This window comes from Salinirubellus litoreus, from assembly GCF_037335815.1.
Taxonomy (GTDB): domain Archaea; phylum Halobacteriota; class Halobacteria; order Halobacteriales; family Haloarculaceae; genus Salinirubellus; species Salinirubellus litoreus.
On sequence record NZ_CP147841.1, the window covers coordinates 1,406,906 to 1,519,020 of the forward strand.

General features: G+C 65.7%; 111 protein-coding genes (2 of these 111 running past the window's edge). 62 read left to right on the plus strand and 49 right to left on the minus strand.

The window, feature by feature from the left end:
- The 6 genes from WDJ58_RS06800 to WDJ58_RS06825 all read right to left on the minus strand — a co-directional run.
- Positions 1–2,109, minus strand: the 5' portion of a protein-coding gene (locus tag WDJ58_RS06800) for an SMC family ATPase (protein ID WP_338916896.1). Its footprint begins 606 nt before the window's first position; the window shows 2,109 of its 2,715 coding nt (coding positions 1–2,109); it begins with the start codon at positions 2,107–2,109; its stop codon lies off the left edge, out of view.
- Complete coding sequence (locus tag WDJ58_RS06805; protein ID WP_338916897.1) at positions 2,106–3,626, minus strand: metallophosphoesterase family protein; 1,521 nt, start codon at positions 3,624–3,626, stop codon at positions 2,106–2,108. Before WDJ58_RS06805 ends, WDJ58_RS06800 begins: the two co-directional genes overlap by 4 nt.
- Positions 3,627–3,869: 243 nt before the next feature.
- Positions 3,870–5,759 (minus strand): DUF2075 domain-containing protein, encoded by a 1,890-nt coding sequence (locus tag WDJ58_RS06810; protein ID WP_338916898.1) that lies wholly within the window; start codon positions 5,757–5,759, stop codon positions 3,870–3,872.
- A gap of 5 nt (positions 5,760–5,764) precedes the next feature.
- On the minus strand, positions 5,765–6,112 hold the full coding sequence (locus WDJ58_RS06815) for a nucleotide pyrophosphohydrolase (protein WP_338916899.1): 348 nt from the start codon (positions 6,110–6,112) through the stop codon (positions 5,765–5,767).
- Between the two features lie 299 nt (positions 6,113–6,411).
- Positions 6,412–7,929: a hypothetical protein gene (locus WDJ58_RS06820; protein WP_338916900.1), complete on the minus strand. Its 1,518-nt coding sequence runs from the start codon at positions 7,927–7,929 to the stop codon at positions 6,412–6,414.
- A gap of 789 nt (positions 7,930–8,718) precedes the next feature.
- On the minus strand, positions 8,719–9,078 hold the full coding sequence (locus WDJ58_RS06825) for a hypothetical protein (protein ID WP_338916901.1): 360 nt from the start codon (positions 9,076–9,078) through the stop codon (positions 8,719–8,721).
- 231 nt (positions 9,079–9,309) lie between these two features.
- Between WDJ58_RS06825 and WDJ58_RS06830 the strand changes: the two genes are divergently transcribed.
- The gene (locus WDJ58_RS06830) at positions 9,310–10,617 is read left to right on the plus strand and encodes a hypothetical protein (RefSeq protein ID WP_338916902.1); all 1,308 of its coding nucleotides are present in this window, start codon (positions 9,310–9,312) and stop codon (positions 10,615–10,617) included.
- Between the two features lie 90 nt (positions 10,618–10,707).
- On the opposite strand, the gene WDJ58_RS06835 is transcribed toward WDJ58_RS06830, so the two are convergent.
- Entirely contained in the window at positions 10,708–11,352 is a 645-nt protein-coding gene (locus WDJ58_RS06835; protein ID WP_338916903.1) for a hypothetical protein, read from the minus strand.
- An 846-nt stretch (positions 11,353–12,198) separates the two neighbouring features.
- Here WDJ58_RS06835 and WDJ58_RS06840 point away from each other — a divergent pair.
- The gene (locus tag WDJ58_RS06840) at positions 12,199–12,750 is read left to right on the plus strand and encodes a hypothetical protein (RefSeq protein ID WP_338916904.1); all 552 of its coding nucleotides are present in this window, start codon (positions 12,199–12,201) and stop codon (positions 12,748–12,750) included.
- A gap of 112 nt (positions 12,751–12,862) precedes the next feature.
- Positions 12,863–13,585 carry a DUF429 domain-containing protein gene (locus tag WDJ58_RS06845; protein WP_338916905.1) on the plus strand — a complete coding sequence of 241 codons (723 nt, stop codon included), beginning with the start codon at positions 12,863–12,865 and terminating at the stop codon, positions 13,583–13,585.
- A gap of 137 nt (positions 13,586–13,722) precedes the next feature.
- Here the strand turns inward: WDJ58_RS06845 and WDJ58_RS06850 are convergent, their stop codons facing one another.
- Both WDJ58_RS06850 and WDJ58_RS06855 read right to left on the minus strand, forming a co-directional pair.
- Positions 13,723–15,000 (minus strand): hypothetical protein, encoded by a 1,278-nt coding sequence (locus WDJ58_RS06850; protein WP_338916906.1) that lies wholly within the window; start codon positions 14,998–15,000, stop codon positions 13,723–13,725.
- Positions 15,001–15,151: 151 nt separating this feature from the next.
- Positions 15,152–15,640, minus strand: coding sequence for a hypothetical protein (locus WDJ58_RS06855; protein WP_338916907.1), 489 nt, complete (start codon positions 15,638–15,640; stop codon positions 15,152–15,154).
- A 441-nt stretch (positions 15,641–16,081) separates the two neighbouring features.
- Between WDJ58_RS06855 and WDJ58_RS06860 the strand changes: the two genes are divergently transcribed.
- Both WDJ58_RS06860 and WDJ58_RS06865 read left to right on the plus strand, forming a co-directional pair.
- Entirely contained in the window at positions 16,082–17,578 is a 1,497-nt protein-coding gene (locus WDJ58_RS06860) for a PIN domain-containing protein (protein ID WP_338916908.1), read from the plus strand.
- Positions 17,556–18,026, plus strand: a complete 471-nt coding sequence (locus tag WDJ58_RS06865; RefSeq protein ID WP_338916909.1) for a hypothetical protein — start codon at positions 17,556–17,558, stop codon at positions 18,024–18,026. The genes WDJ58_RS06860 and WDJ58_RS06865 overlap by 23 nt, the downstream gene beginning before the upstream one ends.
- 490 nt (positions 18,027–18,516) lie before the next feature.
- Here the strand turns inward: WDJ58_RS06865 and WDJ58_RS06870 are convergent, their stop codons facing one another.
- The 4 genes from WDJ58_RS06870 to WDJ58_RS06885 form a co-directional block, all read right to left on the minus strand.
- Positions 18,517–21,048, minus strand: a complete 2,532-nt coding sequence (locus tag WDJ58_RS06870; protein ID WP_338916910.1) for an N-6 adenine-specific DNA methylase domain-containing protein — start codon at positions 21,046–21,048, stop codon at positions 18,517–18,519.
- A 396-nt stretch (positions 21,049–21,444) separates the two neighbouring features.
- A complete protein-coding gene (locus WDJ58_RS06875) occupies positions 21,445–21,888 on the minus strand; it encodes a hypothetical protein (protein ID WP_338916911.1) in 444 nt (147 codons plus the stop codon).
- Positions 21,881–23,590: an SbcC/MukB-like Walker B domain-containing protein gene (locus WDJ58_RS06880; RefSeq protein WP_338916912.1), complete on the minus strand. Its 1,710-nt coding sequence runs from the start codon at positions 23,588–23,590 to the stop codon at positions 21,881–21,883. Before WDJ58_RS06880 ends, WDJ58_RS06875 begins: the two co-directional genes overlap by 8 nt.
- Positions 23,577–24,092: a hypothetical protein gene (locus tag WDJ58_RS06885; protein ID WP_338916913.1), complete on the minus strand. Its 516-nt coding sequence runs from the start codon at positions 24,090–24,092 to the stop codon at positions 23,577–23,579. Before WDJ58_RS06885 ends, WDJ58_RS06880 begins: the two co-directional genes overlap by 14 nt.
- 305 nt (positions 24,093–24,397) lie before the next feature.
- Here WDJ58_RS06885 and WDJ58_RS06890 point away from each other — a divergent pair, with 305 nt between their 5' ends.
- The 4 genes from WDJ58_RS06890 (at position 24,398) to WDJ58_RS06905 (ending at position 26,426) form a co-directional block, all read left to right on the plus strand.
- The gene (locus WDJ58_RS06890; protein WP_338916914.1) at positions 24,398–25,075 is read left to right on the plus strand and encodes a nucleotidyltransferase domain-containing protein; all 678 of its coding nucleotides are present in this window, start codon (positions 24,398–24,400) and stop codon (positions 25,073–25,075) included.
- Positions 25,068–25,562, plus strand: coding sequence for a hypothetical protein (locus tag WDJ58_RS06895; protein ID WP_338916915.1), 495 nt, complete (start codon positions 25,068–25,070; stop codon positions 25,560–25,562). Before WDJ58_RS06890 ends, WDJ58_RS06895 begins: the two co-directional genes overlap by 8 nt.
- Before the next feature lie 6 nt (positions 25,563–25,568).
- Entirely contained in the window at positions 25,569–25,925 is a 357-nt protein-coding gene (locus tag WDJ58_RS06900; protein ID WP_338916916.1) for a hypothetical protein, read from the plus strand.
- A 207-nt stretch (positions 25,926–26,132) separates the two neighbouring features.
- Positions 26,133–26,426, plus strand: a complete 294-nt coding sequence (locus WDJ58_RS06905; protein ID WP_338916917.1) for a hypothetical protein — start codon at positions 26,133–26,135, stop codon at positions 26,424–26,426.
- A gap of 88 nt (positions 26,427–26,514) precedes the next feature.
- Here WDJ58_RS06905 and WDJ58_RS06910 read toward each other — a convergent pair whose 3' ends face one another.
- Both WDJ58_RS06910 and WDJ58_RS06915 read right to left on the minus strand, forming a co-directional pair.
- A complete protein-coding gene (locus tag WDJ58_RS06910; protein WP_338916918.1) occupies positions 26,515–27,075 on the minus strand; it encodes a DUF7342 family protein in 561 nt (186 codons plus the stop codon).
- A gap of 266 nt (positions 27,076–27,341) precedes the next feature.
- On the minus strand, positions 27,342–28,463 hold the full coding sequence (locus tag WDJ58_RS06915) for a transcription initiation factor IIB (RefSeq protein ID WP_338916919.1): 1,122 nt from the start codon (positions 28,461–28,463) through the stop codon (positions 27,342–27,344).
- A gap of 2,816 nt (positions 28,464–31,279) precedes the next feature.
- On the opposite strand from WDJ58_RS06915, the gene WDJ58_RS06920 reads away from it, so the two are divergent.
- Together WDJ58_RS06920 and WDJ58_RS06925 are read left to right on the plus strand one after the other, a co-directional pair.
- On the plus strand, positions 31,280–32,587 hold the full coding sequence (locus WDJ58_RS06920) for an RNA-guided endonuclease InsQ/TnpB family protein (RefSeq protein ID WP_338916920.1): 1,308 nt from the start codon (positions 31,280–31,282) through the stop codon (positions 32,585–32,587).
- 417 nt (positions 32,588–33,004) lie between these two features.
- Positions 33,005–33,805 (plus strand): creatininase family protein, encoded by an 801-nt coding sequence (locus tag WDJ58_RS06925; RefSeq protein ID WP_338916922.1) that lies wholly within the window; start codon positions 33,005–33,007, stop codon positions 33,803–33,805.
- A 25-nt stretch (positions 33,806–33,830) separates the two neighbouring features.
- Here the strand turns inward: WDJ58_RS06925 and WDJ58_RS06930 are convergent, their stop codons facing one another.
- Positions 33,831–34,028, minus strand: a complete 198-nt coding sequence (locus WDJ58_RS06930) for a hypothetical protein (RefSeq protein WP_338916923.1) — start codon at positions 34,026–34,028, stop codon at positions 33,831–33,833.
- An 896-nt stretch (positions 34,029–34,924) separates the two neighbouring features.
- Entirely contained in the window at positions 34,925–36,154 is a 1,230-nt protein-coding gene (locus WDJ58_RS06935) for an RNA-guided endonuclease InsQ/TnpB family protein (RefSeq protein ID WP_338916924.1), read from the minus strand.
- A gap of 197 nt (positions 36,155–36,351) precedes the next feature.
- On the opposite strand from WDJ58_RS06935, the gene WDJ58_RS06940 reads away from it, so the two are divergent.
- Complete coding sequence (locus tag WDJ58_RS06940; protein WP_338916925.1) at positions 36,352–37,344, plus strand: YeiH family protein; 993 nt, start codon at positions 36,352–36,354, stop codon at positions 37,342–37,344.
- Positions 37,345–37,433: 89 nt separating this feature from the next.
- Here the strand turns inward: WDJ58_RS06940 and WDJ58_RS06945 are convergent, their stop codons facing one another.
- Both WDJ58_RS06945 and WDJ58_RS06950 read right to left on the minus strand, forming a co-directional pair.
- Positions 37,434–38,204, minus strand: a complete 771-nt coding sequence (locus tag WDJ58_RS06945) for a helix-turn-helix domain-containing protein (RefSeq protein ID WP_338916926.1) — start codon at positions 38,202–38,204, stop codon at positions 37,434–37,436.
- 73 nt (positions 38,205–38,277) lie between these two features.
- Entirely contained in the window at positions 38,278–39,429 is a 1,152-nt protein-coding gene (locus tag WDJ58_RS06950) for an acyl-CoA dehydrogenase family protein (RefSeq protein ID WP_338916927.1), read from the minus strand.
- A gap of 623 nt (positions 39,430–40,052) precedes the next feature.
- Between WDJ58_RS06950 and WDJ58_RS06955 the strand changes: the two genes are divergently transcribed.
- From WDJ58_RS06955 to WDJ58_RS06965, 3 genes are all read left to right on the plus strand, one after another.
- Positions 40,053–42,683 carry a DNA topoisomerase I gene (locus WDJ58_RS06955; RefSeq protein WP_338916928.1) on the plus strand — a complete coding sequence of 877 codons (2,631 nt, stop codon included), beginning with the start codon at positions 40,053–40,055 and terminating at the stop codon, positions 42,681–42,683.
- A 147-nt stretch (positions 42,684–42,830) separates the two neighbouring features.
- Positions 42,831–43,952, plus strand: a complete 1,122-nt coding sequence (locus WDJ58_RS06960) for a polymer-forming cytoskeletal protein (protein WP_338916929.1) — start codon at positions 42,831–42,833, stop codon at positions 43,950–43,952.
- Between the two features lie 52 nt (positions 43,953–44,004).
- Positions 44,005–44,787 carry a sugar phosphate isomerase/epimerase family protein gene (locus WDJ58_RS06965; protein ID WP_338916930.1) on the plus strand — a complete coding sequence of 261 codons (783 nt, stop codon included), beginning with the start codon at positions 44,005–44,007 and terminating at the stop codon, positions 44,785–44,787.
- A gap of 14 nt (positions 44,788–44,801) precedes the next feature.
- On the opposite strand, the gene WDJ58_RS06970 is transcribed toward WDJ58_RS06965, so the two are convergent.
- The gene (locus WDJ58_RS06970; protein ID WP_338916931.1) at positions 44,802–45,221 is read right to left on the minus strand and encodes a response regulator; all 420 of its coding nucleotides are present in this window, start codon (positions 45,219–45,221) and stop codon (positions 44,802–44,804) included.
- A 193-nt stretch (positions 45,222–45,414) separates the two neighbouring features.
- On the opposite strand from WDJ58_RS06970, the gene WDJ58_RS06975 reads away from it, so the two are divergent.
- Positions 45,415–46,596, plus strand: coding sequence for a redox-regulated ATPase YchF (locus WDJ58_RS06975; protein ID WP_338916932.1), 1,182 nt, complete (start codon positions 45,415–45,417; stop codon positions 46,594–46,596).
- Between the two features lie 28 nt (positions 46,597–46,624).
- Here the strand turns inward: WDJ58_RS06975 and WDJ58_RS06985 are convergent, their stop codons facing one another.
- The 3 genes from WDJ58_RS06985 to WDJ58_RS06995 form a co-directional block, all read right to left on the minus strand.
- Complete coding sequence (locus tag WDJ58_RS06985) at positions 46,625–47,794, minus strand: lycopene cyclase domain-containing protein (RefSeq protein WP_380660414.1); 1,170 nt, start codon at positions 47,792–47,794, stop codon at positions 46,625–46,627.
- Positions 47,795–47,842: 48 nt separating this feature from the next.
- Positions 47,843–48,226 carry a hypothetical protein gene (locus tag WDJ58_RS06990; protein WP_338916933.1) on the minus strand — a complete coding sequence of 128 codons (384 nt, stop codon included), beginning with the start codon at positions 48,224–48,226 and terminating at the stop codon, positions 47,843–47,845.
- A gap of 100 nt (positions 48,227–48,326) precedes the next feature.
- Positions 48,327–49,448: a pyridoxal phosphate-dependent aminotransferase gene (locus tag WDJ58_RS06995; RefSeq protein ID WP_338916934.1), complete on the minus strand. Its 1,122-nt coding sequence runs from the start codon at positions 49,446–49,448 to the stop codon at positions 48,327–48,329.
- A gap of 172 nt (positions 49,449–49,620) precedes the next feature.
- Between WDJ58_RS06995 and WDJ58_RS07000 the strand changes: the two genes are divergently transcribed.
- The gene (locus WDJ58_RS07000) at positions 49,621–50,319 is read left to right on the plus strand and encodes a helix-turn-helix domain-containing protein (RefSeq protein ID WP_338916935.1); all 699 of its coding nucleotides are present in this window, start codon (positions 49,621–49,623) and stop codon (positions 50,317–50,319) included.
- A gap of 31 nt (positions 50,320–50,350) precedes the next feature.
- Here the strand turns inward: WDJ58_RS07000 and WDJ58_RS07005 are convergent, their stop codons facing one another.
- Positions 50,351–50,851 carry an Lrp/AsnC family transcriptional regulator gene (locus tag WDJ58_RS07005; protein WP_338916936.1) on the minus strand — a complete coding sequence of 167 codons (501 nt, stop codon included), beginning with the start codon at positions 50,849–50,851 and terminating at the stop codon, positions 50,351–50,353.
- A 252-nt stretch (positions 50,852–51,103) separates the two neighbouring features.
- Here WDJ58_RS07005 and WDJ58_RS07010 point away from each other — a divergent pair, with 252 nt between their 5' ends.
- Positions 51,104–51,595: a helix-turn-helix transcriptional regulator gene (locus WDJ58_RS07010; protein ID WP_338916938.1), complete on the plus strand. Its 492-nt coding sequence runs from the start codon at positions 51,104–51,106 to the stop codon at positions 51,593–51,595.
- A 99-nt stretch (positions 51,596–51,694) separates the two neighbouring features.
- Here WDJ58_RS07010 and WDJ58_RS07015 read toward each other — a convergent pair whose 3' ends face one another.
- Positions 51,695–52,414: a phosphoribosyltransferase gene (locus WDJ58_RS07015; RefSeq protein WP_338916939.1), complete on the minus strand. Its 720-nt coding sequence runs from the start codon at positions 52,412–52,414 to the stop codon at positions 51,695–51,697.
- Between the two features lie 419 nt (positions 52,415–52,833).
- On the opposite strand from WDJ58_RS07015, the gene WDJ58_RS07020 reads away from it, so the two are divergent.
- The 8 genes from WDJ58_RS07020 (at position 52,834) to metG (ending at position 61,619) form a co-directional block, all read left to right on the plus strand.
- Positions 52,834–53,292 (plus strand): nucleoside deaminase, encoded by a 459-nt coding sequence (locus tag WDJ58_RS07020; protein ID WP_338916940.1) that lies wholly within the window; start codon positions 52,834–52,836, stop codon positions 53,290–53,292.
- Positions 53,293–53,409: 117 nt separating this feature from the next.
- Positions 53,410–53,694 carry a hypothetical protein gene (locus WDJ58_RS07025; protein WP_338916941.1) on the plus strand — a complete coding sequence of 95 codons (285 nt, stop codon included), beginning with the start codon at positions 53,410–53,412 and terminating at the stop codon, positions 53,692–53,694.
- Between the two features lie 59 nt (positions 53,695–53,753).
- Positions 53,754–54,680, plus strand: coding sequence for a PhzF family phenazine biosynthesis protein (locus WDJ58_RS07030; RefSeq protein WP_338916942.1), 927 nt, complete (start codon positions 53,754–53,756; stop codon positions 54,678–54,680).
- A 145-nt stretch (positions 54,681–54,825) separates the two neighbouring features.
- Positions 54,826–57,129, plus strand: coding sequence for a phosphoenolpyruvate synthase (ppsA, locus tag WDJ58_RS07035; protein ID WP_338916943.1), 2,304 nt, complete (start codon positions 54,826–54,828; stop codon positions 57,127–57,129).
- Between the two features lie 223 nt (positions 57,130–57,352).
- On the plus strand, positions 57,353–57,904 hold the full coding sequence (locus tag WDJ58_RS07040; protein WP_380661575.1) for a YqaA family protein: 552 nt from the start codon (positions 57,353–57,355) through the stop codon (positions 57,902–57,904).
- A 92-nt stretch (positions 57,905–57,996) separates the two neighbouring features.
- The gene (locus WDJ58_RS07045) at positions 57,997–58,683 is read left to right on the plus strand and encodes a LiaF transmembrane domain-containing protein (RefSeq protein ID WP_338916944.1); all 687 of its coding nucleotides are present in this window, start codon (positions 57,997–57,999) and stop codon (positions 58,681–58,683) included.
- 112 nt (positions 58,684–58,795) lie between these two features.
- On the plus strand, positions 58,796–59,218 hold the full coding sequence (locus WDJ58_RS07050) for a VOC family protein (RefSeq protein ID WP_338916945.1): 423 nt from the start codon (positions 58,796–58,798) through the stop codon (positions 59,216–59,218).
- Positions 59,219–59,522: 304 nt separating this feature from the next.
- Entirely contained in the window at positions 59,523–61,619 is a 2,097-nt protein-coding gene (metG, locus tag WDJ58_RS07055; RefSeq protein ID WP_338916946.1) for a methionine--tRNA ligase, read from the plus strand.
- Positions 61,620–61,629: 10 nt separating this feature from the next.
- Here the strand turns inward: metG and WDJ58_RS07060 are convergent, their stop codons facing one another.
- The 3 genes from WDJ58_RS07060 to WDJ58_RS07070 form a co-directional block, all read right to left on the minus strand.
- On the minus strand, positions 61,630–63,021 hold the full coding sequence (locus tag WDJ58_RS07060; protein ID WP_338916947.1) for a glycerate kinase type-2 family protein: 1,392 nt from the start codon (positions 63,019–63,021) through the stop codon (positions 61,630–61,632).
- On the minus strand, positions 63,021–64,301 hold the full coding sequence (eno, locus tag WDJ58_RS07065) for a phosphopyruvate hydratase (protein ID WP_338916948.1): 1,281 nt from the start codon (positions 64,299–64,301) through the stop codon (positions 63,021–63,023). Before eno ends, WDJ58_RS07060 begins: the two co-directional genes overlap by 1 nt.
- A 225-nt stretch (positions 64,302–64,526) precedes the next feature.
- Positions 64,527–65,042 carry a hypothetical protein gene (locus tag WDJ58_RS07070; protein ID WP_338916949.1) on the minus strand — a complete coding sequence of 172 codons (516 nt, stop codon included), beginning with the start codon at positions 65,040–65,042 and terminating at the stop codon, positions 64,527–64,529.
- Between the two features lie 181 nt (positions 65,043–65,223).
- Between WDJ58_RS07070 and WDJ58_RS07075 the strand changes: the two genes are divergently transcribed.
- The 4 genes from WDJ58_RS07075 (at position 65,224) to WDJ58_RS07090 (ending at position 67,673) form a co-directional block, all read left to right on the plus strand.
- The gene (locus WDJ58_RS07075) at positions 65,224–65,430 is read left to right on the plus strand and encodes a DUF7312 domain-containing protein (RefSeq protein ID WP_338916950.1); all 207 of its coding nucleotides are present in this window, start codon (positions 65,224–65,226) and stop codon (positions 65,428–65,430) included.
- Positions 65,431–65,476: 46 nt separating this feature from the next.
- Positions 65,477–66,070: an NfeD family protein gene (locus WDJ58_RS07080; RefSeq protein ID WP_338916951.1), complete on the plus strand. Its 594-nt coding sequence runs from the start codon at positions 65,477–65,479 to the stop codon at positions 66,068–66,070.
- Between the two features lie 69 nt (positions 66,071–66,139).
- The gene (locus WDJ58_RS07085) at positions 66,140–66,739 is read left to right on the plus strand and encodes an NUDIX hydrolase (RefSeq protein ID WP_338916952.1); all 600 of its coding nucleotides are present in this window, start codon (positions 66,140–66,142) and stop codon (positions 66,737–66,739) included.
- A 154-nt stretch (positions 66,740–66,893) separates the two neighbouring features.
- Complete coding sequence (locus tag WDJ58_RS07090; RefSeq protein ID WP_338916953.1) at positions 66,894–67,673, plus strand: DUF7388 family protein; 780 nt, start codon at positions 66,894–66,896, stop codon at positions 67,671–67,673.
- A gap of 116 nt (positions 67,674–67,789) precedes the next feature.
- On the opposite strand, the gene WDJ58_RS07095 is transcribed toward WDJ58_RS07090, so the two are convergent.
- Both WDJ58_RS07095 and WDJ58_RS07100 read right to left on the minus strand, forming a co-directional pair.
- Positions 67,790–68,284, minus strand: coding sequence for an Hsp20/alpha crystallin family protein (locus WDJ58_RS07095; protein WP_338917824.1), 495 nt, complete (start codon positions 68,282–68,284; stop codon positions 67,790–67,792).
- Between the two features lie 8 nt (positions 68,285–68,292).
- On the minus strand, positions 68,293–68,451 hold the full coding sequence (locus WDJ58_RS07100; RefSeq protein ID WP_338916954.1) for a DUF7559 family protein: 159 nt from the start codon (positions 68,449–68,451) through the stop codon (positions 68,293–68,295).
- Between the two features lie 218 nt (positions 68,452–68,669).
- Here WDJ58_RS07100 and WDJ58_RS07105 point away from each other — a divergent pair, with 218 nt between their 5' ends.
- The 6 genes from WDJ58_RS07105 (at position 68,670) to WDJ58_RS07130 (ending at position 76,144) form a co-directional block, all read left to right on the plus strand.
- Positions 68,670–69,398: a DUF429 domain-containing protein gene (locus WDJ58_RS07105; RefSeq protein ID WP_338916955.1), complete on the plus strand. Its 729-nt coding sequence runs from the start codon at positions 68,670–68,672 to the stop codon at positions 69,396–69,398.
- 109 nt (positions 69,399–69,507) lie between these two features.
- On the plus strand, positions 69,508–69,723 hold the full coding sequence (locus WDJ58_RS07110; protein ID WP_338916956.1) for a hypothetical protein: 216 nt from the start codon (positions 69,508–69,510) through the stop codon (positions 69,721–69,723).
- Between the two features lie 105 nt (positions 69,724–69,828).
- Positions 69,829–71,553, plus strand: coding sequence for a radical SAM protein (locus tag WDJ58_RS07115; protein ID WP_338916957.1), 1,725 nt, complete (start codon positions 69,829–69,831; stop codon positions 71,551–71,553).
- Between the two features lie 119 nt (positions 71,554–71,672).
- Positions 71,673–73,523, plus strand: a complete 1,851-nt coding sequence (locus WDJ58_RS07120) for a flippase-like domain-containing protein (protein ID WP_338916958.1) — start codon at positions 71,673–71,675, stop codon at positions 73,521–73,523.
- Positions 73,524–73,772: 249 nt separating this feature from the next.
- Entirely contained in the window at positions 73,773–74,726 is a 954-nt protein-coding gene (locus WDJ58_RS07125) for a transcription initiation factor IIB (protein WP_338916959.1), read from the plus strand.
- A 224-nt stretch (positions 74,727–74,950) separates the two neighbouring features.
- A complete protein-coding gene (locus WDJ58_RS07130; RefSeq protein WP_338916960.1) occupies positions 74,951–76,144 on the plus strand; it encodes a redox-regulated ATPase YchF in 1,194 nt (397 codons plus the stop codon).
- Between the two features lie 36 nt (positions 76,145–76,180).
- Here the strand turns inward: WDJ58_RS07130 and WDJ58_RS07135 are convergent, their stop codons facing one another.
- The 3 genes from WDJ58_RS07135 to WDJ58_RS07145 all read right to left on the minus strand — a co-directional run bounded on the left by WDJ58_RS07135 (position 76,181) and on the right by WDJ58_RS07145 (position 79,545).
- Positions 76,181–76,675, minus strand: coding sequence for a DUF7109 family protein (locus tag WDJ58_RS07135; protein WP_338916961.1), 495 nt, complete (start codon positions 76,673–76,675; stop codon positions 76,181–76,183).
- A gap of 1 nt (position 76,676) precedes the next feature.
- Positions 76,677–77,780 carry a glycosyl transferase family 2 gene (locus WDJ58_RS07140; RefSeq protein ID WP_338916962.1) on the minus strand — a complete coding sequence of 368 codons (1,104 nt, stop codon included), beginning with the start codon at positions 77,778–77,780 and terminating at the stop codon, positions 76,677–76,679.
- A 568-nt stretch (positions 77,781–78,348) separates the two neighbouring features.
- Complete coding sequence (locus tag WDJ58_RS07145; RefSeq protein WP_338916963.1) at positions 78,349–79,545, minus strand: MFS transporter; 1,197 nt, start codon at positions 79,543–79,545, stop codon at positions 78,349–78,351.
- Between the two features lie 238 nt (positions 79,546–79,783).
- Between WDJ58_RS07145 and WDJ58_RS07150 the strand changes: the two genes are divergently transcribed.
- On the plus strand, positions 79,784–79,954 hold the full coding sequence (locus WDJ58_RS07150; RefSeq protein ID WP_338916964.1) for an HVO_0758 family zinc finger protein: 171 nt from the start codon (positions 79,784–79,786) through the stop codon (positions 79,952–79,954).
- A gap of 14 nt (positions 79,955–79,968) precedes the next feature.
- On the opposite strand, the gene WDJ58_RS07155 is transcribed toward WDJ58_RS07150, so the two are convergent.
- The 3 genes from WDJ58_RS07155 to WDJ58_RS07165 all read right to left on the minus strand — a co-directional run bounded on the left by WDJ58_RS07155 (position 79,969) and on the right by WDJ58_RS07165 (position 82,482).
- The gene (locus WDJ58_RS07155; RefSeq protein WP_338916965.1) at positions 79,969–81,066 is read right to left on the minus strand and encodes an aldo/keto reductase; all 1,098 of its coding nucleotides are present in this window, start codon (positions 81,064–81,066) and stop codon (positions 79,969–79,971) included.
- A 63-nt stretch (positions 81,067–81,129) separates the two neighbouring features.
- Positions 81,130–81,987, minus strand: coding sequence for a pantoate kinase (locus WDJ58_RS07160; RefSeq protein ID WP_338916966.1), 858 nt, complete (start codon positions 81,985–81,987; stop codon positions 81,130–81,132).
- A gap of 75 nt (positions 81,988–82,062) precedes the next feature.
- Positions 82,063–82,482 carry a DUF7522 family protein gene (locus WDJ58_RS07165; protein WP_338916967.1) on the minus strand — a complete coding sequence of 140 codons (420 nt, stop codon included), beginning with the start codon at positions 82,480–82,482 and terminating at the stop codon, positions 82,063–82,065.
- A 148-nt stretch (positions 82,483–82,630) separates the two neighbouring features.
- Between WDJ58_RS07165 and WDJ58_RS07170 the strand changes: the two genes are divergently transcribed.
- A complete protein-coding gene (locus tag WDJ58_RS07170) occupies positions 82,631–83,266 on the plus strand; it encodes a TetR/AcrR family transcriptional regulator (protein ID WP_338916968.1) in 636 nt (211 codons plus the stop codon).
- A gap of 25 nt (positions 83,267–83,291) precedes the next feature.
- Here WDJ58_RS07170 and WDJ58_RS07175 read toward each other — a convergent pair whose 3' ends face one another.
- Positions 83,292–83,684, minus strand: coding sequence for an SHOCT domain-containing protein (locus WDJ58_RS07175; RefSeq protein ID WP_338916969.1), 393 nt, complete (start codon positions 83,682–83,684; stop codon positions 83,292–83,294).
- Positions 83,681–84,199 carry a DUF4188 domain-containing protein gene (locus WDJ58_RS07180; protein ID WP_338916970.1) on the minus strand — a complete coding sequence of 173 codons (519 nt, stop codon included), beginning with the start codon at positions 84,197–84,199 and terminating at the stop codon, positions 83,681–83,683. The genes WDJ58_RS07175 and WDJ58_RS07180 overlap by 4 nt, the downstream gene beginning before the upstream one ends.
- 221 nt (positions 84,200–84,420) lie before the next feature.
- Here WDJ58_RS07180 and WDJ58_RS07185 point away from each other — a divergent pair, with 221 nt between their 5' ends.
- The 3 genes from WDJ58_RS07185 (at position 84,421) to WDJ58_RS07195 (ending at position 85,578) form a co-directional block, all read left to right on the plus strand.
- Complete coding sequence (locus WDJ58_RS07185) at positions 84,421–84,648, plus strand: DUF6684 family protein (RefSeq protein WP_338916971.1); 228 nt, start codon at positions 84,421–84,423, stop codon at positions 84,646–84,648.
- A 79-nt stretch (positions 84,649–84,727) separates the two neighbouring features.
- Positions 84,728–85,030, plus strand: a complete 303-nt coding sequence (locus tag WDJ58_RS07190) for a UPF0175 family protein (protein ID WP_338916972.1) — start codon at positions 84,728–84,730, stop codon at positions 85,028–85,030.
- Entirely contained in the window at positions 85,027–85,578 is a 552-nt protein-coding gene (locus WDJ58_RS07195; protein WP_338916973.1) for a hypothetical protein, read from the plus strand. Before WDJ58_RS07190 ends, WDJ58_RS07195 begins: the two co-directional genes overlap by 4 nt.
- A gap of 6 nt (positions 85,579–85,584) precedes the next feature.
- Here WDJ58_RS07195 and aspS read toward each other — a convergent pair whose 3' ends face one another.
- Positions 85,585–86,889, minus strand: coding sequence for an aspartate--tRNA(Asn) ligase (gene aspS / locus WDJ58_RS07200; RefSeq protein ID WP_338916974.1), 1,305 nt, complete (start codon positions 86,887–86,889; stop codon positions 85,585–85,587).
- Positions 86,890–87,117: 228 nt separating this feature from the next.
- On the opposite strand from aspS, the gene WDJ58_RS07205 reads away from it, so the two are divergent.
- The 5 genes from WDJ58_RS07205 (at position 87,118) to WDJ58_RS07225 (ending at position 90,489) form a co-directional block, all read left to right on the plus strand.
- Positions 87,118–87,774, plus strand: coding sequence for a trimeric intracellular cation channel family protein (locus WDJ58_RS07205; protein WP_338916975.1), 657 nt, complete (start codon positions 87,118–87,120; stop codon positions 87,772–87,774).
- Positions 87,775–87,996: 222 nt separating this feature from the next.
- Positions 87,997–88,350 (plus strand): DUF5789 family protein, encoded by a 354-nt coding sequence (locus WDJ58_RS07210; RefSeq protein ID WP_380660431.1) that lies wholly within the window; start codon positions 87,997–87,999, stop codon positions 88,348–88,350.
- Positions 88,351–88,354: 4 nt separating this feature from the next.
- On the plus strand, positions 88,355–89,029 hold the full coding sequence (locus tag WDJ58_RS07215) for a CPBP family intramembrane glutamic endopeptidase (RefSeq protein WP_338916976.1): 675 nt from the start codon (positions 88,355–88,357) through the stop codon (positions 89,027–89,029).
- Between the two features lie 100 nt (positions 89,030–89,129).
- Positions 89,130–89,597: a DUF4112 domain-containing protein gene (locus tag WDJ58_RS07220; RefSeq protein ID WP_338916977.1), complete on the plus strand. Its 468-nt coding sequence runs from the start codon at positions 89,130–89,132 to the stop codon at positions 89,595–89,597.
- A gap of 436 nt (positions 89,598–90,033) precedes the next feature.
- A complete protein-coding gene (locus tag WDJ58_RS07225) occupies positions 90,034–90,489 on the plus strand; it encodes a DUF302 domain-containing protein (RefSeq protein WP_338916978.1) in 456 nt (151 codons plus the stop codon).
- Between the two features lie 34 nt (positions 90,490–90,523).
- Here WDJ58_RS07225 and WDJ58_RS07230 read toward each other — a convergent pair whose 3' ends face one another.
- Entirely contained in the window at positions 90,524–90,754 is a 231-nt protein-coding gene (locus WDJ58_RS07230; RefSeq protein WP_338916979.1) for a hypothetical protein, read from the minus strand.
- A gap of 112 nt (positions 90,755–90,866) precedes the next feature.
- Here WDJ58_RS07230 and WDJ58_RS07235 point away from each other — a divergent pair, with 112 nt between their 5' ends.
- Positions 90,867–91,850 carry an agmatinase family protein gene (locus WDJ58_RS07235; protein ID WP_338916980.1) on the plus strand — a complete coding sequence of 328 codons (984 nt, stop codon included), beginning with the start codon at positions 90,867–90,869 and terminating at the stop codon, positions 91,848–91,850.
- Between the two features lie 20 nt (positions 91,851–91,870).
- On the opposite strand, the gene WDJ58_RS07240 is transcribed toward WDJ58_RS07235, so the two are convergent.
- On the minus strand, positions 91,871–92,674 hold the full coding sequence (locus WDJ58_RS07240) for an SDR family NAD(P)-dependent oxidoreductase (RefSeq protein WP_338916981.1): 804 nt from the start codon (positions 92,672–92,674) through the stop codon (positions 91,871–91,873).
- A gap of 92 nt (positions 92,675–92,766) precedes the next feature.
- On the opposite strand from WDJ58_RS07240, the gene WDJ58_RS07245 reads away from it, so the two are divergent.
- On the plus strand, positions 92,767–93,990 hold the full coding sequence (locus tag WDJ58_RS07245) for an MFS transporter (protein WP_338916982.1): 1,224 nt from the start codon (positions 92,767–92,769) through the stop codon (positions 93,988–93,990).
- Positions 93,991–94,035: 45 nt separating this feature from the next.
- Here the strand turns inward: WDJ58_RS07245 and WDJ58_RS07250 are convergent, their stop codons facing one another.
- The 3 genes from WDJ58_RS07250 to WDJ58_RS07260 all read right to left on the minus strand — a co-directional run bounded on the left by WDJ58_RS07250 (position 94,036) and on the right by WDJ58_RS07260 (position 96,072).
- Positions 94,036–94,374 carry an AzlD domain-containing protein gene (locus tag WDJ58_RS07250; RefSeq protein WP_338916983.1) on the minus strand — a complete coding sequence of 113 codons (339 nt, stop codon included), beginning with the start codon at positions 94,372–94,374 and terminating at the stop codon, positions 94,036–94,038.
- Positions 94,374–95,084 carry an AzlC family ABC transporter permease gene (locus tag WDJ58_RS07255; protein ID WP_380660435.1) on the minus strand — a complete coding sequence of 237 codons (711 nt, stop codon included), beginning with the start codon at positions 95,082–95,084 and terminating at the stop codon, positions 94,374–94,376. The genes WDJ58_RS07250 and WDJ58_RS07255 overlap by 1 nt, the downstream gene beginning before the upstream one ends.
- Before the next feature lie 64 nt (positions 95,085–95,148).
- Positions 95,149–96,072, minus strand: a complete 924-nt coding sequence (locus WDJ58_RS07260; RefSeq protein WP_338916985.1) for an EamA family transporter — start codon at positions 96,070–96,072, stop codon at positions 95,149–95,151.
- Positions 96,073–96,212: 140 nt separating this feature from the next.
- On the opposite strand from WDJ58_RS07260, the gene ddh reads away from it, so the two are divergent.
- The gene (gene ddh, locus WDJ58_RS07265) at positions 96,213–97,169 is read left to right on the plus strand and encodes a D-2-hydroxyacid dehydrogenase (RefSeq protein WP_338916986.1); all 957 of its coding nucleotides are present in this window, start codon (positions 96,213–96,215) and stop codon (positions 97,167–97,169) included.
- Positions 97,170–97,245: 76 nt separating this feature from the next.
- Positions 97,246–97,533 carry a hypothetical protein gene (locus WDJ58_RS07270; protein WP_338916987.1) on the plus strand — a complete coding sequence of 96 codons (288 nt, stop codon included), beginning with the start codon at positions 97,246–97,248 and terminating at the stop codon, positions 97,531–97,533.
- 29 nt (positions 97,534–97,562) lie between these two features.
- Here WDJ58_RS07270 and WDJ58_RS07275 read toward each other — a convergent pair whose 3' ends face one another.
- Positions 97,563–98,366 (minus strand): creatininase family protein, encoded by an 804-nt coding sequence (locus WDJ58_RS07275; protein WP_338916988.1) that lies wholly within the window; start codon positions 98,364–98,366, stop codon positions 97,563–97,565.
- Positions 98,367–98,692: 326 nt separating this feature from the next.
- Here WDJ58_RS07275 and WDJ58_RS07280 point away from each other — a divergent pair, with 326 nt between their 5' ends.
- From WDJ58_RS07280 to WDJ58_RS07290, 3 genes are all read left to right on the plus strand, one after another.
- The gene (locus WDJ58_RS07280) at positions 98,693–99,010 is read left to right on the plus strand and encodes a pyrimidine/purine nucleoside phosphorylase (RefSeq protein ID WP_338916989.1); all 318 of its coding nucleotides are present in this window, start codon (positions 98,693–98,695) and stop codon (positions 99,008–99,010) included.
- Between the two features lie 206 nt (positions 99,011–99,216).
- The gene (locus WDJ58_RS07285) at positions 99,217–99,747 is read left to right on the plus strand and encodes a YybH family protein (protein ID WP_338916990.1); all 531 of its coding nucleotides are present in this window, start codon (positions 99,217–99,219) and stop codon (positions 99,745–99,747) included.
- 462 nt (positions 99,748–100,209) lie between these two features.
- On the plus strand, positions 100,210–100,362 hold the full coding sequence (locus tag WDJ58_RS07290) for a hypothetical protein (protein WP_338916991.1): 153 nt from the start codon (positions 100,210–100,212) through the stop codon (positions 100,360–100,362).
- Between the two features lie 138 nt (positions 100,363–100,500).
- Here the strand turns inward: WDJ58_RS07290 and WDJ58_RS07295 are convergent, their stop codons facing one another.
- Entirely contained in the window at positions 100,501–101,703 is a 1,203-nt protein-coding gene (locus WDJ58_RS07295; protein ID WP_338916993.1) for an NAD(P)/FAD-dependent oxidoreductase, read from the minus strand.
- Between the two features lie 166 nt (positions 101,704–101,869).
- Between WDJ58_RS07295 and WDJ58_RS07300 the strand changes: the two genes are divergently transcribed.
- The 3 genes from WDJ58_RS07300 to WDJ58_RS07310 all read left to right on the plus strand — a co-directional run bounded on the left by WDJ58_RS07300 (position 101,870) and on the right by WDJ58_RS07310 (position 103,676).
- Positions 101,870–102,652 carry a YihY/virulence factor BrkB family protein gene (locus WDJ58_RS07300; RefSeq protein ID WP_338916994.1) on the plus strand — a complete coding sequence of 261 codons (783 nt, stop codon included), beginning with the start codon at positions 101,870–101,872 and terminating at the stop codon, positions 102,650–102,652.
- A gap of 118 nt (positions 102,653–102,770) precedes the next feature.
- Positions 102,771–103,253 (plus strand): MGMT family protein, encoded by a 483-nt coding sequence (locus WDJ58_RS07305; protein WP_338916995.1) that lies wholly within the window; start codon positions 102,771–102,773, stop codon positions 103,251–103,253.
- A complete protein-coding gene (locus WDJ58_RS07310; RefSeq protein WP_338916997.1) occupies positions 103,254–103,676 on the plus strand; it encodes a hypothetical protein in 423 nt (140 codons plus the stop codon).
- A 36-nt stretch (positions 103,677–103,712) separates the two neighbouring features.
- Here WDJ58_RS07310 and WDJ58_RS07315 read toward each other — a convergent pair whose 3' ends face one another.
- Genes WDJ58_RS07315 through lonB form a run of 3 tightly spaced genes read right to left on the minus strand, consistent with a single transcriptional unit; the run spans position 103,713 to position 107,780 of the window.
- Positions 103,713–104,879, minus strand: coding sequence for an enolase C-terminal domain-like protein (locus WDJ58_RS07315; protein WP_338916998.1), 1,167 nt, complete (start codon positions 104,877–104,879; stop codon positions 103,713–103,715).
- A gap of 48 nt (positions 104,880–104,927) precedes the next feature.
- The gene (locus WDJ58_RS07320; RefSeq protein WP_338916999.1) at positions 104,928–105,719 is read right to left on the minus strand and encodes a CPBP family intramembrane glutamic endopeptidase; all 792 of its coding nucleotides are present in this window, start codon (positions 105,717–105,719) and stop codon (positions 104,928–104,930) included.
- Between the two features lie 9 nt (positions 105,720–105,728).
- Positions 105,729–107,780 carry an ATP-dependent protease LonB gene (gene lonB / locus WDJ58_RS07325; RefSeq protein WP_338917000.1) on the minus strand — a complete coding sequence of 684 codons (2,052 nt, stop codon included), beginning with the start codon at positions 107,778–107,780 and terminating at the stop codon, positions 105,729–105,731.
- 168 nt (positions 107,781–107,948) lie between these two features.
- Here lonB and WDJ58_RS07330 point away from each other — a divergent pair, with 168 nt between their 5' ends.
- The 6 genes from WDJ58_RS07330 to WDJ58_RS07355 all read left to right on the plus strand — a co-directional run.
- Positions 107,949–108,479, plus strand: a complete 531-nt coding sequence (locus tag WDJ58_RS07330; RefSeq protein WP_338917002.1) for a nicotinamide-nucleotide adenylyltransferase — start codon at positions 107,949–107,951, stop codon at positions 108,477–108,479.
- Positions 108,480–108,488: 9 nt separating this feature from the next.
- Positions 108,489–109,262 carry an SAM hydrolase/SAM-dependent halogenase family protein gene (locus WDJ58_RS07335; RefSeq protein ID WP_338917826.1) on the plus strand — a complete coding sequence of 258 codons (774 nt, stop codon included), beginning with the start codon at positions 108,489–108,491 and terminating at the stop codon, positions 109,260–109,262.
- Positions 109,263–109,374: 112 nt separating this feature from the next.
- Positions 109,375–110,289, plus strand: a complete 915-nt coding sequence (locus WDJ58_RS07340; protein ID WP_338917003.1) for a rhomboid family intramembrane serine protease — start codon at positions 109,375–109,377, stop codon at positions 110,287–110,289.
- Positions 110,289–111,071, plus strand: coding sequence for an endonuclease V (locus WDJ58_RS07345; RefSeq protein ID WP_338917004.1), 783 nt, complete (start codon positions 110,289–110,291; stop codon positions 111,069–111,071). The genes WDJ58_RS07340 and WDJ58_RS07345 overlap by 1 nt, the downstream gene beginning before the upstream one ends.
- A 164-nt stretch (positions 111,072–111,235) precedes the next feature.
- Positions 111,236–112,078: an SDR family oxidoreductase gene (locus tag WDJ58_RS07350; protein WP_338917005.1), complete on the plus strand. Its 843-nt coding sequence runs from the start codon at positions 111,236–111,238 to the stop codon at positions 112,076–112,078.
- Positions 112,079–112,083: 5 nt separating this feature from the next.
- On the plus strand, positions 112,084–112,115 hold the 5' portion of the coding sequence (locus WDJ58_RS07355; protein WP_338917006.1) for a glycerate kinase type-2 family protein. 1,297 nt of this gene lie beyond the right edge of the window; the window shows 32 of its 1,329 coding nt (coding positions 1–32); its start codon is at positions 112,084–112,086; its stop codon lies off the right edge, out of view.

A 112,115-nucleotide genomic window follows, 5' to 3' on the forward strand; every position in this document is an offset into this window, starting at 1 on the left:
TCCGAGGAACTCGATCTGTTCGTCCAAGTCCTGGTATTCGTCCGCGTCGAAGGCGTCTTCCTGGTCCTGGAGGTCGGACTCTACCAACTCGCGTTCCTCTTCGAGGTCCTCGATCTCGTCTTCCAGTTTATCGACGCGCTCCCGCCGCTCATCGACCTGGTTGGCAGCCTGCTGGTTTGCGACGAACGTTTCGTGGTCGTCCTCGTGCTCGTCGAGCGTCTCTCTGACCTCCTCCAGTTCCTCTTCGAGACCGTCGTACTCGCCGATCTGCTCATCTAACGACTCGATCTTCGCTTCTACCTCCTCGATGTCGTCCCGGACTTCCTCGAGCTCTTCGGGAGCACCCGCGTTGTCCTTGACTCGGGTCCTCGCATCGTAGAAGCGGTCCTTGGCGTCCTCGAGTTGGTCTCGCTCCTCGCGCAAGGACGGAAGGGCTTCGATCTCACTACGGAATGTCTCGAGCTCTTCCTGGGTCTCACTGCGTTCCTCATCCAGTTCGGCGAGGTCTTCCCGGAGGCCTGTCACCTTCTCACGGCGCATCGGAAGCGTGTTGGCGCGTTTCTCCGCCGAGTTTGCCTCGTCACGGTCTGCCTGTAACGCATCGATCTCCGTTTGGAGTTCTTCGCGTTGGTCGCGGATATCCTCGATACGGGCCTCACAGTCCGCGATGGTCTCTTCGCGGTGTTCGGCGTCGAGTGGCTGTCCACAGGTCGGACACGGTGCGTCGGCGTCGGTGTCACGCAGCGTCTCGAGGCGGTCCTCGAGGTCTTCGCGCTCTAATTTCAGCGCGCGGCGGTCTGCCTGCAAGTCCCCGATACGTTCCTCTAAATCGTCGATATCAGGCGTCTCTTCGACGGCAGCCTCGATCTCCTCGATGGTAGCCAACTCCTCTCGAAGTTCTGATAGCGCCTCCCATGCCTCCTCGTCGATCTCACCGAGGTCGATCTCCAGATGCTCGATGTCGGATTCCTTCCCTTCTAGCTCGGATATCTCGTCACCGAAGTCTTCGTATCGCTCCTTCTGCGCCTCGGACTCCGCTTTCTGCTTCTTTGCCTCTCGGAGCGTTTCGACCGCCTCTTTGAGTTGACCCTCACGCGTTTCGAGCCGACCGAGAGCAGCCTTTCTCTCCTGACGGTCGTCCTTGAGTGCCTGGAGCTCCGCTTGCTGCTCCTGCAGTTCCTCGCGCCGCTCCTCGGCTTCCTCGTACGCTTCGTACCCCTCACGAGCCGCCTCGCATTTCTGCTGTGCCTCCGTTGCTCGCTCGAGTTCCTTCCGAGCAGTCCGTAGCGCGTCTTCCTTCTGTTCGATGTCTTTCTCTATTTGCTCGATCTCACCTTGGAGTTCATCGATCCGGTCTTTGATCTCGTCCAGCTCCGCATGCCTAGCCTCAGCCGTCTCGAGATCCTCCTCTGCCTCGACAATCTTCTGATCGAGGTCACTGATCTCCGATTCGAGGTCTGCCTGACGCTGCTGATATTTCGGAAGCGGTTGAACTTCCCCTGTCAGCTGCTGGATCTCCTTCCGGACGTCGTCGGCCTCCGCATCGATGACCGCGGGGACGTCCTTGAGCGTGTTCTGCCAGGATTCCTCGTAGGCGTCGATGTCGAGGAGCGCGTCGAACGTCTGCGTCCGATTCCGTGGGGTCTGGGCGAAGTCGGCGAGGAACCTCGTCTGCGGAACGCCGACACACGACTCCCACAGCTCGGAGAGGCTGTCGTTGTCCTCGACGTCGAACCGGGCACACAACCAGTCAACGAGCGCCGATTTCGAGTCGATGTCCTGATCCACCCACTCGTTGCTGTCGGGATCGTACCGTGCGACGCCGTAGTTGGACCGCCCAGCACTCCGGGTGACACGGTAGAACTGTTTCCCGCTACTGGTCTCCATTTCGAACGTCACCTCGACGGTCCCCGACGAGGCACCTTCCCGGATGAAGTCCTTGTTGGCGAACGGGAGCGAGTCGAACAGCGCGAAACCGATCGCCTCCTGGATCGTCGACTTCCCCGATCCGTTCTCCCCAAGGATGGCTGTGACACCACCCTGGAGGTCGACTTCGGTTCGTTCTCCGTAGGACTTGACGTCCTCGAGAGCGACCTGAGTGATCCTCATTCGTCGTCACCTCCAGTCGTACCGGCAGCTGATTCGGCGACGACATCGGGCTCGCCAGTTTCTGCCGAGCTTTCTGGTTCGTCCGTCGTCGTCTGTTCGGCGAACGGGTCCTCGGCCACGTCGATCACGACGTCGTCGGTGAGATCCGGGAAGAGTTCCTGTCGGCGCTCGCTGACGGTGTCGCGGATGTCCTCTGCTGTCTCCTCGGCTTGAGCCATCCGATGGGCCGTGTTCAGGAGGCTGGCCACCTCGTCGGCGTGGTCGCTGTACTGTGACTCCGTGGCGATAGTTCTGAAAACGCGCTGTTCGAGGACCTCCGTCTGGAGGCGGCCATCGATGAACACCTCCTCGTCGTCGAGGTCCTCGAGGAGGGCCTGGATGTCCGCACTGGTGACGCCGCTCGTGTTCGTTTGGACGTAGAGCGCATCGAACACGTCCTCGGTCCGTTCGGCGAGTCGATCGACCGGGAGATCCGCACGGTCGAACTGGAGCGTCCCGGTGAACCGGAGGTCGACCATGGGTTCACGGCGGTTACCGCTCGCCTGAAACCGCTCGTGGCTGATCTCGGTGTTCAATGTCGTCCGCTCCTTCTCGAGGTGGTCGTTGAACGCCGTCTCGAGGTCCCCCGGCGAGTCGTACGAGGTGACGTCGAACTCGGTGGTGAAGAACGGCCGACGCTTGGTCAGATGATGCGTGACGTCGTGTTCGAGGTCGCCCGGTCCAGCGGATCCCACTGTTCCTTCCGACTCGTCGAGAGTGACCGTGTAGTAGCCGTGGTCCCAGTCGTCCCGAACCTCCGTTGTGGAGTGTGCCTCCGGCGATCCGGGGTTGTAGATCCATCCGTTCGCGTCGTACCGCTTGTGGATGTGGCCGAGGGCGAGGTAGTCGACGACTTCTTTGATCTCCCGGAGTTCGGCGTGAGTCACGTTCCCCCCGAGGGCCGGGACCTCGTCCTCGATCCCGAAGTGCGCGAGCAGGACGGTGTACGCTGGCTCGCCGTGCTCGTCGTTCGTCGCCCGGATGCCACTCGCAACCTGTTCGAGCGCCTGGTCCGTCCGAGCGCCCCGCCACTGGAGCCCGAAGACACGGACCACTCCGTGGTCAGTTTCGTGGTCGTAGAAGCCACATTTCGAGCCTGGTTCTACAGGATCGTACTGCTCGAACTCCGCGGTGTCGTCGTCCAGATCGGCTTCTAAGAGGACGATGTGGTCTCGTCGGTGGAGGTAGTTCAACCAGGTCACGCTGCGTGGCGTGAGGTTCTCATCGTGATTGCCCCGGGAGACGAGGACGGGGATGTCATCAGGTACGTCGGCGAGTGCTCGTTCCGCGTCGTCGAGGACCTTGGGACGGAGGTCCCGGGAGTGGAACAGATCTCCGGGAAGGAGGGCGAGCTCCGGATTCGACTCGACGATTTGCCCGAGGGCTGAGCGAAACGTGTTCGCCATGTCGTCCTCCCGCTGGAGGAGGCCGTACTGTCTGTGTCCGAGGTGGACGTCGGCGAGGTGTGCGATGTGCATGCGGAGGATATCCGTCCGATCCGGTGACGTCAGGTCGATTGGACTCCCTCGCTACCGTAGCGTGAACCCAGATGTGCTTCAACGCGATCACTAGTCACTGAACCGTTACGTCCCAAGACTGTGCGGTGGTTAATAATATCAATCGTAATCTCAAGAACATATTTGAACGGGGATGCTGCGGCTCATGTGCAGCCGTACTGTGTACCGAGCTAATTTATTACCTGAAAACCCGTCCGGACCGTACTATCGAGATTCTGTACTGAGGGTCGCTACGCGTTGTTCGAGATACTCGTGGAGCTGCTCGTCACAACAGTAGATGTAGCACCCCTTCATCCCACGGCTCATCAGCGTTCGATACGTGTTCTTTATCAGCTCATCGGCTTTCGCGGCTGCGTTCTCCGGCTGCTCGTCGAACATTTTCTTGATGCCGAACAGCGACCGATCCGTGCTCGCTCGTGCTTCGTGGTCGACGACGATCTCGCCATCACGGTACTTCAGGTCCTCTCCGATAATCACGCCGACGTAATCGAACTCGAGTCCCTGGCAGGTGTGAATACAGCCGACCTGATCGATGGACCCCTCGGCGATTGCCCACGGATCGCTCGCATCGAGATTCCAGCTCCGCTCGTACTCGCCGATCTTGATATCGTACGCGTCGGGGTCGGAGCGCCCCTCTTTCTCCCACTCCCAGCAGTAGCCGGCGACGACCCGTGACAACCGAGTCTGCTCGTTCCGTCGTTCGATCGCTTGGTGGAGTGCCTGTGGCGTCTCGAACAATCGAAGATCGTAGTCGAGGTCGAACCCATCGGCGTTAGCCGTCTCCTGGATTCCCAGTACGTCGTCGAGCCACGCGACGTACCCTTCCGAGCCATTACATCGGAACTGTGATTCTAACTCCAGTTCCTCGACATCGGCACTCAGCGCCCGAGCGTGTTTTCGAATCTCTTCTTTTGACCCGATATCGTCGATGTGAACGCGCTGGCTCTCGTCAATGAAGAACACGCTGAACTTCGCGGCGTTGATGATCTCCATGATCTGGTTCTCACCGCGACCGAAGAACGTCGACTCCTCGTTGAGGCGGTGGGCTTCGTCGGCGATCAACGCGGGGAACGCGTTCGACTCCGTCTCGACGTAACTCCCGGCTCCCGTGAACAGATGATCGATCTCCTTGACTAGCTTATTCCCCCGGAGCTTCTCTTTGTACACCTCTCTGGGAGCACGGTTCTTCGAGACGTACTGTGCGACAAGGTCGTTCTGAATCAGTTCGGCCAGGATGTTGATCGCGACGACGGTCTTGCCGGTCCCGGGTCCGCCATCGACGATCAACACACGCTTTCGTCCATCGCGATGTGAGCGCAGCGCCAGGTCGACGGCCTTCTCGTAGACGACTTTCTGGGAATCGATCAGCGTGAACTCGTCCTGCTCTTCAAGCATCGCCAACAGCGAGTCCTGGAGCGACTTCGCTGGCCTGAGTTCCCCCTCGCTCAGTTCGTGGAGGGTCTCGCGGTCGTCACCGGTGTGAATGTGTGTCTCCAGGAACGACCGCAGCCGCGCCGCATCACCACGAAGGTAGAGTGGCGCTCGCTCCGTGTACGGCAGGTACACGTCGTTATCGAGTATTTCACGGTACTCTGGCTCGAAGTTGTGGAGGTACGCTGCCGGGTAGAGATTGATCGGCTTCTCCTGGACACGGGTATTGAAATCCTTCAACAGCTGTGCATACGACACGGCCTGATAGCTGGGATGGGTAGTCTCACGGATTCCGCCCCCCAGTGCCGTCTTGACGATTCCGTCTCTATCCCTGATGGGTTCCGTGCTGGCGGCCTCCCACTGTTTCAGTTCGACGACAGCCACATTCGTGTCGTCGTCCGCGTCGTAGCCAGAGAGCAAGAAATCGATACGACGCGAGGTGAGCGGAATCTTGAACTCGATCGCAACGCCCGCGTCGTCAGGGAGTGCACTCCCTTCCAGAACTTTGTACATATACTGGAAGGAGTTCTTCCACGATCGAACCTCACTTTGGCTCCCGATTCCGAACCCCTTCGACTCATAGCCTCGCTTGATCTCGGGGACCAACTGGTCGTGCAGGACGTCGTTCAAGAACCCCGATTTGGTGTTTTCGTAGACGAGCATCCTCTCTACTCGTCGTACTTCCTGTTGCTCCCTCTATATTCGTTCGCCGGATAGCGGGCCCGGTTCGTCTCGAGTTTCCGCTCTAATGCAGCGCTCAAGTCGATATCGTACAGGTCGGCATATCGCAGCAGGAAGAACAGGATATCTGCGAGTTCCGCCTCGACGTCCTCGCGTGTCTCGGAATCTGCGAGCAGGTCCGATTGTTCGGGCAGGTCTTTGAACCGGAAGAGTTCCAGTAGTTCACTGGATTCCGTCACCAGGCCGATCGCGAGGTCTTTCGGGGTGTGATACTGTTCCCAATCGCGTCGTTCGCAGAACTCCTGCACCTCAGCGTTCAGTTCATCGAACTCCATATCCTAACGTTACCGGAGACAACCAAAGAAGTACGGCAGTCTGTGTCGGTTGCCCCCCTTTGCAGACGAGGAGACTAGCTCGCATGGGCTCTCAGATAGGTGTACGCCGATACAATAGAGTAGCCATCAACCGATTCAAGTAATGAACCCAGACAATGTTACCATTCTGCTACCGCTTGATCAGGACCGGGCAGGCTATGGCTGTTTCGTACTGAGCAAGCTATGCGTCCTTATTGTGCTCACCTATCACCTCGTGTTCAACAACCGCTAAATCGCTCTCAGCTACCCCTGCATCTGCTCTACTCTTTGACTTCAACTAGGGCGAGTGACTCTGGCAGCCCGGCGACTGCATCATTATCGGCCCAGAGTGTTTCAATTCCCCATGACTGGAGGTACTCGAAATATCCGGAATGAGCATCAGCTGGTGGCTCGCTAAACGCCAGCGCTGCAATCATGGTGTCATGCTCTCGCCCGGCTCGTGGACCCTCTCGATAGCTGTTCTCGAGAAGCTGGCCGATCGCGTAGCGGAGATGCCGCGGCGAGCCATCCTCATTTACTGATTTAATTTCAACTACAAGCAGATCGTCGCCCCGCTCCGCGAGAATATCTGTTTCGACAGTTTCCGAACAATCCCAGCCACGGGCTTGGAGCCAGTCACGGAACGTCCCAATCGCTTCCTGGTGATCCTCGGTTGCCTCCGCCTGTGTCTCCTTGTTCGAGATATACTCGATCATTTCCTCATCATACGACGGCTCCGTCGTAGAGGGATCAATCTCTCGCGGCCTACTGGGAGCATATGGGTCGGCTGGCTCGGTCGCCGAGTCGGGGGATTCCGAATCGGCCGGCTTATTACTGGTAGTGCCCCCTCTGAGATAGAAATCGAATTCTCGTCGTCCAATAGTTGGCCGGTATGTATGGTCATAGTCGACGAGTGAGACTTGGCCGATGAACCGATGTCGAACAGGGTCCTCAGACTCTTTTTCGAACAGAAACATCGGCGTTCCCTCGTCGGTGGCGTTAATGATGGCAGCATTACCGCCCTTCTCAACCTGGTCGCCTTCCGGGTCGTCTGGATTTCTCTCCCCAACGTATCGCATCGGCGATGAGGACAGATCATCCCCATACTCGCTCATCGGCTTTGAGAACAGTCTGAGATACTTCTTGCCGTGCTTATCGTAACTGATCTCGATTCCTTTTGTCCGTGACCGATCAAACTCATCACGCAACTCAGCTGCAGTATAGATCTCACCCGGAGATAGTGTCGTCCCAAGCGTTGCGCTAAAACCTGGGGGCGACTGTGGTGGCCGTGTAACGCTGTTGAAATCAACCTCAACCGGTTTGCGTTCGAGCAGTCCCTTATCTGGCGTGTACGCTTCCAGTGTCGCCCCTGGAATGACCTTGTGAGGACCGTTAATGAGGCCATCAGGCAGGTCGTCTCGAGCCAGTGGAAGTGCCGAGTCGAACCAGCGCACTGATCGGACATTCGTGTGCGGGGGATCAAGCAACGTCTCACCAAGCCGCGTCAGCGGCCCCACAACTCCAATGCCAACCAGTTCACCCACAGGATCAGGTGCGTACGCAACGATCCGATCACCAACCGACATTGCTGAGGCCGCAGTTCCGGGATCGACGCCTAAGAACTTCGAAAGCTGGAGTTTAGAACTTGTATCTGCACCTCGAATCGCAGCATCCGACATGGAGTCGGGGTCTCCGACGGACCACCCCATGCTGACGACACTGTTCAACAGCCAGGGCCGCTTGAGCGTTCCCTCGTTACCGGCGTTGATTTTCCACCAGGACGGTTCCTGTGTGCTCATAGTATTTTTCACCGATCAGATAACAAAATGATTGGGGGTGATTCGAGTTAGAGACGCGCCGCTTCGAGTAGGGTGACGGCCGTGGCTCAGTAACAGGCACTACCCACAGGAGTAGCTCGAGCGGGGCCAGCCGCACCACTTCTTCCAACTCACCGGAGCTGCTCGCGAGCTATTCGGCCGGAACAACCTCGTTGAGCGGGAAACGTACCAAGCACTGTTCATCAAGGCAGAGAGGACGGACGAAATCGAGGCCGCCAAATCAGTCGAGCAATCGGAACGGGAGGCGTGATGTAACCCGGAGGGACCTGGTACGGACAAGATCTACAGCTCTTCGTACCCGCCCGACTCACCGCCACCGAAGTCAGCTCCCTCGGACCGTGACGCCTCTCGCTGCCGAGCTTCATACGCTGTCCGCCACCCTTCGGTCGCATCCAGGCTTTCAGCGCCGTGCTCCGTGTGCCGTTCCCGAACCCGGATGAGGACGGGTGTGTTCATTGCATCGCCCGATAGGATCGCCTGCCCAGGCGTTAACCCGGGTAACTCACTCAGGACCGCTTCACCGCCCGCTTCGACGCTCTCCCTGATGGCTTGCTGATCCGTCGGATTCTGGATTTGCATCGTCACCTGGGTACCACATTGGGAGAGGACGTCCGGGTCGATCTTCGATGGTCGCTGGCTGATAATGCACAGTCCGAATCCGAACTTCCGGCCCTCGGATGTGATCGTTCGCATGATGCCCAGTGACGGAGCATCGCCGGTCGCCGGTGCGAACCGATGGCCCTCCTCGAATTACGCGAACAGTGGGAAGTCAATAGACGACTCTCGGCCGCGCATCGCGTCCAGCCGCTCCTGATAGAGTTGTCGGAGCAGGACGGTCGTGATCAATTGCTGGTCACGGCGGTCGAGCGTGTCCATCTGCAGGACCGTACACTTCCCGGGGGCGACGAGATCGTCGAGTGGGACGTTCATATCGGGCGCGAACAGGTCGTTGCGCTGGATCGACCGCCGCAACCGCCACTCGAGCGCGCCCACACTCGCGTCGTCTTCGCCATACTGTGTCCGCATCTCGGTCAGTAGACCGTCGATACCCCAGGTGCGGCTCTCCCTGTTCTGCATCGCTCGCCAGCCCCCGGCGAGCCGTTCCTGCATCCGATCGCTGGGATTCAGATGGATTTTACAATAAACCCTTGGGAGCTTTCTCCTCCCGCCAAAGTCGACTGAGTGCAAGATAGCTAGCTCCGGCGAATTAGGCCCTCAATCGACCGATTTCAGCCAATAAGAGAGGACTGTTTGAGTAGACCGGTGAACAAACCAGCAACACGATTTCATCCACCAGATAGGCACTCAGAATTAAGCAAATGACATCCATCAATTCAGACAGTGCTTAGCCTAGACGATATTCGTGAATTCTTCCTGAGCTACCAAAATGGGGACGCCTACTCTCTGTGCAATACTACCCCGCAATTAGGTCAGCCACCGTCGGACTGGGTACGTAAACGACAACAGTCAACGGTAGGAACCTCTGATGGACATGTTATCCCCATAGCGGACTTCGAATTTCGGATCGAGGGAGAGGACGACAGACACGGGGACGACCCTAGATTCGTTCGATATGAAGACGCGATTCCCTTCGTTGAGAAGGAGTGGGACCTACTCATCGAACAGTACGGACTCAATGGCGTTTCGACCTACGTTCCATTCCACGAGGACCTCGGCACATATGGAATATACATTCAGCAGCGAGGAATTCGCCATTTAGGCCATTTGCTGTATCACTGGAGTAGGGTCGGCTCGCTTACCACGACCCGCGAGGAAGCTACGGAATTCCTTCTCGAGAATGATTTGCAGAATGGTGATCGCCTATTTCGAGGAGACCCGCAGTTCGAAACTCTTGAAGACGCATTCGCGCTCGCCCAAGAGGTCCTAGTTCGACATCAGTGGTTCCACCACCAGTTCGAATTACTCGCGGCACACGTCGAAGACGCGGCTAACACCCTCTACTACCCTGCGTACCACCAGCAATATCTCTCGGTCGATGCTATCGCTACGGCTCCGGAAGAGGCGCTCGCAAACGCCTACGTGGCTCGAAGTCAAGCGTGCGCGGCGAAGGCTCCCTCTGGCCTTTATCAGCCCCTTCTCAGGCGTGCACTAGCCGGCAGACAATCAAATTCACCGTCTTTCACCGACTACATCAATGACTTCCCTGCCGGGTGCTACGAGGCCTCAAGATATCTACTCGCAGGAGGTGCAACTTCCCCCGCACAGAGAGGAACGGCCCTTGCCCGAGAGCTCGTTTTCGAAACGGATATACCGTCAGCAGTACCGTCCCGTATCTCTGTCTACTTCACGAGGAGCGAGCCGGATTCAGACAATAGTTCATATGCACCGGGCGTAGGTCCTCTCGATCAGACCTACACTATCTCCCGTGATAAAAAATGGAAAAAGGCGTACAGAAAGGCAGACGGGACCCTCAAGAACCTCGCCGATGGCATAGAGGATAAAGCGAAGAATAAGCCAAGGACGTTAGACAAAAAAGGGCAGGGACAGGGACCCAAAAATCAGTTCTACGGATATCTAAACAACAATAAGCGATACATCTATGAGATCGATAATAGCAAAGAACATATTCATCTCTTAGAATTTGGAGATCATGACCTGCCGCGAAAATATGGGCTCTACAAGTCGTAGTGTCGCCGAAGTCCGAATCCAACCCCGCACAGGTATCTACTCAATGACTATGGCTACGACGGGGGACGACCTTGACGAGGCGTTATTCAGCTACGCCGTCTCGTAGTCAGTATCGGCCTCAGGTTCCGAGGTAACAACATCAGGCAAGTCGGTCTCTGGAAGAGAGTCCTCGTCCTTGATGGAGGGACTAAACAGCAGATGCCGAAGAGTAGGCGGGACATCTTCGGGGACTTCATACCGTTCGTAGTTAACCATCTTATCCAATTTCCGCCGCTCCTCGCGCGCTTGGTGACGCTCGACCCACGCCTGCTGAATGTCGTCAACGGTTTTCTCCCCCTCAATAACCCCCGTAATCGAGATACCGTTGCGTCGTCGGTGTCGCGAGACCCAGAGATTCCATTCGGCCCATCGCCCGATCGGTTCTGTCGGGGCCTCTCCCCACAGCTCTACTACTCTCCGGTAGAGATGCTCGATTTGTTTGTCGTTGACGGCCGGATGTCGAAGCTTCTCGAAGAAGTTGATTCGGTAGACAGTTATGATCATCTCGTCCTTCGACATCTCCATAATCTCGTCTCCACTATCCGGCGTTTCCTCCGTTACAAGCCGTTTGAGGAAGGCGACCGTCTCCTTTGCCGCCGCGATTCGTCCTCCCGATAGGATAGCGATGACGACACTCCCAAGATTTCCGTTCTCCTTCTCAAGGCCGTCGGCGATCGCGGCGAGTAGTTCTCGCACGAAATCGGTGTCAGAACCCATCGACTCAGAACATAGCTCGCTTTGCGAGCGAAACGAGTATCACACGGCCGATCGCGCCAGTCACGGCGATAGAAGTGAGCGCGGTCGGAATAGCGAAGATGAGACCGAGAACCAGCAGTGCTACTACCCCACCCAACCCCAGCTTAGTACGCCTCTCCATTCTGTATAGTAAAATGGCCACTATTATCAATCTATCAGCCATTATCGGGGTCAAAACCCCCATGAATTTGGCCCGACCCCGGGGCTATGCCATATTGGGCGTAAGTTGTTAGAAGGTAGCATCGAGTACTGGACATATGCTCTTCAGTGTCGATGGAGATTCAGGTATTATTGAGGATATTCCAGAGAGTGAACTCGCCGAGATGGGTTTCCTCGAACGGCAAGATCTGCAAGAATGGGTGATCGACGAACCCCGAATTCTCAGCGAAGATCTCCTCATTATCACATCGGGAGTTCGCGAATTTCGAGGACACCTACGATCGACTCGACATCCTCGCTCTCGACCCGACTGGGAAGGTCGTCGTCGTTGAACTGAAACGAGACCGTGCCGATCGGACGACCGACCTGCAAGCGCTCAAATATGCGAGCTACTGCTCGACACTCACCGCCGAAGACCTCCAAAAAGAGTACCAAGAGTTCCACGCTAAGCGAGAAGGGACCGAGTATTCTCCACAGGAAGTAGGCGAGGAGTTTGAGGAGTTTCTAACTGGTTACGAGGGCGAAATCGGAATCGGAAGCGAGGGATGGATCGTCTTCGACCTCGATCAGAAACCGCGGATCCTCCTCGCCGCGGGGAGTTTCGGAATTGAGGTAACGGCACCGGTAATGTGGCTTATTGAGGAGTACGGGCTCGACATCACCTGCACGAGAGTCGAAGCCTACGAGCATCGGGATCGAGTACTACTCAATAGTCAGCAGGTGATTCCGATTGCGGAGGCTGAGGAATACATGACGAAGCGGCGTGAGAAAGACGCCGAACAGGAGGCACGGGGGGAATACCAGACAACACTCGACATCCTTCGCGAGGAAGGCTTAGTAGAAGCCGAAGAGAAGGTCTACTTCGATCCGGAGAAAATACCGGCGAGCGCGCCGCAAGAGTGGGACGAAGATGACGAATTCTGGTGGGCGACGGTCACAGGGAAGACCGGTCAACGTAATAACGTTCGTTGGGAGCACGCCGAGACGGAGTACTCGTTTACCGGCCTCTCGAAAGAGCTCCTTCACCGGCTCGTCGACCGAGATAAGGAGGAAGCGCTGAACGGCTACGATTACTGGTGCCATCCCTATTATGGAGGCCAGACACTCTATGACCTCCGGAGCGCCGATGTTACTTCAAGCGACCGGACCGAGACGCCAATCAAGACCCCACCGGAGTAGGAGGCTGTAACGGGAAACCGGCCGTGTAGAGTCTCATACGACTGACTTCCACGACCCCGGTTAAATTCTCCATCACAGATGTACGATATACGATCGACGCTATCATCCGAGTATGCTAATAGCTAACTCAGCAGTTGGAGTTGATGCCTGCCCTGCTGGGTGGTTTGCAACGATTCTCACAGAGGATCGAGTAGAGGCGGACCTATTCGAGGACTTCTCGACCCTCCACGAGAAACAGAGGGGCGCACGAATCTTTGTCGATATTCCGATCGGGCTCCCAAGCGGTAGTAGGCGAGCGTGTGACATTGAAGCGCGAAGGCTCCTCGGGTGCCGTGGGAGTTCCGTCTTCTATCCCCCATGCGAGGCCGCGGCGACGACCGAGGACTACGACGCGGCGAATGAGAAGCATAGAGACGTCATGGATTATGGCCTCTCTCGGCAGGCGCACGCGATTCGCGAGAACATTCTCGAGGTACAGGCAGTCGTGGGCGAGACCTACGACGGGCCGGTCTACGAGAGCCATCCCGAACTCTGTTTCTACGCGCTCAACGGGCAGCCGATTGCCTACTCGAAGTCCTCGGCCCGGGGGCTTGCCCTCCGACTGCACCTACTCGAAACGAAGCGCCCTGGCATGAAAGCCGTGTACGAACGGGTACTTAATGAGACCTATCGGAAGGACATTCGGCGCGATGACATTCTGGATTCGATGGTACTTGCGATCGCAGCTCGGAGTGAAGAGCTACGAACGGCCCCGGAGGAGCCTACTCCCGATGCCCCGCGAATCTACTACCCACAAACCGGAGCGCTAGAAGGGCGAGCGTGGAGTGTCCTGTAGGACATGATGTGATAGGGTACGCAGTCAAAATACGGAAGTCTCCCGTATACTACTCTATACGGCCGACTTCCGTATCTAGCCTCCCAAGGAGGTCACGTGACGACCAGATGGTCTATACTCAACGAGGGTACAGCGGGCTATGAGTCCGGACGGACGGGAAACTCGTTGAGGAGGTCGAGAGCCGCTTCGAGTTCAGCGTCCGACCGTGGGTAGACCGGGAGCGGGGTGTGACTCTTGGGAGCGACGGGAACTCGGACCTGTTCTCCATGCTCGAAGATTCCGACACCGAAGAGGCGGAGATGTTGTGCCTCGGTCGGGGACGCCACGGTGACGAGCTCAAAGTCGGTGACCGTCTCGCCATCGCCGTACCAGATGCGATACTCGCTGACGGAGTGGGCAACGCGTGACTGCTGCTGCGGTCCTAACCCGACGATACCCTCGGCTTCGCCAGTAATGCGCGCCTTGACTTCGCGATACCACCGATCGCAAGGGGACCCATCGCCGTGTGTAACGCCCGCTTTCGGCGACGAGAGGACATGATCAATCTGCGATTGAAGTAGTCGAAACGCCTCGTACAATTCGGTGAGAGCTGACCGAGAGGGGAGCTCGACTGGAAACTCGTCGAGTCGGTCTCTCGGCAGAATAATCCCAGTATCGACTCCATACCGTCGTTCGAGTTCGATAGAAGTGAGTGCGGCGAACCCGGCGGTTCCTACACCAGGGGACCAAGCCTTGTGGAGTTCTGTTCTGAGGCCCTCGAAGACCGGCAACGGGTAATCACCGGGAACGGTGTAGTCCATCATGTCAGTATCAGAGGTCTCGAGGTAGACGAATTCGGACTCAGCGCCGAAGATACGGGGAGCCACATCTTGCGGCGAATCAGCGAATGATGCCGAGGTGCGTATCCACTCTATTTGGAGGTAAGCGGCTAGCGCGAGAAGCAGGACGTCGGTCTCGCCCAGTAGCTCGCTGTACTCTTCGAGGGTTTCGTAACTATAGCCGGCCGCGTCGGCGACCGTCCGTGTTAGCTCCTCTACGAGTACGGGAGGTTTACCGAGTAGCGTGACGACCCATTTGGCTACGTCGCCGTCGAACAGCTGGTTGAATCCATGAGTTTCCCCGATTCGGATTGCGACTCGAGCCCGGTCCTCAACGGAGAGTTCCTCAGTGGCCCAGTCAAGATTCCTGATTGTAGGAATCGACTCGGCAGTGGGGGTGGATCCTCTCGTCGAGAGATGTCCGAGGTCGTAGAGAAGGAAGAACAGTTCGTCAGGAAAGAAGTCCTCTATACTACGGCCGCTACTCATCACGATTTCAGCACCCTCCCGAGTTACCTGAAAGGTGTTTACTGGATTGCTGGTGCCGGCGGTATGGATGTAGTGTCCACCGTCTTTTCGGCGTTTTAGTGTCGGCATGGTGTCGAAATATGGGTGCACCAGAATAAATGTATGTTTGACATTTCATTCGCCACAAACGATTTGCTTTAATAACCCAAGACGGGCGGCAACCGGACTCCGGAAGTCGGCCACAGAGAGGAGTATACGGGGCACTTCCGAATATCGGGGCCTACCCCTTGATTTCGTCATGAAACTCCTTACACGCCGCGAGAATCGGCGGAAGCGTCTGTCGAGGGTTCTCCCCGAGGACATCCTTCGCCCGAGGTGGCATCTCGTCGACGTATATCGTGCCTTCCTCGATTTGCGTTCGGTACCGATAGACGAACATCTCGAGATACGGCTGCTGCGTCTCGGTGAGGAGCTTCCCCTCGTTCACCTGCCGAATGAGGTCGGTCGCAAACCGGTAGTCGTACTTCCCGAACGCGCCATCGACATCAAAGAGCGCTCCGAGCTGCTGTTGCCACGCTTTTCTCTCTCGGAGCTCGTCGAGTTGCTCCGGCGGGTAGTCGGCGATGATGGTTTCGGCGAAATCGACCTGCCGTGCCGTGAGCTTCTCTCCGTCTTCGATAAATTGCCAGAGGGCGCGGTCACCGTCGACTTGGGCCTCTGGGTCCGCCTCGACGCCGGCTATGAATTTGAACGCCGCGAACGGGAGCACGCCTTCGAACTCTGTTCGCCGGGCATCGATCTCCTTGCTGTATTCTACACATTCGGAGAGGGGGCGGGGAGACGGCACGATAGCTCTATACGAATAGTAGTCCCCGGAAAATGTAAATTATCAATTAAATACTGGCGAGCCTAACAGGCGAACTCCAGAAGTCACAATCGTAGCAAAAATTCGTCATGGCCAGGGTACTTAGACGCGCTCTACAGGATGGGCTAATGAATCCGCACAGCCCCCTCTGCAGGAGGTTCTGTTTGGATGTTCTCCTCCCCTTGGGAGCGATTACGGACTCCTAAGCATTCGGGACCGCGCCCCAAGCGCTCATCGTGTGTAGAGGCTAAAAAGATCAATTTGCGCTTTACGACCCGGTCTCACTTTATTAGAGAGATTGGCAGAAAGATAATGCAGGTCCATCGCATCTGTTTGCATAGCGCGATGGACGTATTACTAGATACAAACGTCCTAATTCATAGGGAGAGCGACTCTGTCGTCCCCGAAGCTCTCCGTCACTTAGAGCGGGCGTTGAAAGAGGCGGGGCACCGGCTACTCGTCCATCCTCATTCAATGCGGGAGATACGGCAAGACCCAAATGAAGACCGGCGTGAACAAGCAGAGTCGCGTGTTGAGACGTATCCTCAGCTCGGCTACCCGCCGTCCCCCAGTAAGAGCGATTCGGAGTTCCGAGATGCCGTTCCTGAAGCGTCTGATTTCAACGGACAGGTCGATAACATGCTCCTGTTTGCTGTCTACGATGATGCGGTTGACTTCCTCATCACCGAGGATCGCGAGATGCATCGCAAGGCGCTAAACCTCGGGATACAGGACCGGGTCTTCGATATCGAAGAGGGGAAAGAGCACTTCACCGAAGAACGGCCGCCGATCCGTGGCCCCGCTGCAATCACTGAAACCACCCTCGGCGAGCTTGACTTCGATGATGAGATATTTGCCCCGCTGAAAGAGCAATACGATGACTTCGTCTCGTGGGCAGAGTCGAAAGCCGACCGACCCGCGTGGGTAAACTACACAGCAGATAGTTCGCTCGGTGCACTACTAGTGCTGAAGCTCGATGAGACCGAGAATATCGGGGTGGATCCGCCGCTAGGGAGGGAAAGCCGGCTCAAAATCTCCACCCTGATCGTAAGCGAGGAGCGATGGGGATCGAAGGTCGGTGAGCTCCTGATTTCGATTGCAATCCGGCAGACGATTAACCAGGAGCACGACCAGCTGTATCTCACGCACTACCTCGAAGATCCGGACTACCTCGTCGAGCTCATCGAATCATTCGGCTTCAAGCACGCCTCGAGTAAAGCGGACGGCGAAGCGATCTTCGTGAAACGATTGACTCCCTCGGTCGGCGATGATTCGGATCCGCTGAAGCTCGCGAGTACCTACTACCCGTCCTTCTACGACGGCCCCGAAGTTGACAAATTCGTAGTCCCCATTCAGCCGAAGTACCACGATAAGCTCTTCACGAGCTATGCGCGACGACAGCCCCCACTGAACGAATTCATAGGAGAATTCCAAGCCGAAGGAAACGCGATTCGGAAAGCCTACTTAAGTAACTCCAAAACAAGGAAGATCAAACCGGGAGACCTCCTCCTGTTCTACCGCTCTAACGACCACCGTCAGATTACGTCGCTCGGGGTCTGTGAGCAAGTCAAATACGGGTTAACAGACCCCGATACTATCCAGCGAGTAGTCGGAAAGCGCTCGGTCTTCTCCGAGCGTGAGATTGAGGAACTGGCGGAGTCGGAGACGACGGTACTACTATTCCTGTGGCACTTCGAACTTCCAACGCCAGTTAAAGATGAGCAACTCTACGCGAACGGTGTTCTGGCTGGTCCCCCACAGGTGATGCAGCAGATAGATGAACAGGGTTATGAGTACATCCGGGAAGAAGGAGACATCGATGAACGCTTTACTCGCCATTAAGCCAGAGTTCGCCGAGAAGATTCTGGCCGGTAGTAAGCGATATGAATTCCGTCGGACGGCCTTCCGGAGTTCTGCCGAGATTGAATTCGTCTACCTCTATGCCTCCTCACCAGTCAAGAAGATAGTCGGACTATTCACCAGTGAACGGATAGTAGAGGGCCCGCCGGAAGAGCTCTGGGAATTATTTGGTGACGAATCCGGAATTGAGACCCGAGAACGCTTCTTGCAATATTTCGAGGGTGTCGATATCGGATACGCGATCGAGATAAGCGAGTCACACCGCATCCATCCACCACTTGATCCGCAAGAAATATTCGATGAATTTTCACCACCGATGTCATTCAATTACCTCCAAGAGGGTCAGGCAGAAGCACTGCGGAAGCATATCCCAGAACCCCTTTGGGAGCAAACAGTCCCGACGGAACTCACCCGGTATGAATCCGACTGACGGGAGATAACATAGCCTCGCGACGAGGACTACTGAGGGATCCTCTAGCGAAATGACGTCACGGGCTGAGGGAAGTAATCCGAGGGCTTTCCTGACACGCTTTCAAAAAGAGAAGACCTGATAATTGCTCAATGTAGTCAGAGATTATCATCTGGTCATTACGCATCCACTTGCAGACATCGTAGAGGATGCTCTCGTCGAAATCAGCACTCATACACGATACGGGCAACCCCTTGGATAAATAAGTATGTGAGAGAATCAAAGGACGGCAGTTAGACAGCAGCGAACAGAATGGTATAAAATTTCTGATACTAATTGGTTATGACCTATCTCTTCTATAACTTCTACGAATTGTGTAGTCAAGTTAGAGCCCGTATTCCGGCAACGTACTTCTCGCTTCCCCGCGACCGAGGAAGACGCTGATGAATTATTTTGCCTTGCTCGAGGGTCTCATCAATACAACCTGTCGTGGAGGACATCTATAGGGCTTCTACTCGGCAAGCCGGACGTATTCGGCGAGACAGACGTTACAGAGAGCATAGAACGTGACGAAAAAGTGGATAGATAGCTCGCGACTGTCTTCGATGATATCCCCATGCGCAATCCGATTTCTCCGTTTTCGGATTGTTTCATCGACGAATGCACCGAAGGGACCGTCGAGCAATTCGGATATTAGCTCGTTCAGGCTCTTGTCCTTTGTCCGGTTCTTTCCGGGGAGACGAAACTTTGCACCACCGGTATCGGGTTCAATAATCTCTCCGCCGATATACTCGACGAAGTCCGCGAGCACCCCCTCAAATTGAAGCGTCATACCGGCTAAGAAGCTTCGGTAGTGGTCCTGTTCAAATTCGCTTAGTAGGTCGTTTAGCATCTCCTTCCGATCACTGAATAAATCAATATTTTCAAATGTTTGTCGAGCTTTAGCGAGCAGCTCGGGATCAAACTGGCTGATTACGAACTGTTCCGCTTGAGTCCGTGTATCCTCTTCTATGAGTTTTTGAAACTCATCAATTTGAAGGAGATTAAAGATCCAAGACCATGCATATGTTTCTGTCGAGAGAAGGAATCGTCGTAGTGCCAACTTCTGGTCCTCCGACGAGCATTGTTCGATGAGTATCTGATTAATCCTGACCCGATCGCTATCATCCTCTGGTGGCCAGAAGGTCTCAAGTCGCTTTGCCACATCAGCAGAAAGGGAGTCATCGATTAACGGAACACCCCTAAGTTGCCGCAGGTATAGCCGGTACCAGTCCACATTGAACTCGCGTGCATAGATTTGCAGGAGCGACCGGTAGAGGGGCGAGTTTAGAACCAGACCCAGGGGTCGTGATGTTTCGGGTGAACTGGTTTGTATCCCGATAACAGTAGAATCAAACAGCACGTTCTCAACGTCCACCGAGTAGCAAGTCGGCGAATCGAAGAACTCGGCTAACACTAAATCTGGACTCTCGAACTTCCCGCGCGAACTGAGTACGAGGTTATTCTCCATATGTCGGGGCAGGGTACGACAACCCTCAAATTCTCGAATATACTCAATTAAGGCACCGTGCCCCTCCTCATAGAGGATAGAGATGATCTCCTCGTTGGAGGTTTGTCGTGGGGGATACCCGATCTCTTCAAGATGTGGGCCGAGGTCCAGAGCGTATTGACTAATATCGGAAGAGGAGATAGCCGTCGTGCTATTCGGAAGGTCCTTTATTAGGGGTTTGAAGAACTGGTCGTCAATACCCGACTCGCTTTTCTCCTCCTCGGTGAAGTAGAAGAAGGAATTGTCCCCCGACTTCACCCCGCTCCCAACCTCGATATTAGAATGTTCTCCGAGCTTCGTAAATTCGTCAGATGTAGCGAGGTCGTACACCGGAGGTGCCGAGAGAATCCGCTTGAGGTTCTCCGAAGTAAGGTCCTCGTGAGCTACTCTAGCTATCTCCACATCGTATGTATTGTATCGGCTCTGGAGGATGTCATCTAACGGCTGTCGGAAAAGCCCTTGAGCATTCTTCGGGAGTTCGTCGGCAGTAAATCGGGCGACACCAGTCTCACGTGCATCTACCGCCCGTTTCATCTTACTCAACGTCAAGATGACCGTCGGGGTTGGGCGGCGATCATTGAACACCGTACCCAGCGGCAGCTTAACAATACGATGGATGCTACAGGTATCCGTTACATAGTCGAAAAGAGGGTCGGTGAGTGCAGACCGTGGGAGTAGGAAGGCTCCTCGCCCTCCGTTTTCCAGATGCCGGGTTGCCTTCGCCACGTAGACTGCGGGGAGAGAGATTCGTCCACTAGAATACCACTCTGCGATTCGCTCTTGCATCTCCGGGGGGATGAATTCTAGTCGGAGGTTCGGCGGTGCACCAACAATTGCGCCAAATTTAGAGGGCGTGTCATCCCCGACATCGTGTTCCCCGAATTCCTGCTGTCCAAGTGGGTCCCAGTCTAAGAACTCATGCTGGAGGAGTTCGGCTCCATGCGATTCTGTGAGGGACCTGTTCAGTACACGTGCTAAGAGGGAATTCGGTTCGAACCCGAGTAGTCGCTGCTCCGAATCACTCTCAGTAGAGGCAAGCGATAGTAGGCAGCTACACCCGTATGTGAGGTCTAAAACCGAGTCGTTAGAGGAGTCGACTGCCCACCCAGTGAGTATCTCTTCGGCCTGCTTTGGGAGGTGACCTGACGGGAAGCGGCTAAGGACCTCGTCTTGGGTCACTTCTCGCCCGGCACGGTCGTCTAAGAGGGCTGCTTCTATCGTCTGGAGTAGGCCCCGTTCGTTTAGCTCGTAGAGATTAAACGATGTCTCGGTGATTTTGAGTACGTCGTCCTCAGTGAGCAGCAGGACAATATCGGAATCTGAGAGGGAGATATCTCGAAGTGGCACCGGACTCTCAGCGAGGTAGACAACGGTATCATCCACATCAAGCTCGAGATACTCGTCCTCGATATGGGAGACTTCCACAGTCCCGAACACCGAGAGGTCCTCAGAGAGTCGGTAGAGGTCGTAGTGCGACCGGTATGGCCGAGGCATATGAGGCACTTATCTTGACTATCCATTATGTTTGTGTACAGCCCTACCTCACCGAAGCACCAGTGAAACTCCGGAAGTGACACCTATCTATCTATACGACAAACTATCGGAATTTGCCTGTCCCCCGTCCAGATCATATCCCTAAATTATACCTCCGGGAGTAGGAACACGTTAATCGGGCCGAATCCAAGCGTCAGGGAGATAGCACCGACCACGTTTTGTGCCGATATAACAGAGTGGAGTCGCGATGTCGCTCATTCTTTGTATGGACGAGAGTCCGGGACCGAATCCGATTTTTGGCTTTATCCAAATCGTCATGCCGAGATAATATCTCCAAATGGTATCACCTACAAAATCCAAACATCGCCAAAATTCCCCTAAGGGGACCAAACTGTCCTATTTCAGCTCCTTGTTGAGGGGATTATCTTTCGCCTCTTGCACGTTCTCCCGCTGTACCATCTCGTACGCGCTTTTGTCCCCGTGTTTCCGGATCGTGTTCGCGATGCGTTCCTTGGTCTGCTGGAAGGACTCGTCAAGCCGCATCTTCGCCTGCTCGTACCCGCTCATGTATCGCTGGCCTTTTTCAGTCTGTTCTATCTCGTGCGGTTCGTCATCATCATCTACCTCAAGTAGCCCAAGGTCCATGTATCGCTGCATCGCCTGAGAAAGCCCCGGGTCGTACGGACCACGCTCCTCCGTGATCATTCGCAACGAGGTCTCTTCTGCCTCCTCATCGGCATAATTGTACAGGAGCTTGTGGTACTTTGTTCTCCCTTCAATCCGACCACCGGCTTCGTTCAACATCATCAGACGTGGGTGGTGGTTCTTGTCGTCACTCATCGATATCATCCCACGTTAGCTGGACCGTCATCGTCTGCAGGTTCTCCACTTGGTGTGGGTCGAAGTGGCGTTGTAGAGACTCATTTGAGGACGCGATGATGTACTGAATATCCGCGTCCCGAATGAAATCTATGGCGCTGTCACGCTGGTCATCTTCCAGATTAGCGAACGGCTCGTCAAGGACCACAACCTCGAAGCTATCCTCCGAAATCTCGTTCTCTCTCGCCACAGACGCAACCGTGTGCGCGAACGCCAAATTCAGCAATCGGGATTCCCCCGTACTCAACTCACCATATTTCCGCGGCCCCTCGTTCCCTGGAAGGAGAACCTGACCGTCTTCCTCTACCCGGACCTCAAGGCCCAATTCTCCAGCAAGGGCTTCGTAGTTCTCAGACCACTCCTCTTGGAACGACATCACGATCTCCTCGAAGCTGTCTCGTTCGAGTTCATCAATGCGCTCCGTCACCTGTTCCAGCGACTCATCCATCTCGTCCAAGGAGTCCTGAATCTCATCACGCTCTTCTTCCAACGACTGCTTCTGCGTCTTGAGGCGGTCTAACTCGGCACGGTGCTGCTCAAGTTCATCCTTGGTTCGCTCGGCGACTGCCTCAATGTCGTAGTTGTTGTCCTCGAGCGTGAACTTGGTGAGGTTGTTCAGGTCCGAGAGGTCCGGGATGGATGTCTGAATCGAGTCGATTTCATCTTCTATCTCAGCCTGCTCCTCTTCCAGCGCCTCAATCTCCGCTTCCAACTGGTCGACCGTATCGTCAGCGGACTCAACACGGCTGCGAAGATTCGTTTTCAGATCATCCAAGGACCGATCTTGCCCACAGTGCGGGCACTTGCCTCGGTTGAGCCTATGTTTAGCAGTACGCTCCGCGACCACGTGGTCACAGACAGGACAGGACAGCTCTTCAATCGCGTTGAGGATAAGGTCATTGACCTCCCGTGTATACCGGCGAGCCTCACGCAACTGCCGGTCTTTCTTCCTGAGTTCCTGTTCTATCGTTCGCTTCCGGTCGTAGAGGTCCTGCAGTTCCTCGTTGAGTTCCTCGTTTTCCAAGAGTCGGTCTCTGATGATTTCGATGCGTCCGGTGTCAATGAGCGACTGAAGCTTCTCGATTTTCTCAAGCCGGCTTTCGATCCGCCCAACATCAATTTCCTCCAATTCTCGCTGAACCGGTGTTAGCTCAGTACGTCTGACCTGCTCAACCTCCTGTTCAAGCGAGTCCCGTTCTTCCTGATAATCCTCAATTTCCTGTTGAAGATTGCTTTCAACTACCCGGCGAATAGACTGGATTAGCTGTGGTTTCGAGAGTCGAGAGAGTGGGAGCTTGTCGGTCTCAGAGTGGAGGAACTGGAGAGTGGTGATATCCTCTGGCCCGATGAGTTCTACGAGGCGCTCCTCAGCGGCTTCTTTCTCCACTTTCTCTGTACCGTCACTGTAAGAGCGACCTCCCCCACCGCGATGGAGTTGGTGCCCGTTATCGAACTGGATTTCCACTGTGCTCGTGCGCCCGGGCTGGATGCCGAGTGTGGCCCGGGGACCGTAGAGTGCGTACAGGAGAGCGTTGATGGTCAGCGTTTTACCGGAACGGTTGCCGCCCTTGAGGAGTAGGTCACCACCACCGAGATCCTCTTTCGTGATTGTCTGGTAGTCCTCGACCGCGAACTCATCAATGTGGAGTCTACTGATTTTCATATTTGGCTGTGTATGGTTTGCTGATGTTCTGTGCGAGTCTGTTGAGTTCTTGAATGCTGCGCCGGGTCAGAAGTTGGGCAGCGAGGAGGCCAACGAGCAGGCCAATGGCCAGTCCAAGAGTGCCACGGAGGTAGACCCCGACGAAGGGAGTGGTCACGGCGATAATCAAGCCTGCGAGGATGGAGATATTCTTCTGGTAAGCGCGGCGGTCGAAGTCGTCCACTCGGTTCTGGAGCTCTTCGGGAGCGGATTCGTAGAAGTCGCCGTTTCCCGTGATTTCCTGTATTTGGTCCGTGGACCGTCTCAGTTCGCCCCCGGCGAAGAAGTCGATGAGCCGGTTGTTCTGCCGGTCGGCGAGGAACATGACCAGTATCGTCGGGAGGACGGCCAGCGTTTTCAGGAAGAGTGATTCTGGCGTGACAAGATGAATGACCACGCCTGTGTAGACGGTTAGGAAGACTGCTCCCCACCCACTATCCCAGATCTTCGTCGCGATTTGCATTCGTCATTCCAACCTTCAGAACTAATCAACAGGTCAGCAAATATAAATTATGTGCCGCGATCACAATACCTGAGTATTGATCGGCAGTGGTGAAGTCGTAACGAACGTTACTACAGTGAATACTTATCTGACGTTTCCTGGGGCCCTTCAAGAGACATCACTCTGTTGTAGAGGGGTACACTCACGTTGAATTTTTACCGGGATGACGCAGTTGTCACGCCGTGGTTTAACGATCCTACAGAGCGGAGTGAACACGGCCAGTGCCAGACCCCAACGTACAAGCACGCTGGTAGCTTAGAGCTACCATGGTAGCTCTCAGCGAACAGTTGGGCGGGATGGAACTCACACTCCCACTGCCCGTACCGAACGACCGGCTCTTTCGGTATACAGCGACCAGTGATGTTCTCGTCCTGCTCGCCAATAACCCACATACGCGGTTCAGCATCCGAGACATCAGACGAGCGACTGATCATAGTCCCAGCAGCGTGACCGACACAGTTGATTTGCTGGCTGAAACCGACCTCGTCGATATCACGAGAGACGGGAACAAGAAACTCGTCCAGATCAACCGTAGCCGACTCTCGAAGCCTGACGATCCGATCCTCCAGATCCCACAAGCCGAGTTCCATGATCCCGTCCGCACACTCGTGGAGAGGCTGCGAGACCAGATCGAAAACATCGCTGGTATTCTCATCTTCGGGAGCGTGGCCCGCGGCCAAGCTGACCGCGCAAGCGATATTGACTGTTTCGTCCTCGTAACCGAGAACAAAGCGACGGCTCAGCGCACCGCCCACGAAGCGGCACGTGACCTAGAGGAGCAGCGATTTGCAGGCGACCGCTACCAATTCCAGGTCCTCGCCGAGTCGACGAGAAGTGTCGAAAATATAGGCGATCGACTACGCGAAATCTTCATAGAAGGCATCGCAGTCTACGAAACCGATGCCCTCCAGACGGCGAAAGAGGTGGTGCTAACGAATGGATGATAGCTACGTCGAAGACGCGCTCGCGGATGCCCAGCGAGCCTTCGAGCAGGGACCGGGACGCAAGGAGTCCGGACTCGATACGGACGATGACGCACTCCTGCAGCTTCGGAAGGCTTGCCGGCTGCTCGATGCCGCTCGTTTCCTCCGAACACAGAACGGGTACTACACGGTTGTCATCGAGAGCTCGTTCATCGCCATCGAGCGCAGTATTCACTTCTATCTTCTCCAAGCGACGGGAATGGACAGCACGGAGTTCGTTACTCACTCCGATGTCTACGAACGTGGTGCCGAGACGAACCTGTATAGCACCACACTTGGCGACCAGTTGCTCCAGCTCTGGCGAGAGAACCGTTCGAAAACCTACTATCGACAGGCCGTCGGGGGAGAGGCACAGGCGGACGCCATGCTCCAGCTGGCGACGGACGTCCATCAGTATATCCTCGATTATCTTTCAGTTGAACACGAGTGTATCTGTACACGAAAATAATTCGGCGTGATTCCAGTCAACGGTTTCCTATTGCGAATAGGATTCCTATTGGCAGATGTCTTGGGAGATATCTGGGAGCTCTATCGAGTCCATTCGCTCACGCCGCCAGCGCTCACGACTGGTGGCGCACGGCAGGTACTGCGACTCACCGAGAAGGCCGGTATCGAGGTCGAAGAGGGATATCTCAAATTGCACGGGGCCCGCCGAGGACTCGGCGATCTCCTCTATCGGATCGATCGCGGACACGCCCAGGACATTCTCCGCCACAGGGATCTTGCCACCACGCAACCGGCCTACCAGCATATCGATGCCGAGGAGCGAAGAGAGCAACTCGACACGTACCTCGAGGATGCAGGCGGGTAGGTAGCTGTTGTGCCCTCAATGGCGGCTCCCATCCGATCCTTGGTGAGGTGGTACTGCTGGCTGACGGGTGAGGCTCCCGTTGTCGCTCCAAGATCGATTCACGTCTGGTAACTCCCAGAGCCGTATGACAGGACGAACTACGGTGGGTTGATCGCCTCGTTGAGCGAGTCGAGAGTCCCACTGTCGTACCCGGGCCCGCCACAACTGATGAACGGCACGGGCGACGAGAACGAGTTCCGTCACCGAGGTACAGGACGGGTCGACGTCGTCGTCATCGCTGGACGCGTTCGGCGGCGGGTGGTAGTGGGCGTCACTGGCGGGGGTAGTGTAGTCGTGTGGATGGACGTCCCAGCGCAGATTCCGATCCGTCCCGTCGCTATAGTGAATCTTGTAGTCGCCCTGTACCGACCACCGGACGGTGATGGTCGCCGTCGAAGCCTCGCCGATGCCGTCCTCGAGGTGGAGTCGCAGTTCACCGGGGCTCAACGGATCGTCCAGTGAGCCGCTCGCAAGCGGTTCGAGGCGTTCAAACTCGGTCCGGAAGTCGAGGAGCGCGCCGGCGTCAATAGCGCCACGCAGGGAGTGTAATTCATCCTGCATCGCGTGAGCCGAGCAGCCCAGGGGGTTCACTCGATCGAGCGTCGTCCCCGATCGTCTCCTCGGCGTCCGCGAGCGCGAGGGCGGTCCCCGCGAGCTTCAGGTTCCGACGCGCCGTCTGCCACTCCGTCACCGCCGCCGCGTCCAGTTCCGCATCGGCGACGGCCGCTGCGCTGGGTGACTCGGCCCCTGTCCGTTCCTCGAACTCGCGGACAGTCTCGCGCAACTCCGCGATACGCGCCGATAGCGTCTCGATGTCCATCGAGTCGAGGATCTGCTGAGCGCGCTCGAGGACGACTGAACGGGGGGTACGCCTGTACCACGTCCCTCGCTCGTCCGGCCGGGAGACGGCCTCGACGAACCCGTCGTCGTCGAGGATACCGAGATGCTTGCGGGCGGTCGTCTCGGACGTCAGTGCGCGTTCGGCGATGGTGGCAACCGACTGCGGGTCGTACGTCCGCTTCATCACGGTGCGGACGCGCTCGCCTGGAGTGGTGTCCGCCTTCCACTCCTCGGTGACGCGCTCATTCACGTCTGCCGGAGCGTCAGTCATACGTGGTCTCGTTCGTGTAAGAATATTAGGCTTGGAGACAATATGCTTGTGTCTGCGATCGTGACATACCCCTCCTCGGTGCTCCAGTCCGACACTCCCGCCTACCACAGCCCACAGTGAGCGAGAGGCGCACCAGAGAGAAGGTCGTGGCTGCGCGCGCAGCGAAGGTCTCGTGAACGGGGTGAACGAGGGCTGAGCGAGCACGGAGCGGAGGGTGGGGAGGTGGCTGGTGGGTGGCGGAATCAAAAAGAAAGAGGACGACTTCCTCAGTCGGCCGCGACCAGCTCGGCCACTTCGCCCATCGACTGCCACCGCCGTTCGGCCGCATCGTACAGTTCCCGGGAGTACCGCGCGACCCGTCCTTTCGTCGTCGGAAGCGTCGCCTCCACGGCCGCCACGACCTCTGCCTGAGTCACCGATTTCCCGTCCGTCAGCCGATCGGCCGCGTAGACGGCCGCTCCAGCCACGCTCATCCGCGACGTCCCCGGCCCGACCGGCTCGGCATCGGCCACCTGCATCAGCCGATCGGCAACCCGCACCAGCTCGATGCCCGTTCCGACATCCACCTCGTCGTCGAGCGCAGCGACGACCTTGTCGACCGTCCGGTCACGAACCACGGGCGCCTCCACATCCGTCTGGAGGCGGATCTTCCGCGCGGCCGCACACACCCGCTCTTCGGGGGCCTTCGCATATTCCGCGATGTCCGCCGGCGTCCGCTCGATCCCAGCCTGTCGCGTCGCCAACAGCACGGCCCCTGCGGCCAGCGACTCCCAGGCCATCCGTCCACCTGGCAGCCGCGCCTCCTTGGCCGCTTCGAGGTACCGCGAGGCATCCGTCTGGACGTGTTCGGGGATACTGAGATTCGCCCCGATCATCCCGATGTCACGGAAGCCCTCGTTCAGCCGGTTGTCACGCTTGGAGTCCATCTGGAAGCGCTTGTGCCGCCTTCTGAGCCGCCCCATCCGCTCTCTCTGTCTCGAGGTGAGTGCGTTGCCCTTCCCGTCGGCGGTGAGGAAGAACGTCGTATGGAGGCCCTTGTCGACCCGCAGCTCGGTTGTCGGCTCGACCGCCCACTCACCTTTCCGATCCGTCGAATCGGGCGCATGGGCTTTCAGCCCCGGCTTTCGCTCCAGCGCATCGATTGTCACGACCAGCCCACAGTCGGCGCACACGGCCTCACAGTCCTCCGAAACCACCTGTCCATCGCATTCGGGACAGGTCGGCCGCCAGGCCACGTTCCGCGCGTCGTATCGTTCGTTCGTCGACGATTCATCCGAACCTTCATCAGCGACGATGTCACTAGCTATCATGGGTTCACCAACCCTGAAGGCGCTTCCTCGGCGCCTTTTCCGACGACCACGGTCCTCAGCCGTGGCTACCAGCGCCACTGCACCGACTGCCTCTGCGCGCGCCGTCTCGCGCCTTCGCGAGCGCCCCCGGGGCGCGAGCGGCGCGCGCCACCGACAGGTGAGAGATCCAGCCCCGCGCGGGAAGCGGCCGCCCGGAGCGAGCGGCCAGCGGAGTAAGCGTCGTGGGGTGAGCAGCCACGCCGCGCAACCCCCGGCGCTTACCCGCTGGCGTCGAGACCATATTCAGTTCAGCCCGGAACGGGCGCTCGCGGTGCAGAGAGCGCCCGCACGCCCGGAATGGTCGGTCGCGAGCGACAGCGCGAACGGCGTGGCCGACCGCAGGGAGGCCACGGGCGAGCGGTGACCGCAGGGAACCGCGAGCCAGGAGCCGTAAGCGTGCGGAGGGCGGCCCGACGCGCGGGGTGGGCCGTTCGGCCACATCGACCCATCCGAACCCACCGCTCGGCAGACCAGCCGGCGAGCTGTCCATCCGGGTTCGAAGGGATGATCCCTCGACCGGCCCGTCCACGGGAGATAGCCTATCCCGGATTTACAGCTTCCACTCACCGAACAGGAGAATCGCGCCGACTATCCACTCAGCCGATCCGGGTGGGACTGAACGGGGCCGGCGGGTGGACGACGCCCGGACCCGCAAGCACCACAGCGAGCGACGCGAGCGAGGCGCACAGCCTGGCTCGCACGAGTCCAGCCAGCGGAGGCGCTTGAACTGTCCTCGCTTGATCGTAAGACGTCACCCGGGCCTGACCACGTTGAGCGTCAACTGGACCGAGATATCGAGATTCGGTGGCCGTCCCTGGGGGAGATACGCCGGCCGGAGTGGCCTGCATTCTGGCTGCCTTGGGCGTACACGATCGAGTGAAACGATCTCGCAAGTGAATTCGCCGTCCCCGTGTCGTTTCCAACCCTGGTTCCGGGTTGTACATCGACCCGATATCCGCAGAAGCGGTCACATGAGGGTGTGTACGGCCGATGTCCGGAACGGAACACGAATGAACTGAACTGGAGATGAAGCTAGCGCGGGGCGAGTTCCGGAGGAACGGGGCTATAGGCGCTCGAGCGTCTCGTTCGATGTTTCGATTGACGGCCAACGAACACGTCGTTTCCGCAGTTCGTCCGTACATGACGCTTTACCGAGTCAGATCGGCCGGAACGGTGTCTCTATTGTCGAGCAGTACGGATGAGACGAATCAGTTCGTTCCGATCGAGTCAGCCGCTCAGCGTCGACTGTGCGCTCATTCGATACTCTCATCGGTATCGACCCGCGGTCGATTCGAATCCCGGAATCGGGTCATACCCCCTAATACACACCCGATCTCACTCGTATCCGGACCTCTCGGACGGCGGTTCTCCGATGGAAGCGAGATATCGGATCGGCCACAGCCGCTCCGTACTGCCCGGATCATGTCTTGTTTACCGGGGGCGGATTCGCTTCCTCTGGCTTCGCTCAGGGCGATCGTCGTACATGACCACAGAGAGACGTTACTGCGGGAGATCCCGGGGATGTACGCGATTCCCGAGGGACGAATGCCACCAAATCAACGAAATGGCGTTCTCTCTAACACGAGATCGGTTCTATCGAGGCGGGACGACCGCGAGCGTTCGAGTCAGGAGTCCGAAGCGGGGTTCCCGATCGGATTCGGCGATTTGTCCCAAGCTCGCTGCCGATCAATTGGATCCGATTTCGGATTTCTCCGATCGCGATTGGTGTTCGTTTCCCTGGGTCCGAGTCTCGAAAATTCGAATCAAGTGCAGTCCAGACGAATGCCCCGGACTTGCTCCCGAGCCGATTCACTGGTCACAGTCGGGCGCCTCGATCTCCGTTCAAGATGGTGTCTTCCAAAAACCGCATTCAGAACTGAGCTCCGACGAGAGAAGTCAACGCCGTTCGTCAGGCGGTCAGGCAGTTTCCAAAAGGCGGTATTTCCCCGCAAGGAGCGATTGTGTGAGGGGTTTTGCCGGCCGTCTCGAACGAAATATGGGGAGCGTAGGCGACTGCCGACCAGTAGAATCGGTGACCCCGCGGAAAATCGGCGTTTAGGACGATGCTCCGTAAGAATGGAATCGAAACGAAGGTAAATCCAGGGCCGTGTAGATATGTCGAAAATCGCAGTGCGTAATCAGTTTTTGGAACTCGATCTACCTCTGTTTCAACTGGAACATGCCCTGGCTACGGTGAGCGCTACAGATGACTCATTTGGCCGTGTATGGGAGATAGAGACCGTCTATCTTCGGTATTACTGCTTCCGGAGATGGCTCTCGTGCTGTCAAATAATCAGTGAAGTGACTGTATCAAACCACTGCACTCAACAGATTTTTGGAAATAAGTATATGATATCTGACGCTATAATGGGACCAGATTCCGACAGGGCGCTCGGCGTGCTCTTCCCGATGTCCGCAGTAGACGGCTTACAAGGGCAATATCTCCGGTTCGTGCGTCGCTACCTTCTCAGCACCGGTCTCAATCTGCGGCGTGGTTTTTACCTTCTAATTTCACAAATCGCGCTAGATTACGATCCCTTGCGGGGAAATATCGGATTTTGTAACGCCTGTTACTGCCGGAGCCGACACGATTTCAGCGCTCCTGCACGGTCGGCCCCTAATCCGAGTTTGTGCATACCGGCTGCAGAGCTCCCGATTGCTCATCTGTTGTACTGGCGACGGCTAGTCCGAAGACGCCGATCGCCTTACACTGAAACGGGATCGAGGTGCCGCGGCGCGAGCATCTGGAACGAATTGGGTGGTACTAATATTTAAATACGGATACGGAGCAACCCGGTTCGAGATCAAGGATCATTGACCAGGGGTATCAACGTGCACTACCGTCCGCAGCGAAAATGAAACGGACCAACACGTTCGAGGTTCGCCCCCGCTCCGAGAGCGACCGTGAACTCCTTCGACGCCTCCTGGACGCGTCGGCGAGTCTCTGGAACGAGCTCACATACGAGCGCCGTCAGCGGTTCTTCGCCGACGAGAATATCTGGTCCGTCTCCGACCTATGCGACCGGTACAAGGGCGTCCTCGGCGCGACGACGACACAGCAGGTGCAGCGCAAGAACGACGCCGCGTGGCGGTCCTTCTTTGCCCTACTCGAGGATCCCAACGAAGACGCGCACGTTCCCGGATACTGGGGAAACGAGACTGACGGGCGGGAACTGCGAACGTACATCCGACACGATGCGTACACGCTTGAGTGGGGGGACCGTTCTCGTCTCGAAATCACGGTCGGGAGGACACTCAAGAAGGAGTATGGCCTCGGTCGTGCCGAGCGCCTCCGGCTCGAGGTAGCTGGCCAGCCCAAATGGGAGGGCGATCCGTGTCAATTGGAGCTGTACTTCGACGAGACGACCGAGACGTTCCGGGCGATCCAGCCTGTCGAGGTCCCCGAGGACCAGCAGGATTCACCACTGGCCTCTCACGAGGCCGCCCTGGACATCGGCGCAAATAATCTCGTCGCATGTACGACAACCACCGGCCAGCAGTACCTCTACCGGGGGCGTGCGGTATTCGATCGATTCTATCGGACGACCGAACGGATCGCGGAATACTCCGCGAAGCTCGACGACTCGCAGGCCAGCTCGGCCCGCATCAGGCGGCTGTATGCGAAGCGTTCGCGACGACGGAACCACGCTCAGGACGGGCTCGTCCGCGATCTCGTCGAGCGGTTACACGCTGACGGTGTGAGTGTTCTTTACGTCGGTGATCTCAGCGGCGTACTCAGACAGCATTGGTCGGTTGAGACCAACGAGAAGATCCACACCTTCTGGGCGTTCGGGCGATTGCTAGATCGGCTCGAATCCGTCTGTGAGGAGTACGGGCTGGATGTGAGGATCCGGTCGGAAGCATGGACGAGTCAGGAGTGTCCTCTGTGTGGGCGCCGTGCGGCCACGACGCGTTCCGGGGATTCGTTCCAGTGCCCCTGTGGGTACGAGGGTCACGCGGACCTTTCGGCGTCGGTGGTGTTGTTGAATCGATACGCAGACGACTCGATCGGGTCGACGGCGCGGCCCGTTCGCCTCGAGTGGGATAATCACGAATGGCGGCCGACCACAGTCGCCCCGCACGAGCGGACAACGTCCCCCGAGGATCGGACGAACCGGAGTACCACGAACGCGACCTGTGGGAATCTCGCCTCCGTGGACTGAGTGGCAGTTCAGCGGAGGGACTCACCGTTGACCGGTGACGGACGTCGATGGGTCGCTACACGAACCTTCTGGGGGTGATTGAGCCGGTTATCCGTGCCCCGGTCGAATTCAACGAGGCCGTTAGCAAACGCCACCAGCTTAGCCACCCAGCTCCTCGGCCGGAGCGAACGCGTCTCGTTCGAGGTCTCCACGACGGTCGTCGTGGTCGTGCCGCCGGGTGCCCGCGGAGTCGGGGACACGGGCGGGGACGCGGACGAACGCTCGGCGGGATGGGGCCCCGGGAACGGGCGGGCGGCCCCGGCCGAGGGGAGTCCGCCGGTCGTCGGATCACCAGGTGAACGACGCGGCCGGCATCCCGACCCCACCACGGACACCGCTCGCCGGCGGACGTAAGAGCCCCCCGTGTGAGGAGGGGGTATGTACGACTCCATCGGTCGGTCGCCGGTCGAGTGGGCGGGCAGGACCGCCCCGGAAGTCAGGGAACTCGCCGAGCGTGACGGCTCGGTGCTCGTCGTCCCGGTCGCGAGCCTCGAACAGCACGGTCACCACATGCCGACGATCACCGACACGCTGCTCTGCACGGCCGTCGTCCAGACGGGAGCCGAGGCCGCGGCCGAGGACGACGTTCCCGTCCTGACGACGCCGCCTGTGTGGACCGGTCAGTCCCGTCACCACCTCCCGTTTGGGGGGACGGCGTCGCTCGACGTCCGGACGCTGCTGTCGGTCCTCGAGGGGGTCGCCGAGACGACCCTGGAGAACGGCTTCGACGCGCTGCTGTTCGTCAACGGCCACGGCGGGAACGTGAACACGCTCGGCACGGCCGTCCAGGAGATCGCGGAGGTCCAGGACGCCGAGGTGCTGGGACTGACGTACTTCGGCCTCGCGCCCGACGCCATCGAGTCGATCCGCGAGAGCGGGATCGGCGGGATCAGCCACGCCGGGGAGATGGAGACCTCGATGATGCTCCACCTGCGCCCGGACCTCGTCCGCGAGGACCGGATCGAGGCGGCGCCCAACGAGAAGCCCTACGCGGGGGAGTCCGAGGACCTGATGGACTCGGGCTACCTCTCGGTCGGCCGGCCGTTCTCGGCGTACACCGAGTCGGGCGCGCTCGGCCGTCCCGAACTCGCCACCGCCGAGCGGGGCGAGGCGTTCTTCGAGGCGTTCCGCGACGGGTTCGCCGACCTGCTCCGCGAGATCCACGGGGAACACGCCTGAGCCGGCGTCCACGGGCGCTCGCGAGTCAGTTATCGGTCTCCGGCGTCCGAAGGGTATCCGTGTAGCCACGGAGAACGAAGTTACCGATCCAGAGCAGGGCGATGACCACACCCACCAGGACGATCAGTGCCTGTGCGATCCCGTCCACGGCTCTCGCCGCGGAGAGCGTCGCGGCGAGCACGATCACGATTCCCAGTGTATCACGGAGGGACCAGTCCGCCATAGCTCGGGGTGTCACGCCCCGGTAATATATCTCCGTGATCGGGGTAACGCGTATCGAGCCTCTCGATCGGGGGCGAACCGTTCGGCGCACCTCTACCTGCGGAACGGGCCATCGCCAGCCTGTGCGAGAGCGACCGCCGGACCCCGAACAGGAAGCCCCTCGTTCGGCGACGACCGCGGACGGTTCGTCCGGGTCGCGCCGCTCGCTACCCGCGCCGGCCGTCGGGGACCGGACTCCGCCCCCGGCGATCGCGTGACCGTGTCGGGCGTGACCGATCCGTCTCCCGGACTGCCCCTCGTCACCGGACGGGCGTGTCGAAGGGGGGACGGATCCTTCTCGACTTCCGTTCCGGAGGACTGCCCTCGTCCACCGACCGACGCCGATCACGCACTGAACTCGACGCCGGTGATCTCGAGCCGTGCGACCACACTCCCGGGGGAGCACCTGCCTTGTCGTCCCAGGTGTGCGCATCATTTACCTCCTCTCGCTCGATCCAGCGGCCATCCGACCGTGTCCTCCCCGTTCTCGGCTCCGAGAGCGGGAGCCGATTACGGTCGCACTTCGGGTAGCGCCGAACTCCTTCGGGCCTCTCTCGGTTCACCGACCCCCGAACGTCCGCGCCGCTACGGCCTCGCAGAGGGACCTCTGTTCGTCACCCCCTCCGCGTGCACCAGCTACGGACCGTCACCCGCTGGCTCGGCGTCGTCGCCCGATATTTACCGGAACTGATTGCCGATACCTGTGGGATAAAATCGCCGGGGGGTGGAGGGATTTGCCATGAGCACGGGTATCGTCGAAGCGTACGGATCGCTCGACCGGGGGTGGCGGGCCTGCATACTCGCGGCCGTAGTTCTCGTGGTGGCGCTCCTCGCCACCGCCGTGTAAGCTACCACGGCCTAACGGCCGTGGCATTCAGCATGGACTCCCACTCTAACCGAATCCGGTACGGGAACAACCCCGTTCGTGTTCAGCACCCCGCTGTTCAAGCGCACGCCTACGGGTGCGCCTCCCTCGGCCCCAGTTTGGTTCCGAAGGAGTTTCAGTCCGATGTTCTTGGACGCGTTGTAGTCCGCGTGGTTCTCGTAGCCACAGTCCACGCAACAGAACGACTCCTGCGTCTTCCGGTTGCTCTCGTGGGTGAATCCGCACGTCGAACACCGCTGACTCGTGTACTGTGGATTCACAAACCGGACGGTGAGGCCACGAGCTTCAGCCTTGTACTCGACGTAGCTGGTCAGTCTGCGGAACGCCCAGATGTGGTGCCACTTCGCGTGTGGCAGTCGCTTCCGGATGTTCGCCAGTCGCTCGAAGGCGATGTACGAACACCCCGTCTCGACGGCTTCAGCGACGATCTCGTTGGCGACACGGTGGAGCATCTGCTCGAACCGACCAGTCTCCGTCCGACCGACGGACTGGATGTTCTCGTGTGCCCACCGAGTCCCGCACTGGCCGAGCGACCCCCGACGCTTCTCGTACTCGCGGTGCCAGTGGTTGAGTTCATCAGCGGTCCAGAACACGCCAGTCGACGCGACGGCAATGTTCTCGACCCCGAGGTCGACACCGAGAACCGTTCCGTTCTCGGGGCGGTCGGGGGCGTCCACATCCGCCGTTGTTCGGATGTGGAGGTAGAACTCACCCTCGCGCTCGTGGAGGGTAGCACCGGTCGTTTCGTAGTCGTCGTTCAGGAAATACTGCGAGTGGGGCGTGTCGCGGGTCTCGTCGGGAAAGACGTACTCGACGGTGACGCGCCCATCGACGGTCGACAGCGTGGCGTGGTCGTCGTAGAACGTCGCGTTGCGCTTGTTGTACTCGCAGAACCGAGACGTGAACGTCGGGAGCGAGGCGTACTCGCCCTGCTTCCACCTGGCGACGACGCTCTTGAGTGCGTCCACAGCGTGGTCCCGAGCCGACTGGACGTGGTTGCTGTGGAGGTCGGTTCGGTCGCGGACGGCAGTGTACGTCTCCTCGTGGAGCGTGGACTTGCGCGTCTCGACCCACTCACCGTCTTGGGCTACGTCTACGACGTAGTTCGCGGCATCGAGGAACTGCTGTATCGTATCGCGGAGGAGGTCTGCGTCGGCCCTCTCCACGTCGAGCTTGACGGGGACGGTCCGGCGGACCTCCATACTATCACAACATGGGTAATGTACTTGAAGATTAATACGTGGCTGGGGAGTCAGCCAGCTATCGACGGAGAACAGTCACAGTACCATGTCGGTTTCCTCCTGCGTTCACGAGACGCACCGCGTCTCGTGCAGCCCACGAGAACGCCTCTGGCGTTCTCGGGACGCCTAAACACGCAGGTATCCACCTTGAAGTCTCTATGAGCGGTGCCGCGAGGAGGCTCATCCCGGGTCTGGCTCTCCTGGCGCTCGTCGCGCTCCTCGCCCGGTTCCTCGGGTCGTCGATCCCGTTCCTGACGCCGCTCGTGGTCGCCGTGGCGATCGGGGCGGTCGCCGTCAATCTCGTCGACCTGCCGGGCGTCGTCGAACCCGGCCTGGAGAAACACTCGCTCCTCCTGGAGACGGCGATCGTCCTGCTGGGCGCCAGCCTCTCGCTGGACGCCATCCTCACGGCGGGTCCCCTGATCGTCGCCCTGGTGCTGTTCGTGGTGGGGTTTGGCGTCCTCCTGGTGACCGGCCTCGCCCGGGTCGGGAACCTCGACAGGCGGATGGGGTCGCTGCTGGCCGCCGGGTCGAGCATCTGTGGCGTCTCGGCCATCGCCGCCGTCGCGCCGGCCTGCGAGGCCCGCAAGACCCAGATCGCCCACGCGGCCGCGACGATCCTCCTCTTCGACGCGGTCACGCTCGTGGCCTTCCCGGCCGTCGGGAGCGTGCTCGAACTGGACCCCCGGTTCTACGGCGTCTGGATCGGGCTCTCGATGTTCTCGACCGGCCCGGTCGCCGCGGCGGGGTTCGCCCACTCGGCCACGGCCGGCGAGTGGGCGACGATGACGAAACTCGCGCGGAACGCGCTCATCGGCGTGGTGGTCCTCGGGTACTCCCTCTCCTACACGGGCCGCAGCGCCGCCGCGACGGAGCAGCCGGTCCGACGGATCTGGGCCGACTTCCCGAAGTTCCTCTTCGGGTTCGTCTCCCTCGCGGTGATCGTGAACGCCGGACTGCTCTCCGACGCCGTCGTCTCGACGCTGACGTCGGCGTCCGGTGCCCTCTTCCTCCTCGCGTTCGCCGGCCTCGGGTTCGAGATCAGGCTGGCGGAGATGCGCGAGACGGGGCTGGTCCCCGTCGGGATCGTGGGCGTCTACCTGCTCGTGGTGAGCGGAGTGACGTACGGTATCGTGACGCTGTTGCTGTAGACCGTCGGTTCCCCATCACGTAGTTCGTCTCTCAGGGGCGTCTCTTGGGGTGAGCGGTTCGTAGCCGGAGAACCGCTGTGGCGACCGTGCTACCGTGTCCCGTCCCGACCGAGCAGTACCGCCTCGGCCTTGTGGAGGTGTTCGTGGAGCGTGGACGTCGAGATACCGATCTCTGCCGCCAGGTCGCCCGCGGAGGTCTCCTTCGGCCACTCGTAGTACCCCCGCTCGCGGGCGAGCCGGAACACCTCCAGCTGTCGCTTCGTGAGCCGGTCGGTCGGCAGCCCGCTCGCGGTCGTCTGCCAGTTCGAGCACGTGATACCCCGCACGCGTATCTCGGCGTCCCACTCGGTCCCGACCGTCTCGAGCTTCGCCCGGACGGTCTCCCGGTCGTGGCTCGTCACGAGCGTCCAGTGTTCGCGGCCCGCCCGGATGTCGATCGGCTCGGCGGGGACGAACCCCCGGGACATCAGCGCGCCGCTGATCTGCATCCGGCCGTCGTGGTCGACCAGGAGGTCCCGCATCGCGTTCCCCGGCGTCGGGACGGTCGCGTACCGGTACGTCGAGTCGACCTCGGAGACGGCGTGGACCTGTGCGAACCCCGCGATGGTCTCGATGGTCTCGTCGATCGCCGCCCGATCGTCCGCGTACGCGGTGAACAGCGTCGTGACCCACTCCCCCGTCGTGTAGATCCCGTAGCCGAGGAGCCCGACGTCCAGCCGTTCGGTCGTCTCGATCTCCCAGCAGTCGGGGTACCACAGATCCAGGGTCACCTGGAGTGCCCCGCCGGTTCCGTCCGTGCCCCTCGTCTCGCCCGTCACGTCCGTTTCGTCCGTCTCGTCTGCGTGGGTCGGCCCGTCCATGGGTGCGTCCCTCGTTGCCCGTGATCGATTACCGCGGCCGGGTGAAGAGTGTAGGGGGCGAAGGGGCGGCCGGTCACTCGTCCGTCGCCGATCGCCGCCGCTCGATCACGGCCTCCGCGAGGGTGTCTTTGTGGCCCTCGTTCGGCCCTCCGGCGAGCGTGAGGAGCTTGGCGTCCCGGAGGTAGCGCTCGACGTGGTGCTCGGTCGTGTAGCCGACGCCGCCGTGGAGCTGGACCGCCTCGTTCGCGTTGTCGACGGCGGCCTGCGTGGCGTTGACCTTCGCCATGGCGAACTCGCGGGTGACGTCGCGCCCGCGGTCGGCCCGGTCGGCCGCGCGGAGCGTGAGCAGCCGCGCGGCGTCGACGCGCTCGGCCATCTCCGCGAGCCGCCACTCGACGCCCTGGAACTCGCTGATGCGCTGTCCGTACTGCTCGCGCGAGCCCGTGTACTCGACGGTGTCCTCGAGGGCCGCCCGGGCGATACCGACGCCCCGCGCCGGGACGTTCACTCCCGTGTGGACCTCCCCCCGCTGGACGTAGGCCTCCCCCTCCTCCCCGACCATCCGGTCCTCGGGGACGCGGACGCCGGAGAGTGAGACCCGCGGCGACTTGACGCCCTTCGCGCCGAGCGTCTCCCACAGCCGCTCGACCTCGAACGCCTCGACGGGGACGAGGAAGGCGCTGATGTTGTGCGGGGCTTCGGCGTCGGGGCCCGTCTTCGCGTACGTGAGGACGAGGTCGGCGTCGAGGAAGTTCGTCACCCACTGCTTGTGCCCGTCGAGAACCCACTCGTCGCCGTCGCACTCGGCGGTCGTTTCCATCTCCAGCTTGTTGCTCCCCGCGTTCGCCTCGCTCAGCCCGAGCGCGCCGACCGTGTCGTACGACGCCATCTCCGGGAGGAGCTCCTCGTACTGGCGGTCGGTCCCGAACCGCTCGACGACGGTGGCGACCCCGAGGTGTAGCGCCAGCGCGCTCGCGACCGGCATGAGCGCGGCCGACAGCTCCTCGGTCACCAGCGCCAGCTCGACGAGCCCCTCGCCGCGTCCGCCGACCTCCGCGGGGAGCGTCAGCCCGGTCAGGCCGCGGTCCCCGAGTTCGTCGAGTATCTCCGCGGGGTACTCCTCGTTCCGGTCGAGTTCGATCGCCCGGGGTCTGATCTCCTCCCGGGCGAACGTGCGGACGTCGTCCCTGAGTTCGCGCTGGTCCGGCGTGAGTTCAGTTCGCATGGGTCGATCGAATGGCGAGTTCGGGGTAAAACCGGACCCGGATGTGACATCCTCCTCGCCGTAAACGACGAGGCTTCCCACGGCCCCGCACCGCTGGGTTGGGAACGTACGTTTCCGACCCGACGTGTCGATGGGAGTGCCACGCCCCCGTTACTCCTATCCGCCGGTGGGTTCGGGTGGTTCTGCCCCGGTGACTCGGAGGTATCTCAGTTCTTTTGTGTCGGTGATACTTACTCACTCCCCAGACAACATACGTGTACGTGTCGGATTCACGCCCGCCGTACACGGCGGGATTCTCTCCTTGGTGAAAGATAGCGAACAGGCGGACCTCGCTACCGGCACGGGGACGGCCCGCACGACCGCGTCCCCCCGCGCCGCGACGGTCAGGTCACGGGCGGTCTGGTTCCGGCATCGCACTTGAATCTGCGGACGGTGGACCGGGCGCTCGGAGAACGATCGACAGGGTGGGACCGACGCTCACACGCTCTGGGGAGTCGCGCGTACACGCCCGCGAGACGCGCACGCCCGCGCTGTACGGCGGTTTTACCGTAGTCTCGCCCGAAAAGCTTAGCAACGGGAGTGGCGTAGCCGAGGATAATGACCGACAACGGAGGTGAGTTCGCGTGGAACTCGTCGTAACCGAGAAGGACAACGCTGCACGGCGCATCTCGGAGATACTGAGCGACGGGAGCTACGGGACCGACCGGCGGAACGGCGTCAACGTCTACCGCTGGGGTGACAGGCGCTGTGTCGGGCTCTCGGGCCACGTCGTCGGCGTCGACTTCCCGCCGGAGTACGACGACTGGCGCGACGTCGAGCCCGTCGAACTCGTCTCGGCGGACGTGACCAAGCGCCCGACGAAGGAGAACATCGTCCGTACCCTCCAGGACCTCGCGCGCGAGGCCGACTCGGCCGTCATCGCCACCGACTACGACCGCGAGGGCGAACTCATCGGCAAGGAGGCCTACGAACTCATCACGGAGGTCGCGGACCTGCCGATCGAGCGGGTCCGGTTCTCCTCGATCACCGATCGCGAGGTGACCGAGGCGTTTGCCAACCCCGACGACCTGGACTTCGACCTCGCCGCCGCCGGCGAGGCCCGCCAGGTGATCGACCTGCTCTGGGGTGCGGCGCTCACGCGGTTCCTCTCGCTCTCCGCGAAGCAGTTAGGAAACGACTTCATCTCCGTGGGGCGGGTCCAGTCCCCGACCCTCAAGCTGATCGTCGACCGCGAGCGCGAGATCGAGGCGTTCGACCCCGAGGACTACTGGGAGCTGTTCGCCGACCTGGAGAAAAGAGGTGAGGAGTTCGAGGCGCAGTACTTCTACCGCGAGGACGGCACCGAGAACGAGCGGGTCTGGGACGAGGACGCCGCCGATGAGGCCCACGAGCGGCTCGCGGGAGCCGAGAGCGCGACGGTCACCTCGGTGAGCCGCCGCCAGCGGACCGACGACCCGCCCGCGCCGTTCAACACGACGCAGTTCATCCGCGCGGCCGGCAGGATCGGGCTCTCGGCACAGAAGGCGATGAGCATCGCCGAGGACCTCTACACCGCGGGGTACATCACCTACCCCCGGACCGACAACACCGTCTACCCGGAGGACACCGACCCCCGGGAGTTACTGGAGACGTTCGCGGACACGGGGGCGTTCGGCGAGGACGCCGCCTCGCTGCTCGACCGCGAGGAGATCGAGCCGACCCGGGGCGAGACGGAGACGACCGACCACCCGCCCATCCACCCGACCGGGGAGATCCCCGGACGACAGGAGCTCTCCGAGGACGAGTGGAAGACGTTCGAGCTCGTGGTGCGGCGGTTCTTCGCGACCGTCGCCGAGCCGGCGACCTGGGAGCACCTCCGCGTCGTCGCCGAGGCGAACGGCTGTTCGCTGAAGGCCAACGGCAAGCGCCTGCTCGAACCGGGCTACCACGCCGTCTACCCGTACGGCTCGACCAGCGAGAGCCACGTCCCCGACGTCGAGGAGGGCGAGGAACTCGCGATCCCGGAGGTCAGACTGGAGGCCAAACAGACCCAGCCGCCGCGCCGCCGGGGCCAGTCACGGCTCATCGAGGAGATGGAACGCCTGGGGATCGGAACGAAGGCCACGCGACACGGCATCCTCCAGAAGCTCTACGACCGCAACTACATCGAGGACGACCCGCCGCGCCCGACGCGGCTGGCGATGGCCGTCGTCGAGGCGGCCGAGGCGTTCGCCGAGCACGTCGTCGACGAGGAGATGACCGCCCAGCTCGAACGGGACATGACCGCCATCGCCGAGGGCGAGAAGACCCTCGACGAGGTGACCGAGGAGTCCCGGGAGATGCTCGAGGAGATCTTCGAGGAACTCCACGACTCCCGCGAGGAGGTCGGCGACCACATCCGCAGGGCGCTGAAGGAGGACAGCGAACTCGGGCCGTGCCCGGAGTGCGGCGAGCAGCTGCTCGTCCGGCGGTCGCGCCGCGGGTCGTACTTCGTCGGCTGTGACGGCTACCCCGACTGTGAGTTCACCCTCCCGCTCCCCTCGAACGGCGAACCGACCACGATAGACGAGGTGTGTGAGGAGCACGACCTCAAGCACGTGAAGATGCTCGCCGGACGCTCGACGTTCGTCCACGGCTGTCCGATCTGCGAGGCCGAGCGGGCCGACGACGAGGAGGACGTCGTCATCGGGGAGTGTCCCGAGTGCGGTGAGGAAGAGGGCGGGGAGCTCGCGATCAAGCGGACCCGCGCGGGCGGTCGGCTGGTCGGCTGTACGCGCTACCCCGACTGCGACTACTCGCTGCCGCTTCCCCGACGCGGCGAGATCGAGGTCACCGACAACTACTGCGAGGAGCACGACCTCCCCGAACTCCTCGTCGACACGGGCGACGACGACCCGTGGGAGCTCGGCTGTCCGATCTGCAACTACGCCGAGTACCGCGAGCGAAACCGCGTCACCGACCTCACCGATCTCGACGGTGTGGGGGCGAAGACCGCGGAGAAGCTCGCCGCTGCGGGCGTCCGGGGCCTCGCCGACCTCCGGGCGGCCGACCCCGAGACGCTGGCCGCCGAGGTCCAGGGCGTGAGCGCCGATCGGGTCCGCGGCTGGCAGGCCGAACTCCCGGAGGACACGGAGAAGGAGTCCGACGAGGCCGGTTCCGACGCGGGCGACGACCGGACGGACACCGCGGACGAGGACGGGCGGATCGACGCCGAGGCCGACGGGGGCTCGGAGCGACGGGAACCGGAGGCCCAAGGAGTCACGACCGAGGACTGAGCCCGGGGCACGGCCACACCTTCGGGCCCACCCGTCCTCCCCCGCGTGCCGCGTTCTCCCCGGCGAGGAGTGGGATCGTCTTGCGTCCGTCAGACGTTCGCGTGACGCCCGGAGAGGCTTTAATAGCCGCCCCGTCGAGCCCCGGGTGTGTCAGTCCGTTCCGACCCGCTGGACCACCTCGCCATCCCGGACGGGACGATCGTCGAGGAGCACGACCTGGTGACCGAGGGCGACGTGATCGTCGGGGGACAGACGACGGTCGAGTTCGGCGTCCGCGGGCGGAACGTCATCGCCGGCGAGCGCGTCCGGTTCGGCGGCGACATCGAGGCCAGCGGCGACTGCCGGCTGGACATGTGGTGTGACGTCGACGGGAACGTGCTCGTGGGGGGTGACGCCTACCTCGGCGAGCGGGTCCACGTCGGCGGCCAGCTCATGGTCTCGGGCGATCTGGACATCGGCGACGACGTCGACATCGACGAGGGGTTCGAGGCCAACGGCTGGATCGTCATCCGCAACCCGATGCCGGCCATCGTCTTCCTGTTCGTCTACCTCTCCCAGCTGTTACGGATCGGCGAGGAGGAGGCCGCCGAGGAGGTCGTCGACGAACTCGACCGCTCGACAGAGCGCGAACACGAGCCCGTGGTCGTCCCCCGCGGGGCGCGGGTGAGCGACGACGCGTGGCGCGTCTCGACGCCCGCGGAGGTCGGTGACGAGTGCCGTCTCCACGGGAACCTCCGGGCGAAGTCCCTCGACGTCGGCCGCGACACCGAGGTGTTCGGCTCGCTCCGGGCGAAGGGCGACGTCTCGGTCGAGCAGGGGACGGTCGTCCACGGCGACGTGACGACGCGGGGGGGTGACGTGACCATCGCGGCGGGGACGCAGATCCGGGGCGACGTCTCCTGTGAGGACCTCGACCTCCACGACGACGCGGAGGTCGACGGGACCATCCGCGCCCGCGGCGAGGTGACCATCCGCCGGGACGACGCGAGGCCCAGTATCGCCGACGCCGAGGCGGAGTCGGGGACCGGGAGCGACACGGCCACCCCGGAGGAAGCGGGCGAGCCGGCTCCCGAGGGCTCGGGAGCCGATCCCGAGAGCCCGACGGCCTGGGCCGACCTGACGCCGGCGATCACCCGCGTCGAGCCGTCGGCGTCCGGGTCGGACGACCGGCGGGCTACCGACGAGCGAGCCGACGACGACGGCGCCGACGGGGGCGACAGCGGTCGTCGCGGCGGGCTGGAGGACGTGATCGCCGAGGCCGAGCGGTAGCACGGACCGAAACTCCGGTAGCTTCTTTCCCGCAGCCCGATCCGTACGGACGATGACCGTCAGGCAGGGGTTCACCGTCGAGCACGGGGCCGACCCCTCGGAGTCGTTCGCGTTCGCCGCCGAGCACGGGTTCGACTACCTGGAGCTCAACATGGACTGGACGTTCGAGCGCTCGCGGGTCGACGTCGACGCGGTGTGCGACCTCGCGGACCGGTACGGGCTCGACCTGTGCGTCCACCTCCCCTACCGGCTCGACGTCGCCTCGCCGCTCGAACACGTCCGGGAGGGGTCCTGTCGGGAGCTGGAGGCGAGCATCGAGACGGCGGCGGAGATGGGGGCGGAGCGAGGCGTCTTCCACGCGGGCACGTTCGCCACGGAGGAGAAGTGGGGCCGCGAGGTCCTTCGCGAGTGCCTGTACGAGTCGGTCGAGCGGGTGGTCGAGCACGCACGGGACCGGGGGTTCGAGGCGGTCGTCGAGAACCTCAAGTCGCCGTTCTTCACCGCGGCCGACTTCCCGGCACTGTTCGACCGGACCGGGGCGACGGCGTGTCTCGACACCGGACACGCGCACGCCACGGGCGTCTCGATGGCCGAGCAGGCGGACCTCCTGCGCGAGCACGGCGACCGGATATCGCACGTCCACCTGAACGACACCCGGATGGACGACGACGACGAGCACCTGCCCGTCGGCGTCGGGAAACTCGACTTCGCCGAGCTCGCCGGGGCGATGGTCGAGACGGGATGGTCGGGGACCTGCACCCACGAGGTGTTCACGTTCGACGACGAGCCACGGGCGTTCGGCAAACGACGCTTCGATCAGCTGCTCGACGACTGACCCGGTCGACGTTCTCAATCGGACGCCCGTCGCCGATCCCGACGGACGGTGACGGCCTCGGCGATGCGATCGGCGAGGGCCGCGTACTGCTCCACGTTACCGGTCTTCCGGAGGTAGTCGGTGACCCCCGCGTCGGCCGCCTCGCTGGCGGCGTCCTCGTCGCTCCGCCCGGTGAACATGACGAACGGGATCTCCTCGTCCCGTTCACGGACCGTTTCGAGGAACACCAGTCCGCTCGCGCGAGGCATCTCGTAGTCCGAGACGACACAGTCGACACGTTCGGTATCGAGCACGTCGAGGCCGGCGCGTACGCTGGTCACGGAGACGACCTCCAGCCGGTCGTCCTCGGACGCCAGGAACTTCGCCGTCAGTTCCCCGAAGGACCGCTCGTCGTCGACGTGGAGAACACGGATCGAGTCGGCTGTCCGGCCCATTCGGGGTCCCCTGTTTCGTCCGATCAGATGATCGATCCATATTAAATATTTTCGAAACATATAAGAGTATAAATAATTCGAGGCAGCGCGAGCGGGCCCGCCGCCGAGGTGGGACGGGAACAGTGCCGGGTTCGTCCCCGCTGCCGGCCCGCACGACCGAAAGGCAGTTCCCGGGCTCGGGGGTAGGAGAGGCATGCGCTCGGTCGCTCTCGCCGGCAAGCCCAACGCCGGGAAATCTACGTTCTACAAGGCCGCCACGCTGGCGGACGTGGCGGTCGGCAACTACCCGTTCACGACCATCGACCCGAACCGGGGGGTGAGTCACGTCCGAACCGACTGCCCCTGCCTCGACATGGACGAGCGCTGCGGGAACGAGCACTGCCACGACGGCAAGCGGTACGTCCCGATCGAGCTGATCGACGTCGCGGGGCTGGTCCCCGGGGCCCACGAGGGCCGGGGGCTGGGCAACCAGTTCCTCGACGCGCTGACGAACGCGGACGTCATCCTCAACGTCGTCGACGCGTCGGGCGGGACGAACGCCGAGGGCGAACCGGTCGAGGCGGGGAGCTACGACCCCGTCCAGGACGTCGAGTTCGTCGCCGAGGAGATGGACCTCTGGCTCGCGGGGATCGTCGAACGGAACTGGGAGTCCGTCGAGCGCCAGTCGCGCTCGCCGGAGTTCGACATGGACGAGGCGCTGACCGAACTCCTCACCGGCGTCGGCGCGACCGTCGCGGACGTCGCCGCGGTCCTCCGGTCGCTCGACTACTCGGACGACCCCATCTCGTGGGAGGACGAGGACCGCGAGGCGCTCGCGCGGGCGGTCCGCGAGCGGACGAAACCCATCGTCGTCGTCGCGAACAAGGCCGACGTCGCTTCCGAGGACGACGTCGAGCGCCTGCGCGAGGCCGCCGACCGGGTGATCCCCTGTACCGCGGAGGGCGAACTCGCGCTCCGGCAGGCCGCGAAGGCCGGGGTCGTCGACTACGATCCCGGCGACGACGCCTTCGAGATCACGGGTGATCTGAACGACGCCCAGGCCGAGGGCCTCGAACGCATCCGCGGCGTGATGGACGAGTGGGGTGGGACGGGCGTCCAGACGGCGCTCGACGAGGCGGTGTACGGTCTGCTCGACCAGATCACCGCCTTCCCCGTCGGGAACGAGACGCGGTGGACCGACGGCCAGGGGAACGTCCTGCCCGACGCCTTCCTCCTGCCGCGGGGGTCGACCCCGAAGGACCTCGCCTACGCCGTCCACTCCGACATCGGCGACGGCTACCTCCACGCCGTCGACGCACGGGCGGAGCGGCGGATCGGCGAGGACCACGAACTCACGGAGGGCGACGTCGTCAAGATCGTCTCGACGGCGAAGTAGCGGGTTCCGGTCGGGCCCCGGGAATCGTTCAGTCGTCCCCGTTGAGCGTCTCGTGGACTCCGACCACGAACGCCGGGACGACGAGCATGAACAGGTGTTCCTCCAGGGGGATGCCCAGCAGTTCGATACCCGTCCGCATCGGGATGGCGAACACGCCGACCTCGAGGGTGTACCAGTCCCAGACGTACGCGACGGGGTAGACGACCGCGACGGTGCGGGCGGCGGCCCACCAGGCCCGGGCGTGCCACAGCAACAGCGCCGCGACCGACCCGAACATCACCTCCGTGGCGAGGTAGGTGTACGGGCCCAGGACGGTGATGTCGGGGAGCGGCGCGCCGGCGAGCGGCCGAAACCAGACGGCGGCGACGAGCAGCGCCAGGAAGACGTACGCCCCCCGAACGAGGAGCATCGTGGCGAGTCGCGGGGGCGCGCGGTAGGCGAAGGCGGCGACGATACCGAAGGCGACCGCGGCCGCGGGCGCGCTCGGGGGGAACACCCCCTCGATGGCGAGCGCGAGCACCGCGAACATCCCGACGCCCATCAGGGCGTAGGCGAACGACCGGGCGCGTCCGGGACCGAGCACGACCGCGACGGTCCGCTTGCCGATGGAGCGGTCGTAGTCGTGGTCCTTCGTGTCGTCGACGGTCTTCACGCCCGAGAGGGTGACGAGGAAGATGGCGGCGAACGCGAGGACCACGGGCGAGAACGCCTCGGCCTGGACGTAGTAGCCCCCGAGGAGCGCGAACGAGACCCCCGAGGGGTAGCCGGCCGTCGCGCCGACCGGGTGGAGGTCGAGCTGGGGTGCGTGGAGGTAGCCGACGATCCATCCCGGGAGGGTGACGAGCGTCGCGACGGGACCGACGACGACCCCGAGCGCGATCGCGCAGGCGAAGAACACGGCCGAGGCCCCGACGAGCGCCGTCCGACAGCCCAGGGCGGTCATGGGGTGGTCCTCGTCCTCCCCCCGGAGGTGGAAGTCGACGTAGCCGTCCTTCACGTGGGCGGTGTAGAGCGCCGCGAACGCGGCGACGAGGTGGAGGACGAACGGGAGCGCGTCGACCCTGACGGCGAGCACCGCGCCGAACGCCGACGCCGCCAGCGGCGGGAGCATGAACACGGGGTGGATCTGCGACGTGAACGCCCGGAGGGCCGCACCGGGCCCCGCTCCGTGACGCGCGATACCGTGTTCCGTGACCATACCCGGTCGTCGGGCGGGCGACCCATAAACGTGCGCCGTCGCCGGGTCTCACCCGGACGCGGGCGTCCAGTTCGACCGGTCGAAGACGGTCTCGGCCAGGTGGGAGGCGAGCGTCCGGGCGCCCTCGAGCGACGACTCGTGGAGTTCGCCCGAGACGGGGCCGGTCTCGCCGCCGTGGCGCTCGACCTGCGAGACGCCGTCCGGGACCGGCTCCTCGCGGCGGTAGGCGAGCAGGCGTTCGCGTAGCGACCGGAGCGCCCCGGAGGTGAGCTCGACCCCGAGGTGCTGGAGGTCGTACCGGACGACGAACCCCCGCTCCCCGTCCCGGACGGCGACGACGGGTCGGTCCGCCTCGGCACAGCGGCTCCAGAGGTCGTAGCCGGACTCCCGCGTGTCGTAGACGGGGACGTGATCGGGCGAAAGCGAGTCCATGCCTGAGGGAGGGTTCGCGTCGGCTTGTGGCTGTCGGCTCCGGCGGTCCATGCGTCCTCGACGGATTTCCCGGGGATCACGGGACGCCGGGGCGGGGGCGCTACGAGACGGCCCGGGTCGCCGCCCCCATCGCCTCGAGGGCCTCCTTCAGCGTCTCGACGTCGACGGCGTAGGAGATGCGGGCGTGGCCGGCACCGTTGTCACCGAACGCCTCGCCGGGGACCACGACGACGCCGCGGTCGATGACTTCCTCGACCCACCCCTCGGGGACGCGCGGCATGGCGTAGAACGCCCCCTGCGGGGTCGGCGTCTCCAGGCCCATGTCCGCGAGCCCGTCGAGGAGGACGTCCCGCCGCTCGGCGAACGCCCCGACCATCTCGTCGACGACGTCCTGCGGGCCCGAGAGGGCGGCCTCGGCGGCGAACTGCGAGGGGGCGGCCGCACAGGCCTGGCCGTACTGGTGGACGCGGAGCATCCGCTCGATCCGGCGCTCGGAGGCCGTCACCCACCCGAGCCGCCAGCCCGTCATCGAGTAGGTCTTCGAGCAGGCGTTTACTACTACTACGTTGTCCGTGTCGGCGAACTTCATCGGGGAGTGGTGCTCGCCGTCGAAGACGATCCGCTCGTACACCTCGTCGGAGAGACAGACGACGTCGTGCTCGTCGGCGATGCGGGCGAACTCGCGCATGTCCTCTTCGGACTGGACCGCGCCCGTGGGGTTGGCGGGCGAGTTGACGACGAACATCGCGGTGTCGTCGGTGATCGCCGCCTCGACGTCCGCGGGGTCGAGCGTGAGGTCCTCGCGGAGGTCGACCGGTACGGGCGTCCCGCCGGCGATGTGGGTCAGCGCGTCGTAGGAGACGAACCCCGGGTCCGGTATCAGCACCTCCTCACCCACATCTACGTGTGCCTCGATAGCGATGTGCAGGGCCTCGCTCCCGCCGGCGGTGGCGACGACGTCCTCGGGATCGACCGAGTAGCCGTTGTCACGGTCGGTCTTCCCCGCGATGGCCTCCCGCAACTCCCGAGTCCCTTTGTTCGACGTGTAGGCGTCGGTCGCACCGGATCGAATGGCCTCGATGGCCGCCTCGCGTGCGTGTTCGGGGGTCGGGAAGTCCGGCTGACCGAGACCGAGGTTGATGGCGTCCTCGCCGGCGGCCTCGAACACCTCGCGGATGCCCGAGATGGAGACCTGCTCGACGCGGCTGGAGAACCCGCTCATACGCGTGGCCTGCGACGGGGGGACCGATAACTGTTCGTGGTTTACGCCACCCCAAAGGCCCGAGGGCCGGCCGGCCCGAAGCGAACACAACAGTCAGCCCGTCGAACGACGGTCCCAGGGGGCGGAGCTTGGTGAACGCATATATTTCCCCCGGCACGCAGTAGACCGTCGAATGAGCGTGGTGGCGGAGTTCACGATACCGGCGGGGACGTTCGGCCTCGGCCGACTCCTGACGTCCGAGAGCGAGGCGCGGATCGGACTCGAACGGCACGTCCCGACCAGGGAGGAGGTCATGCCGTACTTCTGGGTGGAGATGGCCGACGGTGACTTCGAGGCGTTCGAGCGCGAGCTGCGGGAGAACGAGATCGTGAGGGAGCTCAACGTCCTGGACCGCATGGGCGACCAGACGCTCTACGCCATCGAGTGGGAGCGAATCCCCGAGAGCCTCATCCAGGGTATCGCGCAGTCCGACGGGGCCATCCTCGAGGGGCGGGCGGTGGATGGACGCTGGCGGTTCATGATCCGCTTTCCGGACCACGCCCGGCTCACCGAGTTCCACGAGTTCCTGAGCGAGCAGGACATCGCCATCCACGTCGACCGCGTCTACACGCGGGGGGAGGGGGACGACCGCCAAGAGCACGACTTCGACCTCACCGAGGAACAGCGCGAGACCCTCACCAGTGCGGTGCAGCGGGGGTACTTCGAGGTCCCGCGGGGGGTCACGCTCACCGACCTCGCGGACGAGCTCGGGATCTCCCGCCAGGCCGCCTCCGAGCGCCTCCGCCGCGGAGCCAACACCGTCCTCCGGAACGTCCTCCCCGAGAGCCACGGGGAGACGGGACCGGAGGGAGCCGACGACACCTCGCCGTGAGCGGGGCCGGACGTCCCCGGTCCGACCCGGGTCAGGACGAAGGGTCCTCCCTCTCGGACTCGTCCGGGTCGTCGTCGTTGGCCCAGAGGGTGAGCGGTCGGGTCTCGGCGCTCTTGATGAGCGTCTCGTCGACCACGTCGAGACCGAGATCGTCGAGGGTCTGGGCGATCTCGGTGATGTCGTCCTGGGTCGCGCCGACCACCTCGATGACGACGTTCTGCTGGCCGGTCATCAGCTCGCGGACGTCCAGCACGCCGTCGACCTCGAACGCCTCCTCGACGAGCCGGCGTCGGTCGGCGATGGGGACGGTGCAGGTGAACTGGTAGTGGAAGGGGAACCCCGCCCCGACGTAGTCGACCTCGATGGTGTACCCCCGGATGATATCCGCCTCCTCCATCGCCAGGATGCGGTTGCGGACGGTGTTGCCCGAGACGGGGACGGTCTCGGCCAGCTCGGTGATGGTGGCACGCCCCTCTCGCTGTAGCTCGAAGAGGATCCGTTCGTCGATCGAGTCGAGTTCGCCGTCCTTCACGTCGGGAACGCTCCGGGAGCACCCGTAATAGCGTTTTCCCCACACGGTCCGAATGATTGAGAAATTCTCAAATATATCCCGAACGACATTCGATATCGAACTATATACCGGCCTTGACATGGAAAGCGAACGCGTGAACCGGGTGGGAAGGGGATTGGGAGGTAGATGAGCGATCCCAAGCACCGATTTCCGTCGGACGGAGACGACGGTAGCTCTTCCACGACGAGCGGGTCGGTCGGGGGGTGGCGAGCAGTGCTGAGCTGGCTCGAATCGCTGTACTCGGACTGGAAGGGAGGAGATTCGGCGGGATCGGAGACGAGACGATCAGAGGCATCGAGAGAGGAGAACGAAGGCGGCGACGCATCGCCGGCGTCCGCCTGCGAGGAGACCGGGACGCCGACCAGGTGGCAGGACCTCCTCGATGGGGAGACGGTGTCGAAGCAGGAGGTGCAGGTGGAACTCGGCCTCCAGCCACACGAGTTCCTCGCCTGGCTGGTCCGCTCGTCGGGCGGGCGGATGTGGCAGGCGGACATGGTCGACACGACCGGCTGGTCGAAGTCGACGGTGAGCCGCTACCTCGACACCCTGGAGTCGAACGAGGTCGTCGAACGCGTCCGGATCGGCCGCCGGAAGCTCGTCGGCGTCCCCGAGGAGATGCCGACGGGTTCCCGGACGCCCGACGCCCCTGCCGGCCCCGCCGAGGACGCCCTCGGTGACGGCCGGTGGGCCGACGAGGCGATCTGAGAGCGCCGTACACCGACCGTCGGCGATCGCGACGGCCCGACCTCTACGGTATCCGCGAAACGGGCGGCCCGGGGCGGACCGGCGGTTCCCCCGGAGCCGCTACGGGCCGCTCGGGGCGTCCTCGTGGAGCCGCCAGGCGACCTCGCCCTCCCCGACCGTCTCGACGATCCCCCGGCGCGCCATCTCCTCGAGCACCTCCGAGAGCCGGCCCGGCTGTGCGATCTCCATCTCGATCCGCTCGACCCGGTGGTACTCCCTGAGCAGGCCGCGTATCTCCTCGGCCGTGTAGGGGCCGTCCGCGCCCTTCTCCATCACGCCGGTCGTGAGGTCGATCATGTCCTCGATGAAGTTCCACGGGTAGACGATCCAGGCCCACTCGTCGAGGCGCTCGCCCACGAAGTCGGGCTCGAACTCGCTCGTCCCCAGTAGCTGTAGCGTCGCGGTGCGGACCTCCCCCGGGTCCCGGTCGGTGACGTACTCGTGTGCGCGGCGGATCGAGCCCCCCGTATCGGCGATGTCGTCCATGACGAGCACGTCCTTGCCCTCGACCGAGCCCTCGGGCATCGGGTATCTGACCGTGGGCTCGCCCGACTTCTGGGCGGTGCCGACGTAGTGCTCCATCTTCAGGCTCGTGAGGTCGTCGAGCCCGAGGAAGTCACAGATGACCCGCCCGGCGAACCAGCCCCCGCGCGCGAGGGCGACGACGACGTCCGGCTCGAACTCCGCGGCCTTCACGTCGTCGCTGACCTCGCGACAGAGGTCGTAGATGTAGTCCCAGTTGGTTATCGTGCACTTGAACTCGTCCGGGAGATCGGACATGCGATGGGGTCACCGGTCGTCGCTCCGGACCGCCGGCAATTAAGCGGTCCGACTCCACGGGACGGACCACCCGATTCGGCTGCCGCTACGGCCGTCGGGGCGGGCACGCCACGGGGAGTCCGGGTCGCCGACCGGAACGGGCGCGCCCGGACGGGGACCGTCCGGCGCGGTGGCTCGGAGGATCGAAAACGGAGAGCACGGGGGAGAGAAGTGCCCTCCAGGGGGAATTGGCCGGCTGACTCCGGCCATCGGAAGGGACGGGGCCGGGGGGTTTAACTGCCTCGACTCCCGGCACGGGCCATCGATCGCGCTCGCGGTGGACAGTCGCTCGTTCCACCGGAACGTGAGGGACGAACGGCGTGACGGGAGACGAGCGCGTCGGCGGTACACGGAAGGGATCCCGACCCCTCGTCGGAGTCATGTGGTTCGACGACTTCGATCACGAGGCGCACGTCGGGCGGGCCATCGAACTCGGCCGCGAGGCCGCGGAGCGTGGCGACAACCCCTACGGGAGCGTGCTCGTCCGCGAGGACCGAGTGGTCATGGAGGCGCGCAACGCGGTGGTCACGGAGGACGACCTCGCGGCCCACCCCGAACTCGCGCTCGCGCGGCGGGCGGCACGCGACCTCGACCCGGCGGAGCGAGCCGAGACGGTGCTGTACACCAGCACAGAACCGTGTCCGATGTGTGCGGGCGGGGTGTACCACGCGGGGCTCGGCGGGGTGGTCTACAGCGTCTCGGCCGAGCGCTCCCGGGAGTTCGGGACGGACCTCGTCGTCCCGTCGAGCGAGGTGTTCGCGGGCGGGTCGCGGGAGATCCCGGTCGTGGGTCCGGTCCGTGAGGCCGAGGGGGTCGCGCTCCGTCGGGATTACGGATAACCCATACCGGCAACGTGTGGTGGTTGGCGAAACCGGTAGCGGTGTTCTCAACCCCGTTAAACTCGCCCTACGGTTTTTTATGGGTGCCTGCCACATTCCGAACGGGGGAGAGCAGAGATGAACCTATACGCCGGATCTGACGGCCGGTACTACACCGACTGGCAGGTCTCCTGGCGCTTCGAGAACGACGAGTGGCGCGCCTGTATGTGGGATACCGAGGAGGGATGGGAGCTCGTCGAGGAGGAGGAGGAGGAACTGGTGTGGCTCGCCCCGGTCGAGAGGGAGGACCTCCCGGACTGGGCGGAGCTTCGACCGGAGAGACACGGCACCGTGGTCGTCGACCGCCGCGAGGCGGACGATCACGGGAGAGTAGAGCCGAGAGTAGAGGGAAGAACCGGATAGGCCGGCCACCGCCCGCGGAACGACAGCAGTTTCTTAGGCGGGGCGGTCGTGGCCGTCGCATGAACGACGCGGACGACGGGGACGAGGCCGCCGTCGAAACCCGGCGTGCCTGCCTCGTCGACGCCTTCACCGACGAGCCGCTGCGCGGGAACGCCGCCGGAGTGGTCCCGGACGCGGCGGGGTTGACCGACGAACAGATGCAGTCGATCGCGCGCGAGCTGGGCGCGAGCGAGACGGCGTTTCTCCGTCCCAGCGAGGAGGCCGACCGGCGGGTCCGGTACTTCACCCCGGAGACGGAGGTCGACCTGTGCGGCCACGCGACCATCGGGAGCCACGCGCTGCTGTACGCCGACAGCACCCTCGAAGCCGGGACGCACACCCTCGCGACGAACGTCGGCGTCCTGGAGATCGAGGTGGAGTCCGGCGGACGGGTCTGGATGACCCAGGACGACCCCGAGATCCGCGAGGTCGAGATCGGGTACGACCGGCTCGGGTCCGTCCTGGGGATCGACCCCGAGGCAATGCGCGACGTCGGCGCGGACCTGCCGGTCGCCCACGCGAGCACCGGGCTCCCGTTCCTGGTCGTCCCGGTCAACTTCCTCGAACACGTCGGCAACGCCGACCCGGACATGCGGGCGATAGAGGAACTGAGCGACGAGTTCGGGGTCGCCGGCGTCTACGTATTCACGTTCGACACGCTCGACGCCGAGTCGACGCTCCACGCGCGGATGTTCGCCCCGGGCGCGGGCGTCCCCGAGGACCCGGTGACGGGGACGGCCTCGGGGGCCGCCGGGGCGTACCTCGACCGGTTCGGGGCCGTCGACACGGACGCGATGCGGTTCGAGCAGGGACACTTCCTCGACCGCGACGGGACCGTCCACGTCGAGATCGGCGAGCGGGTCCGGGTGGGCGGCGACGCCGTCGTCTCCTTCGAGGGTCGCCTGCTCGTCCCCGCCGCGTCGGAGGACGAGATCCTGGAGATCTGAGGCCGAACGACCGGCGTCGGAACGCACCGGGCGGTCGCGGGATCCGGCCCGGGAGAGGACTCCTTACTCGGTAGTGAGTTACTCCCAGGACCGCTTGCTGACGCATTGCGAAGGCATAAGGCCGCGCCCGTTACATCCGAGGACGATGCCAGAGCGCGGACGCGAGACTCCGGTCCTGTGGCTGGAACGGGTACGGTCGGAGGACATCGACTCCGTCGGGGGCAAGGGTGCGTCTCTCGGGGAGATGACTTCCGCCGGACTGCCGGTTCCGCCGGGGTTCGTCGTCACGGCCGAGACCTACCGCTGGTTCATCGAGGAGACGGGGATCGCCGAGGAGCTGTTCGAGGCCGTCGACGTCGACGCCGACGACTCGACGGCGCTGGCCGACGCCGAGGCCCGGGCCGAGGAGCTCATCCTCGGGACCGACATGCCGGACGGCCTCCGCGAGGAGATCCTCGAGGCCTACGCCGACCTCGACGACGGGGAGGCGTTCGTCGCCGTACGCTCCTCGGCGACCGCCGAGGACCTCCCCGACGCCTCGTTCGCCGGCCAGCAGGAGACGTTCCTCAACGTCACCGGCGAGGACCTCGTCGAGCGCGTCAAGGAGTGCTGGGCCTCGCTGTTCACCCGGCGGGCGATCTACTACCGGCAGGAACAGGGGTTCGCCCACCGCGACGTGGACATCGCCGTCGTCGTCCAGCGGATGGTCGACGCCGAGAAGTCCGGCGTGATGTTCACCTCCCACCCCTCGACCGGAGACGACCGGATCATCATCGAGGCCGCGTGGGGGCTCGGCGAGGCCGTCGTCTCCGGGTCCGTCTCCCCGGACAACTACGTCATCGATCGGGAGACCGGCGAAATAATCGAGGAGACCATCGCCGACAAGAAGACGATGATGGTCAAGGACCCGGAAACGGGCGAGACCGTCGAGCGCGAGGTCGAGGCGGATCGACGGGAGGCGCGCGTCCTCGATAGCGACGAGATCGAGCGACTCATCGAACTCGGCGAGACCGCCGAGAACCACTACGGCGACCCACAGGACGTCGAGTGGGCCCTCGTCGACGGCGAGGTGTTCATGCTCCAGTCCCGGCCGATCACGACGATCTCCGACCCCGAGGCCGCGGCCGGCGTGACCGACGGGTCGGGGACCTTCGAGGAGCAGGAGGGGAGCGACGGGTCGATGCTCATGAAGGGGCTCGGTGCCTCGCCGGGTATCGTCTCGGGGCCCGTTCGCGTGGTGCGAAAGCTCGACCAGCTCGACAAGGTCGGCGAGGGCGACATCATCGTCACGGAGATGACCACCCCCGACATGGTGCCCGCGATGAAGCGGGCGGCCGGGATCGTCACCGACGAGGGCGGCATGACGTCTCACGCCGCCATCGTCTCGCGCGAACTCGGCGTCCCCGCCGTCGTCGGCACCGGCGAGGCCGCCTCGACGCTCTCGGACGGACAGGTGGTGACCATCGACGGCGACAAGGGGACCATCACCGAGGGTGCGGCCGAGGAGGAGACGACCGAGGAGGACCGACTGGAGGAGATCCGGCCGCAGAACCCGGTCAAACCGATGACGGCCACGGAGGTCAAGGTCAACGTCTCCATCCCGGAGGCGGCCCACCGCGCCGCCCAGACGGGTGCGGACGGCGTCGGCCTCCTCCGGATGGAACACATGATCCTCTCGACCGGCGAGACGCCCGACCACTACGTCGAACACCACGGCGCGGACGCCTACATCGAGGAGATCGTCAACGGCGTCCGGGAGGTCGCTGAGGAGTTCTACCCCCGTCCCGTCCGCGTTCGGACGCTCGACGCCCCGACCGACGAGTTCCGCTCGCTCGAGGGGGGCGAGGACGAGCCCCACGAGCACAATCCGATGCTCGGGTACCGGGGCATCCGTCGCTCGCTCGACCGTCCGGAGGTGTTCGGCCACGAGCTCGAGGCGTTCCGCCGGCTGTTCGACATGGGCTACGACAACGTCGAGGTCATGCTCCCGCTGGTCAACGACGCCGAGGACGTCCTCCGGGCCCGGAAGCTGATGGAGAACGCGGGGATCGACCCAGAGAAGCGCTCGTGGGGCGTGATGATCGAGACGCCGGCGAGCGCGCTCTCCATCGAGGAGCTGGCCGAGGCCGGCATCGACTTCGCCTCGTTCGGGACGAACGACCTCACCCAGTACACGCTCGCCGTCGACCGGAACAACGGCAACGTCGCCGACCGCTTCGACGAACTCCACCCGGCCGTGCTCAACCTCATCGGGGAGGTCATCGAGACCTGCCGGGAGCACGACGTGGCGACCTCGATCTGTGGCCAGGCCGGATCGAAGCCCAAGATGGTGGATTTCCTCGTCAACGAGGGCGTCTCCTCGATCTCGGCGAACATCGACGCCGTCCGCGACGTCCAGCACGAGGTCAAGCGCGTCGAGCAGAAGCTCCTGCTCGACTCCGTCCGGTAGCCCGGACGGCACCACGCCGCACCGTGTCACGGGCGGTTCGTCCCCGGGCTCGGCCGCGTGATGACGTCCGTCCGCCAGTCTCGACACGAGCGGCGCTCGTGGATCCGCCCGGATCGGGACGCGTGCCGATGCCAACAGGCTTAGGACGGGGCTCCGAGTAGTGACTACCGTGCTGGACGCCGCCGTGATCTGCGGTTCGCTCTCCGTCCTCCCGCCGCCGTCGGTGGCCGTGGTCGACCTCCCGCTGAGCTTCCACCAGGGGATCTACCACACGCTCGAGGCGGCCGTCGCCCGGGCGACCGGCCCGCTCGGGCTGGTCATCATCTTCGTCTACTCCTTCCTCATCGCGTTCGTCCTGCCGCTCCCCTCGGAGGTCGTGCTCGCGACGCCCCTCCGCCTGGGACTACCGTACGCCGTCGAGATCGCGATCATCATGGTGGTCAGCGGGACGGGGAAGGCCTGCGGGAGCGTCCTCGCGTTCGCCCTCGGCCACCAGGCCAAACAGTCGGGCCCGGTGATCGGCCTGCTACGGCGCTCGCGGTTCGACGTCGTCGCCTGGTCCGAGCGCCGGACGGTCGAACTCGCCCGAAAGTACGGCTACATCGGCCTCGCGATGGCGCTCTCGGTCCCCTTCTTCCCCGACACGCTCTCGATCTACGCGTTCTCCGTCCTCGAGGAGGACTACCTGAAGTTCGCGGCGGCGACGTTCGTCGGGAGCGTCGGTCGACTGCTCGTGACCGTCGCTCTGCTCGGCGGGGCCGCGGCCATCGTCTGATTCGACCCCGAGAGTGGACGGGAGTGGGCGGGATTGACGGGATTGGCGGGGTCCAAGCGCGCGTTCTTGCTCCGGGGGAGCGTAGTCGTCGCATGAACACCAGACGTCTCTCGAGCGGGGCGGTCCTCGGCGGTGTCGTGATACTCGTCGGGCTCGTCCTCCTGCTGCGGACGACCGGCGTCTACGACACCGGGCCGCTCCTCGGGTACGTCCCGTCGCTGTTCGTCCTCGTGGGGCTGTACGCGCTCGTCGCGAGCGGCTTCCGCAACCTGACCGGCCCGGTACTCGTCGTGCTCGCGGCGGGCACCTGGCAGCTCGTCGCGCTCGACCTCGTCGCGGGGTCGACCGTGGTCGACCTCTGGCCCGTGCTCGTGATACTCCTCGGCGTCTCGATCGCGCTCGGGCAGATCCGCCCACGGGCGGCGGGGACCGAGGGCGACTACGTGAACGCGTTTGCGCTGTTCGGCGGCGTCGAGCGCCGGGCCACCTCGCCGACGTTCCGCGAGGCCGATCTCACCGCCCTGTTCGGCGGGACGACCCTCGACCTCCGCGACGTCGACCGCGAGCCGGGGAGCCCGCCGGTGCGCGTGAACGCGACGGTGCTGTTCGGCGCGGCCGAGATCGTCGCCCCGAGGGAGTGGAACGTCCAGTTCGACGCGCTCCCGATCCTCGGCGGCGTGGAGGACTCGCGGCTCCGGGACGCGGGTGAGGGACACGAGGAGGTCGACCTCGTGGTGAGCGGGTTCGTCGCCTTCGGCGGCATCGAACTGAAGGACTGAACCGCCGACCACCGGCCCGCCGATGCGATCGCTCTCTCACTTCTTTCAGTTTCACCCCGCCCGGCACAGCCTCAATAGCAGGGCCGCCCGGTCGTCGGCCGGGTGATCGTCCGTGACAGGGACGACTGGAACGGTGGACTGGTTCGAGATACCGGTCGAGGACGTGGACCGGGCGAGGGAGTTCTACGCGACGGTGCTCGGCTGTGAGTTCGCGGTCGACGAGGACGCCGGGGGGTCGTATCCGATGTTCACGGCCGAAGACGGCGACGTCACGGGGGCACTGACACCCGTCGGGGAGCATCCGGTCGGTGAGGAGGGGACGCGGGTGGCGTACACGACCGGCGACTCGGGTCCGCTCGTCTACCTGGCCGTCGAGGATCTCCAGTCGGCGCTCGCGGCCGTCGAACCCGCGGGCGGGGAGGTCCGGGCCGGTCCCCAGGAGACGGCTGACGGGGCTAGCTACGGGATACTCACGGATCCAGCAGGGAACCGTATCGGGCTCATGTCTCGCGGTTCGGGGAGTAACACGAGTTAGTAACGGTCGGACGGGTCCGGGAGTGTGACATCTCGACCGCGACTTTTTTCTCGACCCGCGGAGTAGTCCCGAGCGTGATCCGACGGCTCGCGTTCACGTTTACCCGCGGTATGCGCACGCTCGCGTAGCCGTCGCCGTCGGCAGACCGTTCCTTCCGAGGTGTTCCACCCCTCGCTTTCGAGACACTCCGTGCCTCCCGGCTCTCATACGGCCGTGCCGGACCGCGAAACCGATGGCCTTCGTCCGTATCGCCCACGAACGACGGACCGGCGGGTTTTACGCCCGCCACACCAGAGAAACCGATATGAGCCACGACGAGTTCCCGACCGACCGACCGGCGGTGGTGACCTGCGGGCTGCCGTACGCGAACGGCGACCTGCACGTCGGCCACCTCCGGGGGTACGTCGGGGCGGACGTGCTGAACCGCGCCCTCCGCAAGCTGGGGCAGAACACCGCCTACGTCTGCGGGTCGGACATGCACGGGACGCCGATCGCGGTCAACGCCGCCGAGGAGGGCGTCTCGCCCGAGGAGTTCGCGATGGGCTGGCACGAGACGTACGAGGAGACGTTCCCCCGGTTCAACGTCGACTTCGACAACTACGGCCACACCCACGACGAGACGAACGTCGGGACGACGAAGGAGATCGTCCGCACCCTCGAACGGGAGGGGTACGTCTACGAGAAGGAGATCATGGTCGGCTACGATCCCGAGGCCGACCAGTACCTCCCCGACCGGTTCGTCGAGGGGACCTGCCCGTACTGCGGGGCGAAGGCCCGCGGCGACGAGTGCGACGAGGGATGCGGGAGACACCTCGAACCCGGCGAGGTCGAGGACCCGATCTCGGTCGTCACCGGAAACCCCGCCGAGTACCGCGAGCGAGTTCATAAATTCTTCCGCGTCTCGGAACTCCAGGAGTACCTCCAGGGGTTCATCGACCGCCTCGAAGGGACCTCGAACGCGCGGAACCAGCCCCGCGAGTGGATCGAGGGCGAACTCCGGGACTGGTGTATCACCCGGGACATGGACTGGGGGATCGACTACCCGGGCGAGGATGCCGACGATCTCGTGCTCTACGTCTGGGTCGACGCCCCCATCGAGTACATCTCCAGTACCAAACAGTACTCCGAGCGCGTCGGCCCCGATACCTACGACTGGGAGGAGGTCTGGCGCGAGGACGGCGAGGTGGTCCACGTCATCGGCCGGGACATCATCCAGCATCACACGGTGTTCTGGCCGGCGATGCTCCACGCCGCCGGGTACACCGAGCCGCGCGCGGTGGCGGCGACGGGGTTCATCACCATCAACGGGAAGGGGCTCTCGACCTCGCGCAACCGCGCCGTCTGGGCCGACGAGTACCTCGACGAGGGGTTCCACCCCGACCTGCTGCGGTTCTACCTCGCGACCAACGGGGGGCTCCAGCAGGACGTCGACTTCTCCTGGGAGAAGTTCGCCGAGCGGGTGAACAGCGAGCTCGTCGGAACGGTCGGAAACTTCCTCTACCGGTCGACGCTGTTCGCGGAGCGCAACTACGGCGGGACGCCCGACGCCGACGTCTCGGCGGAGGTCGAGGAGCGGATCGAGGAGGCGATAGCGGAGTTCGGCGAGGCGGTCAACGACTACTCCATCCGCGGGGTGGGTGACTCGGCGGTCCGACTCGCGCGGTTCGGCAACGAGTACATCCAGCGCGAGGAGCCCTGGAACCTCACGGATGACGACCCCGAACACGCCGAGCAGGTCATCCGCGACTGCGTCCAGCTGGCGAAGGCCATCGCCGTCCTGTTCGAGCCCATCGCCCCCGGGAAGGCCGCGGAGCTGTGGGCGGTCTTCGGCGGCGACAGCAGGGAGGTCCGGGACGTGACCCTCGACGCCGCGCTCGAACCGCCCGCGGCCGAGTTCGACGAGCCGACCGAGCCGTTCGAGAAGGTCGTCGACGAGCGCGTCGAGGAGCTGAACGGGAAGCTCGCGGAGCGGATCGAGGCATCCGCCAGCGACACGGAGGACGACACGACGGAAAGCGAAAGCGACGAGGCGACGGACGACGGATCCGGTGACGTGACTACCGATCTCGATCCCGTCACCGACGAGCGGATCAGTTTCGACGACTTCCAGGAGCTCGACATCCGCGTGGGCCGCATCGAGTCCGCGGAGCCGATCGAGGGGGCGGACGAACTCGTGAGACTGACGGTCGACATCGGCGTCGAGACCCGACAGATCGTCGCCGGGATCAAGCAGCTCCACGACGTCGAGTCGCTACCGGGGACGAAGATCGTCGTCGTCGCCAACCTGGAGAAGGCGGAGCTGTTCGGCGTCGAGTCGAACGGGATGCTGCTGGCCGCCGGCGAGCAGGCCGACCTCCTGACGACGCTCGGTGACGCCGAACCGGGCGAGCGGGTGGAGTAGTCCGCCCCGACTACTCCGCGTCCCGCACGAGGACTACCCGCAGGTCCATGACGTTCGTCCCGGTGGGGCCAGTGTAGACGGCATCTCCAAGCTCACGGAGGGCGTTCGCGGCGTCGTGTCGCCGTAACGTTTCGTGGAGATCGACGCCCATCCGCTCCGCCCGGCCTGCCGTCCCGCCGTCGATCAGCCCGCCGGCGAGGTCGGTCGGCCCGTCGGTTCCGTCCGTGCCGACCGCGACGGCGGCGGCATCGAGGCCGGCGACACCGAGTGCCGCACCGAGCGCGAACTCCTGGTTCGGGCCACCCTCGCCGGCATTCTCCCCGACAGTGACGGTCGTCTCCCCGCCCGAGACGATGGCGCACGGCGGCTCGACGGGGCGTCCGCTCGCCGCCACTTCCTTCGCGATGCCCGACAGACAGGTCCCGACCTCGCGGCTCTCACCCTCGAGCACCGTCGAGAGGAGCATCGCCTCCACGCCGAGCGCTTCCGCGCGCTCGCACGCCGCCTCGCAGACGTCCCCCGCGTCGGCCAGGACGACGGCGTGGGTGTCGAGCCGACCGAACGAGTCGGGGGTCGGCGTCTCCCGGTCGGGGTGGTCCTGGCTCTCGGTGAGGTGTTCGAGGACGGGAGGTACCCGATCGCGCAGGCCGTGGCGCTCCAGCGCCCGCACCGCGTCGGCGAAGGTGGTCGGATCGGGCACGGTCGGTCCCCACGGCTCGCCCGCCACCTCGTCGACGATGATCAGGCTCACCGTCGTCGCGGGGTGGATCGCTTCGGCGAGCCGACCGCCCTTGATCCGCGAGAGGTGTTTCCGGACCGCGTTGACGTCCTCGATGGGCGCGCCGGCCTCGAGGAGTACTCGGGTGGTCTCGGCCAGTTCGTCGAGCGTGATCCCGGGTACCGGCAACGGGAGGAGCGCCGACGCGCCGCCCGTGATACACGCGAGCACCAGGTCGTCTTCGCCGGCGCTCTCTGCCAGGTCCGTCACCGCCCGTGCGGCCCGGTGGCCCGCCTCGTCGGGGATCGGGTGACCGGCCTCGTGGACCTCGACGCCGTCGGGGACGGCTCCCCGGGCGTTCTCACCCTCGCCGTCGATATCGTCACCGCGCTTCTCGACGACGACCCCGCCGGAGAGCCGGTCGCCGAGCACGTCGCGGACGGCGCGGACGAGCGCGAGCGACCCCTTCCCCGCGCCGACGACGAGCACCCGATCGGTCGATCCGAGGTCGTACCGACGGCCGTCGACGACGAGCGTCTCCCCGTCGAGTGCGATCCGCTCGGGAACGAGTCGGTCGGGGTGGACCGCCGCGAGCGCGCCGTCGACGACGTCGAGGAGGAACTCCCGGGCGGCGGCGGCGTCGCCGTGCGAGCACAGCGCCTCTCGGTTCTCGATGGGGGCCATCAGGTCGCCGGCGGCCAGCCCCCGTAGTGCCCGTCCCCGCCCAGCCGCTCCTCGATCCCGAGGAGCCGGTTGTACTGCTCGGTGCGCTCGCCCCGGGTGACGCCGGTCTTTATCTGTCCCGCGTCGAGCCCGACGGCCACGTCCGCGAGCCAGGGGTCGGGGGTCTGTCCGGATCGTTCGGAGACCTGGACGGCGTAGCCGTTCTCGCTCGCGGTCGCCGCGGCGTCGAACGCGCCGGTAACCGTCCCGACCTGGTTCACCTTGAGGAGGAGCGCGTTCGCGGCACCCGCCTCGACGCCCCGCTCGACCCGCTCGGGGTTCGTCACGAAGAGGTCGTCGCCGATCACCTGGCAGTCGAGGCGCTCGGTCAGCGCCGCGGTGGTGGAGAAGTCCGCCTCGTCGAGGGGGTCCTCGATCGATTCGAGGGGGTACGTCGAGGTCAGGTCGTCGTAGACGTCGATCATCTCCGCGGGCGTGTGGGTCTCGCCCATCAGCGAATAAGTCCCCGTCTCGGGGTCGTGGAAGTGCGTCGCGGCGGCGTCGATCCCGAGTGCGAACGAGTCCCCGTAGCCGCACTCCTCGACGGCGGCGAGCATCTCGTCGAACGCCTCGCGCGGGTCGGTCATCCCGGGCGGGGTGTACCCCCCTTCGACACCGACGTTCCGCGAGGCGTCCCCGTAGGCCGCCTCGAGTCGATCGCCGAGTTCGTAGTAGACCTCCGCGCCCATCCGGATCGCCTCGGCGAACGATTCGGCGTTCGTGGGGATCAGCTGGTGCTCCTGGAAGCCGAGCTCCGTCGCGGCGAGCTCGCCCCCCTCGATCACGTCGAGGAACGGGACCGGGAGCGTCACCTCCTCCCGACCGGCGACGTCCGCGACCCGCTCGTGAAGGGGGACGTCCAGCCCGTCCGCGGCGGCCTTCAGGGCGGCGAGGGAGGTCCCCGTCGAGGTGTTCCCGCCGATCTCGGCGAACCGCCCCGTGCCGTCGAGATCGCGGAGCGCGTCGTCGACCGCGCGCTGGTCGCGCACGTCCGTCCCGGCGAGCGCCGGGGCGACCGTCTCCTCGACGGTCCCGACCGCCGTCCTGACGCCCCTGCCGCGGAAGCGGTCCTCGCCGTCACGCAACTCGACCGCCTCGTGAGAGCCCGTCGACCGGCCGGCCGGGACGTCCGCCCGTCCCCGGAAGCCGGCGTCGGTCTCGACCGTGACCCGGAGCGTCGGCTCCAGGCGGCAGTCGAGGATCTCCCTCGCACCGACCGTTCGTATCTCGAACCCGCTCATTCGTCCGTGGATGCCAGGAACGCGTACAAAGGTGTTCCGGGCACCGGGGCCGGGCGCTACCGCCCGGCGTTCGACCCGGGTGGCGCAGTGGTCGGAACCGGCCGGCACTGATCGGGTCGTAGCGTCGAGTCGACGGGACACGGCGGAATCGCAAGGCAGGTCGTAACGGCTTCCGGCGAGGGGCCAGAAGCGGTGTTCGCCACTGACGGACGACGAGCGTCCCGCTCAGAAGAGACCGGTCGACTTGCCGACCCAGCCGGCGAACTTCGCGCCCTCGACGACCACGGTGTTCGTGACGCCGACGCCGTTGATCCGGATGTCGCCGGCCCGGCGCTGTCGTTCGAACTCGGCGGCCGGATCGGACGCGTCGAGGACGGCGAAGAAGGCGTCCTCGCTGGTCAGGGCCCGGTAGTCGGGGTCCTCGGCTGCCCCCTCGCCGTAGTCGGTGATGGTGCCGTCCTCGGCGGTGGTGAAGTGGTAGACCGTGCCGGTGTCCGCGCTGGCGACCGTCGACCCCTCGCCGACCCGGAGTTCGACGCTCCGTCCCGCCAGTCGCCCGCGGACGATACCGGGTGCCTGATCGGTGTTCGCGTTGTACACCTCGACGAGTCGGTCGACGTTCACGTCGTCCGCGTCGTCCCCGTCGCCCGCGTCCTGTGCGAGCACGGCTCCCGGAACGACCGACAGTACGACCGCGACGGCTAGCAGTACACCGAGTAGACGCCCACCCCTGGATGTCATGTCCCCCCGAAGGGCGCGCGTCGGCTAAGCGCTTTTCGTCCGCTCAATCCGTGAATCCGGAAAGCATCAGAGTCGGGCCCGTCGCGGTCCGATCCCGTCACCGGCTCCCGGTTCGGGGCGTTCCGAGGGCAGATCCCGACCGTGCCACAAGGGGTTTGAATCCCGGACTCCAACCCGTGGTATGGCCGACGACGACGAATGGCGGTTCGAACTCGAGGACCTCTCCGACGCCGAGGGTGAGGACGGTGGGGACGGGACGAGCGAGGGGCTCACCGCCCCGTCGGAGATCCCGGTCGAACCCGAGTCCTGGTCGCTGGAGGGTGCCGCGTTCGTCGTCCTGGGGGTCGTCGCGACGCTCTTCGTCTTCCTGCGGTTCGCCGTCGGGTAGTTCGGCATCCCGAACCGTTACGTTCCGCCGGTGCCTACCCCCGGGTATGGCAGAGGTCCCGGGGCTCGGACTCCCGCTCTCGTTCGTGCTGCTGCTGGCGGGCGCGGGCCTCATCGTCGCGGAGGCGCTGGCACCGGGAGCGCACTTCATCGTCCTCGGGGTGGCGTTACTGGTCGCGGGACTCGTCGGGCTGCTCCTCCCGCCGTCGATGGCCGCCGTCACCCCGTTCGTGCTCGCGGCGGTGGTCCTGGGGGCGGGCGCGGCCGCGCTGTGGGCCTACCGCGAGTTCGACTTCTACGGCGGGCGCGGGTCGGGCCGGACGTCGGATTCGGACTCGTTGCGCGGCAAGACCGGCCGCGTGACCGAGCGCGTGACCGAGACCGACGGCGAGGTCAAACTGGAGGAGGGCGGGTTCAACCCCCACTACCAGGCCCGGACCGTCAGCGGCAGTATCGAGGTTGGCGAGGAGGTGATCGTGGTCGACCCGGGCGGCGGGAACGTCGTCACCGTCGAGGCGCTCTCGCGGCTCGACGACGACATCGACCGCGAACTCGCCAGGGAGCGTCGTCGCCGCGAGCGGGAGGAGTCGGGGTCGTCGGGAGCGGAGCGGGACCGCGACGGCGAGCCCGAGACCGCCTGATCCGGGCGACGTCGTTCGCCCCCCGGCCGTAGCAGGGCGGTTATTACGGACGACCACGTACGGACGGGTATGGACCTCTCGCGGCTGTCGGGACACGCCCCGACTGAGGTGACCGACGAGGAGCGCGAGGCCGCCGTCCTCGCCCCCGTGGTCACCCGGGACGAGCGGCCGCACCTGCTGTTCGTCAAGCGATCCGCCGACCTCTCGAGCCATGCGGGACAGATGGCGTTCCCGGGGGGCGGGCGCGAGCCGAGCGATCCCGACCTCCGGAGGACCGCGCTCCGCGAGGCGAACGAGGAGGCCAGCATCGATCCGGCCGAGGCGGAGGTGATCGGCCGGCTCGACGACATCCGAACCACCTCGCGCTACTCGGTTCGCCCCTACGTCGCCCGGGTTCCCGACCGGGAGTACAGCCCCGACATGACCGAAGTGACGGAGCTGGCCGTCCTCGCCGTCGAGGACCTGATCGATCTCGCGAACTACGACTCCGAGCGCCGCGATCACCCCTACTACGGGGACATCCGGCTCCACTACTTCCGGGTAGAGGGCTACGTCGTCTGGGGGGCGACCGCCCGCATCCTCGCCCAGCTGCTCGAACTCACCACCGACTGGACGGTCCCCGAGGAGCCGGACCGCCGGGTCGGGCCCGACGCCGAGTTCCAGGTGTGAACTCGGGTCGTCGACGCCCGACCCGGGACCACGACGAGAGGGGTGTTCGGGGAACGATACGGTTTTACGGCGGGCACGGCTTCCCCGTGACAGACACGTCGTTCGTGGCGACCTGGAGGCCGGTCGCGCGAGCGACGACCCACGACTACAGACCATGCTGACCGGGGAGACGCTGACGCGCGCTGGCATCGACGTGGTGACGCTCAAGCCCGCCGAGTGCGACGTCTCGCGGGGACGGGACCTGCCCGTCGACACCGTCGCCGTCGACTACGAGGGGCGCGAGCACGTTCCGGACGAGCGGACGCTCTCGCGGCTCGCCGACGCCAAACGGGTGCTCGTGACGACGCCCGTCAGGGCGGACGGGTTCGACCCGCTGGGCGACGACTCCCTCCTCGATCGACTCCCCTCGGGCGTCCGGCGGGTGCTCGTCGCCGGTCACCCGGCGTACCTGAGCGAGACGGAACGCGAACGGGCGGTCGCGCCGCGGCTCGGCCGCGCGCTGGAGGACGCGCCCGACGCCTGGGTCGGCACCGAGGGGGTCGAGCGGCTCGCGATGGCGACCGGCGGGGTGCAGTACGACCTCCTCTCGCGGCGCACGGAGTCGGAACTCCGGGCGCTCCGCGCGGCCGGGTTCGACGGCGAGATCGCCGTCTACGCGCCGACGGTCCTCACCGACGACGAGGACGCCATCCTCGACGGGGTCGGGGCCTACGCCGCCCGGCGCGGCCCCGTCGCACGGGCGCTCCCCGAGGGCGCGCCGACCGGCGCGAACGCGAGTGGCCGCGCACGCGACGTGCTCTCGACCGCGGTCCGTGACTACGCGCTCGTCGGGAGCGTCGAGGAGGTCCGCTCGCAGGTCGAGGCGCTCCGCGAGGCCGGGGCCGACCACGTCGTCGCGTACCCGGCGCGCGGGATCGGTGACTTCCTGAAGTAGGTGGGCACGGGGTCGTCCGGGCCGGGAGGGGCGGGATCGGATCCGGCGTAGAGCGGTCGCTCGGATCGCCAGCGATCGGGTGACGAGTGGGGTCTGCCCCGACCTCTCGTTACCCCCTACTCCTCGTCGGTCGAGTCGGCTCCCTCGAACTCGCCCGTGGAGGTCCCGACGTCCGTCGTCTCGACGTCGGTCCCGTCGTCCTCCTCGGTGGCTATCTCGACCGGGCGGTCCTCGTCGGTCTCGACCTTCGGGAGTTCGACGCGGAGCGTGCCGTTGTCCGTGAGGGTGGCCGTCGCGCTCTCGGGATCGACGCTCACCCCGGCGGGGAGCTTGGCACGGCCGTCGAGCGACATCCCGCGGCCGGGGAGCCGCATCTCGTAACCCTCGAAGAACTCGCGGAAGCGGTCGACGCGCACGAGGATGGCGTCGTCCTCGAACCGGACCTGGACGTCCCCGGCCTCGACGCCGGGCGCGTCGAACACCGCGAGGTAGGCGTCGTCGCTCTCGAGCAGATCGACCGCGAGCGGGCGGCGCTCCTGGAGCCGCGATGCCGCCCGGCCGATCCCGTCGAGGACCGCAGTGCCGATGGACTCGCCGATGTCACGCAGCATCGACATCGTCAGACCTGGATTTCCTCGAGCGCGTCGGCCGACCCGCAGTGCGGGCAGGCGAACGACTCGACGCCCGTCCCGTCCGGCATGTTGTACGTGTAGTGGAGTTCGAACATGTCGAGGTCGCACTCCTCGTCCGTGCAGGCCACTTCGAGCGTCTTTGGCATAGCCGGGGATAGGGCCGGGGCGAACATGAATGCCCCGCCTCCGTGCGGGCGAGACGGCCCGGTCGAAGCGGTTCGATGGCCCCTGCTCCCTCGAACGTTATCGGGTCGGCGCTCGTCGGTCGCGTGTGAACGTTCACGGCGTCGACTTCAGCGGGGCGGCCGAGCCCGGGTGCAAGATATGGATCGCCAGCGGCAGTGTAGATAGCGGAGGGCTCTCCGTGACGGGCGTACGATCGGCGGGGTTGGAGTTCGGAGTCACGAGGCGAGCGCCGCTGCTGGAGGAGTTACGCGGGTTCCTGGCCGACGCCGAGGGGACGGTCGGACTGGATTTCTCGTTCGGCCTCCCCCGGGCGGTACTCGCCGAGGCCGGGGCGCTCCCCGAGGACGGATGGGTGGAGTTCCTGGCCTGGTTCCGCGAGCGGTTCGGGGACGCGGACGCGCCGGGGATGCAGGAGACGCTACGGGGGTGGGGGCGTCGTTCGAGGACCGGGGGCGTCGAGCACAAACGCCGGACGGACGCCGAGCGTGCCGCGAACTCCCCGTACAGCAACATCACCCGGTACCAGACGCTCCACGGGATCCGCGACGTCCTCGCTCCGCTGGTAGAGGAGAACGTGGTGAGCGTCCAGCCGATGGCTCCGGTAGAGGGGGTTCCGACGCTCCTGGAAATATACCCCGCGGCGACCCTCCGGGACCTCGGCCTCCCCGACCGTCGGTACAAGGAGCCCGGTCCCGAGGCCCGCGAGCGGCGGGAGCGAACACTCGACGGCCTGCGCCGGTGGGGGATGACCCTCCCGGAGCGGTTCGAGGAGGCGGTGCTCGACGACGCGGATGGGGACGCGCTCGACAGCCTCGTCGCGGCAGTGGCGACTGCCAACGCGGCCGGCTCGGAGTTCGAGGTGGAGGGGAAGCACTACGATCCCGTCGAGGGGTACATCTATATCTGACTGATCCACCCGAAACTTCCGGACAGCGATACGTTTCGAGAGTCGTGCCGGACAGAGGGCCCGTATCGTGTACCAACGCTTATACTTCGACATAGCACAGCTGTTCAGCGTGGACGTCCTCACCGCGTACAATGGCGCGCTCCTCCGTGTTGGGCTCTACCTACTGATCTTTTGGCCGACGGTTGGGTACTACGTGTATCAAGACTGCAAGAGGCGGGATCGGTCGTCGCCTCGTATCCGTGGGATCGTCTACGGATTCTTCGGCCTGCTCGGGTTAGTCGCCTATATTTCACGGAAGAGTCGAAGCAAGCCCGCTGACCGATAGGGCGACCGTACGCAGCAGACCGACGCCATCCGGTGTCGGGGGTTTCGAGGGAGAACTCGACCCATGACCGCTCCCGTTTTACTCCTCCGGCGGGTATCACGGTCCATGAACGATCCGGCGGACCTCTCGGTCACCATCGTCGACGGCTACGTCGACGAGCCCGCACACTTCGGGGTGCCGCCGTACGTCTCGACGTACCCCCGGTACACGGCAGGTGCCATCGTCGACGCCGGCGTCCCCGAGTCGCAGGTAACCTACCACACCATCGACGGGCTGCGCGAGGAGCGCTCGCGGTGGCGCGACGTCGAGGAGGCCGATCTGCTGATCTACGTCGGCGGGATGACCGTCCCCGGCAAGTACGTGGGCGGGACGCCCGCCGAGCCCGACGAGGTGCGCGAACTCGCGTGGGTCGCCGACGGGACGACGCTGATGGGCGGCCCGGTCAGGTTCGGCGTCGGCGAGGAGAACGCCGGCGCACAGGACACCGAGCGCGACGACCTCGACTACGAGTTCGTCGCGAAGGGCGACGTCGAGGCGGCGGCGTACGACCTCGTGCGGAACGGGCTGGAGGGGTTTGGCGACCGCGTCCGGGACAACGAGGAGATCGATCGCTGGGGGGCGAAGGGGGCGTTCGTCGTCGAACAGCACCCGAACCACCCCGACTACCTCATCGCGGAGATGGAGACCTCGCGGGGCTGTGCCTACCGGTGCTCGTTCTGTACGGAACCGCTCTACGGCAACCCCGCGTTCCGGTCGGCCGAGTCGGTCGTCCGGGAAGTCGGGCAGCTCTACGAACGGGGGGTGCGACACTTCCGGCTCGGGAGACAGGCGGACATCCTCGCGTTCGGCGGGGATGGCGAAGCGCCCAACCCGGACGCCCTGCGCGAACTCTACGGCGGTATCCGCGAGGTCGCGCCCGACCTCGAGACTCTACACCTCGATAACATGAACCCGGTCACGATCGTCGAGTACCCCGAGCGATCGAGGGAGGGGATCCGTATCATCGCCGAGCACAACACGCCCGGCGACACGGCGGCGTTCGGTCTGGAGTCGGCCGATCCGGTGGTCCAGGAGGAGAACAACCTGCTCGTCACGGCCGAGGAGTGCCTGGAGGCGGTACGGGTGGTCAACGAGGCGGGGGGGTGGCGACCCGGGGAGGACCCCGAAGAGGCACCGACGTTCGGCGACGACGCTCCACGGCGTCTCCCGAAGCTCCTCCCCGGGATCAACCTCGTCCACGGCCTCCAGGGCGAGCGCCCGGAGACCTACGAGCACAACGTCGAGTTCCTCCAGCGGGTACTGGAGGAGGGGCTGCTGCTCCGGCGGGTGAACGTCCGGCAGGTGATGGCGTTCGAGGGGACCGAGATGGCCGAGACGGGCGCCGACATCGCGAAGGAGCACAGGCAGCAGTTCAAGCCCTACAAGCGCCGTATCCGTGAGGAGATCGACAACCCGATGCTGAAGCGCGTGGCTCCGCCGGGGACGGTGCTCCCGGACGTCCACCTCGAGTACCACCAGGACGGGAAGACGTTCGGCCGACAGCTCGGGACGTACCCCCTGCTGGTGGGCATCCCCGGCGAGCGCGACCTCGGGACGACCCTCGACGTCGCCGTGACGGCCCACGGGTACCGCTCGGTGACCGGCGTACCCCACCCGCTGGACGCGAACGAGGCGTCGATGAAGGAGCTACGGGCCGTCCCCGGCATCGGGAAGGGCCGTGCGGGCGATATCGTCGTCGGGCGGCCCTACGCCTCGACCGCGGAGGTCGACGTCGGCCCGGCGATCAGGGATCGGTTTCTCGCGGTACGTGTCCCCGGAGCGGCCGACTGAGAATCGAGTCCACGTGACCGTCCTGTCGGCCGGTTAGCGGGGGTCTAAGACCGTTCCCGGACTGTTCCCGACGCGGAACGAAAGGAAGGCACTTAGCCCCCCGGGGCGTTCCCCCGACGATGACAGGCGTCGAGGTGAGCGTCGTCCTCCCCGCCTACGACGAGGAGGAGACCATCGAGGAGACGGTCAGGATCTCCCTCTCGACGCTCGCCTCGTTCCTCCCCGAGGGGAGCTTCGAGGTGATCGTCGCCGAGGACGGCTGTTCCGATCGAACGCCGGAGATCGCCGACCGGCTCGCCCGCGAGGACGCCCAGGTGCGGCACTTCCACAGCGACGAGCGGCTGGGCCGCGGCGGTGCCCTCGAACGGGCGTTCGAGGCCGCCCGCGGCGACACGCTGGTCTACTACGACACCGACCTCGCGACGGACATGGGCCACCTGGAGGAGCTCGTCGAGAGCGTCAGGACGGAGGGGTACGATGTGGCGACGGGCTCGCGACGGATGCCCGGGGCGAGACAGCCCCGCGAGACCGAACGCGGGGTCGCCTCCGACGGGTACAACACGCTCGTCCGGGCCGTCCTGCGCTCCGATCTCAGGGACCACCAGTGCGGATTCAAGGCGTTCGACCGCGAGGCGCTGTTCGCCCTCCTGCCCGCGGTGGGGGACGACCACTGGTTCTGGGACACGGAGATACTGGTGAAGGCCCAGCGCCGCGGCTACGACGTGAAGGAGTTCCCCGTCGAGTGGGAGCCCAAGGGCGACACGAAGGTCGATCTCGTCCGGGACGTCCTCGGGATGGGCTCGCAGGTCCTCCGGACGTTCTGGGAGCTGTCGGTATCGCCGCGGATCACCCGTCGGGTCACCCTCACGGGCGGGACGTTGCTCGTGGTCGTGGCGATCGCGCTGATGACGGTCTACCTGGAACCCGCCGCGGTGCTCGACGCCATCGTCGGGGCCGACCCGCTGCTAGTCGGCATCGCCGGGCTGATATACGTCGTCTCGTGGCCGCTACGCGGCCTGCGCTACCGCGACATACTCGCCGAACTGGGCTACCAGGAGAAGACGGGCTTTCTCACCGGCGCGATATTCATCTCACAGACCGGCAACCTCGTCTTCCCCGCCCGCGCCGGCGACGCCGTCCGGGCGTACGTCGTGAAGGCCCGGCGTGGCATCCCCTATCCGACGGGGTTCGCGTCGCTGGCGGTCGAGCGCGTGTTCGACCTGCTCTCGATCACGGTCCTCGCGGGGACGGTGCTCGTGGGGCTCGTACTCACGGGAGGGGTCGGCGACGTGGCCTCGGCCATCGCCGCCGACGTCGGGGCGATAACGATCGGCGGCGAGACGATCGATCCCGGCGGGGCCGCCCGGACGGCGATCCGAGTCGCGGCGTTCGTGGGCGCGCTGGCCGTCCTCGCGGTCGGGGTGATCGTCGCCAGCGCACGCCGGGACACCGACCTCGTCCACCGGACGATGGCGAGGATCAGCGACGACTCCTACGCCGACTACGTCTCCGCGGTGATCGGCCAGTTCGTCGGCGATATCCAGGCCGTGGCGGGCGACCGGGGCGCGTTCGCCCGCGTGGGGATATCGAGCCTGCTCGTCTGGACGGTCGACGTCGTGACCGCGCTCGCCGTCTTCGCGGCGTTCGGCGTCTCGCTCACCCCCGCGGTCCTCGCCGCCGGCTTCTTCGCGGTGAGCGTCGGTAACCTCGCGAAGGTGCTCCCGCTCTCACCCGGCGGGATCGGCCTCTACGAGGGGGCGTTCACCCTCATCGTCGTCGGCCTCACCGCGGACCCGGTGCTGACGCCGTACGTCGCGCTGGCGATCGCCATCGTCGACCACGCGGTGAAGAACGTCGTCACGGTCGCCGGGGGCGTCGCGTCGACGCTCCTGCTGAACGTCTCGCTCACGACGGCGGTGGAGGAGGCGAGCGAGGCCGACGCCGACACCGCGTCCGTCCGCAACGGCTGAGTCCACTCGGGGCCCGGTGTGACACCGGGATCGAGCGAACACCCGCGTTCGGACGGGTGCGACGACGGGGACCGGACTGGCATATAAACCGCCGACCGATCGGCCGTATATCCGCTCCGGACCCCTGATTCCGGGCGATTTCGATGATCACACCAGCCCTTTTAAATACCACGAGTACGTAACGCCACCAACGTCTGTTTCCCGGGATCTGGGGGGTGTTCCACGCCCGGGAGCACGCGATGCCCACCGATGAGCGAGAACGTACGCGAACGAGAGCAAGAGAGTACGGAGCGAGCGGCCGAGACCGAGGGGTGCCCGGAGTGCGGCGGTAACCTCGTGGCCGACACGGAGCACGGCGAGACGGTCTGTACCGACTGTGGTCTCGTCGTCGAGGAGGACGGCATCGACCACGGTCCCGAGTGGCGCGCGTTCGACGCCGGCGAACGCGACCGGAAGTCCCGCGTCGGCGCGCCGACGACGAACATGATGCACGACAAGGGGCTGTCGACGAACATCGACTGGCGGAACCAGGACGCCTACGGCAACTCGCTCGACTCCCGCCAGCGCCAGAAGATGCAGCGGCTTCGCAAGTGGAACGAGCGGTTCCGCACCCGCGACTCCCGCGAGCGCAACCTGAAGCAGGCCCTCGGCGAGATCGACCGGATGGCGTCCGCGTTAGGCCTCCCCGACAACGTCCGGGAGACCGCGAGCGTCGTCTACCGTCGTGCCCTCCAGGAGAACCTCCTCCCGGGGCGGTCCATCGAGGGAGTCGCCACCGCCGCGGTGTACGCCGCCGCCCGACAGGCCGGCGTCCCGAGGAGCCTCGACGAGCTCGCGGCCGTCTCCCGCGTCGAGAAGGCCGAGGTGGCGAGAACGTACCGCTACGTCGCCCGCGAACTCGGCCTGGAGATCGAACCCGCCGACCCCGGGAGCTACGTCCCCCGATTCGCCTCCGCGCTGGGGCTCACCGAGGAGACCGAGGCCCGGGCGCGACAGCTCCTCGACAGCGCCCGCGAGGCCGGCATCCACTCCGGGAAGTCCCCGGTGGGGCTCGCCGCCGCGGCCATCTACGCCGGGGCGCTGCTCAGCAACGAGAAGGTGACCCAGAGCGAGGTCAGCGACGTGGCCGACGTCTCGGAAGTGACGATCCGGAACCGCTACCACGAACTCCTCGAAGCCGAGCAGAGCATCGAGACGTTCTGAGACGGGGCCGAGCGCCGTACCGTCCCGACTCGACCGGCACGCAATCACCCGCTCGCTACTGTGTGGTCGGAAACGGGCGACCAGTGGCGAGGTTCCGCGCGGATCCGAACACCGGGACCGGTTCGCCGACCGGGTTCGTCGTTCGATAGCTCGTCCCGTGGCACGACCTCCCAGGTGTCCGAACGGTTCGCAAGGTTTGAACCCGCGGGAGCGAATCCCGTACAATGAGCTACCGGATCGGACTCGTCGGCAAGCCCTCGGTGGGCAAGTCGACGCTCTTCAACGCCGCGACGATGAACGACGTCCCGGAGGGAGCCTACCCGTTCACCACCATCGACCCCTCGGTCGGCGAGGCGTACGTCAGGGTGACGTGTGCGGCCCCGGAGTTCGGGGAGACCTGCACGCCCGAGACGGGCTTCTGTCTGGACGGGACCCGGTACGTGCCCACGAAACTGGTCGACGTGGCGGGGCTGATCCCCGGCGCTCACGAGGGCAAGGGCCTCGGGAACCAGTTCCTCTCGGACCTGAACGAGGCGGACGTGCTCGTCCACGTCGTCGACTTCTCCGGCACGACCGATATCGAGGGTGAGCCCACGGAGGGTCACGACCCCCGCGAGGACGTGGAGTTCCTCGAGAACGAACTCGACCGGTGGTACCTCGGCGTTCTGGAGAAAGCCATCGAGAAGTTCGAGGGAGCCTACGGGGGCTCCGAGCCCGAGATCGAGGAGTACGTGGCGACGCAGATGGACGCCTTCGGCGTCTCCCCAGACCTCGCGAAGCAGGTGGTGCTCTCGCTCTCGCTTTCACTCGATCCGGCGTCGTGGGACGAGGCGGACCGTCTCTCGCTCGCGCGCGAACTCCGCAAGCGGACCAAACCCATCGTGATCGCGGCGAACAAGATGGATCACCCGGACGCCCGCGAGAACTGGGAGGCAATCACGGACGACCCCGAGTACGACCACCTGGAGTTCGTCCCCGTGAGCGCCCACGCGGAGAAGGCACTCAAGAACGCGAGCGAGAGCGGTGTCGTCGAGTACGAACCCGGTGCGGGCGGGTTCGAGGTGACGGGCGACGTCTCGATGGAGCAGAAGCGCGGGCTGGAGCAGATACGCGGATTCGTCTCCGAGTACGGTGGAACGGGCGTCCAGGAGACCCTCGAGGCGGCGCTGTTCGACGTGCTGGGAGTGGTTCCGGTGTTCCCCGGCAGCGCCAAAGGCGTAAAGAACGAGGACGGGAAGGTGCTGCGCGACTGCTTCCTCCTCCCGCCGGACGCGACGGTCGAGGACTTCGCCTACTTCCTCCACACCGACATCGGCGACGGCCTGCTCCACGGTATCGACTGTCGCTCGAAGCGGCAGGTCGGCGCGGGTCACGAACTCGAATCGCGCGACGTGGTCGAACTGATCACGACCGCCTGAGTCGACCACCCGAGGCCGCTCGTGACGGGGCAGAGCCTACTCCCGGGCGTCGTCGAGCCGCTCGCGCAGGTCGGTCAGGTCGAGCCCCCAGGCGTCGAGGTCGTAGGAGACGTCGAGCAGGCGCTCGACGAGTGCCCCGTCCTCGCTCGCCAGCGCCCGGGCGACGTCGGCCCGGAACCGCTCCTCCACCGCTCGGCCGACCGCCCCCCGATCGACCGAACGCGAGGGGACGTCCATGATGTGGGGGAGGTCCTCGGCCCCCGGCGGGAGCGACGGGAACGCCGACGGCCCGGGGACGAGCAGTTCGTCGTCCCCCTCGCCCCTGACGGTACCCCCCTCGGCCCCACAGGTCACGATCGCGTACCGCTCTATCGCCCGGTCGACGACCCCGGGAGCGGGCGGGTCGACCCCCTCCTTGTACGCCAGTTCCTCGAGCGCCCGCTCGAGCTCCGATCTGGTTAGCGCGCCGAACAGGTCGACCACGCCCGCGAGGGCGTCCCCGTCGACGTCGAGGGTGTCCTCGGAGGGCATCTCAGCGGACCTCCTCCCGCGCCGCGTCGAGGTCGGCTCGGGCGGTCTCGCGGACCGCCTCGACGGAGACGGGCGCGTCCGCCCAGGCCGGGAGCCGGTCGTCCTCGCCCGGCGGGGCGATGGCGTCGGCGTACTCGACTACTTGCTCGCGTTCGCCGGCCCGGTCGTACTCTAAGCCGTTGAACGCCGAGTCGACGGCGTACCCCCGAAGGAACCGTTCGGCGGTTTCGACGTACCGCCCGGGGAGCGTCCCGTAGTCGGGGGCGACGCCGCCCTCCTCGACGGCGCGGAACAGCGCCGCGCCAACCTCCTCGCTCATGGTCGAGAGCCCGGCGGGGCCGCCGACCGCCCGGTGGTCGTGCTCGTGGATACCGAGGTCGACCTGCGCCGAACGGTCGAAGCCCGCGGCGTGGAAGGCGTCGCCGAGCGTGCCGAGTTCGAGTCCCCAGCCCCGCTGGATCCGGAGCGACCTGATCACGTCGCTCGTCGCCGCGAACTCCCCCGCGAGCGCGTAGCGGAACGCCCCCAGGTAGTCGAGTACCGGCTCGTCGTGGGCCTCGGCGAGCGCGGCGACGACGGGCTCGTAGAACAGCCTGCACAGCCGTCCGTAGAGCCGGCGGTTCTCGACGCGGGCGTAGAACCCCTTCGAGAAGTCGAAGCCGTGGGCGAGCGGGAAGAGGAGCCGGGGAACGTGTCCGCGGGAGTAGGTCCTGGCGTCGGCGTCGTGGACGGCCACGTACGGGGCGTCGCTGGCGGCCCCGAGCGCGAGCCAGACGTCCCGTCCCTTCCCCCGACTCCCGTTCAGCCCCGCGTCGGCGAGCAGGTCGCCCAGTCGTGGACCGTCACACCAGAGCGTCTCGTGAGCGACGTCGAACGAGTCGAGCCAGGCGTCGACGTCGGCGACCCTCCCCGCTTCGGCCCGGAGGGCGACGACGACCCGGCCCGGGTCGACGTCCTCGAGGGCGGTGAACACGCGCTCGGCGGCGAGGCTCGCGTGCTCGCGCTCGGTCAGCGGGACGACCACCGCGCTCTCCTCGACGGGCGCGTCGGGGACCGGGTCGGTGAAGTCGTGGAGCGTCGTGACACGCTCCTGTACGTACTCCATCGACGGTCCGGAGGGGCGGCGGTCACAAGTCCCTGTGGTTCGAGGCGGCCGTCACCGCCACCGGGTGACGTTCGAACCGTAGCCCGGACGGAAGCGGGCCCGTCCACCCGTCACTCGCGCATAGGGATAGTCGTAGTCAGCCGGAGGATTCGACCGTTCGACGTGGGTCACGGGGCATGATTCTCGGGGAAATGCATGAACTGTGACATCCTCCTCGCCGTACACGGCGAGGCTTCCCACGGCCCCGCACCGCTGGGTTGGGAACGTACGTGTACGACCCGACGTGCCGATGGGAGTGCCACGCCTCCGTTACTCCTATCCGCCGGTGGGTTCCACTGGTTCTGCCCCGGTGACTCGGAGGTATCTCAAGTCTTTTGTGTCGGTGATACTTACTCACTCCCCAGACAACATACGTGTGCGTGTCGGATTCACGCCCGCCGTACACGGCGGGATTCTATCCTTGATGAACTATAGTAGCGTTTGGAAGTCTGTACTCACGGACGGGAGGACCGTTCCCGCCCGGAGTGTGTCATCGGTTCCAAACGCCACTATACTCCGAAGATCCCTGTCAGTACTCGCCCGCGGGCGTCCCCCGGACGCGACCGGCGGGGATGTGGCCGGTGAGGTGGAGGCCAACGAGCCCCACCAGGACGACCGCCAGCCCGCCGGCGAACCAGGCGAAGACGGCGTCGTAGGCGAGGCCGCGACCGACGAGGCTCCCGACCGCGAGGCTCCCCGGTGCCTGGGCGACCATCATCGCGGCGGAGTAGAAGGTGTACGCAGATGCGCGGTGGTGGTCGGGGAGCGAGGTCAGCAGGTAGGTGTCGACGACGGGGAACATCGAGTGGACGACGTAGCCCAGGAGGACGCTGACGACGACGATCGTGAGAAGCCCGGTCGCGAGGGTCAGGGCGTAGACCGTGACGACGAACCCGCCGACGACCACGAGCACGAGCGGGACGTTCGGAACCCGGTCGGCCAGCCGCCCGGTGAGGAGGAACGCCGGGAGCCCGGCCGCGAACACGAGCGTCAGCAGCGTCCGGGCCGTCCCCGGCGGGAGCCCCTTGCCGGCGACGAGGTAGGAGACGTAGAAGTTGAACAGGCCGTTCCAGACGAACCCCACCGTGCCGACCACGACGACGCCGGTGAGGACGATCGGCCACTGGGCGCGGACCGCCCGGAAGAGGTGTCGGTCGCTCGCCCCGGCGTCCGGGAGGTCCGCACCCCGGGTCGCGTACAGCGTGTAGAGGGTGACGAGCGCCCCGAGGACGGCGAGACCGAGGAACGCCAGCCGCCAGTCCGCCAGGACGAGGACCGCGCCGACCGCGAGCGGGGCGGCCACCGCCGCGAGCCCGGCGGCCATCCCGTGGACGCCGAGCGCCCGGCCGACGCCCTCGGGGAACAGTTCGCTCACGAGGGGGTTGCCCGCGACGAAGTAGCCCCCCGCCGCGAGGCCGATGAGCGAGGCACCCACCATGAGGACGGGCACGGAGGGGGCGAAGGCGGTGAACAGCGCGGCCACGGTCAGGCCGGTCCCGGAGGCGAGGACGACGACGTGTCTCGGAACGCGGGTGAGGGCGTAGCCGGTCGGGATCCGCGAGACGGCCGAGCCGAGCCACGCGAGCGTCGCCACGGCTCCGAGTTCCGCGGGAGTCGCCGCGAAGTCGGCAGCGAGCGGCTCGATGAGCGGGGCGAACACCACTCGCCCGAGGTTGACGAGGAACACCATCGAGCAGAGCGATCCGAACAGTCTACGGCGGGACACAGCCGGGGTTCGTCCCCGTTCGGGTCAAGCGTTCCGGATGGCTCCGGGGGTGATCGCATATAGTAGCGTTTGGAACCGATGACACACTTCGGGCGGGCTCGTCCCGCCCGCCCGTGAGTACAGACTTCCAAACGCTACTATAGGTGTCCGTCCGCGCCGGCCGTCGAACCGCGTCGGCGGGAGCGCGGGCAGTCACACCACCGCCGGGCTTTTTTATACGCGGTCTCCGACTACGGGTATGGAATCCGTTCGGAAGGGCCTCCGCACGAAGGCCATCGTCAAGGACACGTACGAGCGGCTGGTGTGTGCGGAGTGCGAGGAAGGGCTCAAGACCCGGAACGACCCCGACGAGATCGGCTCCGTGCGGTTCTGTCCCGACTGTGGTCGGGAGTGGAAACAGGTCGGCTGACCCGTCGCGCCCGGTCACCCGGACTCGAACACCGCGTCGAACGCGCTCGCACCGAGCGGCTCGAACGTCCCCGCATCCACGTTCTCCGCGACGTGCTCCGTCGAGCCCATCCCGACGAGCGACGCGGTCACACCGGGTGCCGACCGGGCGAAGTTGATCGCCCGCTGGGCCGGCGTGTCCCCCTCGATCCGGGCCGCCACGGATTCGGGGATCGACCCGTCATCGGCGAGGTCACCCTGGAGTATCGAGGCGCTGGTGAAGACGTTCAGTCCCGACTCCTGGGCGAACATCAGCGCGCTCTGTGGGCCGTCGGCCCCCTCGTGGGCCGCGACGGTGAACGCGTCGGCCATGTGGACGTTGAACGGCAACTGAACGGCACGGAAGTGCGTGGCGGCGTTGCCGGCCCGCTTGGACGCCTCCCGCCCCCGCCTGACGACCTCCGGGAGCGAGAGATAGGAGTCGTGATCCTCGGGCACTCGGAAGCACTCCCAGGTGGCGACGCCGTAGTGCCGGAGGTCGCCGGCGGCCGCACGCTCCTCGAGCCGGGTGAAGGCGTCCTCCAGCCGGTCGTACACCTCCTCGCGCGAGTGTTCCCCCAACTGCGTCTCCGGGTTGTGGACGTAGTAGAGGTCGATCGTGTCGAGCCCGAGATTGGAAAGGGAGCGGTCGAGCTGGTCGTCCAGGTAGTCGGGGGCGATGCAGTTCCCCCGGACGAGTTCGTCCGGATCGACGATACCGGAGTCGACGTACTCCTCGCGGACGAACCGGCCGGGATCCGCCGGTCGGGATCCGTCGAACGGGACGAACCCGCCCTTGGTGGCGACGAGGACGGCCTCGCGGTCGGTCTCGGAACCCCGGATCGCCTCGCCGACGACCCGCTCGGAGCGCTGTGCGCGGTAGTTGATCGCGGTGTCGAGGACGTTGATCCCCGACTCCAGCGCCGCCGTGAGCGCCTCGCGGTAGCGGTCGTCGGTCGCGTCGGTCGGCTCGCCGAGGTAGGTGCCCGCACCGATGCTGGAGACGGCGAGCCCCGAGAGCGCCCGGAAGTAGGTCCGCGCGAACCGCTCGTCGAAGCGATCGCGGTAGTCCCAGGTCGCCTCCTTGGTGGCCATACCCGGCATCGGGGCTCGCGACGAGTAAACACCCGCGTTCCGACGCCGGGAGACGAATCTCCCTCAATCGCCGTTTCGCGGGACCATCCTCGCGCCGGCGGGGTCGATCTCGGTGATCTCGGGGTCGTACCCCGCATCGGAGAGCCCGGAGTCGAGGGCGAACACGGTCGGGCCGCCGGCCGCGACCGCCGCCTCCCCGCCCGCGCGGCTCACCGCCTCGACCGTCTCCCGGAGCTCGTCGGTGAGCAGGTCGGCCTCGCGGGCGAACCGACGCGAGGCCCGCATGAAGACGGGGAGCGTCGGTTCCGAGACGACCGCCGAGAGGGCACGCCCGGCCGCGCCCGAGCGCAGGTCGCTCGCCTCGGGCGGCGGCAGTTCGGCGTCGATCTCGAGGAGACCATCGAGCGTGAGGTACTCGACTCGACCCCGAGCGGGTATCCCATCGGTCCGGTTGTGGGCCGGCCCGCCGGGTTCGAGGCGGAGCGGGACGCCGCCGCGGGCCCCCGCGACGACGTCACCGAGACCCGTTCCCGCCTGCACCTCCGCGCCGTGGGCGACCGTGAGGAGTTCGTCCTCCGAGAGCACGCGGTCGAGGACGGCGTTCGCCGCGAGCGCCGCCCCGAGCGCGACCGCACCCGTCAGACCGAACCCCGCCCCCGGCACCAGGTGCGTCTCGGCCTCGACGCGGGCACCCGGCACCCGGAGCGCCCCGAGCACCCGCGAGACGGCCTCTAACTCGACCGGCTCGCCGTTCAACTCGACGACGAGTTCGTCTCCTCCCGTGGGTCGGACGGTCACCCGGACGCCCTCGGAGACGACGATACCGCCACCGCGTGCGCCCGCCGCCGTGGGGTCGTCCGCGCGGTGGACGCCCGAGAACCCCGACAGGTGGCCGGGCACGAACGCCGTCGCTTCGTTCATCGTATCGGGATCCACCGGCACGGACTAAACGTCTCGGGGTCGCTCAGCCAGTGGAGGGGAGTTCTCCGGGGGCGATCAGCCGGACTTCCCAGCCAGCGTTCGCCGGGCGGCGACGGCGAACTCCTCGAAGGCGTCGATGTCCATCGCGTCCGTCGTCACGAGTACGCCCTCCTCGCCGTCGTTGACGCGTGCGACGTAGCCGTCGGTGAACGTCCGGAGGGTGAACAGGTACTCGCCCAGGGACGGCTCGACGCCCGGCTCGTCGGTAAGGGTCCGATAGGTCTCGCGTGTGGAGAACCCGAGCCGTTCGTTCTCGACGAGAGCGTGCTTTGCTTCGTGGGCCGCCGACGGTTCGACGCCGAGGTCCGACCGGAGGTAGAGCACCTCGAAGTCCTCGGGCGTGAAGCGGACGACGCTCCTGAGGGTGTCCCCAAGGGCCGTTCGGCTGAGCGAGACGAGCGAGTCAGCGTACGCCGGTGACGTTTCGATCGCCATGCATTAGGAACGTATCGTGAATATATATTCATTTCTACGACCGATACGTTATTTTCGAAGGTAGGAGAGGCCACGATGGTCGAAGCTCGATCCAGGCAGGACGAGGGCGGAGGGAAAGCCGTTTACTCCCCCGGTACCACCCCGACGCATGACCGAGGACGCCGTGTCGGACCTGCCCCCCGACGCCCGCGAGGAGATCGCCGAGGCCGTCCGCTCGGCGCTCGCCAGACACGGCTACGCCGGGCTGACGACGCGGAAGGTCGCCGCCGAGTCCGAGAAGAGCGAGGCGTTCTTCTTCTATCACTGCGATACGAAGGCCGACCTCATCCTCGTGTTCCTCGAGTGGGCGACCGAGTGGTCGGCGGACCGGTTCGCGGCCACGGCGGCCGAGCCCGACCCCGTGAGGAAGCTCTACCTGGCCTGTGACTGCCTGCTCGGCGACCCCGACGACGAGTTCGAGCGCGGGATGAACGTCGCGATGATGGAGCTGCTCTCATACGCCCCACACGACGCGGCGTTCCGCGACCGACTGGAGGCCTACGAACGGCGCGTCCTCTCCGATCTCGCGGACATCATCGGGGGTGGGATCGAAGCGGGCGTGCTCCGGGAGGTCGACCCCGGGGCGACCGCCGCGTTCCTCCTGATGGCCGCCGACGGCACCGCCGGGGCGGTCCACGCACTCGGCATGCGCGACGTCGAGGCGAACGTCCGCGAGCGCCTGTTCGATTACCTCGCGACGAACCTCCTCGCCGAGGGCGTCGAGCCCCCCGAAGACTACCAGTAGAGTCGATCGGGTTCCGGCTCCGGGGTCAGCGCCCCGGTCCGCCGGCGTGGAGGTACTCGCGGGCGTCGTCGACCGTCTCCGTTCCGAGGAGCCGCTCAACCCGGCGCTCGAACGTCGCCTCGTCGATCTCCCCGCGGGCGTAGCGCCCCCGGAGTTCCGCCAGGGCGGCGTCCTCCGACGTCCGGCGGTCGTCGGTCGGGTGTCGGTCGTCCGGGCGCGCCCGACGCTCGTACCGACCGGCCACACCGACGGCGATCGGGAGCACCCCACCGAACCCGAGCGGGTAAGCGATCCAGGCCCACGGGACCCCGAGTGCGCCGAGACCGAACGCGACGGCGAGGACGGCCACGGTCACACCCCCGGCGACCAGCCCGATCAGTGGACCGGGAGCGCTCGGTCGCGCCGAGCGGTGATTCATCGCTCTCCCCCCTCGGTAGCCACGGGCCCGTCCGCCTCACCGGTGCGGCCGAGTCGACCCGTCGCCGACTCACGGGGTCCGGTCGCCGGCACCAGTTCGCTCCCCGCCGCAGCGCCCAGTCCCGAAGCGGGCATGTGCCGGTAGACCGTCTCGTACCCGTCCCCCGAAACCAGGTAGGTCTCGTGCCAGATACCCACCGTGTCGTCCTCGCCCGCCAGACGGTCGAACCGGCTCCACCACGTCCGGTGTTCGGTGCCCAGGTCGCGGGCGTACTCCCGGAGCGTCTCGAAGGACTCCCAGTACTGGAGGACGGTGAGCTCGCGCAGTCCCGACCGGAGGAACCGCGAACCGAGCAGTCCCTCCCGCTCCTGCTCCTCGACCATCCGCGGGGCGCTCAGTACCACCGGGAGCCAGCGGTGGACGTTCCGGAGGCGGTTGATCCGCATCCCGACGAGGAAGACGACGAAGTCGTCGGCCCGTTCGGCGTGCAGTCGGTCGTGACGTATCTCGACCATGTGCTGAGCAAGTACTCACTCAACATAAATCTGAGTGTTTACCTAGCTCGGATCGTTGGATCCCCTCCGGAGGGGTGCTCCCACGGCACGAGGCCGGAGCGAGCTTCCCCCTGCGGTTGCAGGCAGCCGCTACTTCGCGCTGGACGCGCGTGGTTGGGGACGAGCGCCGCCCGGCCGACGCCGGCACCGATAGCCGGGGCCGGAGCGGGAACACGACAACCATGACCGAACTCGACAGGGACACGCTGCTCGACCTGGTCGTCAACGTCATCCCGATCGGAATACTCGGATTCTTCAGCCTCCTGTTCATCGCGTTCAACCCGTGGGGCTGGGACCCGTTCCCGATCCTCATCACGCACTTCCTCACCCTGTTCCCGCTCGCGATACTGGTGGTGGTGACCTACGTCGCGGGACGGGTCATCCAGCGGGACGAAGCCGAGAGCGCCTGAGCCGGCGGGATAACTCGGCTAACTCCCGTCGTAAGCGGCGAGAGCTTATATGCGATTACGCTGTAGTACAACGTGACACATGCCCTCGATCAGCGCGCGGCTCCCGGACGAGGAGGCCGAAGAACTGGAGCGGGTCGCCGAGATGCTCGGGGAGGACAAGAGCTCAGTCATCCGGAAGGCGCTCTCGGAGGGACTGCACGACCTGCGGGTCCGGCGGGCCATCGAGCGGTACCAGACGGGGGAGGTGTCGGTCAAGCAGGCCGCACGCATCGCTGGCGTGAGCCTAGGGGAGTGGCTGGGGATCGCCCGCGAGCGGAACCTCACGACTCAACTGAGCCCCGAGGACCTCGAACGCGACGCGGACACCGCGCTCGATCTGTGAAGATCTTCCTCGACGCGACGACGCTCATCGCGCTAGGTGAGATCGGGGAGCTTGATCTGTTGACCTCGTTCGACGGTGAGCTTTGGCTCTTGACTCCCGTTAATCAGGAGGTCACCACTGAGCCAGCCAGAAGTAATCTCTCCGAACGGATCGAACGGACGGACGTTCTTATCGTCGGGCTCGGCGACCTACTGGAGGAAGCGAAGGACGCAAAGGAAGAAGCGAAGCGGATCCTCGATGAGGAGACGGTAAACGGTGACGTCGCGATAATCACCAAGGTCATCCAATCACGGAGAAAGGAAGTAGACGTTGCGATCGTCTCCGACGACCGCCGCCTCCGTACCGTGGCGGAGGGCCTCGGAGCCCGCGTCACTGGCACCATCGGGATCGTCGTCCGGACAGTTGCGGAGGGTCGACTCACCGAACAGGAAGGAAAGGACCTCATCAGGCGACTCGACAGTCGCGGCCTCCACATGACCGGCGAACTCCGGGGGAGAGCGGACAGGCTGATCGAGGACGCGACACGAGAGAACGGGGACGAAGACTGACGGGATCTACGGACTCAGACGCTGGCGATCCCGCGGGAACAGCACCGCCTCACGGATGTTCGGCAGGTCGAGCATCGTCATGACGAGCCGCTCGACGCCGTAGGCCCAGCCGGCGTGGGGGGGCATCCCGTATTTGAACATCTTGGTGTAGTACTCGAACTGGTCGGGGTCGAGCCCCTGCTGTTCGAACCCCGCGACCAGTTCCTCGTAGCGGTGCTCGCGCTGGCCACCGGAGACGAGTTCCATCCGCGGGTGCATCAGGTCGAACCCCTTCGAGAGGTCGGGGTCGTCGTCGTAGTCCTGGATGTAGAACGGCTTGATCTCGCTGGGCCAGTCGGTGACGAAGTAGTGCCCGCCGATCTCCTCGCCGAGGGCCTTCTCGGCCTCCGTGGAGAGGTCGTCGCCCCACCCGAGGAACTCGTCGAGTTCGCCCGTGGCGTTGACCCGCTCGATCGCCTCCTCGTAGGTGAGCCGGGGGAACGCCTCCTCGGGGACATCGAACTCCTCGGCGAACCCGAGGGTCTCGAGCTGTTCCCCGCAATTCTCCTCGACGGCCTCGTAGGCCGCCCTCAGGGTTCCCTCGCAGACGTCCATCGCCTCGTGGTGGTCGACGAACGCCGACTCGAAGTCGATCATCGTCGCCTCGTTCAGGTGTCGCGGGGTGTTGTGCTCCTCGGCGCGGAAGATCGGGCCGATCTCGAACACCCGCTCCAGCCCCGAGCCAACCATCAGCTGTTTAAATAGTTGGGGGGACTGGTTCATGAACGCCTCGCGGCCGAAGTAGGTGATCGGGAAGAGTTCGGTGCCCCCCTCGGTTCCGGTGGCGACGATCTTCGGCGTGTTGATCTCCGTACAGCCCACCGACCGGAAGTACTCGCGGACGCCCCGCAGGACCTCGGCGCGGATCTCGAAGATCGCCTTGGCCTCCTCGCGCCGCAGGTCGAGCGTGCGGTTGTCGAGCCGGGTCGAGAGCTCGGCGTCGACCTTCCCGGACGGGTCGAGCGGGAGTTCGGGTTCGGCGGGAGCCAGCACCTCGACGCTCTCGGGGACGATCTCGACGTCCGTGGGAGCGCGGGGTTCCTCCTCGACGGAGCCGGTGACGGTCACGACCGACTCCCGGGAGACGTCGGTGCCGGTCTCGACGAGGTCGTCGTCCATCTCGTCCTTCTCGAACTTCACCTGTATCCTCCCGGAAGTGTCCCTGACGATCAGGAACGCGATCCCCCCGAGGTCGCGTATCTCGTGGGCCCACCCGGCCACCGTGACGGTGTCACCGGGCTCCGCGTCCGCGGCGTAGGTTCGGCCTTCCATACCGTCGACTACTCGGAGTCGCTCCTAAAATCCACCCATCCGGCTCCGTCGAGACCCCGGTGCCGTGATGGGTCTCCGGAGTCGGACTCGGTGGGGACGCGCGTGCCGACCCCTGCTTCCGTCCAGGGGGTCACGGACGGACGGGGAAGTTACCGCCGTGAGAGGCCGTCGATCCCCGATAAGAGCGGCTCGGAGCACTCAAGGGGGCCGTTCCCCTAGGACGGGCGAATGGATCAGAACCTCCTGGCGGTGCTGTTCGGTGATCCATTTACGGCGATGACCACGGTCGGGCTGGTCGCGTTCGCCCTCGTCGGGTCGTCCAAGGCGATCCGCGAGGGGTTCGACCTGCTCGGTGTCACCATCGTCGGTCTGGCGATGGCGTTCGCCGGCGGGGCGACCCGCGACCTCCTCGTGGCACGGGTTCCGCTGGTGCTCCAGTCCCCGATCGAGATCGGTCTGGGACTGCTCGGGGTCGGGCTGGCGATCGCGCTGAGCGTCGTCTTCACCTCCCCGGAGACGCATCCGATCACGCTCGTCTCGGACGCCATCGGGCTCGCCGCCTTCGCCACGACCGGCGCGATCGTCGCGACCGGGGCGGGCGTATCGGTGTTCGGTGTCGTCGCCATCGCGACGATCAACGCCGTGGGCGGTGGCGCGCTCGCGGACATCCTCCTCGACCGGTCGCCGTTCGTGCTCTTCGAGGACTTCTACGCCACCTGTGCGGTCCTGGGCGGGAGCGCCTACTGGATAGCGGGAGCGCTGGGGGCAACCGGGAGTACGGCCGCCGCGGTGTGTGCGGCGGTGACCGTCGTGACCCGGCTGGCCGCGGTCACCTACGGGTGGACCCTGCCGACGGTCCAGAACCTGGAACTACCGAGGGAGTAGTCCGGTCACGGGCGGCGGACGGTGTTCGCGTTCGGCCCGCTACGTCGACCGAGCGACCGTTTCGGCGTGGAGCGATGGGTGACTTGACGAGGCCCCCGGGATACACCCTCCCCGCTCGTCGCGCCGTCGAGGATCTCTTTCCGGTCGAACGGGCCGAGATACCCGCCCACCCTGCGAGGGCCAACAGAAAGCGTTAATCGCCGCGCTCCGATAGGCCCGTCCATGGCAGACGAGGACGAGGAGGATTCGGGGCCCATCGTCGAACTCGGCGAGGGCGACCCCGTCGAGGGCGCGCCGCTCGCACGTGTCGCCTCGCGGCTGTTCTACGGCATCGAGCGGAGCGAGGTGATCCGCCGCGAGGGGGAGACGACCATCAGGACGCCCGGCGGCCCACAGGAGCTCGGGGACGTCCTCGACGGTATCGACGAGACCTACTTCGACACGCGCCAGGCGCTCGTCGACGCCGTCGAGGACGCCGTCGGAACCGGCCCGGTCCCGACGACCGACGGCGAGCGTGAGGTTCCGACCATCGGCGAAGAGGAGGAAGAGGAGGCCGACACAGCGGACGACGAGTGAACGGATGTCGGTCGCCTCGGCCGTCAGGACCCGCCTGGGCAGGGTAACCTGGATCCAGCGGGCGCTCCTGTTCGGCCTGTTGCTGGCGGCCGTCTGGACCGGCTGGGAAACGAGGGGGCTCACCGCCCGGATGCTGAAGGACGTCGTCGTCTACATCCTCCTCCCGGCGACGCTCGCGGCGACCCACGGTCGCCGGCTCGGCTGGCGGGTCGACCGCCGCGCGGTTCGGAACACCGTCCTCCTCGCGCTGTTCGTCCTCCCGTTCTACGTCGTCGGCTCGGCGCTCCCGAGCGTCCGGGCGTTCTACCCGATGTGGGGCGGGAGCCTCGACGGGTACCTCCCCCACGCCCTCCAGCAGTTCGTGATCGTGATCGCCGCCGAGACGTACTACCGGGGTCTGCTCTGTGTGGGGATCCGCGACCTCGGGCGGAAGGCCGCGTTCGTCAGCCCCGTCATCTACGCGTTCCACCACATCGGCAAGCCACCCATCGAACTCCTGCTCTCGGGGCCGACCGACGTGCTGTTCGGGCTCGTCGACTACGAGAGCGACTCCATCCTCCCCTCGGTCGTCGCACACGGCGGCGGTCTCGCGCTGCTCGACTGGCTGGTGCTCCACGACCCCCTCTTCGCGCCCGAGGCGGTCCTCCGGTGGCTGTCGTGGGTGCCGGTGCCGCTGTGACCGTGCGACATCGAGCCGTGGGCGTCGGAACGCAGGGGGGCGTCGTCACGGGGCGTGCGCCGGCACGGGACTTATCCCGGACAGGGCGTAACGAAGAGGTATGGACGAGAGCTTCGACGCGGCGTTCGAGACCGGCTTCGGGGGGACGCTGCCGGAGTCGGTCGACGAGGCGGCCGTCGAGCGACTGCGCGTGGTCGCCTACCTGCTCGACGAGAGCGTGGGTGTCCCCGGGACCGATATTCGGCTCGGGATCGATCCGCTCGTGAGCGCCGTGCCGGTGGTCGGTGACGTGGTGAGCGGCGGCGTCGGGCTGTACATCGTCCTCGAATCGGCGTACCTCGGCGTCTCCTTTTCCACCCTCGTGCGGATGCTCGCCAACGTCGCCCTCGACGTCGGCGGCGGATCGGTGCCGTACGTGGGCGTGCTGTTCGACGCGTTCTTCAAGTCGAACAAGCGGAACCTCGAACTCGCACTCCGGGACCTCGGCTACGACCCGGAGCGCGAGCGCTGGGAGACCGACGAGGACGACGAGGGCGTCTCCATCGAGATCGAGGCACCCTCACAGTAAGACCGGGTGACCTCCTCCCCGTCGTAAACGACGGGGCTTCCCACGGCACCGCACCGCTGGTTTGGGATATTTACTGGTTGACGACTCGTCGGCATGACGAGCCGATGGCGGGGCCACACCGCCGTTACTCCTATCCCCGGCAGGGGACTCGGAGTTATCTTGACCGAGACACCACAGCGGTTCGAGAGGGTGTCTCGAACATTCTGGTTCTCGGAGTCCCGATATTGTGCATTTAGGTGGCGGTGAGACCGCCTCGGTGTACGTCATGCTACGATGTGAGGTTACTTAAATATCCATATTAGCGTCAGAACGTGGTCCGTGGAGGAATTGTCGGATTCACGCCCGCCGTAAACGGTGGGATTCTCTCCTTGAAGAAAGATAGCCCACGGCGCACGACGGAGGTAGGCTTTTGATCCGTCGGAACGGAGTATTGTGCATGAGTCTCAATATAGACCCGTCGGTACTCGGTTCCGAGGACATCGGCGAGAAGCGCGCGACACTCCGAATGGATCACGAGGCGGCGATCGAGCACGTCCGGGAGGCGTTCACCGACGCGGGGTTCGGCGTCGCCACGGAGTTCTCCCCCTCCGAGCTCCTGAACGAGAAGGTCGACGCCGACCGGGAGCCGTACTACGTGCTCGGGGCGTGCAACCCGAACATGGCCGACCGGGCGCTCGACGCCTCCGAGATGCGGATCGGCGGGCTGTTCCCCTGCAACGTCGTGGTCTGGGAGGAGGAGCCGGGCGTCCAGACCGTCTACCACGTCTCGATCATGAAGATCGCCAGGCTCGTCGGGATGGCCCCCGACGACGAGACGATGGCCGACATCGTCGCCGAGACCGGCGAGATGGTCGAGGCGGCGTGGGCGAACCTCGATACTGCGGCGGAGTGAGCGGTCCGGCGACGAGGTGAGCCGCCGGTCGACCCTACTCCTCGAGTTCGGACACGCGCTCGTTCAGGTCCTCGACCCGCGCCTCCAGACCGCCGATCTTTCGCTCGATTCGATCCAGTCGTTCCTCCACGTCGCCGCCGCTCCGCATCCGGAGGAGGAAGAAGCCGATCCCCCCGAGGATCCCGAGGAGTACCGCGAGGAGGACGAGGAGGTTGAGCGCGATGAGGATCAGTTCCGGTCCACCGGGGACCTGTAGCGGCAACATAGCTCGGCGTCGGCAGTAGACCACTAAATGTTACCGCGTCGGGAGCCGTCGGCGTGCCGGGTCGCGTCCCCTCGCCCCGACAGTTTATCAGATCCATCCGAGTGGTGGTGGTATGTCCGATGACACACGGGACCTCGAATCGCTCCCCGAACTCTCCTTCGCGGGCGTCCAGACGTTCCTGAAGGCCGAGCACTGCCCGCCGGACGGGCTGGGCGAGGACGTCGATGTGGGCGTTCTGGGGGTGCCGTTCGACGGGGCCGTCTCGCGTCAGCCGGGCGCGCGGTTCGGCCCGCAGGCGCTCCGCGAGGCGAGCGCCTGGTACGCCTACCTCGGCGGGTACAAGGGCGGCGTCCACAACGTCGAAACCGACACCACGGTCAGCTACGACGACCTCACGATACGGGACTGCGGTGACGTTCCCACCGTACCCACGAGCATCGAACGGACCCGGCCGCAGATCGTCGCCGCCGTCGAGACGGTCGCCGAGCGGGCGTTCCCGGTCGTGCTCGGCGGGGACCACTACGTCACCTACCCGTCGTTCGTCGGCTACGCCCGCGCGGTCGGCGAGGACGTGGGGCTGATCCACATCGACGCCCACAGCGACACGGTCGAGTCGAGCGCGCTCTACGGCGAACACTTCCACGGCTCCCCGATGGCTCGCATCGACGACTCCGAACACGGGGGCTACGAGAACCACGCCATGATCGGCATCCGGGGGTACGAGGGCCCCGAGTTCCCCGATCTCGTCGAGGACCGGGGCATCCGCGTCGACTACGCGCCCGACGTCCGCGAGCGCGGTATCGAGGCCTGCATCGAGGACGCGATCGACCACGCGACCGACGGTGTCGATCACGTCTACCTCACCGTCGACATCGACGGGGTCGACCCCGCCTACGCCCCTGGAACCGGCACGCCCGAGCCGGGCGGGCTCACGAGCGACGACCTCCTCCGGGCGATGGATCGACTGGGCGAGTGCGAGGCCATCGGCGCGATGGACCTGATGGAGGTCGCGCCGAAACTCGATCCCACGGAGTCGACACAGCGGCTCGGCGCGAACGCCGTCGTCCGGTTCCTCGAGTCGAAGTTCCTCGGCTGAACGCGGTGGGGGCTCGCGTGTCAGCCCTTGCTCCCCCAGCCGAACGCCAGCCAGCCGCCGTCGTTGTGGAGCACCTCCCCCGTCGTGTAGTGCCCGCCCGCCGCGAGGAACGTCGCGCACTCGTTGACCTCCTCCAGCGTGCCGAACCGTCCCAGTGGCGTGCGATTGCGGACGTGCTCCTCGCTGTACCCGTAGTAGGGCCACTCGTGCTCCTTTGCCTCCTCGCCCCACGGCGCGGCCGCGAGATCCGTCCTGACGTATCCGGGCGCGAGCGCGTTCACACAGACGTCGTGCTCGGCGAGTTCGACGGCGAGGTTCCGGGTCAGGTTCTCGATCGCCCCCTTCGTCGCGTTGTACGGGGCCCGGCCCTGAACGCCGATCGAACCGAACATGCTCGACAGGTTCACGATCTGTCCGCCCGCTCCCTGCTCGACCATCCCCTTTCCCGCCACCTGCGAGCCGAAGAACGTGCCCGTGAGATTGATATCGAGGACGTGCCGCCAGTCCTCGGGCGTCTGCTCGAACAGCGGCTTCTCGACGGTCGTCCCCGCGTTGTTGACCATCACGTCGAGGCTCCCGAACTCGTCGATCGCGGCGTCGACCAGCGCCTCCACGTCGGCCTTCTCGCTCACGTCGGCCTCGGCGGCGACGGCGGTGCCCCCCGCTTCACGGATGGCCTCGGCGGTCGACTCGGCCCGCTCTAGGGACCGCGAGTTCGTCACGACGTTCGCTCCCTCGGCGGCGAACCGCCGCGCGATGCCCTCGCCGAGGCCGGTGCTCGACCCCGTGACGATGGCGGTGTCCCCTTCGAGTCTGCCGGTCATGGCGGGCGCTCTCGCCGGGTCGGGTTAGTTCTGTCCCCGCACGCCATCGGGACGTCAAAGTATATGGCGCCGCCTCGGGACCTCCGTCCTGGATGGGCAACGTCTCCCGCGCCCGGTCGGCCGTCGCCGGCATCGCGACAGACCTCCGGCGCGACGGGTCGGGGTGGCTCCTGCTGGCTGTCTCGCTCGGCTGGTTCCTCACGCTCGGCGTGCGAGTGGTCTACCCCGCGCTGTTGCCGCAGGTGACCGCGGAGTTCGGCGTCGACAACGCCACCGCCGGCGGGTTCATCGGCCTCCTGTGGACGACGTACGCGCTGTTGCAGTTCCCCGGCGGGGCGCTGGCCGACGCCGTGGGCGAGCGACTGGTGCTCGCCGGGAGCGTCGTCCTCACGCTGGGTGCCGTCTGTGCGATCGTCCTCTCGGACACCCTCGGACTGTTCGTCCTGGCGACCGTCCTCCTGGGTCTGGGGACCGGCCTCTACGGGACGACCCGCCTCACCGTCATCTCGGCGGTGTACGACCGGATGGAGACGACCGCGATCAGCCTGAGCCAGGCCGCCGGGAACGTCGGGAACGTCGTGCTGTCGGCCGGTGCCGGACTCGTCAGCGTCTACCTCGGCTGGCGGTGGGGGTTCGGCTACCTGGTTCCCCTCCTACTCGTCTCGGCGGTCGGGCTCTGGATCGTCGTCCCGCGACGGGCCTCGACCGAGGCCGGCGACGAGTCGTTCCGGCGGACGATGCGAAAGGTCGCGGCGGCGATCCGGACGCCCCGCGTGCTGGCGGTCACCGCGCTGCTCGCGGTCAACATGTTCCTCTACCAGAGCGTGACGGGGTTCCTGCCGACGTACCTCGTCGCGGAGAAGGGGGTCGGACCCGGGACGGCGGCGACGCTGTTCAGCCTCTTCTTCGCGAGCGCCATCGGCGTACAGTTCCTCTCGGGGGTCGTCGCCGACCGACTGGGCAACCGGGTCGCCATCGCCGCGTTCGTGGGGGTGAGCGTCCCCGCGTTCGTCCTGCTGACGGTCGTCGAGTCGCTTCCGGCGCTGGTCGTCGTCGTGCTCCTGCTTAGCTGTCTGCTCGGCGCGATGCCGCCGGTCAACGCCGCGGGGCTCGCCGCGCTCCCCCCCGAGATACGGGGAAGCGGGTTCGGCCTCCTCCGGACGGGCTACATCGCGTTCGGGGCGGCCGGGCCGCCGACGGTCGGCCTGCTCGCCGACGCCGGTCGGTTCGACGGCGCGTTCCTCGTACTCGGGGCGATCGCGCTGGGGATGAGCGTCTGGGGACTCCTTTTCGAGCGGATCGTGAGCGGGCGGTGACCGCCCGTCGGCAGACCTTCCCGCAGTACCGTGTCGGGTGGCCGTTCAGATCGGGAGTCCGCTCCGGAGGAGGTAGAGCGCGAACATCCCCACGACGAGCGTCCAGAGGACGCTCCCCGTCCGCCAGGCGACGACGGCGGCGACCCCTCCGGCGAGCAGCCGGTCGTTGCCGGGACCGACGGCGAGCGAGCCGTCGACGAGCAGGAACGAGGGGAGGACGAGCGCGGCGAGCACCGCGGGCGGGACGTACCGAAGCGCGCTCCGGACGTTCGGGGGGACGCCCTCGGCGCTCGCGAACGCCTCGATGAACGAGAGCCTGAGCGCGAGCGTCACGAGACCGAGACCGACGACGAGCGCCCAGAGCGCGGGGGAGAGCGAGACCACTACGACCACCCCCGTTCGGCGAGGAGGCCGGCCGCGACGCCGACGAGCGACCCGACGAGGAGGCCGAGTTCGAGCGGGAGCCCCGCGCCGGCGACGGCGGCGATCCCACCGACCCCCGCGGCGGCGGCCGACGGACGGTCCTCGATCGTCGGGGCCAGCAGCGCGAGGAAGAGCAGCGGCGTCGCGAACCCCACGTTCAGCTCGGGTGGGAGGCTCGTCCCGACGAGGATGCCAAGGAGGGTCCCGCCCTGGTAGGCGAACCACATCGGGACGGCCGCGCCGACGTAGTACCACGCGGCTCGACGGGGGGAGCGCTCGGCGAACGCCCCGACGGTGAGGGCGTAGACGGGATCCGTGAGGAGGTAGCCGAACGTCCAGCGCGAGCGACGGTGGAGCGTCCGGAGGTGCTGGGCGAGCGAGGCGCTGTACATCAGGTAGCGGAGGTTGATGACGAGCCCGGTGAGCCCGACGACCGCCAGCGGCGCTCCGCGCCCCAGGAGGTCGAAGACGGCGAGCTGGGCCGCGCCGGTGTAGATGAGGAGGGACGCCCCGACGGCGGCCGTCGCCGGGACGCCCGCCTCGACCGCGGCCGCCCCAACGACCACCCCGAACGGGAGTTCGGTCAGCAGCAGGGGGACGACGTCCCGGAGCCCGGCGACGAGGTCCGAACGCGAGACGTCCATACGGTCGGGGTCCGACGGTCCCCGCATGAAGGTTGGGAAACCAGGTACCCGCGGGAGCAGGTGGGGGGCGGTCGCGGGTGAACGACGGGCCTCACCCCGACAGCGAGACCACGACCGTCCCGACGACGACGGCGGCCGCGGCGACGACGAGCCGCGGGGTCACCCGTTCGAGCCCGCGCGGGAGGAAGACGGCCGAGAGCCCCACCACGAGGAGCGGTGCGGCCTGGAGGATGGGGACGACCACGACCACGGGCGCGACGGCCAGCGCCGCGAAGTAGCCGACCAGCGCGAGCGTCCCGGCGACGCCCGCGCCGAGGTACCATCGGAGGTTCGCGTCCCCGCGCACGCCAGAGAGCGACCCACGGGACGGGAGGCCGTCCCGGGCGACGACGAAGGCGGCGTAGCCGACCGCGGCCGCGGAGAGCATCACCGCCAGGCCGACGAACGTGGGCGTCCCCGCGGCGAAGCCGAGTTTGAGGAGGATGGGCTCGACGCCGAGCGCGAGCGCCGCCAGCACGGGGAGCAGGAGGTACGCCCCCGCATCGGCGAGCGACCCCGGGGCCTCCTCGCGGGCCGTCTCGCGCGAGATGACCGCCACCGCCCCGACGATGAGCAGGATGCCAGCGAGGTGCGGTCCCGTGAGCGTCTCGTCGAGGAAGACGACGGCGAGCAGCGCGGAGACGAGCGCGGTCGAGGAGACGACGGGGGCGGTCCGCGAGGCCCCGATAGTCCGGGTGGCCTCGAACTGGGCCACGCGAGAGAGGACCGACCCGGCGATTCCCGCGCCCGCGAACGCCGCCACGGATCCGAGCGTGAGCCCGTAACCGGGGTAGTAGAGCACCGCTACGGCGGGGACGACGAGGGCGACGTTACAGGCGAGCGAGACGAGCATCGCCCCCGTGACCGATCCCGTCCGGGTGCCGAGCCTGATGAACACGTACTGACCCGCCCAGCCGAGGGCGGCGAGGGCGGCGAGGAGCGCGCCGGCGGCGACTCCCGGGAACGCGAGCGACACGACCGGGACTCTCCGGGCCGGTACTTGGCCCTGTGGATCCTCCCCCGCTCGGCCCCGCGGAGGGGACGACGACCCGACGACGACCGACCGTCCCGGCACGAGACCGAACGTTGATACCCCGGCCCGCCGCCCGCCGGGGTATGTCAATCGACCGGATCGGCGTCCACGACTCGACCGGCATCGACTTCCCGTTCGAGGCGTTCGCCGGAGAACTCGCGGGCGTCGGACCGGAGGTCGTCCCCGTCGACGGCGTCGAGGGCGGCGAGGACTCGGGAGCCGCCGACCCGGCGACCTGCGACGCGTTCGTCACGTTCACCCACCAGCCCCACCTGCTGGAGACCGATCCCGGATGGATCCACACGACCCAGGCCGGTGTCGACGGGTTCCCGCTCGACGCCTACGAGTCCCGTGGGACGATCCTGACGAACAGCACCGGCCTGCACGGCGACAGCGTCGGGGACACGACGATAGGGCTGATGCTGATGCTCGCACGGCGGCTCCACGAGTTCGCCGCCAACCAGCACGAGCGCGAGTGGCAGTTCCCCGAGTGGGACGCGGCGTTCACGCTCCCCGGCGAGCGGGTCTGTGTCGCCGGCCTCGGCACCGTGGGGAGCGCGGTCGCGAAGCGATGCGCCGCGCTCGGGATGGAGGTGGTGGGCGTCCGCCGCTCGCCCGAGCCGGTCGAGGGTGTCGAGCGGGTCTACCACCCCGACGAGTTCGAGGCGGCGATCGAAGGTTCCCGGTTCGTGGTGCTCTGTGTGCCGCTGACCGACGAGACACGGGGGATGGTCGGCGAGCGCGAACTCGAACGGATGCGGGACGACGCGTTACTCGTCAACGTCGCCCGCGGCGCGGTCGTCGACGAGGACGCGCTCGTCGCCGCGCTCCGCGAGGGGACCGTCGCGGGCGCGGCGCTCGACGTCTTCGAGACCGAGCCGCTCCCCGCCGATCACCCGCTCTGGGGGATGGACGAGGTGATCGTCACGCCACACGCCGCGGTGGCCAACTGGGGGTTCTACCGGGACGTCGCGGCGCTCGTCCGGGGGAACGTCGAGCGGCTGGTCGCGGGCGAGGAACCGCGGAACCGGGTGGTCTGAGCCCCGAACGGGCCGTTCCGTCGTGCCGACCATCGCAGCCCGTTCGCTTATGATCGTGCGCGGACAACACCTCGTGATGGAAGCGTCGAGGAAATCGCCCGGGCCGGCCGCGGACCGCGCCTTCAGGACCGGCGTCCGCGCCGCGGCCGCCGGGGCGCTCGCGGGCCTCGCCCTGCTCTACTGGTTCGAGGTGCTGTCGCCGTTCCTCGTCGGCGTGACGCTGGTCGTCCTCTTTCCCGTATACATGCTCGTCGTCGCGTCGGCCCTCAGCGTCTGGCTGGGGTACGACCGGAGCGCCGCCGACCTCCGGCGGGTCAGACGAACGGACGCCTCGCAGTCGATGCTGGAGCGCGAGTCGCCGTAGCCGGCCGCCGAACCCGGGACGACCCCCGGTCATTCCCCAGCCGATCCCGCCAGTGCCCCGACCAGCCCCGAGACGTTATCGACGGCCTCCTCGATCAGCCGGTCGCCCGTCTCGACCGTGGCGACCGTCGGGTCGCCGATGTGACCCGCCGGAGTGAGTTCGTCCATCCGGTCGGCCGAGAGCGCCCACCCGACTCTGTTGTCGCCGTAGGCGTCGTAGTCGGTGAGCGGCAGGGCGTTGTCGGGCGGGTCGACACGCTCGGCGCGGTCCATACGGACGAGTTCGGGGAACAGCGAGCGCATACAGGCCGTCTCGAACTCGGCGGCGTGGAACGACACCGCGCTCTCCCGGGATTCGCGGGCGGCGTCCTCGAAGACGGAGACGAGCGGGACGTGAAACGCCCGGAGATCGTGCTCGGTGGTGAGTTCCCGGACGACGATGTCGAGTTCGGGATCCTGGGCGAGGTAGTGCCCGTTGAGGAGGAGGACGCTCTCGACGCCCCACTCGCCCGCGGAGACACAGACGTCCCGGACGTAGCGCTGGAACGTCTCGCTCTCGACGGTGAACGTCCCCGGTTTGAACGTGTGGTGGGGGCTGACGCCGAACCAGATCGGCGGCGCGAGCAGACAGCCCGTCCGCTCCGCGACCCGCTCGGCTATCGCCTCGGGCATGTAGACGTCGACCCCCAGCGGGAGGTGGTGGCCGTGCTGTTCGGTGCTCCCCACCGGGAGGAGCATCGTCGAGGACCGCTCGACGGCGGCCTCGACCTCCGGCCAGGTCATCTCGGCGAGGCGGTAGGGCGGCTCGGGGTCGACGTCGGGTGCTCCGGTCATGATCGAAGCGGCGTGACGTGGCGGCTTAGTTCCCTCCCCGATCGGGAGCCCGGAGAGGCGCAACGGCGAACGGACGGGGGGACGGCCGGAGCGTAGCGCGTTATCGGAGACGCTCGCGGGGGCGAGGAGCCGGAAACCGTTCGACTATCGACGGCGATGGGAGGGAGTCTCCACCGGATCCGTGCCGCCGGCGTACCGGCCGAAGGCCTCTCTCCCCGCGCGTGTAGCAGGCGGACGAGCACGGCCCGTGGACCGACTGGCAGGGGGCGTCGGCGCTCGGCAGGGTGAACGGAGAGCTTAACAGCACGTCCGTCGATCCGGTGGATATGCCCGACGACGAGCGGTTCGAGGGCGCGACGGTCCGCAAGGCGGCGAACGTCTACTACGGCGGGCGGGTGACGAGCCGGGAACTCGACACCGCCGACGGGACGCACGTCTCGCTCGGGATCATCCTCCCCGGCGAGTACGAGTTCGAGACGGACGAGAACGAGGAGATCGAGCTGCTAGCCGGGAGCGCGACGGTCGAACTCCCGGACGGCTCGGAAATCGAGGTCGGCGTCGGTGAGTCGTTCTCCGTGCCGGGGGCGAGCCGGTTCGTCATCTCGACCGACGAGGTGGTCGATTACCTCTGCCGGTACGGCTGACTCGACCGGAGCAGGCCGGAGCGCGGTCCGGTGACTCTGCCGGAATCGTCGGGAAGTGGCAGTACCCGGTAGTCGTACCGGATAGGGGGCGCGGGTCTTGCATCCGAAGCCGTGCAGACGGTCTGTGACCGAACCACACGGAGATCGATCTCCGGACCAGGACCGAGACCGGCAGGATCTGTCGGTCGTGAGATTCGCGCCGTAGAGTGATCGAACGTCCGACAAATCTGTCTAAAAAGAATTATTTATATATACAGTATATATACTCGGGGGTCGTCCGTAGCGTGAGGTTCGTAATGTCTTCAAAACACGTCACGGCTGAAGCGGACGTCCGAGCTGCATCCGACCAGTTCTACAGCGCACTGGAAGAGATGGCGAACGGGGACGCCGGTTCCATGGCGGACATCTGGTCACACGAGGACGACGTGACGACCATGCACCCGATCGGTGGACGGGAGGAGGGCTGGGACGCCGTCAGGGAGTCGTGGGAGGGAGTCGCGTCATCGAGTGCGGATGGTACGGTCACTCGCACGGACCAGATAATCCGCGTCATCGGCAACAGTGCGTACGAACTCTGCACCGAGTCGGCGTCGATGACCTTTGGGGCCGAACCGATCTCCCTGGAAGGCCGGGCGACCAACGTCTACCGGAAGGAGAACGGCGAGTGGAAAGTCGTCCACCACCACGCCGATCTCGACACCGAGTTCGCCGAGAAAGTGGCGAACATGGGCGCCTGAGCGACCCACGAACGCTCGACGTGCCGATTCGACGACCGTGCCGCCCTACCGAGTAGATAGCATGTATTCACCGTCGAGTCGTGACGGAGCCTCCACAGTCGGTGGCGGCCGTGCTAGATGCACCCTCCACCCCCTGTATGCAGCAGACGTCTCCTATAGTAGCGTTCGGAACCGATGAGACGCTCCGGACGGGGCGTTCCACCTACCTGTGAGTACGGACTTCGAAACGCTACTGTAACGGACTCCGAATAGATCGATGGAAGTTGTACCGCATACAGGGCGCGTCTACGGGGCGAGGTAAGTCCTCACGCTACCGGTGGCGATGAAGCGCGGATCGATCGTGAAGAGTGCAGTCGAAAGGATCGCTCCTCGAGGGGCCGATGTCACCCGATTCGCCGATGGTTCTTTAAAAGAAGAAATCAACGGAATGGGTACGTAGTCAGCCAGCAATTTTCGATCGTAATGAGTGAGTGGGCTGTTCGTGAGACGACTGACCTGGTCGCCGAGCTTCGCCGTCAGCGGAAGCTTACTCCGGAGCAGGAAACCGAGCTTCAGGTACTGATCGAGAAGGGGCACGCTGACCTCGCACTCGATATTCTGACAGCTATAATGTGACTACGATCGATCCGGGAACGTGCCACGGGCTTCCAGCGACTCGGTGTATGCTGTGCACATACTCCGCATGAAGCGGACAACCCATATCGCCCAGTCGTGTCGGGGGAGCGATCAGACGGTAGACGGGTAGGCGACGGGTCAGACGTTGTCCGCGGGGAGGCCGTGACCCGTCGAATCGTCCTCGAAGCGCGAGAGCGAGAAGAACGAGGCGTCCACGAGGTCGGTTCCCCCGTCGACGACCAGATCACGGAGGATGCGCCCCACCGCGGGGCCGTGTTTGAACCCGTGTCCCGAGAAGCCACACGCGAGGAAACACCCCGACGGACCCGCCTCGTCGACGACGAAGTCGTGGTCGGGGGTCACGGAGTAGACCCCGCAGTACCGTCCTCTGACCCCCGCTTCGGCGAGTTCGGGGATCGACCCGGCGACGAGGTCGGTGAGTTCGAGCAGCGTCGACTCGTCGGGGGCCCCGTCGTAGTCGTCGGGATCCACCTCCTCGGTGTAGCGGTGCGTGGCGACGAGGACGCCCCCGCCGAAGTCCGGCCGGAGGTACCACTCCCCGCCGGGCACGCTCGTCGTGGGCGTGAGGTCGGGGTACGCCTCGACGTACGACTCGGGGGGATCGAGTACGATCACCTGCTCGCGGGTTGGGGTGATCGGGACGTCGACGCCGACCGTCTCGGCGAGCCGGGGCGTCCACGGCCCGGCGGCGACGACGACCGACTCGGAGTCGACGCGACCCGCGTCCGTCTCGACGCCGACGACCCGACCGTCCTCGGACTCGATGGACTCGACGGAGATCCCGGTGACGACCGTCGCACCCGCCTCGCTCGCGGCGCGGGCGAGCCCGCCCGCCGCGTCGGTCCCGTCCGAGTACCCCGCGCTGTCGTCGCTCACGGCGAAGTCGAACTCGTCGAGGCCGTCGTACATCGGGTATCGTCCGTCAAGTTCCTCGCCCTCGTAGCGCGTGACCGGCAGCCCCTCCTCGCGGAGCACCCGCTCGCCGGCCGCGACGTACTCGGCACCGTCGGTCCCCTCGGCGGCGAACCTGACCAGCGGGCTCTCGGCGTGGGCGAGCGGCTGGCCGGTCTCGGCCTCGAACTCGCGGTAGAAGCGGTGGCTCCACTTCGCCATCCGCGTGTAGATCGCGTCCGGACCGTAGTGGTGTCTGAGGATCGCCGAGGAGTCGCCGGTCGACCCCGCCGCGATGCCGTCGCGCTCGACCAGCGCGACGTCTAGATCGCTCTCGGTCGCGAGGAAGTACGCCGTCGCGGTCCCGACGATCCCCCCGCCGACCACGAGGACGTCGGTCCGCTCGGGGAGTCCGGGTCCCGTTTCCATGGCCGGGGTACGGACGATCCCGGATTGAGGCTTTCCCTCCGGGTCGGCGGCTCGGTCACCGAATCCCGGTCGCCGAGGACGTGTGGCCCCGGCGTACGGGATCGCCCGACACCGCCGGTCCGGTCGATCACGCGCCCCTTTTCCCACCGGGACCAGAAGGGTCCGTATGGGACGGCTAACAGACGGCGTCACACGACTCGTATCCGCCGCTCGGACCGTCCACGCGGAGGAGCTACGGTACCCGGCTGCCGCGCTCGCCTACTACGGGTTCGTCTCGTTCGTCCCCCTGCTACTGCTGGTGTTCGTCCTCCTCGGCGAGCGGCTCGCCGGCGAACTGGGGCAGGCGGTCCCCCAGTTCCTCACCCCGTCGGTTCAGGAGCTGGTCCAGCGGTCGCTGACGACGGCGTCCGGTCGGACCGGCGCGGGAGCGCTCGCCGCCCTCGTCCTGCTCTGGAGCGGCGTCAACGTCGTCGACGACGTCCGCACGGTCGTCGAGCGGATCGAGGGATCCGTCGGGAGTTCGCTCCGCCACTGGGTTCGCGACGCCACGGTCATCCTCGGCGCGCTGGTGCTGGCGATCCTCGCGGTCGTCGCCACGACCACCCTGCTGGATCTGCCCGCCGCCGGCCCCCTCTTCGGCCTGGTCGGGTTCGCCGTCCTGTGGGTCGTCCTCGCGGTCGCGTTCGTCCCGCTGTACTACGTCCCGTCGAGCGTGGTCACCTCGCCGACGGGGGCGATCCCCGGAGCCGTCGTCGCCTCGTTCGGCTGGGCCGCCCTCCAGACCGGGATCCAGTTCTACGCCACGCACGCCGGTCGGTACGCCGTCTACGGGACGCTCAGCGGCGTCATTATCCTGCTCACCAGCCTCTACATCGCCGCCGCTCTCCTGCTGACCGGCATCGTCGTCAACGCGGGCGTCGCCGCCGGACCGGACCACCGTCGGGAGTGACGCTGCACCGTCGCGCGATGGGCCCCGGCGGCCGGCGGGAGAGTTACCTCTCGTCGCCGGCGAGCGCTGGCCGTCCCGTAGGTGAACTTTGATACCTGTTGGCACCCTGTCGGGGTGTATGGACGACGCCGAGACCGCCGGGAACGACGCGTCCGCCGGCATCTACGCCCGCGAATCGGAGTACCTGGGGCGGTACGTACAGATAGGCGTCGCGGGCGGTCGCCTGCTCTCGCTCTCCTTCCCGGAGTCGGCCGACCCCGGAGCCGACGACGACCACGAGCTACTCGACCGCATCTTCGCCTACCTCGAGGGGAAACGCGACGGGTTCCGGGACGTGGCCGTCGCGCTCGCGGCGGCGACCGCCGACCACCACATCCTCACCGCGGTCCGGGAGATACCGTACGGCGAGCAGGCGAGCGTGAAACAGGTCGCCCGGATGGCCGACCTCGACCCCGAGGACGGGGACGACCTCCAGCGGGTCAGACAGGCGCTCGACGACAACCCCACCCCGCTCGTCGTCCCCGACCACCGGGTACGGGACGGCCCCTCGGCGGCCCCGCCGGTGATCGAACAGCGCCTCCGCTCGGTCGAGGGGCTGTAGGTGAACGGTCGCTCGAAGGCGCTGCTCGTCGTCCTCGCGCTGTTGCTCCCCGCCGCGATCCTCTGGGGGTTCGTCGCCGGGGTCGCCGATCCGGGGGCGGGCGGCGAGCCGACGGCTACCTACGAGGTCCGCAACGAGGAGGGGACGCTGGCGGTCACGCAGGTCTCCGGGCGCGTCCGGACCGGAACGCTCGCCGTCCTCGTCGACTCCGGAGGGGAGGTCTCCCGGCAGATCTGGGTCGCCCCCAACGGGACGGGCTACGACAACGGCGGCCGCGGCCACCCGGTCGGTCCCGGTGACCAGTTCGTCTTCTTCGCCGACCTCTCGCCGGGTGATACCGTCCGGGTCGTCTGGACCGACGGGGACGAGCGGACGATGCTGGCCGAGGAGACCATCGGCGGGACGCCGACGGCGACGGGATGACCGAGGGACCGTCGGGCGATCACCGCCCGGCTCGTACTACTCGTAGACGCGCTGTCCCGTCCGGTTGGCCTCGACGAACTCCCAGTCGTACTCGACACCCAGCCCCGGGCCGTCCGGGAAGCCGACGGTCCCGTCGTCGTCGATGCTGTCGAGCTGGTCGGTGTAGTCATCGGCGTAGATCGGCGGCGTCGTGTTCGGCGTCTTCGGGCCGACCAGCGACATCTCGTAGTAGTTCGTGTTGCGGATGGCCGCGAGACACTGTCGCTGTGCGGGCCCGGGCGCGTGGAACTCGATGTCGAGTCCGAAGCTCTCGGCAGCCCGGGCGCGCTTTATCGCGCCCGTGATCCCCGCGTCGTACTCGGGGTCGGCCCGCACGAAGTCGGTCGCCTCGTTGGCGACGAAGTCCGTGGTCGGCTCCAGCCCGCGGACGTGCTCGGTCTGGAGGATCGGCGTGTCGAGCATCTGGCGGAGCTTGCGGTGGCTGTGCTGGGAGATACCCCCGTCGCGGTAGGGGTCCTCGTACCAGAAGAACTCCTGTTCGTCACACGCGCGACCGACACGTACCGCGTCGCCGAACGTCTCGAGCTGACACGCCGGGTCGAGCATCAGCTCCATCTCGTCGCCGACCCGCTCGCCCACCGCATGGACGGTGTCGACGGTCCGCTGGGTGCTCCGCCACTGGCCGCCCCAGGGGTGGATCTTGAACGCCCGGTAGCCCATGTCGAGACACTCCTCGGCGAAGTCCGCGTAGTCCTCGGGCGTCTCGAGCCCCCCGTTCATGTCCCCGAAGTACGTCGAGGCGTACGCGGGGATCCGGTCGCGGTAGGTCCCGATCAGTTCGTGGATGGGCGCGTCGTGGTACTTGCCGGCGAAGTCCCACAGCGCGATGTCGATGGGACCCATCCCCATCCGGTCGTACTTGCGCAGTGCGCGCTTGAGTTCCGACCAGTGGCGCTCGCGCTTCAGCGGGTTCTTTCCCACGAGGTAGTCCGCGACCTGATTCAGCTCGGCCATCCCCGGGGAGTTCCCGCCGACGTACTCGCCGACGATCCCCTCGTCGGTGTGGACCTGCACGCCGAAGAGGTGCCGGTCGAGGGAGTTCCCCGGGTCGTACACCATGTGGAAGCCGTCGGGGGTCGGCCCCTGGTCCTCCAGCCCGTAGGCGAACTCGGTCGTGACGATCTTCGTGATGCTCGGTGGCATACGGGTCGCGGCGAGGGCTGGATTAAAAGCCTGCCGCTCGTCCGTGGTTCACCCCGCCGACGAGCGGCGGGGAGCCTCGTACCGCAGGAACTCGACGGCGTTGACCAGGTAGTGCGCGACGGCGACGACGACCAGCGATCCGGTGAGGACGAACGCCGCCGCGAGCACGAACCCCAGCAGCCCGGTGACGGCGATCCCCGCCGGCCCCTGTGCGCCGTGGCCGACGGCGAACGCGATCGACGAGAGCACCGCGAGCAGCCAGGGCGAGACGCCGAAGCCGACGGCGAACGCCCCGATCAGGGTCGCCCGGAAGAGGAGCTCCTCGACGACGGCGACGGTCGGCAGCGCCACCCCCAGCAGGAGTAGCCACCCGCGGCGCGTCTCGGGGCTGAGCAGCTCCCGTAGCTCCGTCCCCGCGGCGTATCCGAACCGCCCGGCGACGGCGACGCCGACCGCGTTCGCCCCCGCGAGCACGAGCCCGAGGGCGAGCCCCCAGGCCAGCGCGGGCACCCCGGTCGCGAGCGGCGCGCTACCGAGGCCGAGCGCTTCGAGCGGCACCTCCGTGTACCACGCGCCGACGACGAGGACGAACCCGAACAGCCCCTGCGAGAGCGCGACGTTGACGAGCAGGGCGCCCCCGGAGAGCGGCTCGGACCGACCGGTGGGGGTGGTCGCGTCACCGGTGTCGAGGTGGTCGGCACCGTCGGGCAGCCCCGAGAGCCACGCCCGCTCGGCGGGCGTGATCGTCGGGCCGACGTAGCTCTGGGAGGCACGAGCGAGGACGAGAAGCAGCGCGAGGAGTGCGACCGCGATCCCGGTGAACGCGGCCCAGTCGGTCACCGTACTACCTTACTGCGGCGACGGTGAGCCCGAACGGCCGACCTGCCGGTCCAGCGCGGACCCGGTGATGTTCTTGAGGCGGTCGACGAGCGAGTCCTTCTCGGGCTCGCCCGCGAGCGCGACCTCCAGCACCTCCGAGATGTGCGTGACCGGGATGATCTCGACCATGTCCTTGTACTCGTCCTCGATCATGACGTCCTGCTCGTTGGCGGCGGGAATGATGACCCGGTCGAGGCCGGCCTTCGCGGCGGCCTCGATCTTGTGGGTCACGCCCCCGACGGGGAGGACGTCCCCGCGGACCGAGAGCGAGCCGGTCATGGCGATGTTCTGCTCGACGGGGACGTTCTCCAGCGCCGAGATGACCGCCGTCGCGACCGTGACGGAGGCCGAGTCGCCCTCGACGCCCTCGTAGGACTGGACGAACTGGATGTGGATGTCCTTCTCGGAGATGTCCTCGTCGGAGAACTTCTTGATGATGGCCGAGACGTTCTGGACGGCCTCCATCGCGATCTCCTGGAGTTTGCCCGTGGCGATGACCTCGCCCGGTCCCTGCGAGGGGGTGACCTCGGCCATGACGGGCATGACGATGCCGGAGTCCTCGCCCATGACGGCGAGCCCGTTGACGCGGCCGACGACCTCGCCCTGGTTGACGTTCAGCTCGTAGTCCTTGCGGCGCTCGATGTAGTCGTCGGCGAGCTGCTGCTCGATCGAGCGCGAGCGGCGCTTGGCCTGCAGGACGTGCTCGCGGGTGGTCTCGGGGGCGTCCTCGGCGCGGGCGATGTCGCCCGCGACCCGGACGAGCCCGCCGAGGTTCCGGAGTTCGAGCGTGAGGTGGCCTTTCCGGCCCGAGCGGCGCTGGGCCTCGAGGATCACTTCCTCGAGGGCGTCCTTGTTGAAGTGGGGGAGCCGGCCGTCCTTGGTGACCTCCTGGGCGACGAACCGGGCGTACTTCCGGCGCATCTCGGGGGTGTCCTCGATGGTGTCGTCCATGTACACCTCGTAGCCGTAGCCCTTGATGCGCGAGCGAAGCGCCGGGTGCATGTTCTCCATGGCGTCGAGGTTCCCGGCGGCGACCATCACGAAGTCCGTCGGGACGGGCTCGGTCTGGACCATCGCGCCCGAGGAGCGCTCGGACTGGCCCGTGATGGAGAACTTCCCCTCCTGGATGGCCGTCATCAGCTTCTGCTGGGAGCGGATGTCGAGCGTGTTGATCTCGTCGACGAACAGCACGCCCTTGTTGGCCTTGTGGATGGCCCCCGCCTCCACGCGGTCGTGGCTCGGGGTCTCCATCCCGCCGGACTGGAACGGGTCGTGCCGGACGTCCCCCAGGAGCGCGCCGGCGTGGGCACCGGTGGCGTCCTCGAAGGGAGCGGTCTGGCGGCCCGCGTTGTTGACGAGGAGGTTCGGGATCATCGCGTCCGAGCCCCGCGAGGAGTAGCGGAACGCGAGGTAGATGACACCCGCGGCGAGGATGCCGAGCAGGAGCTGCTGGGCGATCAGCAGCGAGTAGCCGAACACCACCGCGATGATGATCCACATGAGGAACGAGCGCATCTGGTTGCGCTTTCGGGCCTCCTCCTTGTGGGCCTCGACGATCTGTTCACCCTTGCCGGCGGGGACGGTGCGGACCTTCGGCTCGTTGCCGTCGTCGGGGTTGTGGTAGACGAGGATGTCCTGGAGCTCCTCGCGGGGGAGGAGCTGTGACATGGCCTTCGCCAGCATCGACTTCCCGGTCCCGGGCGAGCCGATCATCATGACGTGGCGGCGCTGTTTGGCCGCCTTCAGGATGATGTCCCGGGCGTGGTCCTGGCCGATGACCTGATCGACGAGCCGGTCGGGGACCTCGATGTCGCTGGTGGTCTCGATCTCGAGACCGCCGAGGAGGTTCTCCTCCTCGTCGGGGTCGTAGTCGGCACCTGGCCCGACGTCGACGTCGCTCCCGAGGTCATCCCCCGGAGAGACGTCTTCGGGGTCCGCCGGCGGGCCCGTCGGCGAGTTGCTGTTGTCCCGGCCGTTGTCGCTCGGACCGGGTCTGTCGTCTGGATTCACGTCGTCGCTCATAGAACCGTTTCTTCGTTATCGAGGAAGGCCCTTCGACTGATATACTTTCTCCCTGTATCTGCCCGGGAGACCCCTCCAAACCACGCGACCGCGCCGTGTCTGACGCGTGTCCAGTTTCGCGGGGGCTGAGCCAGGGGAGTTATAAAAGACGCCCCCGACACACCCGCCATGACACGGGGGTTCTACATCGGGCGGTTCCAGCCCTACCACCAGGGCCACCACGAGATGGTCCGTCGCATCGCCGAGGAGGTCGACGAGCTCGTCCTCGGCATCGGGAGTGCCGATCAGTCACACACGAGCCGCAACCCGTTCACCGCCGGCGAGCGCATCATGATGATCACGAAGGCCACCCTCGACACCGACCTGGTCACCTACGCGGTCCCCATCGAGGACCTCAACCGGAACTCGGTGTGGGTGAGCCACGTCCAGTCGATGTCGCCGACGTTCGACGTCGCCTACTCCAACAATCCCCTCGTCGTCCGGCTGTTCGAGGAGGCCGGCGTCGAGGTCCGACAGTCCCCCATGTTCCGACGCGAGGAGTGGGAGGGGACCGAGGTCAGAGAGCGCATGATCCGGGGGACCGACTGGGAGTCGCTCGTCCCCGCCGAAGTCGCCGAGGTCATCCGTGAGAGCGGCGGAATCGATCGAATCCAGCAGATCAGCGAGACGGACACGAACGGCGACGTCGCCGACCAGTAGGTGAACGCGTTGATCACGCTGAGTTCCGACTTCGGCTGGCCGTACCCCGCCGCGATGAAGGGCGTCCTCCTCTCCGCGACCGACGCCCGACTCGTCGACGTGACACACGAGTTCCCCCGACAGGACGTCCGTGCAGCCGCCTTCTGGCTCCGGGAGGTGCTCCCCTGGTTTCCCCCCGCAGTTCACCTCGTGGTCGTCGACCCCGGCGTCGGCACCGACCGCGCCGCCCTCGTCGTCCGCGCGGGCGAACACGTCCTCGTCGGCCCGGACAACGGCGTCCTCCTCCCGGCCGCGCGGCGACTGGTCGAGCGAACCGAGGGGGTGGAGGGGATCGAGGTCTTCGAGGTGGCCTACGACAGCCCCGAGTCGAACACGTTCCACGGACGCGACGTGTTCGCCCCCGCCGCCGCCCGCGTCCACGAGGCCGGTCACGGGAGCCTCGAATCGCTCGACTGCGTCTCCCCGATCGGCGACTACGAGGACCTGACCTTCCCCGAGCCCGCGGTCGGTGAGGACGGGGCGGACGGGGAGGTGCTGGTCGTCGACGGCTTCGGCAACGCCGTCACGAACGTTCCTGGTGCCGTCCTCGACGATCGGTACGGGGAACCGATCCGCGCGAACGACGCGGAGGCGACGGCCGTCCGCGCCTACGCCGAGGTGAGCCCCGGGGATCGAGCCGTGACGGTCGGGAGCCACGGGAACGTCGAACTCGCCGTCAACCGGGGACGGGGGGACCGGGCGTTCGACGTCGAGCCGGGCGACCCTGTGTGCCTCTCCTGGTAGCTCCGGACCCGTCCGGGAGGTCGGTGTGGACGTCCGATCGGGCACGCCCCCTCGCGTGATCCACGGGCGCGGACCCGAACCCCTTTGACCGGTGGCCCGCCTAAGCGGGGTAATGGCGAAGTGCGACGTGTGCGGCACGAGCGTCGACCTGCCGTACAACTGTCGGCGGTGTGGGGGGAGCTACTGTTCCGAACACCGCCTCCCCGAGAACCACAACTGCACCGGGCTGAACGAGTGGAACGACCCCGACGGGGTGTTCGACTCGGGGTTCGACGACAGCGTCGACAACCGCGGCGGGCGCTCCTCGGATCTACGCGACCGCCTCTCGCCGAACACCGGACCGGGCGGGGTCCTCGGCTACTTCCGCGGCAACGTCTCCTACCTCTTCCTCGCGATCATCCTCGTGGTGTTCGTCCTCGAACACGTCGTGGCGATCCTCTTCGGCGGGGAGGCGTTCCGGACGCTGTTCGTTCTCACCTCCGCGAACCCCGAGTACGTCTGGACCTGGGTCACCTCCGTCTTCTCCCACCAGCCGTTCACGTTCGTCCACATCTTCGGGAACGGCATCGTGCTGTTCTTCTTCGGACCCGTGGTCGAGCGACAGATCGGCTCGAAGCGGTTCGCCCTGCTGTTCGTCCTGACCGGGATGCTGGCGGGACTGGGACAGATCGGGCTCGGGTTCCTCCTCGGCGAACCCGTCTCGGGCGTCCTCGGGGCCAGCGGTGCCATCCTCGCCATCATGGGTATCCTGACCGTCCTGAACCCGGGCATGAAGGTCTACCTCTACTTCGTCCTCCCCGTCCCGATCTGGCTGCTCACGTTCGGCTACGCCGGGATCTCCGTGTTCGGCGTCCTCGCGGCGGACCAGAACGTCCTCGGCAACGTCGCCCACGGCGCACACCTCATCGGCCTCCTCCTGGGCCTCGCGTACGGCCAGCGCGTGAAGGAGAAGGTCCGCTCACCGTCGGACATCCAGTTCGGTCGCGGCGGCGGCGGGATGGGCGGCCCCGGCCGGGGTCGCTTCTGATGGCTCTGGAGGTCCCCCCGGACCGCGAGCGGTTCGTCCCCGACGCCTCGCTCTCGCGGACGGAGATGGAGGAACTCCAGCGCGACCTCGCCGAAGTAGCGCGGTTCGAGGACGACTTCGAGTTCGACCCCGAGCGGGTCGGCACCACGAGCGGGCCGCTGGTCGCCGGCGTCGATCAGGCGTTCCTCACGAACGAGGACCCCGAGCGGGTGGTGAGCGCCGTCGTCGTCCTCCGCGGGGACGCTGTGGTCGAGCGGGTCCACGCCGTCACGACCCTCTCGATCCCCTACACACCGGGGCTGCTCACGTTCCGCGAGGGCGAATCGATACTCGCCGCGCTGGCCGAACTCGAGACCGATCCCGACCTCCTGCTGTTCGACGGGTCGGGGCGGATCCACTTCCGCGAGGCCGGCCTCGCGACTCACACCGGCGTCCTCGTCGACTACCCCTCCGTGGGAGTGGCGAAATCGCTGCTCTGTGGCGATCCCCGTGAGCCGGTCGACGAGCTCCCGGAGGGCGCGCGGGTGGCCATCGAAGCCGACGGTCGGATGGAGGGGGTCGAACACGGGACGGTCGTCGGGTACGCCTACCAGTCCCGGCAGTACCCCGACTCGAAGCGTATCAACCCGCTGTACATCTCGCCGGGCCACCGCGTCGCGGCGGGGACCGCGGTCGACCTCGTCGAGCGGAGCGGCGGCGAGTACAAGCTCCCCGAGCCCACGAGGCTCGCGGATGCCTACGCCGACGAGGTCAAGCGGGAGATACAGGGACGAAACCGGTAGACAGTGCCCGTACGGTCGTTTTCGAGCCGGGCTACCGGGGGACGGTGCCGGTGGGGCTTTCAAGGCGTTCGCTGTCATCGAACCGGCCCGGTGCGTCCGAAGGGAACCCCGACCCGGCGAGCGAACGGGAAACCACTATCACCACCCCGGCCGACCCCCGGAGCATGAGCGAGACGGTCGGACCGCGCAAGACGGTCCTGATAACGGGGTGCTCCTCGGGCGTCGGGCGGGCGACCGCCGAGGCGTTCCTCGACGACGACTGGAAGGTGTACGCCACCGCGCGGAACCCGGCGGACATCGAGACGCTGGGAGAGCGCGAACACTGCGACGTCAACACGCTCGACGTGACCGACCGCGAGGACGCCGAGCGCGTCGCCTCGCGGATGATGGAACGGGACGGCCGCATCGACGCGCTCGTGAACAACGCCGGCTACGGCCAGCACGGCCCCCTGGAGGACGTCACGGACGACATGCTCCACCGCCAGTTCGACGTGAACGTCTACGGACCCCACCGTCTCGCACGGGCCGTCCTCCCACACATGCGCGAGGCGCGCGACGGCACCATCGTCAACGTCTCCAGCGTGGCCGGTCGGGTCGCCGCACCCGGGATGGGCGCGTACGCGGGCTCGAAACACGCCGTCGAGGGGATGAGCGACACTCTCCGGACCGAGGTCGAGCCGTTCGGCGTCGACGTCGTCGTCGTCCAGCCGGGCCCCGTCGAGACGTCGTTCCGCGACCGGGTCGGCGACGAACTCGAGGCCGGCCCCCGCACCGAGGCCTACGAGTCGGTCTACGAGTTCCAGGAGGACGCCACGCTCGTCGGTGGCGAGAGTCCGTTCGCCATCCCGCCCGAGGCGGTCGCCGAAACGATACTGGAGGCGGCGGTCTCGCCCGACCCGCAGTCACGCTACCCGGTGGGTCGGTTCGCCGAACTCTCGCTCAACGCCCGGTTCCTCCCGGACGGGCTGCGCGACGCCGCCTTCTCGATACTCCGAAAGCTCCCGTGACCGCCATGTTCGAAAACCGCGAAACCCACGCCCGGTC

Bases quoted from the DNA above. Each gene is read 5' to 3' on its own strand.
- WDJ58_RS07090 (WP_338916953.1), top strand. From the start codon at position 66,894: ATGCTGACCGGGGAGACGCTGACGCGCGCTGGCATCGACGTGGTGACG.
- WDJ58_RS06920 (WP_338916920.1), top strand. From the start codon at position 31,280: ATGAAACGGACCAACACGTTCGAGGTTCGCCCCCGCTCCGAGAGCGAC.
- WDJ58_RS06930 (WP_338916923.1), bottom strand. From the start codon at position 34,028: ATGGCGGACTGGTCCCTCCGTGATACACTGGGAATCGTGATCGTGCTC.
- WDJ58_RS07185 (WP_338916971.1), top strand. From the start codon at position 84,421: ATGACCGAACTCGACAGGGACACGCTGCTCGACCTGGTCGTCAACGTC.
- WDJ58_RS06850 (WP_338916906.1), bottom strand. From the start codon at position 15,000: ATGCCGACACTAAAACGCCGAAAAGACGGTGGACACTACATCCATACC.
- WDJ58_RS07170 (WP_338916968.1), top strand. From the start codon at position 82,631: ATGACCGAGGACGCCGTGTCGGACCTGCCCCCCGACGCCCGCGAGGAG.
- WDJ58_RS07255 (WP_380660435.1), bottom strand. From the start codon at position 95,084: ATGCGGGGACCGTCGGACCCCGACCGTATGGACGTCTCGCGTTCGGAC.
- WDJ58_RS06965 (WP_338916930.1), top strand. From the start codon at position 44,005: ATGACCGTCAGGCAGGGGTTCACCGTCGAGCACGGGGCCGACCCCTCG.
- WDJ58_RS07075 (WP_338916950.1), top strand. From the start codon at position 65,224: ATGGCCGACGACGACGAATGGCGGTTCGAACTCGAGGACCTCTCCGAC.
- WDJ58_RS06885 (WP_338916913.1), bottom strand. From the start codon at position 24,092: ATGCAAATCGCGACGAAGATCTGGGATAGTGGGTGGGGAGCAGTCTTC.
- WDJ58_RS07125 (WP_338916959.1), top strand. From the start codon at position 73,773: ATGAGCGAGAACGTACGCGAACGAGAGCAAGAGAGTACGGAGCGAGCG.
- WDJ58_RS07205 (WP_338916975.1), top strand. From the start codon at position 87,118: ATGGATCAGAACCTCCTGGCGGTGCTGTTCGGTGATCCATTTACGGCG.
- WDJ58_RS07350 (WP_338917005.1), top strand. From the start codon at position 111,236: ATGAGCGAGACGGTCGGACCGCGCAAGACGGTCCTGATAACGGGGTGC.
- WDJ58_RS07165 (WP_338916967.1), bottom strand. From the start codon at position 82,482: ATGGCGATCGAAACGTCACCGGCGTACGCTGACTCGCTCGTCTCGCTC.
- WDJ58_RS06940 (WP_338916925.1), top strand. From the start codon at position 36,352: ATGAGCGGTGCCGCGAGGAGGCTCATCCCGGGTCTGGCTCTCCTGGCG.
- WDJ58_RS07160 (WP_338916966.1), bottom strand. From the start codon at position 81,987: ATGAACGAAGCGACGGCGTTCGTGCCCGGCCACCTGTCGGGGTTCTCG.
- WDJ58_RS06945 (WP_338916926.1), bottom strand. From the start codon at position 38,204: ATGGACGGGCCGACCCACGCAGACGAGACGGACGAAACGGACGTGACG.
- WDJ58_RS07030 (WP_338916942.1), top strand. From the start codon at position 53,754: ATGAACGACGCGGACGACGGGGACGAGGCCGCCGTCGAAACCCGGCGT.
- WDJ58_RS06865 (WP_338916909.1), top strand. From the start codon at position 17,556: ATGAACGCTTTACTCGCCATTAAGCCAGAGTTCGCCGAGAAGATTCTG.
- WDJ58_RS07245 (WP_338916982.1), top strand. From the start codon at position 92,767: ATGGGCAACGTCTCCCGCGCCCGGTCGGCCGTCGCCGGCATCGCGACA.
- WDJ58_RS07300 (WP_338916994.1), top strand. From the start codon at position 101,870: ATGGGACGGCTAACAGACGGCGTCACACGACTCGTATCCGCCGCTCGG.
- WDJ58_RS06880 (WP_338916912.1), bottom strand. From the start codon at position 23,590: ATGAAAATCAGTAGACTCCACATTGATGAGTTCGCGGTCGAGGACTAC.
- WDJ58_RS07085 (WP_338916952.1), top strand. From the start codon at position 66,140: ATGGACCTCTCGCGGCTGTCGGGACACGCCCCGACTGAGGTGACCGAC.
- WDJ58_RS06845 (WP_338916905.1), top strand. From the start codon at position 12,863: ATGCTAATAGCTAACTCAGCAGTTGGAGTTGATGCCTGCCCTGCTGGG.
- WDJ58_RS06810 (WP_338916898.1), bottom strand. From the start codon at position 5,759: ATGCTCGTCTACGAAAACACCAAATCGGGGTTCTTGAACGACGTCCTG.
- ddh (WP_338916986.1), top strand. From the start codon at position 96,213: ATGTCAATCGACCGGATCGGCGTCCACGACTCGACCGGCATCGACTTC.
- WDJ58_RS07100 (WP_338916954.1), bottom strand. From the start codon at position 68,451: ATGCCAAAGACGCTCGAAGTGGCCTGCACGGACGAGGAGTGCGACCTC.
- WDJ58_RS06985 (WP_380660414.1), bottom strand. From the start codon at position 47,794: ATGGTCACGGAACACGGTATCGCGCGTCACGGAGCGGGGCCCGGTGCG.
- WDJ58_RS07270 (WP_338916987.1), top strand. From the start codon at position 97,246: ATGGAAGCGTCGAGGAAATCGCCCGGGCCGGCCGCGGACCGCGCCTTC.
- WDJ58_RS07120 (WP_338916958.1), top strand. From the start codon at position 71,673: ATGACAGGCGTCGAGGTGAGCGTCGTCCTCCCCGCCTACGACGAGGAG.
- WDJ58_RS07150 (WP_338916964.1), top strand. From the start codon at position 79,784: ATGGAATCCGTTCGGAAGGGCCTCCGCACGAAGGCCATCGTCAAGGAC.
- WDJ58_RS07095 (WP_338917824.1), bottom strand. From the start codon at position 68,284: ATGCTGCGTGACATCGGCGAGTCCATCGGCACTGCGGTCCTCGACGGG.
- WDJ58_RS06910 (WP_338916918.1), bottom strand. From the start codon at position 27,075: ATGACTGACGCTCCGGCAGACGTGAATGAGCGCGTCACCGAGGAGTGG.
- aspS (WP_338916974.1), bottom strand. From the start codon at position 86,889: ATGGAAGGCCGAACCTACGCCGCGGACGCGGAGCCCGGTGACACCGTC.
- WDJ58_RS07140 (WP_338916962.1), bottom strand. From the start codon at position 77,780: ATGGAGTACGTACAGGAGCGTGTCACGACGCTCCACGACTTCACCGAC.
- WDJ58_RS06860 (WP_338916908.1), top strand. From the start codon at position 16,082: ATGGACGTATTACTAGATACAAACGTCCTAATTCATAGGGAGAGCGAC.
- WDJ58_RS07345 (WP_338917004.1), top strand. From the start codon at position 110,289: ATGGCTCTGGAGGTCCCCCCGGACCGCGAGCGGTTCGTCCCCGACGCC.
- WDJ58_RS06925 (WP_338916922.1), top strand. From the start codon at position 33,005: ATGTACGACTCCATCGGTCGGTCGCCGGTCGAGTGGGCGGGCAGGACC.
- WDJ58_RS07190 (WP_338916972.1), top strand. From the start codon at position 84,728: ATGCCCTCGATCAGCGCGCGGCTCCCGGACGAGGAGGCCGAAGAACTG.
- WDJ58_RS07135 (WP_338916961.1), bottom strand. From the start codon at position 76,675: ATGCCCTCCGAGGACACCCTCGACGTCGACGGGGACGCCCTCGCGGGC.
- WDJ58_RS07220 (WP_338916977.1), top strand. From the start codon at position 89,130: ATGGACGAGAGCTTCGACGCGGCGTTCGAGACCGGCTTCGGGGGGACG.
- WDJ58_RS07315 (WP_338916998.1), bottom strand. From the start codon at position 104,879: ATGCCACCGAGCATCACGAAGATCGTCACGACCGAGTTCGCCTACGGG.
- WDJ58_RS07060 (WP_338916947.1), bottom strand. From the start codon at position 63,021: ATGGCCCCCATCGAGAACCGAGAGGCGCTGTGCTCGCACGGCGACGCC.
- WDJ58_RS07155 (WP_338916965.1), bottom strand. From the start codon at position 81,066: ATGGCCACCAAGGAGGCGACCTGGGACTACCGCGATCGCTTCGACGAG.
- WDJ58_RS07020 (WP_338916940.1), top strand. From the start codon at position 52,834: ATGTGGTTCGACGACTTCGATCACGAGGCGCACGTCGGGCGGGCCATC.
- WDJ58_RS06875 (WP_338916911.1), bottom strand. From the start codon at position 21,888: ATGAGTGACGACAAGAACCACCACCCACGTCTGATGATGTTGAACGAA.
- WDJ58_RS07080 (WP_338916951.1), top strand. From the start codon at position 65,477: ATGGCAGAGGTCCCGGGGCTCGGACTCCCGCTCTCGTTCGTGCTGCTG.
- WDJ58_RS06905 (WP_338916917.1), top strand. From the start codon at position 26,133: ATGAACGGCACGGGCGACGAGAACGAGTTCCGTCACCGAGGTACAGGA.
- WDJ58_RS07340 (WP_338917003.1), top strand. From the start codon at position 109,375: ATGGCGAAGTGCGACGTGTGCGGCACGAGCGTCGACCTGCCGTACAAC.
- WDJ58_RS07240 (WP_338916981.1), bottom strand. From the start codon at position 92,674: ATGACCGGCAGACTCGAAGGGGACACCGCCATCGTCACGGGGTCGAGC.
- WDJ58_RS06820 (WP_338916900.1), bottom strand. From the start codon at position 7,929: ATGAGCACACAGGAACCGTCCTGGTGGAAAATCAACGCCGGTAACGAG.
- WDJ58_RS07025 (WP_338916941.1), top strand. From the start codon at position 53,410: ATGAACCTATACGCCGGATCTGACGGCCGGTACTACACCGACTGGCAG.
- WDJ58_RS07225 (WP_338916978.1), top strand. From the start codon at position 90,034: ATGAGTCTCAATATAGACCCGTCGGTACTCGGTTCCGAGGACATCGGC.
- WDJ58_RS07305 (WP_338916995.1), top strand. From the start codon at position 102,771: ATGGACGACGCCGAGACCGCCGGGAACGACGCGTCCGCCGGCATCTAC.
- WDJ58_RS07000 (WP_338916935.1), top strand. From the start codon at position 49,621: ATGAGCGTGGTGGCGGAGTTCACGATACCGGCGGGGACGTTCGGCCTC.
- WDJ58_RS07215 (WP_338916976.1), top strand. From the start codon at position 88,355: ATGTCGGTCGCCTCGGCCGTCAGGACCCGCCTGGGCAGGGTAACCTGG.
- WDJ58_RS06950 (WP_338916927.1), bottom strand. From the start codon at position 39,429: ATGCGAACTGAACTCACGCCGGACCAGCGCGAACTCAGGGACGACGTC.
- WDJ58_RS06895 (WP_338916915.1), top strand. From the start codon at position 25,068: ATGGATGATAGCTACGTCGAAGACGCGCTCGCGGATGCCCAGCGAGCC.
- WDJ58_RS07070 (WP_338916949.1), bottom strand. From the start codon at position 65,042: ATGACATCCAGGGGTGGGCGTCTACTCGGTGTACTGCTAGCCGTCGCG.
- WDJ58_RS07230 (WP_338916979.1), bottom strand. From the start codon at position 90,754: ATGTTGCCGCTACAGGTCCCCGGTGGACCGGAACTGATCCTCATCGCG.
- WDJ58_RS07275 (WP_338916988.1), bottom strand. From the start codon at position 98,366: ATGACCGGAGCACCCGACGTCGACCCCGAGCCGCCCTACCGCCTCGCC.
- WDJ58_RS07280 (WP_338916989.1), top strand. From the start codon at position 98,693: ATGCCCGACGACGAGCGGTTCGAGGGCGCGACGGTCCGCAAGGCGGCG.
- WDJ58_RS06995 (WP_338916934.1), bottom strand. From the start codon at position 49,448: ATGAGCGGGTTCTCCAGCCGCGTCGAGCAGGTCTCCATCTCGGGCATC.
- WDJ58_RS07330 (WP_338917002.1), top strand. From the start codon at position 107,949: ATGACACGGGGGTTCTACATCGGGCGGTTCCAGCCCTACCACCAGGGC.
- WDJ58_RS07235 (WP_338916980.1), top strand. From the start codon at position 90,867: ATGTCCGATGACACACGGGACCTCGAATCGCTCCCCGAACTCTCCTTC.
- WDJ58_RS07045 (WP_338916944.1), top strand. From the start codon at position 57,997: ATGAACACCAGACGTCTCTCGAGCGGGGCGGTCCTCGGCGGTGTCGTG.
- WDJ58_RS06890 (WP_338916914.1), top strand. From the start codon at position 24,398: ATGGTAGCTCTCAGCGAACAGTTGGGCGGGATGGAACTCACACTCCCA.
- WDJ58_RS06825 (WP_338916901.1), bottom strand. From the start codon at position 9,078: ATGCAGGAACGGCTCGCCGGGGGCTGGCGAGCGATGCAGAACAGGGAG.
- ppsA (WP_338916943.1), top strand. From the start codon at position 54,826: ATGCCAGAGCGCGGACGCGAGACTCCGGTCCTGTGGCTGGAACGGGTA.
- WDJ58_RS06870 (WP_338916910.1), bottom strand. From the start codon at position 21,048: ATGCCTCGGCCATACCGGTCGCACTACGACCTCTACCGACTCTCTGAG.
- lonB (WP_338917000.1), bottom strand. From the start codon at position 107,780: ATGAGCGACGACGTGAATCCAGACGACAGACCCGGTCCGAGCGACAAC.
- WDJ58_RS07295 (WP_338916993.1), bottom strand. From the start codon at position 101,703: ATGGAAACGGGACCCGGACTCCCCGAGCGGACCGACGTCCTCGTGGTC.
- WDJ58_RS06840 (WP_338916904.1), top strand. From the start codon at position 12,199: ATGTGGCTTATTGAGGAGTACGGGCTCGACATCACCTGCACGAGAGTC.
- WDJ58_RS06935 (WP_338916924.1), bottom strand. From the start codon at position 36,154: ATGGAGGTCCGCCGGACCGTCCCCGTCAAGCTCGACGTGGAGAGGGCC.
- WDJ58_RS06990 (WP_338916933.1), bottom strand. From the start codon at position 48,226: ATGGACTCGCTTTCGCCCGATCACGTCCCCGTCTACGACACGCGGGAG.
- WDJ58_RS07175 (WP_338916969.1), bottom strand. From the start codon at position 83,684: ATGAATCACCGCTCGGCGCGACCGAGCGCTCCCGGTCCACTGATCGGG.
- WDJ58_RS07130 (WP_338916960.1), top strand. From the start codon at position 74,951: ATGAGCTACCGGATCGGACTCGTCGGCAAGCCCTCGGTGGGCAAGTCG.
- WDJ58_RS07015 (WP_338916939.1), bottom strand. From the start codon at position 52,414: ATGTCCGATCTCCCGGACGAGTTCAAGTGCACGATAACCAACTGGGAC.
- WDJ58_RS06975 (WP_338916932.1), top strand. From the start codon at position 45,415: ATGCGCTCGGTCGCTCTCGCCGGCAAGCCCAACGCCGGGAAATCTACG.
- eno (WP_338916948.1), bottom strand. From the start codon at position 64,301: ATGAGCGGGTTCGAGATACGAACGGTCGGTGCGAGGGAGATCCTCGAC.
- WDJ58_RS06970 (WP_338916931.1), bottom strand. From the start codon at position 45,221: ATGGGCCGGACAGCCGACTCGATCCGTGTTCTCCACGTCGACGACGAG.
- WDJ58_RS07115 (WP_338916957.1), top strand. From the start codon at position 69,829: ATGAACGATCCGGCGGACCTCTCGGTCACCATCGTCGACGGCTACGTC.
- WDJ58_RS07290 (WP_338916991.1), top strand. From the start codon at position 100,210: ATGAGTGAGTGGGCTGTTCGTGAGACGACTGACCTGGTCGCCGAGCTT.
- WDJ58_RS07180 (WP_338916970.1), bottom strand. From the start codon at position 84,199: ATGGTCGAGATACGTCACGACCGACTGCACGCCGAACGGGCCGACGAC.
- metG (WP_338916946.1), top strand. From the start codon at position 59,523: ATGAGCCACGACGAGTTCCCGACCGACCGACCGGCGGTGGTGACCTGC.
- WDJ58_RS07210 (WP_380660431.1), top strand. From the start codon at position 87,997: ATGGCAGACGAGGACGAGGAGGATTCGGGGCCCATCGTCGAACTCGGC.
- WDJ58_RS06815 (WP_338916899.1), bottom strand. From the start codon at position 6,112: ATGGAGTTCGATGAACTGAACGCTGAGGTGCAGGAGTTCTGCGAACGA.
- WDJ58_RS06805 (WP_338916897.1), bottom strand. From the start codon at position 3,626: ATGCACATCGCACACCTCGCCGACGTCCACCTCGGACACAGACAGTAC.